Annotated in this window: 112 protein-coding genes and 3 pseudogenes (1 of these 115 running past the window's edge); 59 read left to right on the top strand and 56 right to left on the bottom strand. The window is 61.3% G+C overall.

Features of this window, described 5'->3' with window-relative positions:
- A protein-coding gene (locus tag IB249_RS09450) for a TerC family protein (protein ID WP_192303872.1) crosses the window boundary here: on the top strand, positions 1-449 show its 3' end. The gene continues 529 nt to the left of window position 1, outside the view; only the last 449 of its 978 coding nucleotides appear in the window; its start codon lies beyond the left edge, outside the window; it ends in the stop codon at positions 447-449.
- 6 nt (positions 450-455) lie between these two features.
- Here the strand turns inward: IB249_RS09450 and IB249_RS09455 are convergent, their stop codons facing one another.
- Positions 456-1,865 carry a purine-cytosine permease family protein gene (locus IB249_RS09455; protein ID WP_192303874.1) on the bottom strand — a complete coding sequence of 470 codons (1,410 nt, stop codon included), beginning with the start codon at positions 1,863-1,865 and terminating at the stop codon, positions 456-458.
- 323 nt (positions 1,866-2,188) lie between these two features.
- Here IB249_RS09455 and IB249_RS09460 point away from each other — a divergent pair, with 323 nt between their 5' ends.
- From IB249_RS09460 to IB249_RS09485, 6 genes are all read left to right on the top strand, one after another.
- Positions 2,189-2,674, top strand: coding sequence for a flavin reductase family protein (locus tag IB249_RS09460; protein ID WP_192303876.1), 486 nt, complete (start codon positions 2,189-2,191; stop codon positions 2,672-2,674).
- A gap of 122 nt (positions 2,675-2,796) precedes the next feature.
- Positions 2,797-3,840, top strand: a complete 1,044-nt coding sequence (locus IB249_RS09465) for an LLM class flavin-dependent oxidoreductase (RefSeq protein WP_192303878.1) — start codon at positions 2,797-2,799, stop codon at positions 3,838-3,840.
- Between the two features lie 61 nt (positions 3,841-3,901).
- Entirely contained in the window at positions 3,902-4,054 is a 153-nt protein-coding gene (locus tag IB249_RS09470) for a hypothetical protein (protein ID WP_192303880.1), read from the top strand.
- An 83-nt stretch (positions 4,055-4,137) separates the two neighbouring features.
- Positions 4,138-4,818: an isochorismatase family cysteine hydrolase gene (locus IB249_RS09475; protein WP_192303882.1), complete on the top strand. Its 681-nt coding sequence runs from the start codon at positions 4,138-4,140 to the stop codon at positions 4,816-4,818.
- Between the two features lie 5 nt (positions 4,819-4,823).
- Positions 4,824-6,188, top strand: coding sequence for a purine-cytosine permease family protein (locus IB249_RS09480; protein ID WP_192303884.1), 1,365 nt, complete (start codon positions 4,824-4,826; stop codon positions 6,186-6,188).
- Between the two features lie 169 nt (positions 6,189-6,357).
- Positions 6,358-7,749 carry an MFS transporter gene (locus IB249_RS09485; RefSeq protein WP_192303886.1) on the top strand — a complete coding sequence of 464 codons (1,392 nt, stop codon included), beginning with the start codon at positions 6,358-6,360 and terminating at the stop codon, positions 7,747-7,749.
- A gap of 51 nt (positions 7,750-7,800) precedes the next feature.
- Here the strand turns inward: IB249_RS09485 and IB249_RS09490 are convergent, their stop codons facing one another.
- The 3 genes from IB249_RS09490 to mqo form a co-directional block, all read right to left on the bottom strand.
- Positions 7,801-8,919: a glycosyltransferase 61 family protein gene (locus IB249_RS09490; RefSeq protein WP_192303888.1), complete on the bottom strand. Its 1,119-nt coding sequence runs from the start codon at positions 8,917-8,919 to the stop codon at positions 7,801-7,803.
- 50 nt (positions 8,920-8,969) lie between these two features.
- Complete coding sequence (locus IB249_RS09495; RefSeq protein WP_192303890.1) at positions 8,970-10,124, bottom strand: GNAT family N-acetyltransferase; 1,155 nt, start codon at positions 10,122-10,124, stop codon at positions 8,970-8,972.
- A gap of 502 nt (positions 10,125-10,626) precedes the next feature.
- Entirely contained in the window at positions 10,627-12,267 is a 1,641-nt protein-coding gene (gene mqo / locus IB249_RS09500; protein WP_192303892.1) for a malate dehydrogenase (quinone), read from the bottom strand.
- 381 nt (positions 12,268-12,648) lie between these two features.
- Between mqo and ilvD the strand changes: the two genes are divergently transcribed.
- On the top strand, positions 12,649-14,331 hold the full coding sequence (gene ilvD, locus IB249_RS09505; protein ID WP_192303894.1) for a dihydroxy-acid dehydratase: 1,683 nt from the start codon (positions 12,649-12,651) through the stop codon (positions 14,329-14,331).
- 109 nt (positions 14,332-14,440) lie between these two features.
- On the opposite strand, the gene IB249_RS09510 is transcribed toward ilvD, so the two are convergent.
- On the bottom strand, positions 14,441-15,184 hold the full coding sequence (locus tag IB249_RS09510; protein WP_192303896.1) for a DUF72 domain-containing protein: 744 nt from the start codon (positions 15,182-15,184) through the stop codon (positions 14,441-14,443).
- 157 nt (positions 15,185-15,341) lie between these two features.
- On the opposite strand from IB249_RS09510, the gene IB249_RS09515 reads away from it, so the two are divergent.
- Entirely contained in the window at positions 15,342-15,773 is a 432-nt protein-coding gene (locus IB249_RS09515; protein ID WP_192303898.1) for a nuclear transport factor 2 family protein, read from the top strand.
- 47 nt (positions 15,774-15,820) lie between these two features.
- Here the strand turns inward: IB249_RS09515 and IB249_RS09520 are convergent, their stop codons facing one another.
- Together IB249_RS09520 and IB249_RS09525 are read right to left on the bottom strand one after the other, a co-directional pair.
- A complete protein-coding gene (locus tag IB249_RS09520; protein ID WP_192303900.1) occupies positions 15,821-16,381 on the bottom strand; it encodes a nucleotidyltransferase family protein in 561 nt (186 codons plus the stop codon).
- Positions 16,382-16,452: 71 nt separating this feature from the next.
- Complete coding sequence (locus IB249_RS09525) at positions 16,453-16,962, bottom strand: winged helix-turn-helix transcriptional regulator (protein ID WP_192303902.1); 510 nt, start codon at positions 16,960-16,962, stop codon at positions 16,453-16,455.
- A gap of 100 nt (positions 16,963-17,062) precedes the next feature.
- On the opposite strand from IB249_RS09525, the gene IB249_RS09530 reads away from it, so the two are divergent.
- Complete coding sequence (locus tag IB249_RS09530) at positions 17,063-17,692, top strand: isochorismatase family cysteine hydrolase (RefSeq protein ID WP_192303904.1); 630 nt, start codon at positions 17,063-17,065, stop codon at positions 17,690-17,692.
- A 4-nt stretch (positions 17,693-17,696) separates the two neighbouring features.
- The gene (locus IB249_RS09535; protein ID WP_192303906.1) at positions 17,697-19,262 is read left to right on the top strand and encodes an aldehyde dehydrogenase (NADP(+)); all 1,566 of its coding nucleotides are present in this window, start codon (positions 17,697-17,699) and stop codon (positions 19,260-19,262) included.
- Between the two features lie 7 nt (positions 19,263-19,269).
- Here the strand turns inward: IB249_RS09535 and IB249_RS09540 are convergent, their stop codons facing one another.
- Positions 19,270-20,268 (bottom strand): bile acid:sodium symporter family protein, encoded by a 999-nt coding sequence (locus IB249_RS09540; RefSeq protein ID WP_192303908.1) that lies wholly within the window; start codon positions 20,266-20,268, stop codon positions 19,270-19,272.
- 179 nt (positions 20,269-20,447) lie between these two features.
- Between IB249_RS09540 and chrA the strand changes: the two genes are divergently transcribed.
- Positions 20,448-21,656, top strand: coding sequence for a chromate efflux transporter (chrA, locus tag IB249_RS09545; protein WP_192303910.1), 1,209 nt, complete (start codon positions 20,448-20,450; stop codon positions 21,654-21,656).
- A 10-nt stretch (positions 21,657-21,666) separates the two neighbouring features.
- Here the strand turns inward: chrA and IB249_RS09550 are convergent, their stop codons facing one another.
- On the bottom strand, positions 21,667-21,888 hold the full coding sequence (locus tag IB249_RS09550; RefSeq protein WP_192303912.1) for a hypothetical protein: 222 nt from the start codon (positions 21,886-21,888) through the stop codon (positions 21,667-21,669).
- A gap of 197 nt (positions 21,889-22,085) precedes the next feature.
- On the opposite strand from IB249_RS09550, the gene IB249_RS09555 reads away from it, so the two are divergent.
- The 6 genes from IB249_RS09555 to IB249_RS09580 all read left to right on the top strand — a co-directional run bounded on the left by IB249_RS09555 (position 22,086) and on the right by IB249_RS09580 (position 29,210).
- Positions 22,086-22,856: an alpha/beta hydrolase gene (locus IB249_RS09555; protein WP_192303914.1), complete on the top strand. Its 771-nt coding sequence runs from the start codon at positions 22,086-22,088 to the stop codon at positions 22,854-22,856.
- A gap of 122 nt (positions 22,857-22,978) precedes the next feature.
- Complete coding sequence (locus IB249_RS09560) at positions 22,979-23,236, top strand: DUF2790 domain-containing protein (RefSeq protein WP_192303917.1); 258 nt, start codon at positions 22,979-22,981, stop codon at positions 23,234-23,236.
- Between the two features lie 39 nt (positions 23,237-23,275).
- Complete coding sequence (locus IB249_RS09565; protein ID WP_192303919.1) at positions 23,276-23,947, top strand: heavy metal response regulator transcription factor; 672 nt, start codon at positions 23,276-23,278, stop codon at positions 23,945-23,947.
- On the top strand, positions 23,944-25,347 hold the full coding sequence (locus IB249_RS09570; protein WP_192303921.1) for a heavy metal sensor histidine kinase: 1,404 nt from the start codon (positions 23,944-23,946) through the stop codon (positions 25,345-25,347). Before IB249_RS09565 ends, IB249_RS09570 begins: the two co-directional genes overlap by 4 nt.
- A gap of 178 nt (positions 25,348-25,525) precedes the next feature.
- Positions 25,526-26,710, top strand: a complete 1,185-nt coding sequence (locus IB249_RS09575) for an acetyl-CoA C-acyltransferase family protein (protein ID WP_192303923.1) — start codon at positions 25,526-25,528, stop codon at positions 26,708-26,710.
- A gap of 112 nt (positions 26,711-26,822) precedes the next feature.
- The gene (locus IB249_RS09580; protein ID WP_192303925.1) at positions 26,823-29,210 is read left to right on the top strand and encodes a DUF3772 domain-containing protein; all 2,388 of its coding nucleotides are present in this window, start codon (positions 26,823-26,825) and stop codon (positions 29,208-29,210) included.
- 1 nt (position 29,211) lies between these two features.
- Here the strand turns inward: IB249_RS09580 and IB249_RS09585 are convergent, their stop codons facing one another.
- Positions 29,212-30,702: an aldehyde dehydrogenase family protein gene (locus IB249_RS09585; protein ID WP_192303927.1), complete on the bottom strand. Its 1,491-nt coding sequence runs from the start codon at positions 30,700-30,702 to the stop codon at positions 29,212-29,214.
- 45 nt (positions 30,703-30,747) lie between these two features.
- On the bottom strand, positions 30,748-31,137 hold the full coding sequence (locus IB249_RS09590; protein WP_192303929.1) for a c-type cytochrome: 390 nt from the start codon (positions 31,135-31,137) through the stop codon (positions 30,748-30,750).
- A 278-nt stretch (positions 31,138-31,415) separates the two neighbouring features.
- Here IB249_RS09590 and IB249_RS09595 point away from each other — a divergent pair, with 278 nt between their 5' ends.
- The 3 genes and pseudogenes from IB249_RS09595 to IB249_RS30110 all read left to right on the top strand — a co-directional run.
- Complete coding sequence (locus IB249_RS09595) at positions 31,416-32,738, top strand: hypothetical protein (RefSeq protein WP_192303931.1); 1,323 nt, start codon at positions 31,416-31,418, stop codon at positions 32,736-32,738.
- A gap of 277 nt (positions 32,739-33,015) precedes the next feature.
- Positions 33,016-34,086, top strand: a pseudogene (locus IB249_RS30105) (HAMP domain-containing protein); the annotation flags it as partial.
- Between the two features lie 261 nt (positions 34,087-34,347).
- A pseudogene (locus tag IB249_RS30110) lies at positions 34,348-34,944 on the top strand (methyl-accepting chemotaxis protein); the annotation flags it as partial.
- A 66-nt stretch (positions 34,945-35,010) separates the two neighbouring features.
- Here IB249_RS30110 and IB249_RS09605 read toward each other — a convergent pair.
- From IB249_RS09605 to IB249_RS09625, 5 genes are all read right to left on the bottom strand, one after another.
- Complete coding sequence (locus IB249_RS09605; RefSeq protein ID WP_412547992.1) at positions 35,011-35,667, bottom strand: HAD-IA family hydrolase; 657 nt, start codon at positions 35,665-35,667, stop codon at positions 35,011-35,013.
- A gap of 69 nt (positions 35,668-35,736) precedes the next feature.
- Positions 35,737-36,147 carry a response regulator gene (locus IB249_RS09610; protein ID WP_192303935.1) on the bottom strand — a complete coding sequence of 137 codons (411 nt, stop codon included), beginning with the start codon at positions 36,145-36,147 and terminating at the stop codon, positions 35,737-35,739.
- A gap of 165 nt (positions 36,148-36,312) precedes the next feature.
- Complete coding sequence (locus tag IB249_RS09615; RefSeq protein ID WP_192303937.1) at positions 36,313-36,594, bottom strand: pentapeptide MXKDX repeat protein; 282 nt, start codon at positions 36,592-36,594, stop codon at positions 36,313-36,315.
- 71 nt (positions 36,595-36,665) lie between these two features.
- Positions 36,666-37,445, bottom strand: coding sequence for a molybdopterin-dependent oxidoreductase (locus IB249_RS09620; protein ID WP_192303939.1), 780 nt, complete (start codon positions 37,443-37,445; stop codon positions 36,666-36,668).
- Positions 37,442-38,059: a cytochrome b/b6 domain-containing protein gene (locus tag IB249_RS09625; protein WP_192303941.1), complete on the bottom strand. Its 618-nt coding sequence runs from the start codon at positions 38,057-38,059 to the stop codon at positions 37,442-37,444. The genes IB249_RS09620 and IB249_RS09625 overlap by 4 nt, the downstream gene beginning before the upstream one ends.
- A gap of 184 nt (positions 38,060-38,243) precedes the next feature.
- On the opposite strand from IB249_RS09625, the gene IB249_RS09630 reads away from it, so the two are divergent.
- Positions 38,244-39,179 (top strand): class I SAM-dependent methyltransferase, encoded by a 936-nt coding sequence (locus IB249_RS09630; protein ID WP_192303943.1) that lies wholly within the window; start codon positions 38,244-38,246, stop codon positions 39,177-39,179.
- A 129-nt stretch (positions 39,180-39,308) separates the two neighbouring features.
- On the opposite strand, the gene IB249_RS09635 is transcribed toward IB249_RS09630, so the two are convergent.
- Positions 39,309-40,079 carry a helix-turn-helix transcriptional regulator gene (locus IB249_RS09635; protein ID WP_192303945.1) on the bottom strand — a complete coding sequence of 257 codons (771 nt, stop codon included), beginning with the start codon at positions 40,077-40,079 and terminating at the stop codon, positions 39,309-39,311.
- A 110-nt stretch (positions 40,080-40,189) separates the two neighbouring features.
- Here IB249_RS09635 and IB249_RS09640 point away from each other — a divergent pair, with 110 nt between their 5' ends.
- On the top strand, positions 40,190-41,296 hold the full coding sequence (locus IB249_RS09640; protein ID WP_192303947.1) for a polyamine ABC transporter substrate-binding protein: 1,107 nt from the start codon (positions 40,190-40,192) through the stop codon (positions 41,294-41,296).
- Positions 41,297-41,371: 75 nt separating this feature from the next.
- The gene (locus tag IB249_RS09645; protein WP_192303949.1) at positions 41,372-42,481 is read left to right on the top strand and encodes a P1 family peptidase; all 1,110 of its coding nucleotides are present in this window, start codon (positions 41,372-41,374) and stop codon (positions 42,479-42,481) included.
- Between the two features lie 30 nt (positions 42,482-42,511).
- Here the strand turns inward: IB249_RS09645 and IB249_RS09650 are convergent, their stop codons facing one another.
- From IB249_RS09650 to IB249_RS09690, 9 genes are all read right to left on the bottom strand, one after another.
- Complete coding sequence (locus IB249_RS09650; RefSeq protein ID WP_192303951.1) at positions 42,512-43,192, bottom strand: GNAT family N-acetyltransferase; 681 nt, start codon at positions 43,190-43,192, stop codon at positions 42,512-42,514.
- 128 nt (positions 43,193-43,320) lie between these two features.
- Entirely contained in the window at positions 43,321-45,816 is a 2,496-nt protein-coding gene (locus tag IB249_RS09655; RefSeq protein WP_192303953.1) for a TonB-dependent siderophore receptor, read from the bottom strand.
- A gap of 339 nt (positions 45,817-46,155) precedes the next feature.
- The gene (locus IB249_RS09660; RefSeq protein WP_192304857.1) at positions 46,156-47,085 is read right to left on the bottom strand and encodes a FecR family protein; all 930 of its coding nucleotides are present in this window, start codon (positions 47,083-47,085) and stop codon (positions 46,156-46,158) included.
- Positions 47,086-47,111: 26 nt separating this feature from the next.
- On the bottom strand, positions 47,112-47,654 hold the full coding sequence (locus IB249_RS09665) for a sigma-70 family RNA polymerase sigma factor (protein WP_192303955.1): 543 nt from the start codon (positions 47,652-47,654) through the stop codon (positions 47,112-47,114).
- Positions 47,655-47,749: 95 nt separating this feature from the next.
- Entirely contained in the window at positions 47,750-48,319 is a 570-nt protein-coding gene (locus IB249_RS09670; RefSeq protein ID WP_192303957.1) for a YceI family protein, read from the bottom strand.
- Between the two features lie 42 nt (positions 48,320-48,361).
- Complete coding sequence (locus IB249_RS09675) at positions 48,362-48,823, bottom strand: MarR family winged helix-turn-helix transcriptional regulator (RefSeq protein WP_192303959.1); 462 nt, start codon at positions 48,821-48,823, stop codon at positions 48,362-48,364.
- A gap of 173 nt (positions 48,824-48,996) precedes the next feature.
- Positions 48,997-49,449, bottom strand: a complete 453-nt coding sequence (locus IB249_RS09680) for an Ohr family peroxiredoxin (protein ID WP_192303961.1) — start codon at positions 49,447-49,449, stop codon at positions 48,997-48,999.
- 320 nt (positions 49,450-49,769) lie between these two features.
- On the bottom strand, positions 49,770-50,588 hold the full coding sequence (locus IB249_RS09685) for a hypothetical protein (RefSeq protein ID WP_192303963.1): 819 nt from the start codon (positions 50,586-50,588) through the stop codon (positions 49,770-49,772).
- Between the two features lie 88 nt (positions 50,589-50,676).
- Positions 50,677-52,035, bottom strand: a complete 1,359-nt coding sequence (locus tag IB249_RS09690; RefSeq protein ID WP_192303965.1) for an MATE family efflux transporter — start codon at positions 52,033-52,035, stop codon at positions 50,677-50,679.
- Positions 52,036-52,479: 444 nt separating this feature from the next.
- Between IB249_RS09690 and IB249_RS09695 the strand changes: the two genes are divergently transcribed.
- Positions 52,480-52,752, top strand: coding sequence for a hypothetical protein (locus IB249_RS09695; RefSeq protein ID WP_192303967.1), 273 nt, complete (start codon positions 52,480-52,482; stop codon positions 52,750-52,752).
- Between the two features lie 170 nt (positions 52,753-52,922).
- On the opposite strand, the gene IB249_RS09700 is transcribed toward IB249_RS09695, so the two are convergent.
- The 4 genes from IB249_RS09700 to IB249_RS09715 form a co-directional block, all read right to left on the bottom strand.
- Positions 52,923-53,261 (bottom strand): antibiotic biosynthesis monooxygenase family protein, encoded by a 339-nt coding sequence (locus IB249_RS09700; protein ID WP_192303968.1) that lies wholly within the window; start codon positions 53,259-53,261, stop codon positions 52,923-52,925.
- Positions 53,262-53,368: 107 nt separating this feature from the next.
- Complete coding sequence (locus IB249_RS09705; protein ID WP_192303970.1) at positions 53,369-53,953, bottom strand: isochorismatase family protein; 585 nt, start codon at positions 53,951-53,953, stop codon at positions 53,369-53,371.
- Between the two features lie 41 nt (positions 53,954-53,994).
- Positions 53,995-54,831 (bottom strand): pirin family protein, encoded by an 837-nt coding sequence (locus IB249_RS09710; RefSeq protein ID WP_192303972.1) that lies wholly within the window; start codon positions 54,829-54,831, stop codon positions 53,995-53,997.
- A gap of 11 nt (positions 54,832-54,842) precedes the next feature.
- Complete coding sequence (locus IB249_RS09715; RefSeq protein ID WP_192303974.1) at positions 54,843-55,907, bottom strand: alkene reductase; 1,065 nt, start codon at positions 55,905-55,907, stop codon at positions 54,843-54,845.
- A 99-nt stretch (positions 55,908-56,006) separates the two neighbouring features.
- Between IB249_RS09715 and IB249_RS09720 the strand changes: the two genes are divergently transcribed.
- The gene (locus tag IB249_RS09720; RefSeq protein WP_192304859.1) at positions 56,007-56,888 is read left to right on the top strand and encodes a LysR family transcriptional regulator; all 882 of its coding nucleotides are present in this window, start codon (positions 56,007-56,009) and stop codon (positions 56,886-56,888) included.
- Positions 56,889-56,977: 89 nt separating this feature from the next.
- Here IB249_RS09720 and IB249_RS09725 read toward each other — a convergent pair whose 3' ends face one another.
- Positions 56,978-57,778, bottom strand: coding sequence for a GNAT family N-acetyltransferase (locus IB249_RS09725; RefSeq protein WP_192303976.1), 801 nt, complete (start codon positions 57,776-57,778; stop codon positions 56,978-56,980).
- Positions 57,779-58,079: 301 nt separating this feature from the next.
- Here IB249_RS09725 and IB249_RS09730 point away from each other — a divergent pair, with 301 nt between their 5' ends.
- The 9 genes from IB249_RS09730 (at position 58,080) to IB249_RS09770 (ending at position 67,976) form a co-directional block, all read left to right on the top strand.
- Complete coding sequence (locus IB249_RS09730; protein WP_192303978.1) at positions 58,080-60,272, top strand: TonB-dependent receptor; 2,193 nt, start codon at positions 58,080-58,082, stop codon at positions 60,270-60,272.
- A 436-nt stretch (positions 60,273-60,708) separates the two neighbouring features.
- Positions 60,709-61,698, top strand: a complete 990-nt coding sequence (locus tag IB249_RS09735) for an aldo/keto reductase (protein ID WP_192303980.1) — start codon at positions 60,709-60,711, stop codon at positions 61,696-61,698.
- Positions 61,695-62,285: a flavodoxin gene (locus IB249_RS09740; RefSeq protein ID WP_192303982.1), complete on the top strand. Its 591-nt coding sequence runs from the start codon at positions 61,695-61,697 to the stop codon at positions 62,283-62,285. Before IB249_RS09735 ends, IB249_RS09740 begins: the two co-directional genes overlap by 4 nt.
- A 24-nt stretch (positions 62,286-62,309) precedes the next feature.
- Complete coding sequence (locus tag IB249_RS09745) at positions 62,310-63,302, top strand: aldo/keto reductase (protein WP_192303984.1); 993 nt, start codon at positions 62,310-62,312, stop codon at positions 63,300-63,302.
- A 60-nt stretch (positions 63,303-63,362) separates the two neighbouring features.
- Complete coding sequence (locus IB249_RS09750; RefSeq protein WP_192303986.1) at positions 63,363-63,830, top strand: cupin domain-containing protein; 468 nt, start codon at positions 63,363-63,365, stop codon at positions 63,828-63,830.
- Between the two features lie 229 nt (positions 63,831-64,059).
- A complete protein-coding gene (locus IB249_RS09755) occupies positions 64,060-64,833 on the top strand; it encodes a carboxymuconolactone decarboxylase family protein (RefSeq protein WP_192303988.1) in 774 nt (257 codons plus the stop codon).
- A 121-nt stretch (positions 64,834-64,954) separates the two neighbouring features.
- A complete protein-coding gene (locus tag IB249_RS09760; RefSeq protein ID WP_192304861.1) occupies positions 64,955-65,899 on the top strand; it encodes an alpha/beta hydrolase in 945 nt (314 codons plus the stop codon).
- 49 nt (positions 65,900-65,948) lie between these two features.
- Positions 65,949-67,001 (top strand): alpha/beta hydrolase, encoded by a 1,053-nt coding sequence (locus IB249_RS09765; protein ID WP_192303990.1) that lies wholly within the window; start codon positions 65,949-65,951, stop codon positions 66,999-67,001.
- Positions 67,002-67,082: 81 nt separating this feature from the next.
- A complete protein-coding gene (locus IB249_RS09770; protein ID WP_192303992.1) occupies positions 67,083-67,976 on the top strand; it encodes a LysR family transcriptional regulator in 894 nt (297 codons plus the stop codon).
- Positions 67,977-68,161: 185 nt separating this feature from the next.
- On the opposite strand, the gene IB249_RS09775 is transcribed toward IB249_RS09770, so the two are convergent.
- Complete coding sequence (locus IB249_RS09775) at positions 68,162-69,280, bottom strand: GlxA family transcriptional regulator (protein WP_225606894.1); 1,119 nt, start codon at positions 69,278-69,280, stop codon at positions 68,162-68,164.
- 72 nt (positions 69,281-69,352) lie between these two features.
- Here IB249_RS09775 and IB249_RS09780 point away from each other — a divergent pair, with 72 nt between their 5' ends.
- A complete protein-coding gene (locus IB249_RS09780; RefSeq protein WP_192303994.1) occupies positions 69,353-70,141 on the top strand; it encodes a cysteine hydrolase in 789 nt (262 codons plus the stop codon).
- 197 nt (positions 70,142-70,338) lie between these two features.
- Here the strand turns inward: IB249_RS09780 and IB249_RS09785 are convergent, their stop codons facing one another.
- The 3 genes from IB249_RS09785 to IB249_RS09795 are packed head-to-tail and all read right to left on the bottom strand — an operon-like array spanning position 70,339 to position 72,492.
- Positions 70,339-71,316 (bottom strand): saccharopine dehydrogenase family protein, encoded by a 978-nt coding sequence (locus IB249_RS09785; protein WP_192303996.1) that lies wholly within the window; start codon positions 71,314-71,316, stop codon positions 70,339-70,341.
- Positions 71,313-71,714, bottom strand: coding sequence for a VOC family protein (locus IB249_RS09790; RefSeq protein WP_192303998.1), 402 nt, complete (start codon positions 71,712-71,714; stop codon positions 71,313-71,315). The genes IB249_RS09785 and IB249_RS09790 overlap by 4 nt, the downstream gene beginning before the upstream one ends.
- A gap of 34 nt (positions 71,715-71,748) precedes the next feature.
- Entirely contained in the window at positions 71,749-72,492 is a 744-nt protein-coding gene (locus IB249_RS09795) for an SDR family NAD(P)-dependent oxidoreductase (RefSeq protein ID WP_192304000.1), read from the bottom strand.
- Between the two features lie 138 nt (positions 72,493-72,630).
- Here IB249_RS09795 and IB249_RS09800 point away from each other — a divergent pair, with 138 nt between their 5' ends.
- Positions 72,631-73,527, top strand: a complete 897-nt coding sequence (locus tag IB249_RS09800; RefSeq protein WP_192304002.1) for an AraC family transcriptional regulator — start codon at positions 72,631-72,633, stop codon at positions 73,525-73,527.
- 15 nt (positions 73,528-73,542) lie between these two features.
- Here the strand turns inward: IB249_RS09800 and IB249_RS09805 are convergent, their stop codons facing one another.
- Entirely contained in the window at positions 73,543-73,872 is a 330-nt protein-coding gene (locus tag IB249_RS09805) for a hypothetical protein (protein ID WP_192304004.1), read from the bottom strand.
- Positions 73,873-74,067: 195 nt separating this feature from the next.
- Here IB249_RS09805 and IB249_RS09810 point away from each other — a divergent pair, with 195 nt between their 5' ends.
- Complete coding sequence (locus tag IB249_RS09810) at positions 74,068-74,901, top strand: hypothetical protein (RefSeq protein ID WP_192304006.1); 834 nt, start codon at positions 74,068-74,070, stop codon at positions 74,899-74,901.
- 117 nt (positions 74,902-75,018) lie between these two features.
- Here IB249_RS09810 and IB249_RS09815 read toward each other — a convergent pair whose 3' ends face one another.
- Entirely contained in the window at positions 75,019-76,404 is a 1,386-nt protein-coding gene (locus tag IB249_RS09815) for a PDZ domain-containing protein (protein ID WP_192304008.1), read from the bottom strand.
- A gap of 277 nt (positions 76,405-76,681) precedes the next feature.
- On the opposite strand from IB249_RS09815, the gene IB249_RS09820 reads away from it, so the two are divergent.
- Both IB249_RS09820 and IB249_RS09825 read left to right on the top strand, forming a co-directional pair.
- The gene (locus tag IB249_RS09820) at positions 76,682-78,007 is read left to right on the top strand and encodes a PDZ domain-containing protein (protein WP_192304010.1); all 1,326 of its coding nucleotides are present in this window, start codon (positions 76,682-76,684) and stop codon (positions 78,005-78,007) included.
- 281 nt (positions 78,008-78,288) lie between these two features.
- Positions 78,289-78,465, top strand: a pseudogene (locus IB249_RS09825) (isochorismatase); the annotation flags it as partial.
- Positions 78,466-78,494: 29 nt separating this feature from the next.
- Here the strand turns inward: IB249_RS09825 and IB249_RS09830 are convergent.
- On the bottom strand, positions 78,495-78,947 hold the full coding sequence (locus IB249_RS09830; protein WP_192304012.1) for an Lrp/AsnC family transcriptional regulator: 453 nt from the start codon (positions 78,945-78,947) through the stop codon (positions 78,495-78,497).
- 151 nt (positions 78,948-79,098) lie between these two features.
- Between IB249_RS09830 and IB249_RS09835 the strand changes: the two genes are divergently transcribed.
- The 5 genes from IB249_RS09835 to IB249_RS09855 all read left to right on the top strand — a co-directional run bounded on the left by IB249_RS09835 (position 79,099) and on the right by IB249_RS09855 (position 82,329).
- Positions 79,099-79,716: a LysE family translocator gene (locus tag IB249_RS09835; protein ID WP_192304014.1), complete on the top strand. Its 618-nt coding sequence runs from the start codon at positions 79,099-79,101 to the stop codon at positions 79,714-79,716.
- A gap of 60 nt (positions 79,717-79,776) precedes the next feature.
- Positions 79,777-80,262, top strand: coding sequence for a MaoC family dehydratase (locus tag IB249_RS09840; RefSeq protein WP_192304016.1), 486 nt, complete (start codon positions 79,777-79,779; stop codon positions 80,260-80,262).
- A gap of 372 nt (positions 80,263-80,634) precedes the next feature.
- The gene (locus tag IB249_RS09845) at positions 80,635-81,048 is read left to right on the top strand and encodes a PaaI family thioesterase (protein WP_192304018.1); all 414 of its coding nucleotides are present in this window, start codon (positions 80,635-80,637) and stop codon (positions 81,046-81,048) included.
- Between the two features lie 358 nt (positions 81,049-81,406).
- Positions 81,407-81,679, top strand: a complete 273-nt coding sequence (locus tag IB249_RS09850) for a hypothetical protein (RefSeq protein ID WP_192304020.1) — start codon at positions 81,407-81,409, stop codon at positions 81,677-81,679.
- A gap of 200 nt (positions 81,680-81,879) precedes the next feature.
- Positions 81,880-82,329, top strand: coding sequence for a carboxymuconolactone decarboxylase family protein (locus IB249_RS09855; protein WP_192304022.1), 450 nt, complete (start codon positions 81,880-81,882; stop codon positions 82,327-82,329).
- Positions 82,330-82,391: 62 nt separating this feature from the next.
- Here the strand turns inward: IB249_RS09855 and IB249_RS09860 are convergent, their stop codons facing one another.
- From IB249_RS09860 to IB249_RS09870, 3 genes are all read right to left on the bottom strand, one after another.
- Positions 82,392-83,003: a M15 family metallopeptidase gene (locus IB249_RS09860; RefSeq protein ID WP_192304024.1), complete on the bottom strand. Its 612-nt coding sequence runs from the start codon at positions 83,001-83,003 to the stop codon at positions 82,392-82,394.
- Between the two features lie 274 nt (positions 83,004-83,277).
- Positions 83,278-84,630, bottom strand: a complete 1,353-nt coding sequence (locus IB249_RS09865; protein WP_192304026.1) for an MFS transporter — start codon at positions 84,628-84,630, stop codon at positions 83,278-83,280.
- A 185-nt stretch (positions 84,631-84,815) separates the two neighbouring features.
- Positions 84,816-85,853: a LacI family DNA-binding transcriptional regulator gene (locus IB249_RS09870; RefSeq protein WP_192304028.1), complete on the bottom strand. Its 1,038-nt coding sequence runs from the start codon at positions 85,851-85,853 to the stop codon at positions 84,816-84,818.
- Between the two features lie 246 nt (positions 85,854-86,099).
- Between IB249_RS09870 and IB249_RS09875 the strand changes: the two genes are divergently transcribed.
- Genes IB249_RS09875 through IB249_RS09885 form a run of 3 tightly spaced genes read left to right on the top strand, consistent with a single transcriptional unit; the run spans position 86,100 to position 90,734 of the window.
- Positions 86,100-87,884 carry an IlvD/Edd family dehydratase gene (locus IB249_RS09875; RefSeq protein ID WP_192304030.1) on the top strand — a complete coding sequence of 595 codons (1,785 nt, stop codon included), beginning with the start codon at positions 86,100-86,102 and terminating at the stop codon, positions 87,882-87,884.
- 28 nt (positions 87,885-87,912) lie between these two features.
- The gene (locus IB249_RS09880) at positions 87,913-89,130 is read left to right on the top strand and encodes a fumarylacetoacetate hydrolase family protein (protein ID WP_192304032.1); all 1,218 of its coding nucleotides are present in this window, start codon (positions 87,913-87,915) and stop codon (positions 89,128-89,130) included.
- Between the two features lie 17 nt (positions 89,131-89,147).
- Entirely contained in the window at positions 89,148-90,734 is a 1,587-nt protein-coding gene (locus IB249_RS09885) for an aldehyde dehydrogenase (NADP(+)) (protein WP_192304034.1), read from the top strand.
- Between the two features lie 59 nt (positions 90,735-90,793).
- On the opposite strand, the gene IB249_RS09890 is transcribed toward IB249_RS09885, so the two are convergent.
- The 3 genes from IB249_RS09890 to IB249_RS09900 form a co-directional block, all read right to left on the bottom strand.
- Positions 90,794-91,108: an antibiotic biosynthesis monooxygenase family protein gene (locus tag IB249_RS09890; protein ID WP_192304036.1), complete on the bottom strand. Its 315-nt coding sequence runs from the start codon at positions 91,106-91,108 to the stop codon at positions 90,794-90,796.
- Between the two features lie 42 nt (positions 91,109-91,150).
- On the bottom strand, positions 91,151-92,125 hold the full coding sequence (locus IB249_RS09895) for a zinc-dependent alcohol dehydrogenase family protein (protein ID WP_192304038.1): 975 nt from the start codon (positions 92,123-92,125) through the stop codon (positions 91,151-91,153).
- A 64-nt stretch (positions 92,126-92,189) separates the two neighbouring features.
- Complete coding sequence (locus tag IB249_RS09900) at positions 92,190-92,492, bottom strand: ArsR/SmtB family transcription factor (protein WP_192304040.1); 303 nt, start codon at positions 92,490-92,492, stop codon at positions 92,190-92,192.
- Between the two features lie 137 nt (positions 92,493-92,629).
- On the opposite strand from IB249_RS09900, the gene msrA reads away from it, so the two are divergent.
- The 4 genes from msrA to IB249_RS09920 all read left to right on the top strand — a co-directional run bounded on the left by msrA (position 92,630) and on the right by IB249_RS09920 (position 95,380).
- A complete protein-coding gene (gene msrA / locus IB249_RS09905; RefSeq protein WP_192304042.1) occupies positions 92,630-93,136 on the top strand; it encodes a peptide-methionine (S)-S-oxide reductase MsrA in 507 nt (168 codons plus the stop codon).
- A gap of 240 nt (positions 93,137-93,376) precedes the next feature.
- Positions 93,377-93,943 carry a TetR/AcrR family transcriptional regulator gene (locus tag IB249_RS09910; RefSeq protein WP_192304044.1) on the top strand — a complete coding sequence of 189 codons (567 nt, stop codon included), beginning with the start codon at positions 93,377-93,379 and terminating at the stop codon, positions 93,941-93,943.
- Between the two features lie 53 nt (positions 93,944-93,996).
- The gene (locus IB249_RS09915; RefSeq protein ID WP_192304046.1) at positions 93,997-94,980 is read left to right on the top strand and encodes a quinone oxidoreductase family protein; all 984 of its coding nucleotides are present in this window, start codon (positions 93,997-93,999) and stop codon (positions 94,978-94,980) included.
- Between the two features lie 151 nt (positions 94,981-95,131).
- Positions 95,132-95,380 (top strand): hypothetical protein, encoded by a 249-nt coding sequence (locus IB249_RS09920; RefSeq protein ID WP_192304048.1) that lies wholly within the window; start codon positions 95,132-95,134, stop codon positions 95,378-95,380.
- 71 nt (positions 95,381-95,451) lie between these two features.
- On the opposite strand, the gene IB249_RS09925 is transcribed toward IB249_RS09920, so the two are convergent.
- Positions 95,452-96,672 (bottom strand): MFS transporter, encoded by a 1,221-nt coding sequence (locus IB249_RS09925; protein WP_192304050.1) that lies wholly within the window; start codon positions 96,670-96,672, stop codon positions 95,452-95,454.
- A gap of 104 nt (positions 96,673-96,776) precedes the next feature.
- The gene (locus IB249_RS09930) at positions 96,777-97,364 is read right to left on the bottom strand and encodes a TetR/AcrR family transcriptional regulator (RefSeq protein WP_192304052.1); all 588 of its coding nucleotides are present in this window, start codon (positions 97,362-97,364) and stop codon (positions 96,777-96,779) included.
- 207 nt (positions 97,365-97,571) lie between these two features.
- Here IB249_RS09930 and IB249_RS09935 point away from each other — a divergent pair, with 207 nt between their 5' ends.
- The 3 genes from IB249_RS09935 to IB249_RS09945 all read left to right on the top strand — a co-directional run bounded on the left by IB249_RS09935 (position 97,572) and on the right by IB249_RS09945 (position 100,073).
- A complete protein-coding gene (locus IB249_RS09935; protein WP_192304054.1) occupies positions 97,572-98,360 on the top strand; it encodes an SDR family NAD(P)-dependent oxidoreductase in 789 nt (262 codons plus the stop codon).
- Between the two features lie 156 nt (positions 98,361-98,516).
- Positions 98,517-99,515, top strand: coding sequence for an NADP-dependent oxidoreductase (locus IB249_RS09940; protein WP_192304056.1), 999 nt, complete (start codon positions 98,517-98,519; stop codon positions 99,513-99,515).
- Positions 99,516-99,848: 333 nt separating this feature from the next.
- Positions 99,849-100,073 (top strand): DUF6555 family protein, encoded by a 225-nt coding sequence (locus tag IB249_RS09945; protein WP_192304058.1) that lies wholly within the window; start codon positions 99,849-99,851, stop codon positions 100,071-100,073.
- A gap of 138 nt (positions 100,074-100,211) precedes the next feature.
- On the opposite strand, the gene IB249_RS09950 is transcribed toward IB249_RS09945, so the two are convergent.
- Positions 100,212-101,168, bottom strand: a complete 957-nt coding sequence (locus IB249_RS09950; RefSeq protein ID WP_192304060.1) for a threonine dehydratase — start codon at positions 101,166-101,168, stop codon at positions 100,212-100,214.
- A gap of 96 nt (positions 101,169-101,264) precedes the next feature.
- Here IB249_RS09950 and IB249_RS09955 point away from each other — a divergent pair, with 96 nt between their 5' ends.
- Entirely contained in the window at positions 101,265-102,080 is an 816-nt protein-coding gene (locus IB249_RS09955; protein WP_412547993.1) for a helix-turn-helix domain-containing protein, read from the top strand.
- Here IB249_RS09955 and map read toward each other — a convergent pair.
- The 9 genes from map to IB249_RS10000 all read right to left on the bottom strand — a co-directional run bounded on the left by map (position 102,073) and on the right by IB249_RS10000 (position 109,767).
- On the bottom strand, positions 102,073-102,861 hold the full coding sequence (gene map / locus IB249_RS09960; protein WP_192304064.1) for a type I methionyl aminopeptidase: 789 nt from the start codon (positions 102,859-102,861) through the stop codon (positions 102,073-102,075). The genes IB249_RS09955 and map overlap by 8 nt on opposite strands.
- On the bottom strand, positions 102,858-103,124 hold the full coding sequence (locus IB249_RS09965; protein ID WP_192304066.1) for a ParD-like family protein: 267 nt from the start codon (positions 103,122-103,124) through the stop codon (positions 102,858-102,860). Before IB249_RS09965 ends, map begins: the two co-directional genes overlap by 4 nt.
- A gap of 79 nt (positions 103,125-103,203) precedes the next feature.
- Positions 103,204-104,442 (bottom strand): Zn-dependent hydrolase, encoded by a 1,239-nt coding sequence (locus tag IB249_RS09970; RefSeq protein WP_192304068.1) that lies wholly within the window; start codon positions 104,440-104,442, stop codon positions 103,204-103,206.
- Positions 104,439-104,942: an L-2-amino-thiazoline-4-carboxylic acid hydrolase gene (locus tag IB249_RS09975; protein WP_192304070.1), complete on the bottom strand. Its 504-nt coding sequence runs from the start codon at positions 104,940-104,942 to the stop codon at positions 104,439-104,441. The genes IB249_RS09970 and IB249_RS09975 overlap by 4 nt, the downstream gene beginning before the upstream one ends.
- Before the next feature lie 63 nt (positions 104,943-105,005).
- Positions 105,006-106,157, bottom strand: coding sequence for a branched-chain amino acid ABC transporter substrate-binding protein (locus IB249_RS09980; RefSeq protein ID WP_192304072.1), 1,152 nt, complete (start codon positions 106,155-106,157; stop codon positions 105,006-105,008).
- Positions 106,158-106,240: 83 nt separating this feature from the next.
- Entirely contained in the window at positions 106,241-106,957 is a 717-nt protein-coding gene (locus IB249_RS09985) for an ABC transporter ATP-binding protein (RefSeq protein ID WP_192304074.1), read from the bottom strand.
- Positions 106,950-107,723 (bottom strand): ABC transporter ATP-binding protein, encoded by a 774-nt coding sequence (locus IB249_RS09990; protein ID WP_192304076.1) that lies wholly within the window; start codon positions 107,721-107,723, stop codon positions 106,950-106,952. The genes IB249_RS09985 and IB249_RS09990 overlap by 8 nt, the downstream gene beginning before the upstream one ends.
- The gene (locus IB249_RS09995) at positions 107,720-108,823 is read right to left on the bottom strand and encodes a branched-chain amino acid ABC transporter permease (RefSeq protein ID WP_192304078.1); all 1,104 of its coding nucleotides are present in this window, start codon (positions 108,821-108,823) and stop codon (positions 107,720-107,722) included. Before IB249_RS09995 ends, IB249_RS09990 begins: the two co-directional genes overlap by 4 nt.
- Positions 108,820-109,767, bottom strand: coding sequence for a branched-chain amino acid ABC transporter permease (locus IB249_RS10000; protein WP_192304080.1), 948 nt, complete (start codon positions 109,765-109,767; stop codon positions 108,820-108,822). The genes IB249_RS09995 and IB249_RS10000 overlap by 4 nt, the downstream gene beginning before the upstream one ends.
- Positions 109,768-109,972: 205 nt before the next feature.
- Here IB249_RS10000 and IB249_RS10005 point away from each other — a divergent pair, with 205 nt between their 5' ends.
- The 3 genes from IB249_RS10005 to yghU all read left to right on the top strand — a co-directional run bounded on the left by IB249_RS10005 (position 109,973) and on the right by yghU (position 112,959).
- A complete protein-coding gene (locus tag IB249_RS10005) occupies positions 109,973-110,872 on the top strand; it encodes a LysR substrate-binding domain-containing protein (RefSeq protein ID WP_192304082.1) in 900 nt (299 codons plus the stop codon).
- Positions 110,873-111,113: 241 nt separating this feature from the next.
- Entirely contained in the window at positions 111,114-111,968 is an 855-nt protein-coding gene (locus IB249_RS10010) for a hypothetical protein (RefSeq protein WP_192304084.1), read from the top strand.
- 151 nt (positions 111,969-112,119) lie between these two features.
- Positions 112,120-112,959, top strand: a complete 840-nt coding sequence (gene yghU / locus IB249_RS10015) for a glutathione-dependent disulfide-bond oxidoreductase (RefSeq protein ID WP_192304086.1) — start codon at positions 112,120-112,122, stop codon at positions 112,957-112,959.
- The last annotated feature ends 59 nt before the right edge of the window (positions 112,960-113,018 follow it).

The raw sequence follows: 113,018 nt of genomic DNA on the forward strand, positions 1-113,018 counted from the left end.
TGCTGCGCTGGATACGCGGCCACATGCGCATCACCCCTGGCTTTCACGGCGAACGTTTTTTCGTGGTGCTCAACGGTGTGCGCTGGGCCACGCCGATGTTTCTGGTGCTGGTGCTGATCGAGGCCAGCGACCTGATGTTCGCGGTCGACAGCATCCCGGCGATCTTCGCCGTCACCACCGACCCGTTCATCATTTTCACCTCGAACATATTCGCGATCATGGGCCTGCGAGCCCTGTACTTCCTGCTCGCCGACATGGCCGACCGCTTTCATTTGCTCAAGTATGGGCTGGCACTGGTGCTGGTGTTCATCGGCGGGAAGATGACGCTCATGCCGTGGTTCCACCTGCCTGTGGAATGGTCGCTGGCGGTGGTGGGCGTGGTGATTCTGGGGTCGGTGGGGTTGAGCCTGATCCTCACCCGCAAGGAGAACCGCACCCAACCCCAGTAATCGCAGTCAGTCGGTGTAGCCCAGGCGCGCCGCCTTGCTCGCTGGCTGAGTCTCGCCGCGCGTCGCCAGGCAGTAATACAGCGGGCAAGTCACCACCAGGCCCACCAGCCAGGACAAATCCGCGCCTTCCACCAGGTTCGCATACGGCCCGACGTACAGCGAGGTATTGGCAAACGGCAGCTGCACGATAATCCCGATGAAATACGCCACGATCGCATGCAGGTTGAAGCGGCCATAAACCCCGCCATCAGCGCGGAAAATCGACGCGATGTCGTAGCAGCCGCGCTTGATCAGGTAGAAGTCGATCAGGTTGATCGAAGCCCACGGCACCAGCACCAGCAACAGGGCCAGGATCAGGCCGATGAATTGCGAGATGAAGTCCGCCGTCGCCCCCAGCGCCACCAGGCAGCAGCCGGCCAGCACCACGCTCGACAACACCACGCGCACCTTGATGCTCGGGGTCCATTGACTGGCGAAGGTCTGGATCGAGGTGATGATCGACAACACCGCGCCATACAGATTCAAGGCGTTGTGGCTGATGATGTTGAGCAGGAACAGCACCATCAGGATCGGTCCCAGCCAGCCGGTCGACTGCTTGACCGCGGCCATCGCGTCGGTGCCTTGCGGGGTCGCCAGCACGGCCACTGCGCCAAAGGCGAAGGACAGGATGGTGCCCAGGGTGGCGCCCAGGTACGTGGCGAAGAATGGGCGAACGATGCCGATGTCGGCCGGCAGGTAGCGCGAGTAATCCGACACGTACGGCGAGAAGCTGATCTGCCAGATGATCCCCAGCGACACCGTCGCCAGCCAGCCCGACAGGTTGAAACCGCCACGGGTGAAGAAGTCCGCCGGCAGGTCATGGGCAAAGATGTAGAGAAACCCGGCGAGCAACGCGCTGCCCATGACCCAGGTGCCGATGCGGTTCAAGGTGTGGATGAAGCGGTAGCCGATCACCCCGATGGCGGTGGCGCTGAGGGCACCGATCAGGATGCTCGCCGGCACCGGCACCGACGGGGCAATCCCGACGATCGACTTGCCAGCCAGCACGATGTTGGAAATGAAGAACCCGATGTAGATGATCGCCGCGAAGAACACGATCAGCAGCGCGCCGTAGCGACCGAACTGGCCACGGCTCTGCACCATCTGCGGAATGCCCATGCGCGGGCCTTGCGCTGAAGCGAGGGCGATCACCAACCCGCCGATCATGTGCCCCAGGGCAATCGCCAGCAGCCCCCAGAACAGGTCGAGGTGGAACACCTGGACCACCATGGCGCCGGTGACGATGGGCAGCGGCGCGATGTTGGTGCTGAACCATAAGGTGAACAGGTCGCGGGCCTTCCCGTGGCGTTCCGCGAGTGGGACGTAATCGACCGTGTGATTCTCGATCAGGGGGTCTTGCCGGGACATCTGGGACATGTGCATGAACTCGAGTTTGTCTGATCTTATAGTTGTACGAAGCCAAACCGGGGGTGCTCTGTGGCCCCCCTCAGATGCGAGCCATATTATGGTATTCCAAGCTTTTGACAAGGCTGATCCGGTGTTTAAAACGTCCCCTGATACGCTTTCCTGACGAATGACCGGCGACAAAAAACTATTGGAACCCCTGTAATCATTGGCCCACACCGCAGCTCCTGACGTTTATCGGCACGTCTGAAAAAGCGCTTGCAAACGACGTATTACGGTATACCATCATACCTACAAATTCATAAAAACCCGCTTCACCGCCAGAGGACCGTCCCATGATCGATGCCGCCATCTACAAACAAGTGATGGGTTCGTTTCCGTCCGGGGTCACCGTGATCACCACGCTCGATGACGACGGGCAAATCGTCGGCCTGACCGCCAGCGCCTTCAGCTCGCTGTCCATGGACCCGGCCCTGGTGCTGTTCTGCCCCAACTACAGCTCCGACTCCTACCCGGTCCTGATCAGGAACAAGCGTTTCGCCATCCACGTGCTGTCCGGCGGCCAGCAAAGCGAAGCCTATGCGTTCGCGCGCAAAGGCAAGGACAAGGCCCAAGGCATCGAATGGACGTTGAGCGAGCTGGGCAATCCGATCCTGGCCAACGCCACGGCGGTGATCGAGTGCGAGCTGTGGCGCGAATATGAAGGGGGCGACCACGCAATCATGGTCGGCGCGGTAAAGAACCTGATCGTGCCGCAACAAAACGCCGGCCCGCTGGTGTACTGCCACGGCAAGATGGGCGCCCTGCCCGTGCTGGCCTGAAGCCCCTTTTCGCTCCCACCGGTCGAGCAGCAAAAAATTTGCAGTTAATTGGTATTATGGTATACCAATAATCAACAGCCCCGCAGTCGACGGGGCGACCACAAGAGATTCGAGGTAGCGTCATGAAATTTTCCCTGTTCGTACACATGGAACGTTGGGACGAAAGCGTCAGCCACCGCCAGTTGTTCGAAGACCTGACCGAACTGACCCTGCTGGCCGAAGCCGGTGGTTTCAGCACCGTGTGGATTGGCGAACACCACGCCATGGAATACACCATCTCGCCAAGCCCGATGCCGCTGCTGGCCTACCTGGCCGCCAAGACCACCACCATTCACCTGGGCGCCGGGACCATCATCGCGCCGTTCTGGCACCCGCTGCGGGTCGCCGGTGAATGCGCGCTGCTCGACGTGATCAGCAATGGCCGCATGGAAGTCGGCCTGGCCCGTGGCGCCTACCAGGTGGAATTCGACCGCATGGCCGGTGGCATGCCCGCCTCGAGCGGCGGCCAGGCCCTGCGCGAAATGGTGCCGGTGGTGCGTGCGCTGTGGCAGGGCGACTACGCCCACGATGGCGACATCTGGAAATTCCCGACCTCCACCAGCGTGCCCAAACCCATCCAGCAGCCGAACCCGCCGATGTGGATCGCGGCCCGCGACCCGGATTCGCACAACTTCGCCGTGGCCAACGGCTGCAACGTGATGGTCACGCCGCTGATGAAAGGCGACGAGGAAGTGCTCGACCTGAAGAACAAGTTCCAGGCCGCGCTGGACAACAACCCGGGCGTGCCGCGCCCGCAACTGATGGTCCTGCGTCACACCCATGTCCATGAAGCCAATGATCCCGAAGGCTGGAAAGTCGGGGCCAAGGCGATCTCGAAGTTCTACCGCACCTTCGATGCCTGGTTCGGCAACAAGCAAACGCCGGTCAACGGCTTCCTCGCCCCGAGCCCGGAAGAGAAGTTCGCCGGTCGTCCGGAGTTCGAACTGGACAGCCTGCACAAGACCGCCATGATCGGCACCCCGGAAGAAATCATTCCGCGCATCAAGTACTACCAGGAACTGGGTGTCGACGAATTCAGCTTCTGGTGCGATAACAGCCTGCCCCACGCGGAAAAGAAAAAGTCCCTGGAGCTGTTCATCAAACACGTGATCCCGGCTTTCCGCTGAGTTCATGACCTGCCCCCGGACGCGAAGCCCGGGGGCTGAATGACGTGCAGGATCGATTCCAATGCTGAACGATCATCCCCCCTCGATCACCCTGCCCTCCGGCGCCGAGCAGGCCTACCTGCGCGGCGAATGGACCGCTTCGCACATCCATCTCAAGCGCCTCCCCGCCAGCGTTTGCGCCAAGCAAAACGGCTTCTGGCAACCCGTTCACTAAGCATCGAACACCTCTTCACGCATCACAGCGCCTTCGCGGCACTGTGCGTTGCACCGTGTTTATGACTTGAACAGGTTGACCCAATGAACAATAAAAACAATGCGCTGCTGATTATCGATATGCAGCAGGAGGACAGCTTCGTCCTCGAACACGTCGACACCGTCGTGGCCAACGTCGCGACCCTCCTGCACGCTGCCCGCCGGCAGCGGATGCCCGTCATCTTCACCCGCCACATCAACCAGGCCGACGGCAGCGACCTGCCCCGCGGTGAACCCTGCGCCGCCGACGGTGGGCCCGACAGCTACCGCGCCGGCACCTGGCAAGTGGAGATCCTCGAAGCCCTGGCGCCACGAGCCGATGAGTGGATGGTGGACAAGGGCCGCTACAGCGCGTTTCACCGTACCGACCTGGATGCCCGTCTCAAGGCGCAAGGCATCGACACGCTGTTCATCTGCGGAGTGCTCACCGATGTCTGCGTGCTGACCAGCGTATTCGATGCGTTCGCCCTGGGTTATCACATTGGCCTGGTCAGCGACGCCTGCACCACGACCACCCTGGCCGGGCATCACAGCGCATTGTTGATCATGGCCAACTGGGTTTACTCGCTGGAAATCCTGACCAGCGAACAATGCCTGCGGGCTTTCCAGCGCCTCGACTACCTGAGCCTGAAGCCGCCGCGCCCGGACTTCTTCGCGCATCAACCGCACGAGTTCGAAAGCGCGCTCGCCCGCTTGCAATCCCACCTCGCCCGGACTCAGGAGTGATCGCCATGAACGTCGAAAAAAGAAGCATCGATTTCATCCCCGAAGCCGAGCGTCATGGTCAGCCCGGCTCGCTGTTCTTCATCTGGTTCGGCGCCAACATGAACATCACCACCATCGCCTCCGGCGTATTACCGGTGGTGATGGGGCTCAATCTGTTCTGGAGCGCCCTGGCAATCCTCATCGGTTCGCTGCTGGGGGCTGCTTTCATGGCCTCGCATTCCGCCCAGGGCCCGAAACTGGGCATTCCGCAAATGATCCAGAGCCGCGCGCAGTTCGGTGTGCTCGGCGCCGTCCTGCCATTGCTGTTCGTGATGCTCATCTACCTCGGCTTCTTCGTCAGCAACACTCTGCTGGCCGCCCAGGCACTGGCGTCGATAAGCCCACTGCCGACGAACGCCAACGTCTACCTGATCGGCGCGTTGTGCTTTGTGGTTGCGCTGTACGGCTATCGGCTGATCCATCGCCTGCAGAAGTGGCTGTCACTGCTCTCGCTGCTGGTGTTCGTTGGCGCAACGCTGCTGGCCTTGCAGCTACCGATACCGGCCGAACAGTGGCTCCCTGTTGGTTTTTCGCTGTCGAAGTTCATGTTGGGGGTGAGCATCGCGGTCACCTGGCAGTTGTCGTACGCGCCCTATGTCGCCGATTACTCGCGTTACCTGCCCAGTGCCACTTCGACCGCCAGGGTGTTCTGGTTCAGCTACGCCGGCACCGTCAGTGGTGGTGCATGGATGATGATCCTGGGCGCCATCCTCAGCGTCGGCATCGCAGATTTTTCCAGCAATGTCGGTGGCCACGTCGCCGGGCTGTTCGGCGGCGGCGCGTTGCTGTTGTTCCTGTTCATCCTGTACGGTCAGGTCTCGATCAACGTCTTCAACCTGTACGGGGCGTTCATGTCGACCATCACCGTGATCGAGCCCTTCGCCCGCTTCAAGGTCACACCCCGGGTGCGCGGCCTGTTCATGCTGATGATCAGCCTGCTGGCCACGGTGTTGTGCACCATCGGCCAGGACGATTTCGTCAGCTTCTTCCTCAACTTCATCTTTTTCATGAGCTACTTCCTGATCCCCTGGACGGCGATCAACCTGGTGGACTACTACTGCCTGCGCAAAGGCCAATACCGAATCGATGACATCTTCAACCTGAACGGGATCTACGGACGGATCAACTGGATCGCCTGCGGCAGCTTCCTGCTGGCGATCGTCCTGGAAATACCGTTCATGAACACCACGCTGTACGTAGGGCCGATGGCCAGCGCATTGGCCGGCGTGGACCTGGCCTGGCTCGTCGGCCTGCTGGTGCCGGCCCTCACTTACTACTGGCTGATGAGGCGGGCTCTGCGGATGCCAGTGGCAGCTGTCGTGTCCCGGTAAGATAAACCCACGACACCGACCCGGGTGGGTGTCGTGGGTGACGGCTCTTCTGCGAACCGGCGCTGGATGGTAAAACTCATCGCCAGGTTTTCTGTTCCAGCCTTCGGGAAAGGATTAAACGGTGAAGTCACGCGCCATGCCGGTTTCAAACACCCCGGTCGAGCCAGGTATGAGTGTGCAGACCCGCCTGATTGCGTGGGTGGTGGCCATGACCTTCTTCATGGAAAACCTCGACGCGACGGTCATTGCCACCGCGCTGCCGGCCATGGCCAGCGCGTTCGGTGTCACCCCGGTCGATATGAACGTCGGGATCACCGCCTATATTCTTGCAGTGGCCATTTTCATCCCGTTGTCGAGCTGGGTCGCCGACCGGTACGGCGCTCGCCGGGTGTTCGCCGGTGCAATCATCGTCTTCACCCTGGCGTCACTGCTCTGCGGGTTCAGCCAGAATCTCGAAATGTTCGTGTTCGCCCGCGTGCTGCAAGGCATGGGCGGTGCACTGATGGTGCCAGTGGGACGGCTCGCGGTCCTGCGCAACACCGACAAGAAAGACCTGGTGAACATGATCGCGGTGATTACCTGGCCCGGCCTGATAGCCCCCATTCTCGGCCCCGTGGTGGGCGGCCTGATCGTCACGCACGTGTCGTGGCCGTGGATCTTCTACGTCAATGTACCGCTCGGCGTCGTGGCGTTGCTGGCCGCGCTTCGGCTGGTGCCCGAAGGCCATGAAGGCAACGTTCGTCCCTTCGACGGCAAAGGCTTCGTGCTGCTGGCCGGCGCGTGTGTCCTGCTGCTGGGTGGCCTGGAATGGCTCGGCAGCCAGCACGGCAACGCCATGCTCTATGGGCTCGGAGCGCTGCTGGCTGGGGTCATGCTGGCCGCGTGGGCGGTGCACCACAGCCGACACCATGCCAACCCGTTACTGCCCCTCGGCACCCTGGCCCTCAACACATTCCGCGTCTGTATTGTCGGCGGTTCGCTGTTTCGCCTGGCCATCAGTGCCCTGCCGTTCCTGCTGCCGCTGTTGTTCCAGGTCGGTTTCGGCCTGTCCCCGGTCGATGCCGGCCTGCTGGTGCTCGCGGTCTTTGCCGGCAATCTCGCCATGAAGCCGTTCACCACGGCGATCATGCAACGCTACGGTTTTCGCAAGGTGCTGCTGGTCAATGGCGTTATCGGCGTCATGTCCATCGCCGCTTGCGCCCTGTTTACCCCGCACACGCCATTGGCCCTGATTGCAGGGGTGCTCTTCGTAGGCGGCTTGTCGCGGTCCATGCAATTCACCTGCTACAACTCCATCGGCTTTGCCGACGTTCCCAAGGCGCGCATGAGCGAATCTTCAGCGCTGTTCAGCCTGTTTTTCCAGCTGGCCATGGGCATGGGCGTCGCGGTCGCCGCATTGCTGTTACGCGCCTCGATGTCGCTGCAAGGCCATGAACAGCAGGCGCAGGTGGCGGACTTTCGAATGGCCTTTATCGGGGTGGCCGTGTTGGGGTTGCTGGCTTTGGTGGATGTGATCAGGTTGCCCGCGGATGCGGGCGATAGTGTGTTGAAACGGGCCTGAGCGGACAGAAGCGCCTTGCCGGGACGACCGCCCCCGGCAGTCCCCCGCTGCTCACGAAGGAAACAGATCCAGTGTCCGCTCCACCTCGTCGATATCCATCGTGAAACCATCGCCCTCGGGCCGGCCCACGACAAAACCGAAGTTCTGATGATCACGATCCGTCAGGTATTTGTAGTAACTGACAAAGCGGTTCGGTGGTTGCAGCGTCAGCACCGAGCCCCCCTGCTTCAGCACATTCACCCCATGCACCAGCTGACTGCCTTCGACACCGATCACGGTCTGCGCGCCGGCGCAGGTTGCCACGATGGTCGGGACGTCGCTCTTCAACGGATCGAGGATGCGAAAGCCGCGGGTCTTGTGCAGGTGTTCAGCGACTTCCAGTTCGTTGCGCAACAGGCGCAGATCGCCAGCGCCGCCCCGCAGGATGAACACGCCGGGGTGCGGCGCATGGTCCACATGGGACAACAGCTTTTCACCCATGGCCCGGTAGCGCAGGTGCCGGTTGCGGTTCTGGCTTTGATCGTCGAACAGCACCAGTTCGCGGAAGAAGGCCGTGTGCAGGCGCGTGGGCTGCATGTCGAACCAGTCCTCGTACGCAGGCGTCTGGGTGAACAGTGGAAAGCGCGCGGACGGTGCGGTGGTCACCGGCAAACCTTCTTCGCGGGCCAAGGCGTAGGTCGGGCAGTCTTCCATCAACCAGGTGCCGAACCAGGTGTTGCCGTTTTGTGTGCAATACACCGCTGCACGCTGGATTTCCCGTTCCACGACAATGTGCGGGAAGCGTACGGGCTTGAGCGACAACCACAGACTGGCGTTGCCCTTGTAGAGCACGCCATCGATCAGCCAGACATCCTTGAGCAGGTAGCCGCGCGTCGCGCCTTGAACGACGTCCCCCAACCCTTCCATGGTGCGCGAAGGATGCTCATAGGGGTAAAAACGCTTGGCCTCCCAACCTGTCACGCGCTCCATCTGCCCAGGCAGGAAGAACGCCGGCGGCGAATGCGTGACCTCGCTCGGCGCGATGTCCCAGCTTTTCACCGCGAGGTTTTTCAGGTTGATCTCGGCTTTGTGCGCAAGCTTTTTCCTCGCCAGGTGCCGATAGGCTGCCAGCGTCCACTTTTTTTGGCGGCCGGCGCGCACGGTGCCCAGCTGCGAAACATCGCTTTCCATGAAAGTCCTCCCGCAAGGCGCTGACACCACTGAACGGTTTCGGCCACGCCTCAGGTAGATGTAACCATTTGTAAAATTGGCGTGGCCTGCAAACCAGCGTAGCGGCTGCGCAAGGTTTCGAGAAACTGTTCGCCTGATTTTTCTGCGCAATGCAGGTAAATCCTGTCTACCCCGCCAAAGACCATCTCGTGGTAACGGCGAGCCGCCTCCTCGCCGCTTTGGCCATCGGGCAAGCCCAGGTGCAGGGTCAACGCCTTGCCCTCGAAGGCGAACAACGGCGTGTCCCAGAGGAAGCGGGCTGCGCCGGTCTTCGGCAGGCGAATGAACAGGTAAGCGTCGTTGCCCAGGGAATCAACGTCGCCACCGCGTCTTCTCTTCCACTTCAGCAGCCCGTCATCGGGTCGGGCGACGCACAGCCCGATGTCGTAATAATCGAAGCCATGGGCGATCGCCCATTCAAGCGCCAGGTACGTGGTCATCGAATTGACTTCACGCAGCTTCTTCGCATCGGAAAAGACCGCCTCGGTGTAACCGAAACGCAAGGTGCTCCAGTAACGCTTGCCGTTGCGGGTGATGACGCAACCGAGGTGGCAGGCCACCACCTCGCCGTTCAGCTCGATGAGGTCGAGCCGCCCGGTCGTCCTGGCAATCCGGAAGACTTCCCGGGTGTCGAACTGAGCCGCATGGGTGCCCTGGCGGGCAACGGCATACGGACGAAGCATGTCACGGTCGGCCCGTTCGATGTCCTCGTCCAGCAGCGCCTGGCGCATCTGATAGAGCGGCCGGTTCTTGCGGATGCTGCGGCGCAGTTCGCTGTCGTACCGGGCGGTGATGTCTTCCAGGGACCGCCCCAATGGCACCACGGCACTCAGGTAGACCGGCACGTTCAACGCGCCCGCGGTTGGCACTTCGCTGATCACCACCACGTGCTGTGAGGCCACAGGCTGCGCTTGATCGACTTGCACGCCGTGGTCAATCAACGATTTGCCGCCGATCAGCAGCTTGGCCATGTCCCGGCGGTTTTTGCGGCCGACGTACAGGACTTCGTAGGGACTTTCATGCTGCAGCCGAAACCGGGCAATTTCCCAGCGCCATAGACAAGCTTGCTCCGCCAAGCCGTGAAGCCGGTGCGCCATGCTTCGAAGCTCATAGCGCATCGAAGGCGAGACCCATTTTCTGACCATTGCCGCCAATTTTTCCTTCACTGCATCCTCTCCTTGAACAATGTTGAGAAAAAGGTCAAAGAAACATCCGGCGGCACCTCACAGCCGTACTAAAACCCTGATTCAGCGCATATTTTTAGGCATTCAATTTTTTTTACATTAAGTAACAGTTAAGGGAAAAAGCGCCTGATTTGCAAGCAAGTTTCCGAAGCAGTCAGGGCTTGAAAACTGAACAAAGAAGAGCGAGACAGGTGGCGGAAACGGGCCGAACACGCCATCTAATCCATTGATTAATAATAATTTTCCAGCATTACTTGGCCACATTTGGTTCGTGCACTGCCTGCTGGCTCGACGTCTTCAGACACGCTTAAGCCTTGATACGGAAGGGATTTTGACAGACGCAGACTTTTACATTCTGAAACACATTTGACAAATTTCCGGCTCATTTATCTTGACTGACGGTAATTTGACGAATGAAACCCGACCAACAAAAAAGCCCACTGACCGTTACCGGTTCAGTGGGCTTCTTGAAACACTGCTCTGTTTACAGAGCCATGTCCCGTGCCGCTTCAGGCTTCGGCGCGTCTGCCGGAGCCGCCGCTGGCGCTGGCGCCGCCTGACCAATCACCGGGGGTGCCGGCAATTGCAGGATCTTGGCGGTGTAGGCCCACTCCTCGGCCACTTTGGCCGGGTCATTGTTCAGCTGAGTGCCGTAGCTCGGCACGATCTTGTGCAGTTTGGCCTGCCACTCAGGGGTGGCGACCTTGTCCTTGAACACCTTCTGGATCACCGACAGCATGATCGGCGCAGCCGTCGAAGCACCTGGCGAGGCGCCCAGCAGACCGGCGATCGAACCGTCAGCCGAAGCAACAATCTCGGTGCCCAGTTTCAACACGCCGCCCGCCGCTTCGTCACGCTTGATGATCTGCACGCGCTGACCGGCCTGCCACAGACGCCAGTCTTCGGCCTTGGCATTCGGGAAGTATTCCTTCAAGGCGTTGAGGCGGTCTTCATCCGACAGCATCAATTGACCGGCGAGGTACTCCACCAGCGGGTATTCCTTGATACCGACCTTGGTCATCGGCCACACGTTGTGAGTGGTCGTGGTGGTCAGCAGGTCCAGGTACGAACCTTCCTTGAGGAACTTGGTGCTGAAGGTCGCGAACGGGCCAAACAGGATGACGCGCTTGCCGTCCAGGACACGGGTGTCCAGGTGCGGAACCGACATCGGCGGTGCCCCCACCGAAGCCTTGCCGTAGGCCTTGGCCAGGTGTTGCTCGGCGATGGCCGGGTTGTCGGTGACCAGGAACGAACCACCGACCGGGAAGCCTGCGTATTCACGCGCTTCAGGAATGTCCGACTTCTGCAGCAGGTGCAGCGCACCGCCGCCGGCACCGATGAACACGAACTTGGCGTCGGTTTCGGATTTGCTGCCGTCTTTCAGGTTTTTGTAGCTGACGCGCCAGGTGCCGTCTTCGTTGCGGGTGATGTCCTGCACTTCGCTGGACAGCTTCAGGTCGAATTTCGGCGTGGTTTGCAGGTGCGCAACGAACTGGCGGGTGATCTCGCCAAAGTTCATGTCGGTGCCGAGCGGGCTCCAGGTGGCCGCGATTTTCTGGTTCGGGTCACGCCCTTCCATCATCAGCGGGACCCACTGCTTGATCACAGCCGGGTCTTCGGAGTACTGCATGCCGGCGAACAGCGGGCTGGCCTTCAGCGCTTCGTAGCGTTTCTTGAGGAACTTGATGTTGTCATCGCCCCACACGAAGCTCATGTGCGGAGTGGAGTTGATGAACGAACGCGGGTTCTTCAGCACGCCCTGCTGAACCTGCCAGGCCCAGAACTGACGGGAGATCTGGAAGGCTTCGTTGATTTCAACGGCTTTCGGGATCGATACGTTGCCTTTGTCGTCTTCCGGGGTGTAGTTCAGCTCGGCCAGGGCAGAGTGGCCGGTACCGGCGTTGTTCCAGCCGTTGGAGCTTTCCAGGGCGACGCCGTCAAGGCGCTCGATCATTTCCATCGAGGTGCCGGGTTCCAGCTCGTTGAGCCAGACGCCGAGGGTCGCGCTCATGATGCCGCCGCCGATCAACAGCACATCGACTTTCTTGGCTTCTTCGGCCTGGGCAGTCGTCATCCCCAACGACAAGGCCAGACCCAGCAGGGCCGTGTTCACTTTCTTAAACATCTGTAGCACCTATGATAAAACGTCATCCACCCTGCCTTCCTGCTGACGAGTCCCCAATCACGACAGACAGGCCGACTGTCCCCGGTACTCGCGCATGGAATTGCAGGGCGGGCACACAAGGCCGATTGCATGCATCGACCCCAGTTATATGTCCCTACCGAACTGACTTTTTATCTTTTTTGGCTTCAGCTACTTGAGCGACAGTGATTCTGCTCGCCTGTCACCAGGGACAGGAAAACGGAATGGATCAAACTCAGTGGCGCGAAGAATATCACGACACGGCAAACCCGCGCGTCTGTTCCTGACCGGATAGTCCGGGCGCGCGCGTCGGGGCCACTATACTGACCCTGATTTTTCCAGGTGCCCTGGCGAGGAGCAGTCATGAGCAATAAAGACGATTTGCGCAAATATTCCTCTCAAGTGGTCGATGGCGTGGAGCGCGCACCCGGCCGCTCGATGCTGCGCGCCGTGGGCTTCACCGATGAGGATTTCAAGAAGCCGCAGGTTGGCATCGCCTCGACCTGGGCGATGGTCACGCCTTGCAACATGCACATCGACAAGCTGGCCCAGGAAGTGGAAAAAGGCGCGAATGCCGCCGGGGCCAAGGGCGTCATTTTCAACACCATCACCATTTCCGATGGCATCGCCAACGGCACCGAAGGCATGAAGTATTCGCTGGTATCACGCGAGGTGATCGCCGATTCCATCGAGACGGTGGTCGGTTGTGAAGGCTTCGACGGGCTGGTGACCGTAGGCGGCTGCGACAAGAACATGCCGGGGTGCCTGATCGGCATGGCGCGGCTGAACCGCCCTGCGATCTTCGTCTATGGCGGCACCATCCGCCCGGGTGCCGGGCACACCGACATCATTTCCGTGTTCGAAGCCGTGGGCCAGAACGCACGCGGCGACATCAACGAGATCCAGGTCAAGCAGATCGAGGAAGTGGCGATCCCCGGCCCCGGCTCGTGCGGCGGCATGTACACGGCCAACACCATGGCTTCGGCCATCGAGGCACTGGGCATGAGCCTGCCCGGTTCCAGTTCCCAGGACGCCGTCGGCAGCGACAAGGCCTCGGACAGTTTCCGTGCCGGACAGCAGGTCATGGAACTGCTCAAGCTCGACCTCAAGCCGCGGGACATCATGACCCGCCAGGCTTTCGAAAACGCCATCCGCGTAGTGATCGCCCTCGCCGGCTCGACCAATGCGGTGTTGCACTTGCTGGCCATGGCCCACGCGGTGGATGTCGAACTGAGCCTGGATGACTTCGTCGAACTGGGCAAGGTTTCGCCGGTGGTGGCCGACCTGCGCCCCAGCGGCCGGTACATGATGAGCGAACTGGTGGCCATCGGCGGTATCCAGCCGTTGATGAAACGCATGCTCGCCGCCGGAATGCTGCACGGGGAGGTCATGACCGTCACCGGCAGGACCCTCGCGCAGAACCTGCAAGACGTGGCGGATTACCCTGATGGCCAGGACGTGATCCTGCCCTTCGACCAACCGATCAAAAAGGATTCGCACCTGGTGGTGCTGCACGGCAACCTCGCGCCCAGTGGATCGGTCGCCAAGATCACCGGCAAGGAAGGCCTGCGCTTTGAAGGCACGGCGCGGGTCTATCAGGGCGAAGAAGGCGCGTTGGCCGGCATTCTCAACGGTGAAGTGAAAGCCGGCGAGGTCATCGTGATTCGCTACGAAGGGCCCAGGGGCGGCCCCGGCATGCGCGAAATGCTGTCGCCGACCTCGGCGGTGATGGGCAAGGGCCTGGGCAAGGACGTGGCGCTGATCACCGACGGGCGCTTTTCAGGGGGCTCCCATGGTTTCGTGGTCGGCCACATCACCCCGGAAGCCTTCGAGGGCGGGCCGATCGCGTTGATCGAAGACGGCGACCGGATCACCATCGACGCCGAAACCCGGCAGATCACGGTGGCGGTGTCCGACGCCGTGCTGACCGAACGCAAGGCGCGCTGGGTGCGGCCGGAACTGAAGTACAAACGCGGAGTGCTGGCCAAGTACGCGAAGACCGTGTCCAGCGCGTCGGAGGGGGCGGTGACGGACAAGTACCTCTAGGCGATGGGCTGGCGTTGCATGAGCCGTTGCTATCGCGAGCAGGCTCGCTCCCACAGGGGGGGCAGTCTGCACCTGCCCAATGTGGGAGCGAGCCTGCTCGCGATGGGCCCTATAAACCCGACCGACATCCCAGCAACTCACCCAGGGTCAACGCATTGCCCAGGGCAAAGCCGCTGGCGGTGTTGTCGAAAATGCACCAACAGGCCCCACCCGCCCCCGCCGCGCCTTGGACCTGCCCGGCCAGCGCCTGCAACCGGCTTCGGTCGTAGTCACTGTGATAAATGCGCGGCGAACCATGCCAGCGCCAGTAGCGAATGCCCGGCCATCCACCCGGCGTATCCCCACCGGGAATCGGCGAGGGATCCGCCGCTACCCGACCGACTTCATGCTCGATCAACATCGCCTCCGCGCCCAGCCAGCTCGCATGCCGTGGCTCAAGCACCACGTGCCCCGCAAAGCGCTCGCGCAGAGCCCGGAAAAACGCCGTCGCGTTGTCCTCTTCAAAGAAGAGTGACGGCGGCAGTTGCACCAGCACACAGCCCAGGGCATCCCCCAGCCCCGTGCATTGGGAAAGAAACGCGTCCAGCAACGGCTCGCAGTCGTGCAGGCGCTGAACATGGGTGATGGTCTTGGGCATCTTCACCGAAAAACGCACAGTCGCCGGCACCGACTGCGCCCAACGCTCATAGGTTTGTCGTCGATGCGGTCGGTAGAACGAGCTGTTGATTTCAACGGCGTTCAAGCGTGACGCGTAACGCTGCAAGTGCGTTCCTTGCGCAGCAAACCGCGGCCACTCACTGCGCGGCAGGCTCCAACCGGCACAACCGACGTAGAGCTGATTCGCCTCGTTCAATGGGCCCCTCCGTTCACAACGTGATCCCGTTCCTGGATTCGAGAAAACTGCGCCCGGCAAGTTCGTTTTTTCCTTGGCGCATGCTAGGTTGTACGACGACTGATGAATAACATGCACGGCTCATCGATCGCTCACCCACAACAACAAGGAATGCCCCATGAAAAAAGTCAAAGTGCTGGTTGGTTTTCTCTGCCTGTTCAGCGGCTACGTCGCCGCCGCCCCGTCTGCGGGCGAGGCCGATGTGGCCAAGGCGGTCGACAAGCTGACCCAGGCCATGCTGAAAAAGAACATCCCCGAACTCAATGCGCTGACCGCCGAGAACCTGACCTACGGGCATTCCAGCGGCAAGATCCAGAACAAGCAGGAATACATCGCCGACATCGAAACCGGCCGCAGCGCGTTCAAGACCCTGGAGATGCAAAACCAGACCATCAACCTGTCCGGCGACGTCGCGCTGGTGCGCAATCATTTCTCGGCGCAGGCACTCAAGGGCACCGAAGTGATTCCGACCGAGATCGAGAACTTCCAGATCTGGCAGAAGCAGAAGGGCCAGTGGCTGCTGGTAGGGCGTCAGGCGTTCAAGTTCTGATGCCATGACTCAAGGGGGCATCCTGGCGCGATGTCCCCTTTTTGCATTCAGGCCTCGACCAGGCGCAGAAAAGGCCAGCGCGCCCGGTAGCTTTCGGCCTTCTGCACAAACAGGTCCGGTTGGTGGTTGAGCGGATTGATCCGTAACAACCCCTGCTCGATGTCGCTCAGGCCGTACGTCGCATGCAGTTCACCCGTCGCCACGTCCAGGCCAATGCAAGTGCCCGCCACCAGATAGCGGTCGATGCCCTCCTTCGCCGACTGCAACTTCGGGTAGTCGCGACCGAATCGCTGTTTGTACCAACAATGAACCCGCGCCTGGTTCTTGAATTCGAGGTTCGCGTCGAGGTCATGGAAAAGTGCCCGCGCCGCCAGGATCACCTGGTTTTCGGCCTCCCACGAGGTGTCTTCATCGAAGTAGAAGATGTCGTAATCCTTGATGCCCCACTCGGCAGGCCGGCCAGACTGGTGATTCCATACCGCCTGAAACAGGCAGCCTGCGGTCAGCATGCACTGGTGCAGCCTGAGCTCGGGCAGGCGTCGGACCAGCTCGGCATTGGCCGGGTTGGTCATGGCGATGGCAATCAGTGTTTCGGCGGTCAATGGCATGCGGGCTCCGTGCGCGATGGCGAAAATCCTTGTGGCCGAACTGATTCAGCAAGCGGTGCGTTCCAGGCGCTCTATTGCGGGCTGCGGCTGCCCTTGAACGCCTCGCGCCGGGCCTGACGTTCAGCGCTGTAGGCGGCACTCTGCTCGCTGATCAGGTCATCCCGGCGCAGCAGCTCACCGCAGTGGGCACAAACCGGCCCCAGGCCAGCGGGCTCACCGCAGGTCTTGTGGGTGTAGACCACCGCCAACCCCTCCTCCGGCGACTTGCACCAGGTCTCGCCCCAGGCGCGCAATGCCAGCACCACCGAGTAGAAAGCCCGGCCTTTTTCGCTAAGGTGATATTCGTAGCGTGGCGGTCGTTCGTTGTAGAGGCGGCGTTCGACCAGGCCTTCGGCCTCCAGGTTTTTCAGACGCGTGGCGACCATCTGCGGAGTGCCGCCGGTCTGCGCCTGGATCTCGTCGTAGCGATGGCTACCCATGAACAACTCCCGCAGCACCAGCACGGTCCAGCGGTCACCCACGACGGCTTCGGCCCGTGCAATCGGGCACAGGGTGTCGGGTGCAGGGGTGTTTATCGACATAGGGACTTGCCTCTTTCCTAGTTACTATGATTATCATATCTACACAATGCACGGGCAAGCCCCGGCACCTGTCACTCATCTTTTCGTGGAGAACATTCTGATGTCGAACGCCCTTTATCCGCTCAATCGCACCGCCTATCTGCTGGTCGATCCGTACAACGACTTCCTGTCCGACGGCGGCAAGGTCTTCCCCCTGATCAAACCGATCGCCGAGCAGGTGGGCCTGCTCGACAACCTGCGCGCCCTCGACCGCGCCGTACGCGCCCAAGGCATTCAGGTCGTCATCGTACCGCACCATCGCTGGGAGCATGGCGACTACGAAAACTGGGACCACCCGACGCCAACCCAATGCAAGATCATGCACATGCACCACTTCGCGCGGGGCGAATGGGGCGGGGAATGGCACCCGGACTTCGCTCCGAAGGACGGCGACATCGTCGTCCAGGAACACTGGGGCTCCAGTGGTTTCGCCAACACCGACCTGGATTTTCGCCTCAAGCAGAAAGGCATTACCCACGTGATCATCGTCGGCCTGCTGGCCAATACCTGCATCGAGGCGACCGCCCGCTACGCATCGGAAATGGGTTACCACGTCACGCTGGTGCGTGATGCAACCGCCGCGTTCCGCCCGGAAATGATGCACGCCGCCCACGAACTGAACGGCCCGACCTTCGCACATTCGATCGTGACCACGAACGAACTGGTCACCGCCCTCGCCGAGCAGGAGTGAACCGATGAAACTCACAGGAAACCTGCTGATCGGGGCCCATGATGTCCCGGCCAGCGAAGGGACGATGAAGGCCCTCAACCCCGCCACGAATCAATGGCTCGACACCGATTTCGCCCTGGGCGGCGCGGCCCAGGTGCATCAGGCCGCCGTCCTCGCCGACGAGGCATTCGACAGTTACAGCCATACCTCGCTGAACCAGCGCGCGGCGTTTCTGGAGAGTATCGCCGACAATCTCGAGGCCGTTCGCAGCCCATTGGCCGAGCGGTCCGCACTGGAAACGGGGTTGCCGCAAGCGCAGCTCGAAGGTGAAGTCGGTCGAGCCGCCACGCAGTTCCGCCAATTCGCCCAGGTGGTGCGCAAGGGCCGCTTCCTGCAACTGGCCATCGACCCGGCGCAACCTGAGCGTCAGCCGCGCCCGCGCATGGACCATCGCCTGCAGAAAATCGCCCTCGGTCCGGTGGCCATTTTCGGAGCGAGCAACTTCCCGATCTCCTACTCGGTGGCCGGCGGCGACACCGCTTCGGCGCTGGCCGCAGGCGCCACCGTCATCCTCAAGGCGCATAACGCCCATCCGGGCGCCTCGGAAATCCAGGCGCGAGCGATTCAGAAGGCCGTGCACGATCACGGTCTGCACGAGGGCGTGTTCTCGATGGTGCGCGGCAACGGCAACGCCATCGGCGAAGCGCTGGTGGATCACCCGCTGATCAAGGCCGTGACGTTCACCGGCTCGGAACATGGCGGCATGGCCCTGTATCGCCGCGCGCAGCAACGGCCCGATCCGATTCCGGTGTTTACCGAAATGACCAGCATCAACCCCACGTTCATCCTGCCCGCCGCACTGGCCGAACGCGGCGCACCGATCGGCGACGGGTTCATCGAACGCATGCTGGTCAACGTCGGGCAAGCCTGCCTGCGACCCGCCCTGCTGATCGCCATCGAGGGTCCTGGCCTGCAAGCGCTGCGCGAGGCGATGGTGAAACGCGTGAGTGAGGCCCCGGCCCGCACGATGTTGACGCCGGGCATTCATGCGTCCTACCTCAAGGGGCTCGCCGCCCTGGAAGCGGCGGGGGCGCACAGGATTGCCCAGGGCTCGAGCGCCCGTGCGGACTTTGACGGCCAGTCGGCGTTGCTGGAAGTCAGCGGCCACCGCTTGCTCGGCGAAGCGGTGCTGTCCCAGGAGGTGTTCGGCCCGTCAGCGCTGCTGGTGACGGTCGAGGATGATGCGCAATGCCTCGCCGTGGCCCGCTCGCTCAACGGCCAGCTCAGCGCCACCCTGCACCTTGAAGAGCAGGACCTGCCGCTGGCCCGGCGCCTGTTGCCGGTGCTGGAGCGACGCACCGGACGCATCGTCGTCAACGCCTTCGCCCACCCGCAGGAAGTGACCCACGCCACCGTTCACGGCGGACCGTTCCCGGCGACATCCGACAGCCGCTTCACGTCGGTGGGCATGACATCGATCGAGCGCTTCCTGCGTCCGGTGGCTTACCAGGGTTTCCCCCAGGCGCTGCTGCCCGAAGCGCTGCGCGACTTCAACCCGCTGCAATTGCCGCGCAGTGTAGACGGTCAGTGAACCGGCCTCAGGGATCGACCTGAGCCATCAACTCCGGGACGCTTTCCGGACGTTTGGCATAACGTTGCGCAAGGACTGCGCAGACCATCAACTGAATCTGGTGGAACAGCATCAGCGGCAGGATCAGCACGCCGATGGTGCTGCCGGCGAACAGCACCTGGGCCATGGGCACGCCGGTCGCCAGACTTTTCTTCGAACCGCAGAACAGGATGGTGATGCGGTCTTCCTGGTTGAAACCGAAGGCCTTGCCAAGCACGGTGGATGCCAGCAGGACCAGCGCCAGCACGATGCAGCAGGCGACCACCAGGCCTGCCAGTTCCCAGAGCGGGATCTGATGCCAGATGCCTTCGTTGACCGCCTCGCTGAATGCGCCGTAGACCACCAGCAGGATCGAACCCTGATCGACGAATTTAAGCCAGTTCTTGTTGCGCCCCACCCAGGCGCCGATCCAGCGCCGGGCAATCTGGCCGGCGATGAATGGCAACAACAATTGCACGCTGATTTTCACGATCGCATCCAGCGTCGAACCACCATCGCCGTGGACGTTGAGCAGCAACGTCACCAGCAACGGCGTGAGGAAGATCCCGAACAGGCTGGAAGCCGCCGCACTGCAGATCGCCGCCGGGATATTGCCGCGTGCCAGGGACGTGAAGGCAATCGCCGACTGCACCGTGGCCGGCAATGCGCACAGGTAGAGCATGCCCAGGTACAGATCGTCGCCAATCAGCGGCGAGAGCACGGGCTTGAGGGCCAGGCCGATCAGCGGGAACAGGATGAACGTCAGGCTGAACACCAGCAGGTGCAGGCGCCAGTGGCCGGCGCCGGCGATGATCGACTCACGGGACAGCTTGGCGCCATGCAGGAAAAACAGCAGGGCGATGGCCAGGTTGGTCAGCCAGCCAAAACCCACCGCGACCTGACCGCTGGCGGGCAGCAGGCTGGCGAGAATGACCACGCCGATCAGGGTCAGGGTGAAGTTGTCGGGCAGGAAACGGGGGCGAGTCATGGGTATCTTCCAGGGCGCGAGGTACATGGCATCGACTTTAACGCGCCTGCTGATTGCCGGCTAACGCTAATAAGCCAGCAGATATCGCCAAACGGACACAGTACGGGTGCAGCAAAAGCCCGATCCGCCGATAGAATGGCGCCACTCCGGCGAATCACTGACACCAGGAAACCACCTGCATGACCGATCCCCGTGTACAGGTACGCGACAGCGCCTGGTCGGTGTTTCTCATCTTCCTGCGCCTGGGGTTGACCTCATTCGGGGGGCCCGTTGCGCACCTGGGCTATTTTCGTGCGGAGTTCGTCAGCCGCCGGCGCTGGTTGAGCGAGCGCAGCTACGCCGATCTGGTGGCGTTGTGTCAGTTCCTGCCGGGGCCCGCCAGCAGTCAGGTGGGCATCGCATTGGGCTTGTCGCGGGCGGGTTACCGGGGCGCGCTGGCGGCCTGGGCCGGGTTCACCCTGCCCGCTGCCGTCGTGCTGATCCTGCTGGCCCTGGGCCTGACCCACTACGGCTCGCTTCTACCCTACGGCGCATTGCACGGCCTCAAAGTGGTGGCCGTGGCGGTGGTGGCGCAAGCAGTGTGGGGCATGGCGCGCAACCTGTGCACCGACGCCTTGCGCGTCACGGTCATGATGGTTGCGGCCTGCATCGTCCTGCTGGAAACGTCCGCTTGGACGCAGGTCAGCGTGATGGCGGCGGCGGGCCTTGCGGGCCTGCTGCTGTGCAAACCCGCACAGGCGGCCGCTCACGATCCGCTGCCCTCCCCCCTCGGCCGGCGAGCGGGAGTGGCCTGGCTCTCACTGTTTGTGGTGGTGTTGGTGGGCCTGCCGCTGGCCAATGAACTGATATCGAATCAAACCCTTGCGATGGTGAACGCCTTCTACCGCAGCGGTTCCCTGGTATTCGGCGGCGGCCATGTCGTGCTGCCGCTGCTGCATGGCGAGGTGGTCCAACCGGGCTGGGTCGACAACCCAACCTTCCTGGCCGGGTACGGCGCCACGCAGGCGATGCCGGGACCGCTGTTCACGTTCGCGGCGTTTCTCGGCGCCGCCATGAACCAGGCGCCCACGGGCATCAGCGGCGGTTTGATCGCGCTGCTGGCGATCTTCTTACCGTCCTTCCTGCTGATCCTCGGTGCGCTGCCCTTCTGGGAAGCGATGCGCCGCAGCCCAAGGACCCAGGCGGCCCTGATCGGAATCAATGCGGCGGTGGTCGGGCTGCTGCTCGCCGCGCTCTATCACCCGGTCTGGACCAGTGCCATCGATCGACCGCAAGACTTCGGCCTGGCGCTGCTGGCCCTGGTCGCGTTGATGTTCTGGAAACTGCCGCCCTGGCTGGTGGTGATCGCGGGTGGCGCCTCGGGATGGCTGCTGAGCCTCGCGGGATGAACGCTGCCGCCTAGGTTCCGCGACCCACGCCTTCCGTGGCATGGGAAAAAGCCACACCGGCCTCGCGCACCAGGGTTCGCCATTCCGAGCTGCTGATCAGCGCGGCCTGTTCCATCTCATCCGCCGCCTTCAGCAGCTCATCGTATTGCTCCTCCACATCCATGCGGATTTCAGGGTGTGCCAGCAGGTGGTACCAGGCCGCCAGGGCTTCGCGTCGTCGATCATGAGTCATGAGTGTTCTCCTGTCGTTGTGCTGATTTGGCAGGACCGCGCTCATGACCGTTCCAGGCGCCCGACATACGGCAGACCTCGCATTACAAACTTGTCATCGAGTTGTCAGCATCGCCAACAGCCGCGTTTTCTACAGTGGCGGCGTCGCTCACCCACATCGGGTGACACCTCCCACTGATGATGACAAGGGTCGATACCATGAAACCATTGAGAAAATTTTGCCTGATCGCCGCCAGCCTGATGCTGCTGGGCACCGGCTCCGCCATGGCGGCCGACATTGCTCCGGTCAAGGCCAACAACGTCGTGCTGGTGCACGGTTCCTGGGCCGATGGCTCGAGCTGGGCGGACGTCATTTCTCGATTGCAGGCCGCCGGCCTGCATGTCACCGCCGTGCAGAACCCGCTGACATCGGTCGCCGCTGACGTCGCCGCCACCCAACGCATCCTCGATCAACAGGATGGCCCGACCGTGCTGGTCGGCCACTCCTACGCCGGCACTGTGGTCAGTGAAGCCGGGGTCGATCCGAAGGTCAGCTCCCTGGTGTACGTCGCGGCTCGCGCCCCCGACGCCGGTGAGGACTTCGTGGCGCTTTCGGCCCGCTACCCGACCATGCCCGTGCGCGCCGGCACCGAAGAACACGACGGTTTCGTCAGCCTCAAGCAGGATGCCTTCCTCAAGTACTTCGCCGGCGATGTGCCCCCCGCCAAGGCCCTGCAGCTGTTCGCCGTGCAACAACCGATCGCCAAGACCCTGTTCACCGACCGCACCACCGTGGCCGCCTGGCACAGCAAGCCGTCGTGGTACGCGGTGTCCAGCCTCGACCAGACCATCAACCCGGACCTCGAACGCTTCCTCGCCAAACGCATGAACGCCAGCACCATCGAGCTGCCCTCGAGCCACCTGTCGCTGGTGTCTCATGCCAAGGAAATCGCCGACCTGATCCTTGAGGCCTCGGGCCGCCAGCCCTGATCGCGGTTCATTACAACATTGTCATTGTTCTGTTGGTCGGCTGTCCGGATCGCCTGGTTAACCTGGATTCACTGTCAGGTCACCCACCGGCAGCCACCACCACCTGTAGAGAGAGACTCACCATGAAAATGTCCTTCTTCGGTTTCGCCGCCCTCCTCGCCGCCGGCTCGGCGTTTGCCGACACGGCGCCTACCGCACCGTTGATCCACGACAAGACCGGCTTCTTCGTGCACCTGGATGTCGCCAAGGTCCTGTCCAGCACTGACATTTCGCAGCAATGCGGGGTCATCCCGGCGAAACTCGACTACCTCGACTCCCTGGGTCGCGAACACGTGCTGGATTACCAGGTCGACGGCTCGGGCTGCACCAATGATCATTGATCCGGCTAAACTGGCACCCCTGGTCTGAGGCGCATTGGCATGAACATCCTCGTAGTGGAAGACGAACCCAAGGCAGGCAATTACCTGCTCAACGGCCTGCAGGAACTGGGCTACTGCGTGAGCCTGGCCCGGGATGGCGCCGATGGTTTGCACCAGGCCCTGGAGCATGAGTTCGACGTTATCGTGCTGGACGTGATGATGCCGAAGATGGATGGCTGGGAAGTGCTGCGGCGCCTGCGCAAGGAAGCCGATACGCCGGTGCTGTTCCTCACCGCCCGGGATGACATCGCCGACCGGATCAAGGGCCTGGAACTGGGCGCCGACGACTACCTGATCAAGCCCTTCTCCTTCGCCGAACTGGTGGCGCGCCTGCGCACCCTGACCCGCCGTGGCCCGACCCGTGAGGAAGAACAGCTGCAGGTGGACGACCTGCAGATTGACGTGCTCAAGCGACGCATCACCCGCGCCGGGGTGCGCATCACCCTGACCAACAAGGAGTTTGCCCTGCTGCACCTGTTCGCCACGCATCAGGGCCAGGTGCTGTCGCGCTCGATGATTGCTTCACGGGTCTGGGACATGAATTTCGACAGTGACACCAACGTCGTCGATGTCGCCGTGCGCCGCTTGCGCCTCAAGATCGACGACCCGTTCCAGCTCAAGCTGATCCACAGCGTGCGCGGTATCGGCTACCGCTTCGATACCCAGCCATGAACGGCCTGCGCCACTCCCTGACCCTGCGCCTGGCGCTGGTGTTCGCCTTGCTCGCGTTCGTCTCGCTGACCCTGCTGGGCGTGGCGCTGTACCGCGATCTGGAGCGCGAACTGATCCGCCGCGACGACGCTGCCCTGGTCAACCGCATCGACCAATTGCGCACCTTCCTCAACGACAGCAACGCACTGGAGCTGATCCGGACCAAACCGGCGCTGTTCCAGAACATGCTGGGCAATCGCGAAGCCCTGCTGACGATCACGTCTGCGGATCAAAAGCCCTTGCTGGTGGTCAACCCCGGCAACCTGCCGCTGCCATCGCTGGCGCCCGTGGCGATGGACCGTCCGCTGAGCCTGGCGGACGTGCAGCATTACCCCGGTGTGGACGGCATCCCGTTCGCGGCCGTCGCCGCGACCATCGACTCGGGTGACATGGGCAGCCTGCAAGTGCTCACCGGGCGCCTGATGACCGAGCGCACCGCCGTGCTCGCCAGCTACCGGATCAATGTGTACCTGTTTGCCAGTGTCGCGGCGGTGCTGCTGGCATTGTCCGGCTACCTGCTGGTGCATCGTGGCTTGCTGCCGGTGCGGCGCCTGGCACGACACGCCCATGGCATCGGTGTCGGCAACCTCGGCGAGCGCCTCGACAGCCATGGCGCCCCCCGGGAGCTGTTGCCGATGATCGACGCCTTCAACGCGATGCTCGATCGGTTGAGCAAGGGTTTCGTACAACTGGGCCAGGTCTCGACGGACATGGCGCACGAGCTGCGCACACCGATCAACAACCTGCTCGGCGAAACCCAGGTTGCCCTGCAGCAGCACCGCAGCATCGACGCCTATCAGCAGCTGTTGGCCTCCAATGTCGAAGAACTCGAGCGCCTGGCGCGCATGCTCGACAACATGCTGTTCCTGGCCCGCACCGACCCGTCCAGCGCCCTTAAACAACGCCAGGAGCTGGACGCCGCCGACGAAATGCAACGCATGGCCGACTACTTCGAAGGGCCGGCGGCCGATGTCGGCATTCACATACGGGCCGGGGGGAGCGGCGTGATCTGGGCCGAACCGATGCTGCTGCGCCGGGCGCTGGCCAACCTGTGCGCCAACGCGATCAAATACGGCGCGCCCCACTCCGAGCTGATCATCGACGCCACGCCGTGCGCCGAGGGCATTCGCCTGAGTGTGCACAATCACGGCCCGACCATCCCGGCCGAGCACCTGCCCCGACTGTTCGAACGTTTCTACCGCGTCGACGAATCCCGCGAACGCTCGGCCAACTCCAATGGCCTGGGCCTGTCGATCGTGGCGACGATCATGCAGTTGCACAACGGCACGTGCAGCGCCAGCAGCCAAGACGGCGTGACCCGTTTCGAGCTGGTTTTCCCGGCTCGGCGTCAAGGTGAATGAACAGGCCGCTTGCGCGAGCAAACCCGCTCCCGCAGGTTGCCTGAGTACCGCCATGCCACTGGCAAAAAACACCACTGTCCTTGAGCACTTGCGACATAGGCCAATGCCGCCACCGCGCCTAGACTCTTTCCCCCATGACAGTGCCCGCGCGCACCCGACTTGAATCAGGGAAACCCTCATGAACCCTTCCGACATTTATGTGATCAGCGCCGTCCGTTCCGCCATTGCCAGCTTTGGCGGCTCGCTCAAGGATGTGCCGCCGACTCAACTGGCGACCGACATTTGCCGGGCAGCCATCGAGCGCTCGGGCCTGGCGCCTGAGCATTTCGGCCATGCGGTGTTAGGGCATGTGATCCCCACCGAAGCCCGCGACGCCTACATCTCCCGTACGGCGGCGATGAATGCCGGCCTGCCGAAAGAAACGCCGGCCTTCAACGTCAATCGCCTTTGCGGCTCCGGTTTGCAGGCGATTGTCAGCGCCGCGCAGAGCCTGATGCTGGGGGATGCGGGGGCGGCGCTGGCCGGCGGTGTCGAGTCCATGAGCCGTGGCGCCTACCTGTTGCCGCAAGCACGCTGGGGGGCGCGCATGGGCGACATGCAGGCCATCGACTACATGCTCGGTGTATTGCAGGACCCGTTCGAGGGTTTTCACATGGGCATCACCGCGGAAAACGTTGCCGAGCGCTTCGGCATCACGCGCCAGGCCCAGGACGAACTGGCCTTGCTCAGCCAGCAGCGGGCAGCGCGGGCGATTGCCGAAGGGCGGTTCGCCAGCCAGATCGTGCCCATCGAAATCCCGTCGCGCAAAGGCACCGTGACCTTCGACACCGACGAACATGTGCGCGGCGAAGCCAATGCCGAGCAACTGGCGAAGATGAAGCCAGCCTTCAAGAAAGACGGCAGCGTCACCGCCGGCAACGCCTCCGGGCTCAATGACGGCGCCGCCGCGCTGGTACTGGCCACCGGCGAAACGGTTCGCGCCCATGGCCTCAAGCCGATGGTGCGCCTGGTCGGCTACGCCCACGCCGGTGTCGAGCCGGAACTGATGGGGCTCGGCCCGATTCCCGCCACTCGCCTGGTGCTCAAGCGTGCCGGACTGACCGTGGCCGATCTGGACGTCATAGAGTCCAACGAAGCCTTCGCCGCGCAAGCCTGCGCCGTGGCCCAGGCGCTGGGCTTCGACCCGGAAAAGGTCAACCCCAACGGTTCGGGCATCTCCCTGGGCCATCCGGTGGGCGCGACCGGTGCGATCATCGCGACCAAGGCCATTCACGAACTGCACCGCGTCCAGGGCCGTTACGCCCTGGCGACCATGTGCATCGGCGGTGGCCAGGGCATCGCCGTGCTGTTCGAACGCGTCTGAACCGCGCTTCGGCGGGGCTCGATCGGGCCCCGCCGGGCAAACTATCCTTCGCTGGCCGACCGAATGACCTAACCTCATAGGCTGAATGACCCACAACCGAGTCGGCCAGGCTATGTGCAATGCATTGCGCTCAGTGGTTTTCCTCCTGTTCACCCTGCTCGTGCCGAGCGGCGCAACACTGTTGGCCGCCGACCTGACGGGTAACGCCCCTTCCCTGTCCGGCCTCTCGCCAGTGACCGTCTCCCAGAGTGACCTGCAAGGGCTGCAACAGCGCCTGGACCGGATCAAGCAACAGGTTTCCCAGGCCAACAACGTGACCCAGATGGTCACGTTGCAGGACCTGATCCAGTCATTCATCACCGATGTCGCGGCCATGCAGTCGGCGCTGCTGCCCGAGCAGAAACAATTGCAGGCCCAGCTCGATGTACTGGAGCCGGTCGCCCAGGACGAGGTTGTCCTCGAGAAATCGGAAATCGCCACGCAACGGGCGGCCATTTCCGAGCAGAAAAGCAAAGTCGACGCCGCCCTGAAGACCCTGACCGGTCTCAGGGACAGCGCTGCCGGCCTGCTCATCCAGATTGCCGCGATTCGCCGCAGCCTGCTGGAATCGGAAATGTCCCTGCGTGCCTCCAGTGTGCTGAGCGCAAACTTCTGGACACCGTTGTTCAACCCGCCGGAAGACGACGTCCAGCGCGTACGCATCTTCTTCCAGCATGTGGCGGCGGCGTTGGCGGTGGCCTGGCTGCCCGGCGAACGCCTGCTCACGGTGGCGCTGGTGATACTGGCGTTCGTCCTGTGGACGGTGGGACGCCGGGTCGCGGACCGTGGCTTGACCTGGGTGTGCATTCACCGAATGCCCGAAGGTCGTCTGCGCCGAAGCTCCCTGGCCTTCGCCTCCGTCGCGGCCACGCTGCTGACCACCGCCTGCGCGATGGCCCTGCTGTTTTATGCCTTGACCCGGCATATCCCGTTGTCGCCGTTGATGCAGAGCTATTCCGACGAGTTCGAAAAAGTGGTGTATGTGTGCGTGCTGATCACCGGCCTGAGCCGCGCCCTGCTGTCGACACAACACCCGTCCTGGCGCCTGCCGGCCATCGCCGACCCGGTCGCGCAGGCGATCAAGCCCTTCCCCAGACTGGTGGCCAGCGTCCTGCTGGGGCTGCTGACCCTGGTGCAAGTGGTCAATGTCACCGACATGAGCAGTCAGGCCGTGCTGTTCGCCCGTGGTTTCGTTTCTCTGATCGTGACCTTGCTGATCGGCGCCCTGTTCCTGCGCGTCAGCAAGGCCCGCCGACTGGTGGCAGCCGCTGGCGACCATCCGTCGGCACATTCGGCAGTTGCCAGCCTGCTTTATGCCTTCGCCTGCCTGTGCGTGATTGCCTCGTTGTGTGCGCTGTTGATCGGCTACATCTCCGCCGCACGATTCATCACCTATCAACTGGTGTGGATGTTCATCATCCTGTCCGGTTTCTACTTGCTGGTGCAGTTGTTCAACGATGCCTGCGAACACCTGTTCTCCCCCAAGAGCGCCAGCGGCAAGGCGCTCAAGCAAGTACTGGGCATCGGCGACACACGCCTGGAGCAGGCGTCGGTGGTGCTGTCGGGCGTGGGCCGCGCCGCGTTGGTCCTGCTGGCGATCATCACCCTGTTCGTCGGCGGCGTGGGCACCACGCTCGGCCAGTTGGTCGACCAGACCGTGGCCATACTCGGCGGCGCCGGGTTGCGCAAACTGAACATCATCCCCGGTCATCTGCTCAACGCCCTGCTGGCGCTGTTGATCGGCATCTACCTGGTGCGCACGTTGCGACGCTGGCTGGACAACGAGTTCCTGCCCAAGACCCGGATGGACCCGGGCATGTGCGCCTCGCTCAGCACCCTGTTCGCCAACATCGGCTATGCGCTGGTGATCCTGCTGACCCTGTCGTCGCTGGGGGTGCAATGGACCAACCTGGCCTGGATCGTCAGTGCGTTGTCGGTGGGCATTGGTTTCGGCCTGCAGGAAATCGTCAAGAATTTCGTATCCGGCTTGATACTGCTGACCGAGCGCCCGGTCAAGGTTGGGGACCTGATCAGCATCAGCGGCGTCGAAGGCGACATCCGCCGGATCAATGTGCGGGCCACCGAAATCCAGCTCAGTGACCGCTCGATCGTCATCGTGCCCAACTCGCAGCTGATTTCGCAGAACCTGCGCAACGTGACCCTGGGCGGCAGTGCCCAGGGCGTGGCGTCACTCGAGCTGACCTTCCCCCTGGACATCGACCCCGAGCAGGTGAAGGACCTGCTCAACAACGTCTATGCCGAGAACGAAAGCATCCTCGAGAAACCGGCGCCGGTGGTTCGCTTCAGCAAGCTGACGCCCGATGGCATCACCCTGACCGTCACCGGCTACGTGGCCAGCCCGAGGATTGTCGGGGTCACCAAAAGCGACCTGCTGTTCGAAATCCTCAAGCGTCTGGGGGCGGCGGGCATCGAACTGGCGAAGCCCGCGTCGACGACGTGAATCAGTGGGCGATGCACACCGACTTCAGCTCGGTGTACGCCTCGATCACCGCACGGCCGAATTCACGACCCATGCCTGACTGCTTGACCCCACCGAACGGCATCGCCGGATCGAGCAGCACGTGGGCGTTGACCCACACGGTGCCGGCCTCGATGCGTGGCACCAGATTCATCGCCTTGCCCAGGTCGTTGGTCCACAGGCTGGCGGCCAGGCCGTAGCGGTTGTCGTTGGCCAGGGCGATCACCGCGTCTTCATCGTCGAACGGCATCACGCCCAGGACCGGACCGAACACCTCTTCGCGGGCGACCGTCATGCCGTGATCGATGTCGGCCAGGATTGTCGGCTGCACGAAGAAGCCCTCGCCTTCCAGCCGCTCCCCCCCCGAAACCACCCGAGCACCTTCCTGGCGGGCCAGTTCGATGTGCTTGAGCACCGCCTGTTGTTGCTTGCGCGACACCAGCGGGTTGATCGCTGCGTCAGCGTTCATGCCGGCGCCAATCGGCATGGCCGAGACGGCGGCGGCGAGGGCTTCGACGAAGCGATCGTGGATCGAACGGTGCACATAGAAGCGTGACGCTGCGGCGCAAACCTGGCCGTTGTTCAGCAGGCCGCCCAGAATCGCCCCCTGCACGGCTTTTTCGACGTCGGCATCGGCCAGTACGATCATCGGGTTCTTGCCGCCCAGCTCCAGGGAAAAGCGCGTCATGTTGGCCATGCACGCCACGCCGACACTTTTGCCCACGGCGGTGGAGCCGGTGAAAGACACCTTGCTCACCAACGGATGCGCCGTCAGCACGCCACCGACCGACGCACCGCCGCCGGTCACCACGTTGAACACGCCTGCCGGAATGCCCGCTTCCAGCGCCAGCTCAGCCAGGCGCATGGCGGTCAACGGGGTTTCCATCGCCGGCTTGATGATCACCGTGCAACCGGTGGCCAGGGCCGGCATCAGCTTCCACGCGGCGATCAGCAGCGGGAAATTCCATGGCACGATGCCGACCACGACGCCCACCGGCTCACGCTTGGTGAACGCGGTGAACTTCGCACCCGGCGGCAGCGGGATCGACACATCAAAGGTCTGCCCTTCGATCTTGGTCGCCCAGCCGGACATGTAGCGCATGAACTCAACCGTGGCGTTCAAGTCCAGGGCGCGGGCCATGTTGATCGACTTGCCCTGGCTCAGGGTTTCCAACTGCGCCAGCTCTTCGGCGTGTTCTTCGACCAGGCGCGTGAAATTCAGCAGGATGCGTTCGCGGTCCGCCGGGCGCAGGCCCGACCACACACCGGACTTGAAGGCCTTGTGCGACGACTGCACGGCCTGCTCGACCAGTTCCAGCGGCGCGTCCAGGGTGTCGCACAGGGTTTGCCCGGTCGCCGGATTGACCACGGCAATGCTCTGCCCTTCGGCGAATACCCATTGGCCATCGATGAAGCAGCCATGACGACGGTCCAGAAACGCAGCAACCTGCGGCAGAATTTCAACGTTGCTCATACATCACCTTTCGTTCAGATGAAGGGGTCAGCCTGAAACGGCTGATCAGTGTTGTTCTTTGAGGAAACAGGTGACCGCCTCGCGATCGTCCTTCGAGGCCAGGCCCATGTAAGGCATGTAGGTCCCCGGCACGAAGGCCTGGGGTTGGGTGATCAGTTGCGCGATGTTCTCGGCCTGCCAGGTGACGTCCTTGGTGCGCATGGCCTGGGAATAGTTGAAACCTTCCAGCGAGCCGGACTTGCGTCCGACCACGCCGGCCAGGTTTGGCCCCATCATCCCCGTCACGCCTTTGCTCACCGAATGGCACACCCCGCACTCATTGGCGAAGACCTGGGCGCCACGGCCCTGTTCGGCGGTGCAGTCGGCAGCCAGCGCTGAATGCGCCAGGGTGAAGGAAAACAGACCGATAAGAGGCAGGCGCAGTGAGGTGAACATAGGAAAACGACCTTGAAAAATCCGCGCTCGTCAGGCGAGCGCCAACACGGAAGCGCCGATGCAGCGGTGCATCGGCAGGGTTGAGAGGGATTGTCGGCGGTCAGTGGCGCGCAGGTTTTGCCCTGCGTGCCAGTCGTATTGTCGAGGCTGCCAAACCGGGCATTTTGGCAAGCACAGCCAACTCTTTGGCAACCACACAAAAGGCCGGAAAAGTTCCGCGACTTAGTATCGAAAAAGACCGCAACCCTGCGCTCAAGAACAAGAACGGATGCCCCACCATGCTCAAGTCCCCCTTGCTTCGTCTTTCTACCCTCGCGCTGATGATCAGTGCTGGCCAGGCCAGCGCGTACGAACTATATGCCGATGACGACAGTCACCTGAACGCTACGCTGGAGGCGGTGTTCGGTGTTTTCCACAGCCAGGAAAACTACGCCCTGTCCGGCCGCCTGGATAAAGGTTCCTCGTCGTGGCGCGAGGGCTACATCAAGTACGGCCTGAGCTTTGACAAGGGCCTGGCCGGCGTGGGCACGGCCTACGGCGCGGCCAACCTGCTCAGCTCCGGCACCTGGGGCGACGGCGATGCCGCAGGGTTCAGCGACGGCTCGGAACGCACCACCCGATTCGAGGACGCCTACCTCGGCTGGCGTTCGAAGGATCTGTTCCCGGTCCTGGGGACCGACGGTATTGACCTGTCCTTCGGCCGCCAGAACATCGTGGTCGGCGACGGTTTCCTGATTGACGGCGATGCCTTGAACATGGGCAAGGGCCTGGCCGATGGCGAGTTCAACCGTGGCGGCGCCTATTGGCTCGCGGCGCGCAAGGCATTCGATGAAACCGCCGTGTTGCGCATCGGTGGCAAGGAAGGCTGGCGTGGCGACCTGATGTGGTTGAAATCCGACAACCGCGCCCAGGCCATGACCGAAATGTACGTCGGCACCCTGGAGCATGTGTCCGACGCGGGCACTGTCGGTCTGACTTACGTCGACACCACCGACGTCGACGAACAGTACGCCTCGCCGATCCAGCTGGAACGCGACGGCATGAAAACCTACAGCCTGCGCGCCACCGGCAACGCTGGGGTCAAGGACCTGTTCCTCTCCGGCGAATACGCCAAGCAGGACAAACCGCACACCGGCAACGAAGACGCCTGGTACCTGGAAGCCGGCTGGACCTTCTCCAACGTCGCCTGGTCGCCGTATGTCAGCTACCGCTACAGCCGCTTCTCGGAAAACTACGACACACTGTTCTACGGTTTCAGCCGTGGCTTCGGCACCTGGTTCCAGGGTGAAGTGGCCGGCAACTACGCGGGGCCGTTCAACAGCAACTCGCGCATCCAGCAAGTCAAGTTCACCGTCGCGCCGCTGGAGAACCTGACCGTGGGCGCGATGTACTTCAACTTCGACACCATCGACCGCAACCTCGGCAACACCGATGGCCACGAAGTCGACCTGTACGCCGAATGGCACGTCAACGAGCACCTGAGTGTCATGCCGCTGATCGGCGTGTTCCAGCCGGACAAGAGCGCCGAACAGGGCGGCACGCAGTTGGGCAACAACGACCGCAACCTCTACAGCCAGCTGATTTTCGCCACCACGTTCTAAGTCCCGCGCGAGCCCTGTGGGAGCGAGCCCGCTCGCACCTGCAGGCACTCGACTCGCCTCCAGGAAAAAGGCCTTTCCCATGCAGAAAACATTTCTCACGATCCAGAGCAAGATCGCCCTGCTCGCCGGTCTCTGCCTGCTGTTGGTGGTGGGTTTGCTGATGGGCCTGTCGTTGTACCAGACCCACCAGAGCAGCCAGCAAGTGGCCCAGGCCAGCAGTGAAATGCTCGCCGATGCGGCCAGGGAACACATGCAGGCGCTGGGCAAGGTGCAAGCGATGCAGGTGCAACGCACCTTCCTCCAGACCCATGAATTCGGCCAGGGCCTGTCGCGCTACCTGTTGTATCTGCGACAACTGCAGCATCAGGGCACACTGACCCGCCAACAGCTGCGCCAGGCGCTGAACACCCAGCTTCACCAGGCCCTGAACGACAAGCCCGACCTGCTCGGGCTTTACGTCATTTTTGAACCCGACGCCCTGGACGGCGGCGACGCCGCATTCGCTGGCAACGCCGATCTGGGCAGCAACGAAAAAGGCCGTTTCTCGCTGTACTGGGTGCAAAGCAAACCCGGCGAGCTGCAGGCGGTGATCGGCGACGAAGGGTTGCTGGCCAACACCGAGCCCGGCCCGAGCGGCGCGCCGTACAACGCCTTCTACACCTGCGCCCGGGACAGCCGCCAGGCCTGCGTGCTGGAGCCGTATTTCGACGAGGCCTCCGGCAGCCGCAAACTGGTGACCAGCATCGCCTTCCCGTTGCTGGACAACGGCAACGTCATCGCCGTCGTCGGCCTCGACATCAACCTCGCCGCCCTGCAACAGAACAGCGAAGCCAGCGCCCGGCAACTGTTCGATGGCCACGGTCAGATCAGCATCGTCAGTCCGCGCGGGGTGATTTCCGCCGACAGCCAGGACGTCGCCCGCCTCGGCCAGCCGCTGGACAATGCCGATGTCATGGCCAGCCTGAGTCAGGGCCAGCCGAAGGTGTTCGCCGACCGGCAGCAGATCAAGGTCCTCGAACCGCTGGCGCCGATTGCCGGTTCTGCGCCGTGGGGCGTGTTGGTCGGCGTGCCGCAGGACGTCCTGCTGGCCCCCGTCGCCAACCTGCAAAAGGAACTGGATGCACGAGGCATGCAAAGCACGGCCCTGGAATTGCTGCTGGGCGGCGGCTCGGCCCTGCTGGGCCTGGTGCTGATCTGGTACGCGGCGTATCGCATCACCCGGCCGTTGCAACTGCTGACGCGGGTCATGGAAGACATCTCCCGGGGCGAAGGCGACCTGACTCGGCGCCTGTCCGTGCAATCACGGGATGAGATCGGGCAACTGGCCACAGCGTTCAACCGCTTCGTCGAGCGCATCCACCACTCCATCCGCGAAGTGGCCTCGGCGGCGCAGGGGGTCAACGAAGGCGCCAAGCGCGTGGTGCTGGCGTCTAACTCGTCGCTGAGCAATGTCGACGAACAATCGACCCGCACCAACAGTGTCGCCGCCGCCATCAACCAATTGGGCGCCGCCGCCCAGGAAATCGCGCACAACGCCTCCGACGCCTCGCAGCAAGCCTCGGCCGCCCGGGAACAGGCTGAAGACGGGCGTCAGGTGGTGGAACGCACGATCCAGGTGATGAACGAACTGTCGGCGAAAATCAGCGCCTCCTGCACGCACATCGAGGTGCTGAACACCAAGACCGTGGACATCGGGCAGATCCTCGAAGTGATCAAGGGCATCTCCCAGCAGACCAACCTGCTGGCGCTCAACGCCGCGATCGAGGCGGCGCGCGCCGGTGAAGCGGGTCGCGGCTTTGCCGTGGTCGCCGACGAAGTGCGCAGCCTGGCCGGCCGCACGCAGACCTCGGCAACGCAGATCCAGCTGATGATCGAAGCGCTGCAGGTCGGCGCGCGGGAATCGGTCAGCACCATGACCGAGAGCCAGCAGCACAGCGAGGAAAGCGTCACCATCGCCAACCTCGCCGGCACCCGGCTGGGCAGCGTGACTCAACGCATCGGCGAGATCGACAACGTCAACCAATCCGTGGCCGCCGCCACCGAGGAGCAGACCGCAGTGGTCGAGGCGCTGAATGTCGACATCACCGAAATCAACACCCTGAACCGGCAAGGGCTGGAGAACCTGCAATCGACCTTGCGCGCCTGCACCGAGTTGGAGCACGAGGCCGGGCGTTTGCAGCAGTTGGTGGGGAGCTTCCGGATCTGAGACGTGGGGTGTCTGACCTGAAGCCCCTATGGGAGCGAGCCGGCTCGTGGTGGATCACTCAGTGTTTCAGATGGCGCTGAGGCGCAGATGACCGGTGGGATCGACCTGCGCACTGACCGCCTCGTAACTGGCCATCGTCGCATGCGGCGTTTCAATCGGATGCTCATGGGTCGAGGTGATGATCAGCAAATCGGCCCCGGCCGCTTCTGCGGCCAGGATGCCCACCGTGGCGTCTTCGAAAATCAGGCACTCGCTGACGTCAACCTCCAGGCGCCTGGCCGCCAGGCGATACCCTGCCGGGTCCGGTTTCCCGGCGCTGACATCTTCTGCGGTGACCATCACCGCCGGCTCAGGAATGCCCGCCGCCGCCATTCGTCGCAACGCCAGTGCCCTGGGTGCGGACGTGACGATGGCCCACTGATGGGCCGGCAACGACTTGAGGAAATTGGCCGCGCTGGCCACTTCCACGATGCCTTCGACGTCATCGATTTCTGCCTGGGTAATCCACGCCGCTTCAGCGTCGGCATCGATACCGGGCAGGCCCTGGCGGTTGATGGTGTCAATGGCGCGAGCGCCATGGATGGTCGGCAGGAATGACGCGACGTCCACGCCGTGGCGCAAGGCCCAGACGGTCCAGATGCGCTCGGCGGCGGCGATGGAATTGAGGACGGTGCCGTCCATGTCAAACAGAAAGGCGCGATAAGGGGTGTTGAAGACTGACAAGGATGAACTTCCTCTGGCAGGCGCCGGGCGGCGGGTACCCGGCAATGTAGCATTGGCCCGTGTCGAAACTCACCTCTTGACCGGTCCCGACTTCAGCGCCCCTTCGACACAGTCGAGCAGTTGCCCCAGCGCCCAGGGTTTCTTGATGAACGAAACATCGTGCCTGACCCCGGAGGATTCCGGCGTCTCGTACCCGGACATGATCATGATCGGCTTCTCGGGCCAGCGGTCGCCGAACCGATTGGCCAGGTCGGCGCCATTGAGGGTGCCGGGCATGGTGATGTCCGTCAGCAGCAAGGCGACCTTGTCCGCGTGGCGCTCCAGATAACCGGCGGCATCATCGGCGCTGACCTGCGGTTCGATGGCAAACCCCTCCTCCTGAAGAATTTCGCAGAGAAACTCCAGGATCAACGGATCGTCTTCAACCACGAGAATCAACCCGTCCGGAAGGTGCTCGCCCGCCTTCGATATTGGACACATGACTTTGCCACTCCCTGAATACCTGATGATTTTCGCGGGCTCGAATCCGCTGCTTACAGGTATGAGCAGCGGGCTGCGCGGAAATTCATTTTTGATACAGGTCAGTGTGAAAAACGGATGGGTGCGAGCGAGCCGGCTCCGGGCGGCTCGCTCCCACAGGCGGGATTATTGCGACATGGCGTCTTTCTTCATGGCGTCCTTGGACATGGCGTCTTTTTTCATACCGTCCTTGGACATGCTGTCTTTCTTCATCGCGTCCTTGGACATGGCGTCTTTTTTCATACCGTCCTTGGACATGCTGTCTTTTTTCATCGCGTCCTTGGACATCGCCTCCTTGCTCATGCTGTCCTTGCTCATGGCGTCCTTGCTCATGGTGTCCGCTGCAAAAACGCTGGCGGCGCCCATTGCCAGGCACATGGACAACGCGAGGGTGGTCAATTTTTTCATGATGAAACTCCTTGAAGCTCAGGTTGCGAAGTCACGCAGCGGAGGCTGCGTGTTGAAGGTGCCGGACGTTGTCAGCTGCCGCCGAACCAGTTGTAGCCCTGGTCTTCCCAGTAGCCGCCGCTGTAGGTGTTGCTGACGAAAATCGCCTGGATGTGTTTGGGGTTCTTGTAGCCAAGCTTGGTGGGCATGCGCAGCTTCATCGGGAAGCCGTACTCGCGCGGCAATACTGCGCCGTCATAGGTCAGCGCCAGCAAGGTCTGCGCGTGCAGCGCGGTGGCCATGTCGATGCTGGTGTAGTAATCGTCGGCGCATTTGAAACCGACGTATCTGGCGTTGGTGTCGGCGCCGATCCGCCTCAGGAAATCGCTGAACCGCACCCCGCCCCAGCGACCGATTGCGCTCCAGCCTTCCACGCAAATATGCCGGGTGATCTGTTCTTCCTGCGCCATGGCACGCAGTTCCTCCAGGCGCCAACTGCGCTTGTCGGCGACCAGCCCGGTGACCTCCAGGCGAAAGCTCTCCTCCTCGACGGTCGGCGCCTCGTCGATGCCATAGAAGGCGTTGAAGGGAAACGGCCGGGTGATCATCGATGCCGGGTACGTGGGCGCCAGCGCATTGGGGTTGAACAGCCAGCCCTGCACCCGGTCGTTGAGCCGCGACATGGACGACAATGCAGTCTCGACGCTGTCGTTGTCGGTGATGTTGCAGCCGGACAACAGCGCCACGCCGCCCAGGGTCAGGCCCCGCATCAGGAATGAACGACGGGAGCGGTCTTCGATCTGCGGGGCGATGATTTTCCGGGCGTCCTTGAGGATGGACGCTTCGTCCAGCCCTTCGATGCGCTTTTTCATACGGACTCCTTGCGACCGACAATCATGGCCAGCAGTGTTTTGGGCACGAGTGCGACCATCACCAGGTGCACCGCCACGAAGGCCATCAACAGCGCCATCGCAATGAAATGCACATGCCGGGCGGCCTCGTAGCCGCCGAGCAACGCCCTGAGCAGCGGGAACTGCACCGATTTCCACAGCACCAGGCCGGAGATCACCAGCAACGCGATATCGAGCATCACGAACAGGTAGGCCAGCCGCTGCACCTGGTTGTAGCGGCTCAGGTCGGCATGGCCGAGTCGGCCCCGCAACGCGGCCCACAGGTCATGGATGACACCCTGGGGCGACAGCGGGAAGAAGCGCCGTTTGAGCCGGCCGCTGAACAGGTTGATGGCCAGGTAGATGAGGCCATTGATCGCCAGGAACCACATCGCCGCGAAGTGCCATTGCAAGGCGCCGCCGAGCCAGCCGCCCAGGGTGATCGAGGCGGGAAAACTGAAGTCGTAAAGAGGCGAAGCGTTGTAGATCCGCCAGCCACTGGTGACCATCACCAGCACCGCCAGCGCATTGAGCCAATGGGTCAGCCTCAGCCAGCGAGGGTGGCTGGCCCTGGGTGCAGCAGTTGACTGCGACATGTCCGGCTCCCGTGGTGGTTAGTCGTTGGGGCCGAGTATGGCGGCGGACATATCGCCAAATCCTCACCGAAAGTTAACTTAATTGTGATGATTGCCCCGCTTCCACAGCGGTCATGGGGTGGTCGGTTGTGCGTGTAACTATGGTTAAATGCCGCCCTGCCCAATCACCCCCCGATCCGATCCGATGAACTCACAAGCGCTGACCACCCTCCACGACCATCTGTTGACCGCCCTGGCAACCGCCCCCGCCGAAACCCGCCGGCTGTTTCACGGTCGCGGCCGCTGCTGGCCGGGGCTGGAGCAGTTGACCGTCGACTGGTTGCAGGGCGTGGTGCTGGTGTCGCTGTTCAAGGAACCCGAGGCGCAGCAACTGGCGGCGTTGAATCAGCAGCTGATGGCCCTCACCGGCTCACCCGAGTGGGCGCAGTCCGGCGCGCACACCCTGGCCTTGCAGCACCGTTACCTGCTGCAAAGCACCACCGAATGGCTGGTCGGCGACGTGATCGAGGACATGACCATCACCGAGGGCGGCCTGAGTTACCGGGTGGACCTGGGCCGCAAACAGAACACCGGGCTGTTCCTCGACATGCGCTACGGCCGCGACTGGGTGCGCGCCAACGCCCAGGGCAAACGCGTGTTGAACCTGTTCGCCTACACCTGCGGGTTTTCCGTGGCGGCCATCGAAGGGGGCGCCGAGCACGTGGTCAACCTCGACATGTCCAGCCCGGCGCTGAACCGCGGTCGCGATAACCACCGGCTCAATGGCCACGACCTGAGCAAGGTCAGCTTTCTCGGCCACGACCTGTTCAAGTCCTGGGGCAAGGTGATCGGCAAAGGCCCCTACGACCTGGTGATCATCGACCCGCCGTCGTTCCAGAAAGGCAGCTTTTTGTTGACCAAGGATTACCAGCGGGTGTTGCGCCGCTTGCCGGAACTGCTCACCCCCGAGGGCAGTGTGCTGGCGTGCATGAACGACCCGGCGTTCGGTGCGGACTTCCTGATCGAAGGCGTGATGCGCGAAGCGCCGGGCTTGCGTTTCGAGCAGCGGCTGGAGAATCCGCCGGAGTTTCCGGACGCCGATATCGAGTGTGGGTTGAAGGCGTTGGTGTTTCGGGCCTGATTGCGACGTCGCGTCCTTCGCGAGCAAGCCCGCCCCCTCAGGGATCTGCGTGCACCCGGATTTTGAGTTCAGCACGGTCGATGGTGGGAGCGAGCCTGCTCGCGATGGCATTGCAACAGCCAACACCCATCACCGCGGCCGCAGCACCAACGCAAACAACTCCCCGTGCCCATTCACCTTGAGCTTGTGATAGACATTGCGCCGGTGCACCTTCACCGTTTCGGGCGAAATCCCCAATTGCTGGGCGATGGCTTTGCTTGAGAAACCCTGCAGGATCAGCCGTGCGGTTTCGATCTCGCGCTGGGTCAGACGAGCGTCGAAGCGCTCCAGCAGCGCCGCGAAATCACCGGCCGCTTCGTGGGCAGGGCCCTCGGGTGGCAGCAATTGCACTTGCTGGCGCATCGCCGCGAGTACCCAGTCTCGTACGCACAACAAACGCCCCTGCTCTTCCAGGTTGAAGCGCGTCGAACGGCCTAGGGACAAGCCGAGCACGGCACCGTCGATATTGACCAGGTACTGCAACTCGTCGCCGCCGACCACGCGGCGGAAGTAGCTCAGGTAGTACTCGCTCTGCTGGAACTGGTCCGGCGCCACCGAATCCAGGCTGTGCAAACCGTCGGTGATACCCGCGCAGGCCGCGAGGTAAAAGGGATCGAGCAGGTACATGCCGGCACGGTAATCGGCCAGTTCTTCATGCTCGTCGCCCTGGGCCTGGGCATCGAAGTCGATCAACAGGCGAGGCACCCTTCCCGGCTGCATCAACGACACCAAGGCATTGTCCAGCGGCACCAGCAACCGCAGCGTGTCGACCAGCGCGCGCCAGAAAGTGTCCTGGCCCAACGCGCCGAACACGCGCGCCAGCCCCTGGTGCAGCGGCAACTCCTTGAGCAACGCTTCCACGTTCTACCCCTTTCGAGTAACCCATGATGGGAATGGGTCAGTCCCCGGCCTGCCGATACGCTGCCAGCACCTGTTCATCACCGGCCGCAGCAGGCCAGGAGTGCCGCATCATGAGTCGTCCCCGTCAACAGATCAATCTTGGGCTGAGCGCCTGCCTGTGCGTTTCGCTGTCGGCAGTGGCCGCCGCCCCTGCCCCGACGGTGCATGTCTACAACTGGTACGACTACATCGGCCCCACCACCCTGCACGACTTCAAGCGCGACACCGGGATCGAACCGGTCTACGACACCTTCGACAGCGCAGAAGTGCTGGAAGGCAAACTGCTGACCAGTCGCAGCGGTTATGACGTGGTGGTGGCCAGCAACTTCAGCCTGCCGACGCTGATCAAGGCCGGTGCCCTGGCCCCCCTGCCCCACGGGCAGATGCCGGACTACCCGAACATGGACGCCGACTTGCTGGCGAAACTGGCCAACAACGACCCGGGCAACCAGTACGCCGTGCCGTACCTGTGGGGCACCAACGGCATCGGCTACAACATCGATAAAGTCCGCGCTGCCCTGGGCGACAAGGCACCCGTGGACTCCTGGGACCTGGTGTTCAACGAAGCCAACCTGGCCAAACTCGGCGAGTGCGGCGTGGCGATGCTCGACTCGCCGTCCGAGATGCTGCCGGTCGCCCTGCACTACCTTGGCCTGCCCCCCAACAGCACCCACCCAGACGATTACAAGAAGGCCGAAGCGCTGTTGCTCAAGTTGCGGCCGCACATTGCCTACTTCAACTCGTCGAAATTCATCAGCGACCTGGCCAACGGCAACATCTGCGTGGCGGTGGGCTGGTCCGGCGCGATGCTCGAAGCCAAGACCAACGCCGAGCAGGCCAACAACGGCGTGAAGATCGCCTACAGCCTGCCCAGGGAAGGCGCACCGGTGTGGTTCGACACCCTTGTGTTGCTCAAGGACGCGCCGCACCCGGAGCAAGGCCTGGCCTTCATCGACTACCTGATGCGCCCTGAAGTGATCGCCCCGGTCAGTGATCACCTGTCCTACCCCAACGGCAACCGCAAGGCCACGCCACTGGTGGCCGAAGCGACCCGCAACAACCCGGCGGTCTACCCGTCCGCCGAGGCCCTGGCCAGCCTGTTCACCCTCCAGCCTTTGCCGCCTGCCACCGAGCGGCTGAGAACGCGGATTTGGAGCAAGGTCAAGAATGGGCAATAGGCCTGACGCCCCCCGCGCCCACAGGGATCAGCGCTCGATCCCCTTTTTCTTCCACGCAATTGAGACGAAAACACCATGAAACCACGTGCCCGTGACTTGAACATCCGGTTCGGCCAACTGCAACCCGGCCCGCTCAACGCCATCACCGACGTACCCGGCGTGCGGGTCGGCCACAGCAATGTGCGAGGCCACAGCGCCAGGGGTTGCGACATTCTGACCGGCGTCACCGTGATCGAGCCGCGTCCCGTGTCCAGCAGCCAGCACCCGTGCTTTGCCGGTGTGCATGTGCTCAACGGCAATGGCGACGCGACCGGCCTGGAGTGGATTCGCGAAGCCGGCCTGCTGACCAGCCCGATTGCTTTCACCAATACCCACAGCCTGGGCGTGGTACGTGATGCGTTGATTGCCATCGACCGTGAACAGCAACCCGACGACGGCCGACTGTACTGGAACATGCCGGTGGTGCTGGAGACGTTCGATGGCCTGCTCAACGACATCAACGGCTTTCATGTGCAACCCGAGCATGTGGCCGAGGCGGTGCGCGGTGCGTCGGCGGGACCGGTCAGCGAGGGTTCGGTGGGGGGCGGCAGCGGCATGATCTGCCATGAATTCAAGGGCGGGATCGGCACCGCGTCGCGCCGCTTGAACAGCGCCCAGGGTGGCTGGACGGTCGGGGCGATCGTCCAGGCCAACCATGGCGTGCGCAATGAGCTGCGAGTCGACGGTTACCCGGTCGGACGTTACCTGGAGCACGCCGACTCACCGTTTCTCAAGGCTGCGCTGCCCCATCCGGGCATGGGCTCGATCGTCGTCTGCCTGGCCACCGACGCGCCGCTGCTGCCGCATCAATGCACGCGCCTGGCCCAACGCGCCAGCCTCGGTCTTGCACGTACCGGCGGCGGGAATGAAGACCACAGCGGCGACATATTCATCGCGTTCGCCACCGGCAATCAGGTGCCGCCGGCGGCTTATGAAACCAAGCGGTCACCGACCTGCGACAACCTGAGCATGGTCAACAACGACCACATCAGCGAGCTGTTCCTGGCGGCGACCGAAGCGGTGGAAGAAGCGATCATCAATGCGCTGCTGGCCGCCGACAGCGCCGAAGGCAATGGCTTTGCGGTGCCGGGGCTGGGTGAGGAAACGTTGCTGGAGGCGTTGCGTCAGGCAGGTTGGCGGGCCTGACCGAAGCGCCCGATCCCTGTAGGTGTGTATTCAACTCAGGCGGCTGCGCACATACTCATTGGCCTTGAACGTCAACTGGTCCAAATGCCGATCCCGTTGTTTCTCGGCGTCGAGCATGGCGCGCTTGCCGTGGCGTTGCAGCAGGTAGGTGTGGATTTGCCGCACCTCCAGCGAGCTGTAGATCGGCGCCACTTCCACCCGTCCCGTCAGGCCCTCGGCGCTGTGATCGCGGGTGTTCATCAACACCTGCGTGCCGCGCGCGCCCAACACCTGGAAGCCCATCGACTCGAACCACGGCACCTTGGCCACGGCGCACGTCAGCTCGGCATGCGGGTAACGGCCGACCATTTCCCGCAGCATCCGGCGCGCAACGCCTTGGCGCCGATGGCTGGCCTGCACCGCCATGTAGGCCACGCCGCAGGCATCCGGATCGTCCTTGCTCGGCAGGTACAGCAGGAAACCGGTCACCGTTTGCGGATCGTCCACGTCCGTGGCCACAAGCAATTCCACGGCGATGCCCTTCTCCCCGTTCAGCGCCTCCAGATAGAGGTGCACCTCGTAGCCGATTGCGTACTGGTACACGTTGTACAAAAGGTTGCTCGGCGGGATGGCGACCATGCTGATGTCGGTCAGGTTGTCGACCACCAACTGCAGGATCTGACTGGCGACGGGTTCGGGGCATGGGGTTTTGTAGTGGGTGATCTGGAACATCGAGGGCTTTGACTCTGGGGCGGACGTCTGGGGTGCCTATCATAACGTGCCGCGGTCGATCAGGCGTCGGCGATGTCGGATGCAAAGACCATCGCCGGCGAACCGGCGATGGCGGTGTCAGCCGTGCATCACCACTGATAGGTCGCACTCGCCTGCACGGTCCGCTGCGAGCCATACCAGCACCACGAGTACGAGTAGCAGGTCGACACATACTCTTTGTTGGCCAGGTTGGTGGCGTTCACAGCCAGGCGCAGGTTGTCCTTGAGGCTGTTGATGTTCGGGATGTCGTAGTGCACCGACGCATCCACCAGGGTGTAGCCCGGCACTTTCAGGGTGTTGGCCGCATCGCCCCAGGACGAGCCGACGTAACGTGCCCCGCCGCCGACGCCAAAGCCCTTGGCCACGCCGTCGTGGAAGGTGTAATCCGCCCAGACCGACGCCGTGTGGCGCGGGATGCCGTAGGTGGTGGTGCCTTTGGTCGAGACCGCCGGGCCCACGGCGACGTCGGCGATCGGCGCGTAGTTGACGGTGCTGTTGGACTTGGTGATGCGGTTGTCCAGGTAGGCATACGCCGCGGTGATGTCGAGGTTGTCGTTGAGGCTGGCCTTGCCTTCGAGTTCAAAACCACGGGAGCGCACTTCGCCGCTCTGTTCCTGGCAACGACCGGTGCCACACAGGTGCGTCGGGTCCGGATCGAGGGTCGGTACGTTGGTCTGCGTCAGGTCGTAGATCGACGCGGTGATGAAGCTGTTGCTGCCCGGTGGCTGGTACTTGATCCCCACTTCGTACTGCTTGCCCTCGGTCGGCTTGAACACCGAACCGCCGTAACCGGTGCCGGACTGCGGCTCGAACGATTCGGCGTAGCTGACGTACGGCGCCAGGCCGTTGTCGAACAGGTAGACCAGGCCCACGCGACCGGTGAACGCCTCACTGTCCAGCGAGGTCTTGGTCTTGACGTTGCTGCGCAGGTTCAGCGAACTGTTGTGGTTGGTCGCCCAGTCATAACGACCGCCCAGCAGCAGGACCCACTGGTCCCATTTCAATTGGTCCTGGAAGTACACACCTTTCTGCTGGTTGCGTTGGGTGGCATCGCTGGTGAACGCCGGGGTGGTCACCGGCAGGCCGTAAACCGGCTCGAAAATATCGTGATTGGGCCCCGTACCAAAGCCCGACTTGGTGTCGGTGCTGGTGTTCTGGTAATCACCGCCGAACAGCACGGTGTGCTGCACCGGCCCGGTCTCGAATTTGGCCTGTGCCTGGTTGTCCACGGTGTAGGAATCCAGGTCCACGTCGGTGGCAATGGTCGAGCGTCGGGTGGTGTGGTAATCGGCCTGCAAGTTGGTGTGGTAGAGGCTGCGGTACACGCCTTCGCTGCGCAGATAACGGGCGTTCTGACGCAGGGTCCAAACGTCGTTCAGATGATGCTCGAACAGGTAACCGACCGAGAAATACTGGCGGTCGCTTTTCTCGAAATCCTTTTCGCCGTCGTAGTAATCGACGTCGATGTCGCGCCCCAGCGGGCTGTCCAGCACCGAGCCGTAAGCGGGCATCGAGCCATAGGACGCCGCTTTCGGGTCCTTCTGGAAATGCCCGAGCAACGTCAGCGACGTGTCTTCGCTGGGGCGCCAGGTGAAGGCCGACGAAATTGCCTGACGCCGGGTTTCCGTGTGCTCCAGTTGACCGTCGGCATCGTCGTACAGACCGGCCACGCGATAGGAGTAGACCCCTTGATCGTCAATCGGGCCACTCAGGTCGAAGGTCGTGCGTTTCTTGTTGAAGGTGCCGTATTCGACGCCGATTTCATGGAACGGCGTGTCCAGCGGCCGCTTGCTGACCATGTTCACCACGCCACTCGGGCTGGCCTGGCCATACAGCACCGACGACGGGCCGCGCAGGACGTCCACGCGTTCGAGGTCGAACGAATCCTTTTGCGGCGAAGCGTCGCGGCTGCCGGGCATGCGCAGGCCGTCCAGGTACACGGCCGGGGAGAAACCACGGATGGTCATCTGGTCCAGGCGCGATGCGGTCGAGCCACGGCTCTCGGTCACCACGGCAGCGGTGTAGCGCAAGATCTGGTTGAGGCTTTCGGCGCCCTGGGCGCGCATTTGGTCCTTGGTGACCACGGAGATCGACTGCGGCGTTTCGATCAGCGCCGCATCGGTCTTGGTCGCCGACAGCGAGCGTGTCGCCACATACCCCTTGACCGGGCCGGTCGGGCTTTCGCTGGCGTAGGCGCCGTTGATGTTGGTGGCCTGCAACTCCAGGGAGCCTTCCACCGGCTCCGGCGCAGGTTCGATGCGGTAACGCGTGGCCGACAACGCGATGGCGTTCAGACCACTGCCCTGCAGCAATCGGGCAAGGGCTTCACCCGTGCTGAAGGATCCGTTCAAACCGTTGCTGCTTTTGCCGCGCGTCAAGGCCGGGTCGAAGGCCAGCACCAGCCCCGCCTGCTCGGCCAGGCTGTTCAGCGCCTGGCTCAGGTCACCGGCAGCAATCGAAAAACTGCGCACCGCGCTGCTGGGTGCTTCGGAGACCGACGTTTCAGCCGCAACCAGCGGCGCCGCGACAAAAGCCATCGCCACTGAAAGTGCCAGTGGATGCAAGGGACGAACAAAGCGTGACATGAGAAATCCTGCGAAATGGAAGGCGTTACTAACCATGACGGCCATGTCAAAAAAAGGGACAAGGAATGCGAGCGATTTGCATTAATTTTTTGAAGGCCCTGGATTTGTGGCCTCTGGGGAGATGGAATCTGCCTGTACCTGCGGGAGCGGGCTTGCCCGCGATGAGGCCTTCACATCCACACCGCCTTCGCGAGCAGGCTCGCTCCCACAGTGGTTTTGTGGTGGTTCACAAAGCGGGTGCCCACATGAATACCTGTGGAACGAGCCTGCTCGCGATGAGCCTTCACACCCAACATCGAGGGTGACTGACACCTTGATCGCGGGCAGTGTCCACAGGGATCAGCGCGGCTTGACGACCACCAGCAGATCGGTGAAGTGCTCGACGTTGATAGGCAGGTTGTCCGCCAGGGTGGCCAGGGCGGCGTCGGTGTCGTCCAGGCGGAACACGCCGGACACCCGCAGGCCTTGCAGCGCCTGTTCGTCGAAGCGCACCAGGCCGTGTCGGTAGCTGGCCAGGGCCTGGAGCACTTCGCTCAAGGGGCGGTCGTCGACCTTGAGCAGGCCTCGGGTCCAGTCGTCCGGATGGGCGTTGCCGAAGGGTCGCGGCGGTTGCACGCGGCCTTCCCGGAGGATGGTTTGCTCGCCCGCCGCGACGTTCACCGCCTGCCCCGCATTGGGTTGGGCAGCGACCACCGACTCCAGCACGCTGACCACGGTCGAGCCATCGGCCTCGCGCTTGACCAGGTAGCGCGTCCCCAAGGCGGTCGCAGTGCCCTGGTCGGTGCGCACCACAAACGGTCGCCGGGCGTCCTTGGCCACCTCGACCCACAACTCCCCGGCCAGCAGTTCGATGACGCGCTGCTGTCCGTCGAACTTCACGTCCAGCGCCGAATGGCTGTTGAGCTGCAAATGACTGCCGTCGGACAGCACCAGCTCGCGCCGCTCACCAACACCGGTGCGCTGATCAGCCATCCAGATTGGCAGGTTATCCAGCCCGATCCAGCCGCAGACCAACACCCCCACCAGCGCGAGGGCCTGGGCACTGCGCCCCGCCATCGTCGGCCGCGGCCGGGCAAAGGCTTGCTTGAGGGCCACGCGCGCCGGTGCGGCGGGAAGCTCCTGCAAATCCCCCAACAACCCACGCATGCGCTCCACCGCCACCGCGTGGCGCGGGTCGGCTTCGCACCAGCGCTCGAAAGCCTCGCGGTCGGCCGGCGTCGACAGCTCATCGTGCAACAGGGTCAACCAATGGGCGGCTGCGTTGATCATGCGATCGGAAGGTTGATCGAAAGCGTTCACGGTTGGTCCGCGCCGTACAGGGTGTTGTAGCAGTGCACCAGCGCACTCGCGACATAGTTCTTGACCGTGCTGGCCGAGACGTTCAGTTCGAGGGCAATCTCGCTGTAGGTCAGGCCATCGAGCCGGCTGAGCAGGAAAGCCTCCCGGGGTTTGCTCGGCAGACCGGCGAGCATCACGGCGATTTTCTCCAACGCTTCCAGCGCGACGTGGACCGCTTCGGGGTCCGGCATGCCGGCGTCCTGCGCCTGGATGGTCAGCGCTTCCAGGTAGGCGTGCTCGATGCGTCGACGGCGGGCGCCATCGATCAACAGGCGCCCCGCCGTCGTCGCCAGAAACGCCCGAGGCTCCTTGATGGTGTGAGGTTCAGTCAGGCTGAGCACGCGAATGAACGCGTCATGCGCCAGATCGGCCGCCCGCTGTGAGCAGCCAAGTTTTTTCCGTAGCCAACTGTGCAACCAGGAATGGTGAGCGCTGTAGAGGTCGGTGAAAGTGCGCTGACGCAGAGCCACATCGTCATCAGCCACGGAAACATCGTGCATACGAAAAAATTTCTCAAATAAGAAAGATTACCAGTCGCGTGAACGATGACAGCAAAATCATGGCAGGGCAAGCGCCCAGATCAATGACACGAACACTATTGTTGCGGCGCCACCATGCGAAAACGGATATGGATATCGTCGGACACCACGGTGTCCGCGAACTCGCCTTCACCGATTCTGAAATCGCTGCGCTTAAGCGTCAGCTGACCATCGAAGATGCCAATGGCCCTATCGGCCTTGAGCAGCACCGGCACCTCCACCACTTGGGTGATGCCTCGGAGCGTGAGCGTGCCGGTGAACAGATAACGGTGGTCACCCAGCGCTTTCACTGCGGTGGAGGCAAAGGTCGCCACCGGTGAGTTGAGCGTGTCGAACCAGGCCGGTTTTTTCAGTTCTTCGTTGGCGTCACGGCTGCCGGCATCGATGCTGTCGAGCTCGATGGTGAGCCCGGCGTGGGCCGCCGAAGGGTTGCTGGTGTCGAAATCCAGCGTGCCGTCAAAGCGGCTGAACGTACCGTAGACCCGCGTCGTGAACTGGTTGTACGTGAAGGACAGCGTGCTGGCGGTGGCATTGACCTGCTTGTATTCCACGGCATCGGCGCAGGCCAGGACGCCGAAGGTCAGCACGGTCACCCAGGCGATGGAGTGGGAAAATCGGGCCTTCATGGGATTCTCCGGCCTTGCGCAGTGTGCCTGCGCCGGCATGGGTCAGTCCGTCGAGCGCATTGACTTGATCAGGTTGTTGCGCAGTTTCACCACCGACTGCTGTAACTGCGTGAACTCCTGCGTCGTCAGCCCGGTCGCCTCGGACAGGCCGCTTTCCGGCTGGTTTTCCCGCAGCGCGCGGCCTTGTCTGGTCAGTTTGATCCGCACTTGCCGCTCGTCCTCGGGGTCGCGCTGGCGTTGCAGATAACCCATTGCCTCGAGTTTCTTCAGGATCGGCGTGAGGGTGTTGGACTCCAGAAACAGCTTTTCGCCGAGGCTGCCGACGGTCTGATCGTCAGTCTCCCAGAGCGCGACCAGGGTGATGTATTGCGTGTAGGTCAGCCCCAGCTGCTCGAGCAAGGGCTTGTAGGCCTTGCCGAACGCCAGGTTGGTGGAATAGACCGCAAAACACAGGAATTCGGAGAGTTTCAGGTCGTCCGGGTCTACCTTGGCGGTGGCGTTCATGTGCGTCCTCGATGACGGATATTCGCGTTGGCTCGACTATACGTCGTACGCGACAGTGTCGGAAGTGCGCTAACGACTCGGCCGGTTCGACCTGGGGGGGCGAACCGGCGCGGGCCTTGCATTTAAAATCACATACGCTTTTATCGCATGCGATATTAATCCGCCAAAAAAAATCAGGCGGTCAGGACATTCAGCTCCACATCAATATTACCGCGGGTGGCTTTCGAGTACGGGCAGATCTGGTCAGCGGTGTGCGCCAGCCGGGTGGCGACCTCATGAGACAGGCCCGGTACGCGCAGGGTCAAGCGTGCCTGGAGGAAGTACTCCTTGCCGCCCTGCCCCAGATCGACTTCGATGTCGACCGACAGGTCCCCCGGCAACACCACGTTCAAGTCATTGGCCACCAGCCCGACGGCGGCGGTGTAGCACGCCGACCATGCACCGGCGAACAACTGCTCGGCAGTCGGGTGCGGCTGGGCGGCGGCAAACACATGAGCCGGCTTGGCACTGCCCGGTGTCGACAGGTTGATGTCGAGGGTGCCGTTGTGGCCGCGAGACGTGATGCCGGCGGCGCTGGCGGTGGTGTGGGTCTTGCCGGTGGCCAGGACTTTTTCGATCTTGCTCATGGGGTGAATCCTCTGTGTACAGTAATTTAGAATTGTCATCGTATTCGATTTGATCGCATGCGATGTATTAATATTCACTGACACACACCTGAATGTCAACAGGCTTCAAACCAGCCTTTCGACGAACGGCGTCCAGCAATGGCTGGCACCGCTCATTGCCGGGAATGCCGTCAGAAGTAATGGTCCAGTTTCAACCGATCCAGAATCGCTTTGTCCACCGCCTCGGACGACTGCATGTGACACGCCAACGTGGCAAACCTGTAGCCCTTTCCAAACGGTGTCGCGATGACAGCTCGCCCCTCGCTGACCAGCGCGGCCCTCTAGTCCTGCCCCCTGCCGGGAATGCCGCAGTCCCGTGGATGCAGGTGAAAAGAGGCAAACACGATCGTTTCCTCGATGACACTGTCGACGTGGCTCAACAGGTATTGCCAACAGGTCAACGCGATGAAGACGGTGTAAATCGATCCGACGAACACGATGCCCAGCATCCACGAGCGACGCGTGTGTTCAAGCCCGGGCTTGTAGCGTTTGCGGAACGGCGCTGTAAGAGGGTTGCTCTTGATTGCCTCGAAGAAAGTCGGCGTCGTGAAGGCCATATACAGCGACACCGCGAACACGATGAGGCTGATGAGCAAGGTCGCAAAAAACGCCCACAGGTAGACCAGGATCACCGTAGTCAGGGCCTTTTGCGCGCCCGAAAACTGAGCCGCATCGATCCGGGTACTATTGACGATAAAGGAGTCCGCATAGGCACTGGCGACCAGCCCGAAGCCAATCGTGATCAAGGCCGTCAGGACCGTCATCCACCAGGCGTTGGCCTTGAATTTCTCCACCAGCCTGAAATGCAGGATGGAGAGAACCGATGAACTGACGCACAGCACCACCAGCAGGACTCGCCCCAGATCCTTGCTCACCGGGCTGCCGAGCCCCACCCAGAGCATCATCAACATCAATGCGCTGATGGAACCCAGGGTGATCGCCGCCCAGTACTCGCGGGCTCCCCACCAACCGGTGCTGATGTTGAGCCGCCAGGGAAAATGCTTTGAGGGCCTTCTGACAAACAGTGGCGGGTCGGTGAAGCGGTCCACCACTTCAAGAATCAAAGCAATCAGCAGGTAGGTCACGATAGTCGCGAGCATCGATCTTGAGCGTCCTTTCACAAATTTCGGACGACGTTATCTCATGAACGTGGCCGAGTTTCGATGCTTCGCAATGCCAAGCGCCCGCCTACACCAACCGCTCAATCTTCTGATGCTGCCATACCAACTTGTAATAAAGCGTCTGCAACAACAGCATCCCCAGATACGCCACCGGAAACGCCATCCACACCCCCTGCAACCCGAAGTGCCCGTCCAGCACGTACGCCACCGGCAACTGCACCCCGAGCACGCAGACGATGGAAATCGCCATCGGCACTAGCACCGAACCGCTGGCGCGCATGATGCCGCCGATGATGGCCTGGAAGCCGAACACCAGCAGGCTCCAGAGCATGATGTGCAGCAAGTGCTCGGCCATCGTGCGGGTGGCGTCTTCGGTGAGGAACAACCCCAGCAGCCAGTGCGACAACACATACCCCAGCAGCACCAGGCCACCGGTCAGGCACACGTTGATCCACAGCCCAGTGCGCAGAATCGGCCCCATCCGCTCGACCTGCGCCGCGCCAATCGCCTGCGCGCCGAGGATCGAGGCGGTGATCGCAATCGACAACGCCGGGAACTGCACGTAATTGACGATCTGCGTCACGGCGCCATAGGCTGCCGTCGCCTGCGAACCGTGCTGGTTCACCAGCGCCAGAATCACCAGCTCCGACAACGACAACACCACCATCTGCAACCCCGTGGGCAAGCCGATGCGCAACACCTTGCCGAGGATCACCGGGTCCAGGCGCATCGCGGCGAACATCTCGCGGTCCGGCGCCAACGGATGCCCGCGCCGAATCAACCGCCACGCCAACCAGCCCATCGCCGCCAGGTTGCCCACCAGCCCCGCGTACGCCGCGCTCTGGATCCCCATCATCGGCAACCCGAACCAGCCGCGAATCAAGGCCGGCGTCAGCGCCAGACCGATCAACGTCGACACCAGCAACGCCATCAGCGGCGACAGCGTATCGCTCACCCCGCGCAGCAACTGGGTGAACAGCACGTAGACCAGCAGCGACGGCATGATCCACAACATCACATGGGCATAGGCCACCGCGTCATCCAGCACATCCGCAGGCGTGCCCAACCCCTGCAAGGCCGTCCGCGCGAACAACGTGCCCAGCACCGCCGCGACCAGACCGATGATGGCCCCCAGCAGCAACGTGGCAGCGGCAATGGCCTTCACCAGATGGGTTTCACGAGCGCCCCACGCCTGCCCGATCAACACCCCCGCCCCCGCGCCGAGGCCAATCACCAAGGCGATGAAAAAGAACACGATGGGAAACATCCCCGACACCGCCGCCAGCGCCTGGGTGCCGAGCATCTGGCCGATGTAGATGCTGTTGACCGTGCCCGTCATGGATTGCAGGAAATTGGACAGGACCATGGGGCCGAGGAAAAACAGATAGGTTTTCCAGAGGGGACGTTGGGTGGTGGCGGTGTGCATGGGGTGCGAGTCCGGCTCGATGGCGAGGGTGGGATTCTAGAGGATAGCGTCAGCGGCGATGAACAATTTGAAAGGCAGGATTCTAGGCGAGTTTGAGGGTTGTCAGCCGGGTGATGCGAAAGTCCTAGGACGTTATAAAGGGTCCTACAAAAATCTAGGAATCCGTCACCTACCCTGCTGTTCCGATGAAGCTTAAAGTCGATTCCGTCGCCCTGAATGGCGATTCGGGTTTGGCGACCCGATGGATCGGATGCACAAGCGCTGTGCTTTAATGCACGCGCTTTTGCATACCCGCAAAGCTGTCTTTATGGCAGCTGTGCGCGGGAGACCCTCGGGTCTGCCGGAATCCCGATCCCCGGCTCGCCAACCCGCGTACAGCTGTCACCCATTCGCTTGGCGACGATTGAGGGACAGTCCTACTTTGCCTTGATCGGAGATTTACTCATGGAAAGATACATGCCCCTCACCGGAATCGACCTGGTCCCGGCCTCTCTGCTGATAGATACCCAAGCGCCCCTCGACGTTCTGCAAGCTGCCGCTGATTACCGCATTCGCACCGTCACGCAAGTCCTGGAAAACATCGCCTTTCGCGCCGAGCTGGGTTGCGACACGGTGGTGTTGAAGGATTTTTGTCAGTTGCTTGCCATTCCGTTGCGGGATGGGTGTGATTTGCTGGATGTGGTTGGGCGGCGGTTGCGGGCGCAGGCTAAGGGGTGAGGGAGAACGGGCGCTGAGGCGCCCTTTTTTATTGCTCTGGACGAGGTCTCCTTTCGGCCAGGAGCGGCCGTTCCTCACTCGCCGCTTTCATCACAAACTGACATTACCGGCCAGTTTTATCTCCAAGCTTTCTTGATTGTTTAAGAGAGCGAGTTTGCTCCTTCTCGCGTTTAAGAAACTGGTGTGATGCTTCGAATCACTCGGCAGTGAATAGCGTTCGGTTCAAGTGATAACGCCACGGCTCTAATTGCCTTTTGAAGGTGTTTAGTTTCAGGATCGTGAGTGAAACCTTCAAAGTCGGCCCTGCTTTTCCATTGCGCATAGTTCACCACATGTCGCCCGTCGAAACTGGCGTGAAAGGTCGAGGAGATGAAGCCGGGCCTGTGACGTATCCATCGCTCAACCTCGCCAGCGATGGCGTCGATCAGTTCTAGCTGCTTGTCCGCGGGCACATCGAACCGAACAATCTGTGTAAATGTGTCGCCTTCTTCAATGTGAATTAGCGCCATGATTGACCTTCTTTTTGGTGGCTTCTTCTGATGACACCGGCCATGCTTATGCGTGCATTTGAAATGCATGGGCCGGTGCCTGTTGAGAAATTTCAGCAGTAGGCTTTTTATTCGCCGAAGGCCTCCATGAGTACTTGAACCAACTCTCCTCCTTCTGGTGTGGCCCAACTGCCTGCCAGTTCGGCGATCAATTGATTGGTTGTGGTCAGCGTCACACCGGCTTTGTCCATACGGCGCAAAGCGATGTCATCCGCCATGGCTGTCGGTGAGGCGCCACCATCAGCAACAACTTGCACTTCGTAACCATCACGTACCAGCGAGAGTGCTGGATAAACGGTGCACACATCGTTAGTTACGCCGGCAATAATCAGTTTGTTGCGGCCAGTCGCTTTCACAGCTGCGGCGAAGTTATCATCGTCCATAGCATTGACGATGCCCATGCGCTTGATACGTCCGGCAAACTCAGTTGGGAGGATTTCTTCCAGTTCGCTCAGCAGCGGGCCTTGGGCATACTCTTCCATGCTGGACGTCAGTACCACGGGAAGCTTGAGAATGCGGGCAGCTTTGGCCAGCATCAGAGCGTTGCGCTTCAGTTCTTCAAAAGGCATGGATTTAGCCCAGCCCATGGTTCCGACCTGGTGGTCGATCAGTAGCAAGGCGGCATTATCGGCATTGAAGTTTTCGAATGACATTGTGATTCTCCTGGCAACTGCGATGGGGACTTTTCCCCTGGTTAAAAAGCTTGCAGTGTTCCGAAGTCACCGCGCCGGTAGCCATCGACTGCTGCGGCCAGCGCGTCCCTCGAAGCGAGGGCGATTGGCCCTTGCCAAAACACAGGTTGATTCAACGGAGTGCCGGAAAATAAGACTGCCTTGGCATTTCCGTTCTTTGCTTGCAGGGTGACAACCCGATCCGCGCGCTGAGGAAGATTGACCGGCGCCTTGGGGTCATTCAGATCGAAAGGCTGGCCGTCCACATACACCTCACCGCCGATAGGCATCACGAATGCCACGTGTCCTTCTGGAACCGGGATCTTCACTTCGCTTGAAGCGTCAAGAGTGATGTCCAGAAGCCTTACGTCCGTGGGTAGTAGCAACGGAGAAGCCAGCCCTTCGAAGTTGCCTAATGGAACTCTGATTTTAGCCCCAGCCCGATAAGCCGTAGGTACGTCCTGAGCTTCCACGCTGAAGACAAATGGCGCATCTGCCTGTTTGTCCTGTGGGAGGTTGATGAAGATTTGCAACATGTGAACGGTCTTGCCCGGCTGGGCCGGGACCTCTTCATGAACAATGCCTTCACCCGCCGCCGTCCAGTGCAAACCACCCGGTTGGATCAGGTTGCGGTTGCCTAGCGAGTCCCGGTTATCGATGCCTGTTTCCGAATCCAGGAACAGGTAGGAGACCGCAGAAAAGCCCGCATGTGGATGCGCGGGAAAGGTTGGTCCGCTAATCCATGCGTGGTCTACACCCAAGAACGGATCGATAGGTTTCGCGTACTGATCACCCCGCAGGGTGAACGCCCGGAACTGGCTGCCGTGGTTCATGCGTTGTAAACGTGCGATGGGTAGCATGGTTGCGGTCCTCAGGCCTCTTGAGACAGGGTTGGATAATCGATATAGCCTTCTGCGCCTGGGGCGTAAAAAGTATTTTTGTCTGGCGTATTCAATTCAGCACCTACCCGGAACCGTTCAGGCAGATCGGGGTTGGCCAGGAAGGTGCTGCCGAATACTGCGGCGTCTGCTTTACCTTCATTAATCAGCGACTCGGCGCTTTCTTTGGTCTGGCCACTGCCGATCAGGTAGCTGCCATCGAACAGCGGGCGCAGCGCCCCGTGGTAGTCAAACTTGGCCCCGAACAGCGCTACATGTAGATAAGCAAGCTGTAGGTCACGAAGCTGCTTGACCAGATAGGTGTAGGTTTCCTGCGGATTGGCATCGACGATGTCGTTGAAGTTCATCTCCGGGGAAATCTTGATACCGACACGATCGCTGCCCACTTCATTCACCATGGCGGCGAGCACCTCCAGTACGAAGCGAGTGCGGTTTTCAACCGAACCACCGTACTGGTCGTTGCGCTGGTTGCTGCCGGTGGAGAGAAACTGCTCAGGCAGGTAGCCCGAGGCGGCGTGCAGTTCAACGCCGTCGAAACCCGCTGCAATCGCCCGGCGCGCTGACTGGCGGTAACCTTCAACAACCTCAGCAATTTCAGCGATGGTCAGGGCGTGGGGTATTACAAAATCCTGCAATCCTGTACCGGTATAGGTCTGACCGGCGGCTTTGATCGCCGAGGGCGCCTGCGGTTGTGCGCCATCAGGCAGCAACGAAGGATGAGACACGCGTCCGCAATGCATCAGTTGCATGAAGATGCGCCCACCGCGAGCGTGAACAGCGTCGGTGACTTTTTTCCACGCCGCGACCTGCTGGGTGGTTTCGATACCGGGTGTGCGGATATAGCCTTTGCCTAGCGCAACCGGGAATACGCCTTCGCTGATGATCAATCCCGCAGAGGCGCGTTGTGCGTAGTAGCTTGCAACCAGCTCGCTGGGCACGCCGGCATCATCTGAGCGCGAGCGGGTCATTGGTGCCATGACCATACGGTTGGATAGTGTGTAGCGGCCTACCTGGACTTCGGAAAAAAGAGATTTCATTTCGGTGCCTCTTTGAGTGATGGGCCCATGATTGATCAATCCGTATTCGGGATAAATGCCGTAAAATCGAAATTACTAATCCATAGATGGGATAATCCTTTGGACTTCCTTAACGACATGGCGCTGTTTGTCGAAGTGGTAAAGGCGCGCAATTTCACGCGTGCGGCAGAAACGCTGGGAATACCCAATTCGACTTTGTCACGGCGTATCAGTGAGCTAGAGAAAGGCATTGGCTTGCGGTTGTTGCACCGCACGACGCGCAAGATAGAGCCGACCGAAGCGGGTCGGCTGTATTTTGAACGCTGTAAGCGGATCGTCGATGAGGCTCGTCTGGCGCATGAGCAGCTAGGTGAAATGTTGGCCCGTCCCAGTGGACTACTGCGTGCCTCGTTGCCCGTAGACTTCGCCACCGTCTACCTGGCCCCGTTGATTGCGGAGTTTTCGCAGCTCTATCCCGGTATCAATTTCGAATTCGATCTGAGCCCACGCCAGGTCGATCTGATCACTGATCCCGTGGACGTTGTGATTCGGATGGGGGAGCCTGCAGATTCCAATCTGATAGCTCGTAAACTCGCGAGTTTGGGGCGCAGGCTGTATGCCTCTCCCAGATACTTGGAGATATCCGGTGAGCCTGGACGTCCATCGGAACTGGTTAATCATGAGTGCCTACGTTTGCGTGGCCAGGGTGCAGGTCGTTGGACGCTGTCTTGCGATTCTGAGAGGGTGGATGTCGATGTCGGAGGGCGATTCGAACTTAACAGTGTAGGCATGCTGAGGCGTCTGGCATCTTTGGATCTTGGCGTGGCGTTGTTGCCTGAGGGGATCGCAGCCCAAGATGTTTCTGACGGGAAACTTCGCAAAGTGCTACCGCAATGGCAAGCATTGCCCGTTTCAGTTTACGCGCTGACTGAAACCCGCTTGCTTCCAGCGAAAACGCAAAAATTCATTGAGTTTCTGCGAGATAAGCTTGAATGCGCATAGTGTTCAAAGTACATGACTGCTTTTGGCCGATAGCTGCCGCTCCTGACCGTCCGCATTCGGCCAAAAGCAGACAGTCATGCCCAGCCGTCTCAGCTATCTGCCAGGCGATATAGTGCTTGGGCATGGGATGCCGTTAAACCGGCACGTTGCAGATTTCGGCGACTTTGGGAGCTGGCCAGCGCTGTCGCAGCGACCCAGTGGCAGCCATGCTTCTTTGCTTGCTCTATTCGGTGAGAAATCAGTGCGCCGTGATAGCCATAGCCCCGGGCATCCTTTCGGGTTGCTGCCGTTCCAAGGTAAGCAATGCCGTTGCTGGCCAAGTACATCGCTGCCCCTGCTACTACCGCCCCCTCCGCTTTCAAGACGTAGATTTTCATTCGTCCGTCAGGCCTCTGCCCTGCAAAGGAAGCCTGATTCAGCAGCCGATGCTCCGGCTTGGTATGAAAGCCGCCCGCGTGCACATCTGCGAATTGAGTCAGAGTCTTCGGGGTGACCTCTTCAATTTCGAATGAGTGACGACTCAAAACCACCTTTTCAATGGCACAAGCGAATTGCAAGTGAGTCCAGCCCCTCAAACGCTCAAGCCGTGCTTCACCCACAAAAGCGTATTGCTCAAGTGCCGAAGGTTTTCCGATAAGAGGGGTTACGGGCGAATGTTCCGCTGACTCATTGAGCAGTTTCAACACCGCCAGAGGATCACCGGCGATATCACCGTAGATGCGGTTAAACATTGGGCTGGGCGATGCGCTCACTTGAAAGCATGGAAAGTCTGCATTGAAAAAAACACGTGCACCGTAAGGATTTCCGCTGACCTCGGCCAGGCTCTCAACGCGCGAACGTAAATATTCGCTTTCTGCGGCCTCAATCTTAAGAGCCAGTTCAACATCCATATTCGTTGTTCCTTTGAAATGTCAGGAGCGGTAAAGCGCATCGAACAATACGCTCGAGTCCTGGTACGTACCAGTGGCTGGATTAGCTTCGGGTGTCCGCGTCAGGTCGTTTTCTGCCTCTCGCGACCGGCAGCAATCGTACAAAAGCGGCCGGCCAACACCTACGGATCTCCTGACGGATTCAGAATCCAAAATCCTTGCAATTTCTTATGGCAATTTGCCTATCGGGCAGTAATAATGCATCTGCGAATCATTACCATTAATGACATTGATCATCTTCCATCGCAGGTACCTCCCCCCCATGTTGTTTCCTTCTCGCCCTACGCTGCTCGCCGTATGCTGCTCGGTCAGTTTCTTCGCCCAGGCTGCGGAACCTCTCGAACTGGGAGTGACCGATGTTACTGCCACTGCGATTAAACCCAACTCCAACACGCTACCGGCCCCCTATGCCGGCGGTCAGGTGGCGAGGGGTGGCCAGATGGGAGTGCTGGGTAATCAGGACAACATGGATGTCCCCTTCGTAATGACCAGCTACACCTCGAAGTTGATTGAGGATCAACAAGCTGAAGACGTCGGTGATGTACTGCTCAATGATCCCTCGGTGCGTCAATCCTATGGGTTTGGTAACCAGTCCCAAGTGTTCGTCATTCGAGGCTTGCCATTAACCGGCGACGATATTTCCTACAACGGATTGTATGGCGTCTTACCTCGTCAAATCCTGTCGACGGACGCCATCGAGCGCGTCGAGGTGTTCAAAGGCCCCAATGCCTTCATTAACGGTGTGAGCCCCACGGGCTCGGGTCTTGGGGGCGGAGTCAATCTTCAACCTAAACGCGCAGAGGATGTACCAACGCGTCGCTATACGCAGGACATCAGCACTGATGGCCGTATCGGCGAGCATTTGGATATCGGGCAGCGGTTCGGTGAAGATAACCGGTTTGGCGCCAGGTTGAACCTGAGCCAGCGGGAAGGTGAAACGGCGATCGATAATGAAGATCAACGCACAAAGTTGTTCGTCGCGGGTCTTGATTATCGCGGTGACGGCTTCCGCGCTTCCACCGATTTCGGTTATCAGAAACAGCGCGTCACCGGACTGCGCAACTCTGTCAACGTTGGCAATGCCACCCACATTCCCACTGCCCCTCACGCCAGCCATAACTATGGCCAGGACTGGACCTACTCGGAAACTGAAGACACGTTCGGCATGGTTCGCGGTGATTGGGACCTGAGCGAGAACTGGACGGCATACCTTGCCGGTGGAGCGAAGCACACCCGTGAAACAGGGGTTTACGCCACGCCTACCCTTGTAGGCAATAATGGGGTCGCGACCATTGGTGGCTCGGAAATTCCTCACAATGAAGACAACACGACCTTCAGTGCGGGGCTCAATGGGCGCTTCAATACTGGCCCTGTTTCCCATCAGGTCGCGATCGGCGGCTCAACGATCTGGACTGAGCAGGAAAACGCATACACGTTCTATCGCTCTGTCACTGGCAACAGCAATATTTACAATACCCCAGCGCTTCCCAAGCCAACTGCTGTGTCCAGCACCGGCGGTGAAATGGGTGATCCAGGGGTGACCGGCAAAACCCGAAATCGTAGCCTCGCGATTTCCGATACGCTGGGCTTGTTCGATGACAAACTGCTCGTCACTTACGGCGTCCGGCGTCAGCAGCTACGTGTCGAAAACTACAAATACGACGGCACCACTTCAAACGGTGTAGCCAACCCGGCAAACGATGGCACTCGCAGCACCCTCTACGATGAGTCCATCACCACGCCTGTTTACGGCATCGTGTTCAAGCCTGTGGACAGCGTTTCTTTTTACGCCAACCGAATCGAAGGCCTTGCAAAAGGGCCAGTGGCGTCTGGTACAGGCATCACGAACCTGGGCGAAGCCTTCCCTCCTGGACGCACGAAACAGTTGGAAGCGGGTATCAAGCTGGACCAACAAACCTTCGGCGCCAACCTGAGTGTGTTCCGCATCGAGAAACCTTCCGATGGTTATGTCGACAACGCGCAGAGGCTCTATGTGCGCGATGGCGAACAGGTCAACAAGGGACTGGAGATCAGCGTGTTCGGTGAACCCATCGAAGGCCTACGGTTGATGGCGGGCGGTACCCGCATGACCTCTGAGCTGAAGAAAACCGCTGGCGGCCTGAACGATGGCAACCACGCGATTGGAGTGCCTACGTTTCAACTCAATGCCAGCGTAGACTGGGACGTTCCGGGCATCGAAGGTGCCGCCCTGAGCGCAAGGATGCTGCGCACTGGCGGGCAGTATGCCGATCAGGCGAATAACTTGAGCTTGCCTACATGGAACCGTTTCGACGCTGGGGCACGCTATAAAATGAAGCTCGCTGAAAAGGACCTGACCTTGCGAGTAAACGTGGAAAACATTACCGACAAGAATTACTGGGCGTCGGCAAATGGCGGCTATCTCTCGCAGGGTGACCCGCGCTTGGTGAAGTTCTCGGGAACCGTTGATTTTTAATTACACCCCGCGAAATTCTGGAGTATCAACGCTATCCAAGGCTCATAGAGCGAGAAAGACCGTCGACTGGCAAGCGCCGATCGAAGCGAGCCTGGATAGATCTACTTCAGCGACATGAGAGTAAGCCTCTGACCGAAAGCAGCCGCTCGTGACTGGCTGCTTTTGGTTGCAGACTCTCGTCAGTAATCGAAAACTACTTGCCTAAAATTTCCTCGATGGTGTCGTCGTGACAGATGACTTCTTGAGGCTTGCTGGTTTTAACCACGGGCACCTGGATCGTGACAGGCGGAGCGCCTGGGCGTCCATTAAGGCAAGTCGCCACCTCCTCTCTTCCGGGACTGATGAGCAGACCTCATGAAGCCTTGCCGATTTAACTATCTAGTCCTTAATCGTTAGCCCGCTTACTGTTTCCCAACGCCATATTTGGGAGATCGAAATGCACAAGCGCACACTTGGAAACAGTTCACTCGAAGTGTCAGCCCTGGGCTTGGGTTGCATGGGCCTGAGCCATGGCTACGGCCCGGCGACTGACACACAACAAGCCATTACGCTGATCCGTTCGGCGGTTGACCGAGGCGTTACGTTCTTCGATACCGCCGAGGTTTACGGTCCGTACCTGAACGAGCAAGTGGTGGGTGAGGCATTGGCGCCAGTTCGCGATCAAGTGGTCATCGCCACCAAGTTCGGCTTCACCTTCGGTGCCGACAATAAACAGCAGATTCTGAATAGTCGCCCTGAGCACATTCGACTCGCCGTCGAAGGCTCGTTGCGCCGACTTAAGACCGATTTCATCGATTTGCTTTACCAGCATCGGGTTGACCCGGACGTACCGATTGAAGACGTCGCCGGTGCAGTGAGAGATCTGATTGGCGAAGGCAAGGTCAAACACTTCGGCCTTTCGGAAGCCGGTGCGCAAACCATTCGCCGTGCACATTCGGTGCAGCCAGTCACGGCGCTGCAAAGCGAATACTCATTGTGGTGGCGTGAGCCTGAGCAGGAAATCCTGCCGACGCTCAAGGAGCTGGGGATCGGCTTCGTGCCGTTCAGCCCACTGGGCAAGGGTTTTCTCACCGGCACAGTAGCGGCCGACGCCACATACGGCAGCGACGATTTTCGCAGCATCGTGCCGCGCTTCAGTCAGTCGGCACTGCAAGCCAATCAAGGGTTGGTGGTGTTGATCCGCCAGATAGCCGCGCAAAAACAAGCGACACCGGCGCAGATCGCTCTGGCCTGGTTGCTCGCGCAAGCGCCCTGGATTGTGCCGATTCCCGGGACGACCAAATTGCATCGCCTGGAAGAAAACCTTGGCGGCGCGGACATCACCCTCGATGCGGGCGAACTCCAGGCCATTGACACCGCACTGGCGCAGATCCGCATCGAAGGCGAGCGTTATCCCGAGGCCCTCAAGGCGCGCGTCGGGCGATGAACAACGATCACGATCCGCTACGGCGTACGGTGATCGCCGCACTGGCGAGCGCCCCGTTGCTGTCACTCGCCGACACGCAAACCGCCAGCGAAAGACCACGTTCAGGCTCGCGAATTCTGGTCGCGTACTTTTCCCGCTCCGGCAATACCCGCGTGGTTGCCGGGCTCATCCAGCGCGGATTGGGTGCCGACCTGTTCGAGATCCGTCCGGCCAAAGCCTACCCCGAGGACTACCTGCAAACCGTGGAACAGGCGCGTCAGGAGCGTGACAGCGGCTTCGAGCCCGAGCTGGAAAGCAAGGTTCATGCTCTGAGCGACTACGACACGATCTATCTCGGCTTTCCGATCTGGGGTGAAACCGCCCCGCCGATCGTGCGCGCCTTTCTCAGCGTCCACGACCTGACTGGCAAGACCCTCATCCCCTTCAACACCCACGGCGGTTATGGCTTGGGCAACAGCCGCAGTGTGCTCGTCAAGCACGCACCGAAGACTAAGGTTCTGGAAGGTTTCGTGATGGAGGGTGAACAGGAGAGCAAGACCATGGAACGGGTGAACGGCTGGTTGAGCGATCACCCACTCACGCGTTAATCGAATTCTGTACGGAGTGACATCATGAAAATCCGCACGTTGGGCAATGGCCTGGAAGTGTCCGCACTGGGCCTTGGTTGCATGAGCATGACCTCGGCCTACGGCCCGGCCGCCGACAAGGCCAGCATGATCACGCTGATTCGTTCGGCCCACCAGCAAGGCATCACCTTGTTCGACACCGCTGAAGCGTATGGTCCGTTCGCCAATGAAGAACTGCTCGGCGAGGCCTTGCAACCGATCCGTGATCAGGTCGTCATCGCCACCAAGTTCGGCTTCGATATCGACCTGATCACCGGTGCACGCGGCGGCGGCACCAACAGCCGTCCGGAGCATATCCGCGCCGTGGCCGAGGCGTCGTTGAAACGTCTGCGCACCGATTGCATCGACCTGTTTTATCAGCACCGCGTTGATCCGCAGGTGCCGATCGAAGACGTTGCCGGCACCGTCAAGGAGCTGATCGCCGAGGGCAAGGTCAAGCATTTCGGCCTGTCTGAGGCGGGCGTGAAAACCATTCGCCGGGCGCACGCGGTGCAACCGGTCACTGCGGTGCAGAGCGAATATTCGCTGTTCTGGCGCGGCCCGGAGCTGGAACTGCTGGCAGTGCTGGAAGAACTGGGGATCGGCTTCGTACCGTTCAGCCCTCTGGGCGCCGGTTTCCTCACCGGCCAGATCGACGAGCACACGCAGTTCGACGCCAGTGATTTCCGCAACTTCGTCCCGCGTTTTTCCCCTGAAGCGCGCAAGGCCAATCTGGCATTGGTCGATGTAGTCAAAGCTGTCGCGCAACGCAAAGACGCTACGCCGGCACAAGTGGCGCTGGCCTGGTTGCTCGCACAGAAACCGTGGATTGTGCCGATCCCGGGCACGACCAAACCCCATCGACTGGAAGAGAACCTGGGCGCCGTCGAGCTGCAACTGACCGACGATGACCTGCGCGTGATCAACGAACAGATGGCGCAGATCCAGGTGCACGGTGAACGCTTGCCGGAATCGGCGCTGAGAATGACCGGACTCTGAGTCTGCCCAACGCGGCGCTGCGTGCGGCGCCGCTTTCATTGCCTGACCGGAGTTGATCCAATGAACCGATTGATCGCGCCACTCGTTGCTTTGTCATTCATGGCGGTAGAAGCCCAGGCCGCCAACGAAATCCGCATTACCCCGAACGGCTCCCAGCCCTCGATCAAGGGCGCAGCGCAAAACTTTACCGGCTCTGTACGCGTCGATGGTCTTTTCAAGGGCGAATCACCCGCACGCATCGGCGGCGGCACGGTGACCTTTGAACCTGGCGCACGCACGGCGTGGCACACCCATCCGCTAGGGCAAACGCTGATCGTCACCGCGGGGGTTGGCTACGTGCAGCAAGAAGGTGGCCCGCGACAGGAGATCCGTCCGGGCGACATTGTCTGGATTCCACCGCACACCCGTCACTGGCATGGTGCCACCGCCAGTAACGCCATGACCCACATCGCCATCGCTGAAGCCGAGGACGGCAAGACCGTCACCTGGGCGGAGCAGGTCTCGGAGGCGCAATACGTCGGCCAATGAAGTTACGGAATGTGTCGAGGCTGCTCGCCCGGCACCTTCGCGGGAAACCGTCATCCGACCTCCAGGCCCCGCACCAGCGGGGTCGCGCCGGGATTTCAGCGGTTATGGCAACACCCACTCATGAGTTCTACTCAGGAGTCCATGCGCAATATCGGGGTTAATCGCCCCAACCATCCTCCGTACGATCCAGCGACACCGCATCGACCCCCACTGGATGGAGCCTTTCACGATGACCACTGACCGACGCAACTGCACTGCCCTCCCCGCACTCATGGCGCTTTGTCTGGGCGTCGGGGCGATGTTCAGCGTTACCACTCAAGCAGCCGAGGCAGCGCAGACCATGACCCGCACATCAGCCAGCGCAACTACTTTGTCGAGCCAACAACAAACGATTCCACTGATCGCCGCGTTCATGGCGACCAGCGACATGCCCAACCTCGACGCGGCGCTCAATCAGGGGCTCGATGCCGGCCTGACCATCAGCGAAACCCGCGAAATTCTGGTGCAGCTCTACGCCTATGTCGGCTTCCCGCGCAGCCTCAATGCCTTGAACGAGCTGATGACGGTGGTGCAGGTGCGCAAACAGCGCGGCATCAACGATGCGCCGGGACGCGAGCCGGGCCGCGCTGTCCCGACCGGTGACGAACTGCTGACAGCCGGCACCGCGAATCAAACCAAGATCTCCGGAGGCCCGGTCAAAGGCCCGGTGTTCGAGTTCGCTCCGGTGATCAACCGGTTCCTGCAAACGCACTTGTTCGGCGACATCTTCGAACGCGACAACCTCGACTGGCAAAGCCGCGAACTGGCGACCGTCGGGGCGCTGGCAGCGACGCCGGGAGTGGAATCGCAGCTGCGCTCGCACATGGCGGCGAGCCTGCGCGTCGGTCTCAGTGCGGCACAGTTGCGCCAAGTTACCGAGCTGCTGAAAAAACACGGCGATGCGCAGACGGCTGAACGTGCCAGCACCGCGCTGACCCAAGCCCTCGCGGTTGCGGGGAAATAACATGAAAACTGCAAAGCATTTGCTGAGCATCTCGCTGTTGAGCCTGTTGGCGGCCTGCGCGAACCATTCCGAAGGCCCGCTGCTGATCCAGAAGCAAGGCAGCTTCGCCGTCGGCGGAACGATGACCACGGCACCGGGCACCTTCAACCTGCGCCAACCGATGACGCCCAACGGCCAGACTTACCATGGCGACCACGCCTACGCCTTCTACCAGATCCCGGTGGATGCGCGAAAACTGCCCATCGTCATGTGGCACGGCGCCGGTCAGTTTTCCAAGACCTGGGAAACCACCGCCGATGGCCGGGAGGGTTTTCAGAACATCTTTCTGCGCCGCCACTACGGAGTCTATCTGATCGATCAGCCTCGGCGTGGTGGTGCCGGGCGTAGCGTGGTCGAGACCACAATCAAGCCGACGCCGGACGAACAACTGTGGTTCAACCAGTTCCGCATCGGCCTGTGGCCCAACTACTTCAACGGCGTGCAAGTGGCACAGGACGCTCAAACCCGCGAGCAGTTTTTCCGGGCGATGACGCCAAACACCGGGCCATTCGACATGGGCGTGGTCTCCGATGGCGTGTCGGCGCTGTTCGACAAAATCGGCCCGGGGATTTTGTTCACCCATTCGCAAGGTGGCGGGCCGGGCTGGTTAACGGCGACCAAGAACGACAAGGTCAAAGCCATCGTGGCGTTCGAACCGGGCAGCAGTTTCGTGTTTGCTGACGGTGAAGTGCCGGCGCCGATTCCCAGCGCGTTCGACACGGTGCAAGGCGCAGCGGTGCCGATGGAGCAATTCATGGCACTGACGCGCATTCCGATCCTGATCCTCTACGGCGACAACATCCCGGAACAGGCCGTAGACCTGCCCGCGCAGGACAGTTGGCGCGCGCGCTTGACGATGGCCCGCCTGTGGCGTGATGCGGTCAATCGGCACGGCGGTGACGTACGGCTGATCCACCTGCCGGAAATCGGCATCCACGGCAATACCCACTTCCCCATGTCCGATTTGAACAACGTGCAGATCGCTGATCTGGTCGCGCAATTTCTCAAAGAAAAACAGCTGGACTGACCCAAACACTTTTGCAACTGCCACCCTTTTGATTGCTCAGGAGCTTCACGTGAAGAACACTCTCAAAGCCACGCTCATGTCGGCATTGGTCGGCCTATCGGCGGGCGAAGCCTTGGCCGCCGACTACAAAAAGAACCCATTCAGCCTCGCCTACGACGGCGCGATCAGCAAGAACGAAGCGAGCAAGGTGAACATTCATCCGGTCAGCTACAAACTCAATGGTCTGGACATCGCCGCCAACGTGTACACGCCGGCCAACTACGACGCGAAGAAGACCTATCCGACAGTGGTCGTCGCGCACCCTAACGGCGGCGTGAAAGAACAAGTCGCGGGTCTGTACGCCCAACGCCTGGCCGAACAGGGCTACATCACCATCACCGCCGATGCGGCCTATCAGGGCGCCAGCGGTGGTCAGCCGCGCAGCATCGATAAACCGGCGTATCGCATCGAAGACATCCACGGCATGGCCGACTTCATCAGCCAGTTTGCCGGTGTCGATGACAAGCGTCTGGGTCTGCTCGGCATTTGTGGCGGCGGTGGCTATTCGTTGGCGGCGGCGCAAACCGACAAACGCTTCAAATCGCTGGCGACGGTGAGCATGTTCAACTCGGGCCGGGTACGCCGCAACGGCTACAACGACTCGCAAATCGACAGCATCCAGCAACGTTTGCAACAGGCATCAGCAGCCCGCGCGCAAGAAGCGGCGGGCGGTGCGGTGCTGTATTCGGGCGATGCCAACCTCACCGATGAGCAGATAGCCAAACTGCCCTTCGAACTGTATCGCCAGGGCTACGAGTACTACTGGAAAACCCACGCACACCCCAACTCGACCTTCAAATACACCACCAGCAGCTTGCTGGATCTGATGCGTTTCGACGCCACCGACCACATCGAGCTGATCAATCAACCCTTGCTGATGATCGCCGGCAGCAAGGCAGACAGCCTGTACATGACACAGGATGCGTTCCCGAAAGCCACCGGCACTCCTGACAAAGAAGTGTTCATCCTCGACGGCGCCACGCACATCGAAACCTATTGGGTGCCGCGTTATGTCGATGCCGCGATTGGCAAACTGAACACGTTTTACGCACGCACCTTGTAAGCAACTCTCTGGGGGTCGCGCATCCATGCGCAACCTGCTTTCATGGATAAATCCCGCGCCCCTCATGGAAGGTTCTCATCAATGTCCCGCGCCAACCTCAACGACCTGCAAGCCTTCGTGGTCATTACCCGCGAAGGCAGCTTCACCCGCGCCGCCGCCCAGCTTGGCGTCTCGCAGTCGGCGCTGAGCCACACCATGCGAGCATTGGAAAGCCGATTGGGTGTGCGCCTGCTGACACGAACCACGCGTAGTGTCTCGCCGACCGAGGCGGGTCAGCGGCTGTATCAATCGATGGCGCCGCGGTTCGATGAGATCGAACTGGAACTGGCCGCCGTCAGCGAATTTCGCGACACCCCTGCCGGCAATGTGCGCATCCAGGCGTCGGAACACGCGGCGAACAATATTCTCTGGCCGAAGCTGCTGAAGGTGCTGCCCGACTACCCGGACATCAAAGTCGAAATCACCGTTGACTACGCCCTTTCCGACATCGTTGCACAGCGTTATGACGCGGGTGTGCGCCTGGGCGATCAGGTGGCCAAGGACATGATTGCCGTGCCGATCGGTCCATCGCTGCGCATCGCCGTTGTTGGCGCGCCGGAGTATTTCAAACAACGGCCTTACCCGATGGAACCGGGAGATCTGGCGGCGCACAACTGCATCAACCTGCGCCTGCCGACGCACGGCAGCCTGATGCAATGGGATTTCGAAAAGGATGGCCACGAACTCAAGGCCCGCGTCGAAGGCCAATGGACATTCAACAGCAGCGTGCCCATTCTGCGTGCGGCCGTGGCGGGATGTGGCTTGGGTTTCCTGCCTGAGGACATGGTGGCGAAGGAGCTTGCCGACGGTAGCCTTGTGCGGGTCCTGGAAGATTGGTGCCAACCCTTTGCCGGTTATCATCTCTACTACCCCAATCGCCGTGAACATTCATCAGCGTTTGGCGTTGTCGTTGAAGCGTTGCTCTACAAGCCCTGAGTCATCGACCTTCAAGACGCATGGGTTTCATCCACCCTGCCACCCACGAAGCCGCCATTACCGATTGGCTTAGACGGAGCATCAAACCCGGCATCCGCTTGGTATCAATTTGTTCTGGAGCTCTTGCAGCCGCACGGGCCTGAGGCGCCGGCTAGTCAGATGCGCGATGTTGGAGCTATCCCGCATCAGTCTGTGCCAGGGGATCGCGCCTGACTCATACCCATGGAACCATGGCCTCTTGCCTGCCGGCTACTGCGCCGTAGCTCTTGTGGAGTGCGTCCGACAACGCGCATGAAGCTGCGAAGCATATGATCGGCATCGCCGAATCCACAGCGCCTGGCGATACCCTCGAACGTCTGGTTGCTGTCCTCAACCAACGGCCGTGCCGACTCAATACGTAGACGTTCGACTGCTTTGGAGGGAGTCACTCCGATAGCCGCAGCAAATACGCGGCCAAACTGGCGCACGCTCATACTGGCGATGTCGGCCAATCGTTCAACGGACAAATCTTCCTGCAGGTGATCGCGTGCATACGTCAGCACCGCACGGATCCGGTCCGAACCCGGGTCAAAATCCAGCAACGAAGAAAACTGATACTGACCACCTGGCCGCTGATAATAAACCACCAGCATGCGCGCGACGGACCGCGAAACTTCCTTGCCCAGGTCTTGCTCAATCATGGCCAGGGTCATATCGATACCCGCCGACATACCCGCGGACGTCCAGACATTGCCGTCTTCGGTCCAGATTCTGTCTCCATTGACCTGCAGCGACGGGTATCGCGCTTGCAATTGCGGCGCATAGTTCCAGTGGGTGGTGGCCACGCGGCCATCGAGCAGACCGCTCTCGGCAAGCAAAAAGGCGCCCGTACACACACTCGCAGTGCGACGTGAGTTCGCGGATATCTGCCGTATGATCGCCGCCAATGAAGGCATCCTGTCAGCGATCGGCGCGGTTGGCGCTCCGACGACGATGAGCGTATCGAAGTGCTCGACAGCCTGTATCGCTTCCGTTGCAACCTGCAGCCCGCTCGACGCATCGATCAACCCGCCCTCCAGTGAGGCAATGGTGAATCGATAGCTCGAAGGACGTCCACGATTGGCGTTACTGAAGGCTTCGAGCGGGCCGCTCAGATCAAGGAGTACAAAGCCTGAGTAAACCAGAAAACATATATGACGCTGCATGAACGAAACGCCCGAAGTCCGAGTGATGGCGTCATGGTAAGCGGTTGCAACCTGGAAGGGCATCATAATTGCGATGCCGCTGGCGCACGCCAGGCGCCGCGCTTCTTGGCCGAAAGCCAAGGAAAAATGTCCATTGCGCCGGATCCTTGCAACGTACCTTGAATGCACCCAAACATGCATGAGGACTTGCAAATGACCTTCAACATTCATCCCGGAAAATTTTTGACATGCGCCCCGCTGCTGGCCGCATTACTGATGGCCCCCGGCATGGGCTACGCCGCCGAAGACCCTTATGCGGATCCGGTCAAGCCCGCGCTCCCGGCCTCCACTTTCGAGTGGGATTCCAGCCGTACCGCCTTGGTGGTGATCGACCCGCAGATCGACTTCATGAGTAAAGACGGTGCGGGCTGGGCAGTTTTCGGTCAGAGCGTCACAGAGCAAAAACTCGTACCGCACCTGAGTCAACTTTTCAAAGCGTTCAAACAGGCCGGAGCAACGGTAGCAATCTCACCCCACTACTATTATCCCCACGATCATAAATGGGAGTTTGAAGCTCCAGCAGAGTCCGTCCAGCACAAGCTCGGGCTTTTCGATCGCAAAGGTGCCTTGACGCTCGACGGGTTCCGTAACTCGGGGGCCGACTTCATGCAGGAGTTCAAGCCTTTCATCGAAGACGGCAAGACCATCGTCGCCTCACCGCACAAGTTGTACGGACCTCAAAGCAACGACTTGATGCTGCAGTTGCGCAAACAGCGCATCGACAAAATCGTCCTTGCCGGGATGGCGTCCAACCTGTGCGTTGAGTCACACCTTCGTGAATTCCTGGAACGCGGCTTTGAAGTCATCGTCGTACGTGATGCGATTGCCGGACCCAAACTGCCTGACGGCGACGGATACGGTAGCGCGTTGGTCAACTTCCGCTATATCGCCAACGGTGTGATGACTACAGAACAAGTCGTGAAAAAACTCGAAGGCCGGTAATCCTGCTTAGGAACGTTAACACCCACATACGGGAGCTCTAGCGGCTCCCGTGTCAATCACCCCACTAGGCAGAACGCTTGAGCACCCGTTCAACGCGTTGTACCTCTGGCCCCTTGAACACCTGGATACGGTCATCAAGGCCCAGGCGGCATTCGATTCGCGGGACATCGAGGCAGTGCAAGCCTGACCCGATGGCCTTAGAAGTCGGTGATCAACGTCCCCTCGATACTCTCGGCAAACCCGCCACCGAAGACTTTGGTCGGTGTGGCGAAACCCGACAGACGTTCACCCTCCAGCACCCGACGCGCTGCCTCCACGGCCGCCAGAGGCGTGTAGGAATAGCCGTTCACGGTTTCGATCACAGACCGGGCGATGACGCTGTCAACACCCATGACCTCAACAACGGCTCGGGCACGATGCGCCTCCCTTTCCTCAGCCGTCGGACCATCGGGCAGTGTTGAGAGATCTCCTTCTGGAAACGCATCGCCTGACATGTGCACGAACATCGCGATGTTCGGGATGCCAGTCGAGTGCCAGCCCGTCACCAGATCACCAAACGATAGCGGTGCGCACAGGACCGGGCCGTCACCGAAATCGAAATGACGCAGCGTGGCGTCAGGCGTGGCGATCAGCTCGCCATCGACCCTCGCCATGACCCCTGCCCCGATGATTTCACTGACGCTCATGGCCGAGCCACGTGACATCGAACCAGGGACCTGAAGCGCGATGCTCAGCGCAAAAGGCTGTTCGACACGCTTGGCGACATGCACCGCCAGCGAATCGGTCGGCACCACGTCCCAACCCACGCCGGGCAAAAGCATGACCTGATGCGAAACGGCCTCTGCGCCCAGTTGCTCGGCCAGCCGATAGACGTTGATCTCTGCGGTGATGTCCAGATAGTCGACACTGGCCTTGATACACGCACGCATCAACGGCTCTGCGGTGTGCGCAAAGGGGCCGGCGAAATTGAGCAGGACAGAGATACCGGACAACGCGCCCGCTGCATCGGCGTCGGCATCGAACACCCGAAACGGCACGTCCAGATGCGCAGCGAGTACCGCCAGACGCGCGTGATCGCGCCCGGCGATTTCGAACCGCAAGCCCAGCGTTTTTGCCCGTTCAGCGGCCATGCGACCGGTGTAGCCGGTGGCGCCGTAGATCAGCAGTGTGCTCATTGGACGTGCTGCCATTTTTTATAAACGAATTCAAGGCTGTACCCGTCCGGGTCCAATACATTGGCGGCATAGTAATCCGGGTCATAGTGCAAACGTGCACCTGGCGCGCCGTTATCGACCGCGCCCTCTTTCATGGCTGCGGCGTAGGCGGCGTCCACCTCAGCCTTGCTCTTGGCGACAAAACCCACATGGGCGGCACGTCCTTCAACGATCCCCTCACGCAGCCAGAAAAGCATCCGGCCATTGGCGCCGAAACCTTTGAGGTCGGGATGCCCCGGCGGGCCATCTTTGCCGTCGTAGTCCAGGCGCGCGGTCATGCCCAACGGGGTCAAGGCCGCTTCGTAGAAACGGATGGAACGGGTGATGTCGCTTACCGACAAAAAGACATGATCCAGCATTGCGTAATCCTCAAATGGTGTAGCTGCAAGCGGCTCAGATGTTGTAGCCGCCAGCGACTTCGATGGTCTGGGCATTGATCCAGTTACCGTCCAGCGACAGCAAACTGGCAATCACGCGCGCGACGTCCTCCGGCTCACCCACCCTGCCCAGCGCAGTCTGCCCCGCCAGCAAAGCCTCGAACTCGTCGTTCAAGCCGCCGCCAAGTTCGGTACGGATCGCGCCGGGGGACACGGCGTTGGCGCGAATCCGTCGTTCGCCAAATTCTTTGGCCATGTAACGGGTGAGCACTTCGAGTCCGCCCTTGAACGCCGCATAAGGCGCAACACCCGCCGTGGCGACACGAGTGGTCGCGCTGGTCAGGTTGACGATACTCGCGCCGTCCGCCAGCAGCGGCAGCAATGTCTGCGTGAGGAAAAACGGGCCTTTGAGATGCACATTGAACAGGCCGTCAAACTGCGCTTCGCTGATGCTGGCCAAGGGTTCGAACAGACCATACCCGGCATTGTTGACCAGGCCACTGAGGGTGGTGAGGCCCCACATCTCGCGCAAGGCACGTGTCACAGACTCGCGAAACCCGGAGAAACCTGTAACGTCAGCCACATCGAGCTTGAGCGCAACTGCCTTGCCTCCCGCCTGCTCAATACGCTCCACGACGGAGGCGGCTGCTTCTGGATGACTGTTGTAGGTCAGGATGACACCCATACCGCGCTGCGCAATATGCTCGGCGGCGCTGGCCCCGATGCCGCGACTCCCACCTGTAATGACAATGACGCTCATGCGCTGTTCCTCTGTGCTTCGAATGAGAACCCAGCGTACTGAGCCTTACCAACCGGAGCGCATCCGTTTCTGCTCGAATCCTGCCTGTTTCTGCTTTTTGCTTGCAGCACACTCGCGTCTGCCCTCAGCATGCAAGCCATGGACAATCAACTGAACGAACTCAGGTCACTCGCGGCCAAGGCGGAAAACCGGCGTACGGAAACCGGTATTCCGCGTGTGGCCATGGTCAAGGGCAAGATCCCCGAGCACATGCTCGCGGCGGTCTATGACCCGATGATCAACGTGATTCTGCAAGGCAGCAAAAGCATGACCGTGGGTGACCGCACCCTGCGGTATGACCCCGCGACCTATTTCGTCATGTCCATCGACCTGCCTGCCGTGGGTTCGGTACACCCTGCCGAAACCGGAGAGCCCTATCTGGCCGTCAGCCTGACGCTCGACCCAACGGTGTTATCCACCCTGTTCGCCGACCTGCCCAAACCTGCCAGTCGCGTCGATCACACGCCTGGCTTTTCAGTCGCGTCCATGAACACTGACCTCATGGACGCCTGGGTGCGCATGCTCAGACTCATGGGCGATCCGGCTGCCATCGCAGCGCTGGCCCCGGTCTACGAGCGGGAGATCATCTTCCGCGTGCTTCAGGGCCCCCTTGGCTGGATGCTGCGAGAGATCGCGGCGCCCGACAGCGCGATGGCCCGAGTAAACCTTGCAGTACAGTGGATCCGTCAGGACTTTGCCCAACCCATCGGCGTCGAGCGCCTGGCCGAACGAGCGTCGATGAGCGTCTCGGCGTTTCACCGCCACTTCAAGGCCGTGACCAACCTCAGTCCGTTGCAATATCAGAAACGCGTGCGCCTGCTCCAGGCCAGAACACTGATGGTGACGAATGCAAAGAGTGTCATGGCCGCTGCATTCGAGGTCGGGTACGAAAGCGCAACCCAGTTCAGCCGGGACTACGCAAAGGTGTTTGGGCTTCCCCCGGCACAGGATGCGAGCAAAATCCATGCGCAAGTGAGAGCCGTTGGAGGCGATTGAGCGGCATACCGCAGGTCACTGTGACTGGCAGCAGAGGCAGGCTTGCTCAAAGGTCAAACGCCGGACATCCTGGCGGTGAAGGCGACCTTCTTCGACCGGGCGTTTGCCGAGGGCCTGGATGTGAGTCTCTCCGACCTTCAGCGCCTGCGGTGGGGTGTGCACGGCGTAATAGCCCAGGGCAAGATCGTGCTTGTGAGGCACGGCTGATCCGAGAATGAACTGAGTATCAGAAACCGCTTCGAAGTGGACCGACTGGCTGGAGTGTTCGAATGCCACCAACTCTTCAGGCTGAAGTTCTTCGCCATTGGCCAGCAGCTTCCCTTCGACGGGAGATACCCAAAGCATGGTGTGTCCGCTCGGCGAGAGGCAGGATCTGGTTGACTGCTTCTGGTCGAAAGTGATCAGCCGTGAAAATCTGTTACTGGCCCGACCGTTCGTAGACGGGCGACAACCGGATCTGTACGCTCCCGAAAAATCCCCCCGACCTGAGTAAAAACTTCTGGAAAGGAATCCCAGCGTAATTTGCGACAGGAGACGCGCATGTTTTCAAAAAACAGACTGATCGGTTTGGCCGTGATGGTTTTCATCATCTCGGTGTGGGCAATGGCGTGGCCTGTATCGAAAGCGCTTCCAGGCGGGGCTTTCAGCGAACCCGTAGGCTCTGTCTACAACGGACTGAACGTTCTTTTTACGGCGCTGGCTTTTGGCGGAGTGATCATCACTTTGCTCTTCCAGGCCGAAGAGGCCAAACATGCAAGACGTGAAGAAATCGAACGTTCCATATTCGATTTGTTTCAAACGTTCACCTCTCAAGAGTTCCAGGAGGTCAAGAACGGCGCATTTCGTGCTCTGCTGGCTGGCGTGCAGGACGAGAAGTACGCGCATTTTCTAGCCAGTCGACTATACGCCGTGGACCAATTACCTTTTCCCGAAACAGTCATTCCCATCCTGCGTGCACTCGATGAGTCGAAGGCGAACCTCAACGACGCTCAGATCGAGCAAGCGGACCGGGCTGATCGATTGATGCTGGACAACGTGCTCAACTTCTTTGCATTGCTGGCACAGCGCAAGTCTTCGTCAATGGTCATCAAACACTGCGACTTCGCATACGATTGGTGGCGGCCAACGTTATGGCTGGTGGCACTGCTGCAGCAGGAGCATTTTAAAAATTCCCAAGCGATTCCGGTGTATTGCAGAAATCGTAAAATCGCCGAGACCCTGGTCGTGCTGGACGAAATCTATGGGCACACTGCGCTGACGACACCGCTGGAAATACGTCGTTATATCGATACGCACCCAAAAATCGTGATGTTTCGTAGCAAGCCACAAGCCAGAACTGCAGGGTTTGAGCACGCATCAGCTAGCCCTCAATGACTTGGGGTTCCACTCGCTCCCCTGATTCGTGCGGTGTCCTTTGCCGGCCGCAAGCAGAACAGGCGCGCGTAATCCTGGCTGCACTGAGTTTGGCTCGCGTAACCCGAACTCACCCCATCACGGCCAATCAACCACCACCGCCTGCGGATCGCCCTTCCTCATCTCCGCCACTTGCATATCCGCCTGCGCCTGGGTCGCATGACAGAACACGAACGCATTCTGGGTCTTCCCGCTCGGCCCCTCCCCTTCGGCGCTGCAGACCACCGCACCTGGCTGGCAGACCAGCGTATTCACCGCCAACTCCCCCCAGAGCCCAGGTTGCGCCTGCTTCACCTTGGCGACGTAGCTCCTGAGCGCCGATTGGATATCCTTCGCCGCTCCCGGGATGAGTTTCACCGGGCTGACGGTCGAGCCATAGGTGTGCTGGGTAGCCAGCACCGCACTGCAATAACGGGCATCCACCGGCGCTGCGGTAGGTTGTTCCTGGACCAGCGCGGCCGGCTTGATCTGCGGCACCGACGCACTCACCCCGGCAGGAACGACCAGGGCTAGCTCGCGACTGGCCCGATTGCGCCATACCGTCATGCTCGACTTGTACCCGGCGCGCATCTTCCCGATGATGGCCTGCACATCGCCGGGCCGGCTGACGACTTGCCCGGACACGTCGAGAATGACGTCCATCGGCTTGATCCCCGCCTCGGCCGCCGCACTTCCCGCAGCGACACTGATGACCCAAGCACCCTCGCCACTTTCCAGCCCCAGGGCCTTGATCAGCTCAGGACCGGGCGCTTGCAGTTTCAGCCCCAGCGAGTTGCCCACCTCGGCAGTCGGCGTGGTCGTTTTCAGCGGCGCGGCAACCGGCGTCGGCGCTGACTTGGCAATCGGTGGTGGCGCCCAGTTGATACGGATCGTGTCTCGGGACAGTTGCAGGTTGGTATAACCCGCCACCCGTTCGACCGCCGCCTGAGCCTTGGCCTGGCTGTCTTCCATGACGCAGACGCCACGGTTCGCTGCGAGACCATAGGCCGAGCGCAACATGGCGTTAAAGGCCGCCGTCTCGGCGGCGCCACTATCGGCGAAGTAATCGGTGTAGCGGAACACGGAGGTCAGGTACTGATGTTCCTCGGTGACTTCGAGGCAGTAGCCATAGGTGGCGATCTGGGTATGACGTGTATGGTCGGCAGCGCCGTTGCCACTCAGGCAACCCTGCTCGTTGCGTACCTGCTGGATGGCATCGACCTGCCACCCGTGCACCTTGGCCATGTGCGCATCCCCGGAGGCGGCGGTCTTGCGCTGGGTGTCGCTCATATAGTCGTAGCTCGACGTCAGTTCCTCGCAGGTCTTGCCGCGCCAGGTCGAGGTGGTGATGCCCACGCTCTCGGGTGTCTGGCTCGCCTCGCTAGCCGAGGTCAGCATTGGCGAAAACACGGCGTGAGCCACCTGCGCCACGCAGCCGCTCAATAGGCCGCCGGCAAGCGCCACGATACCCAGCTGCAATGCCATCCGCCTTGCTCCACCCATTGCCCTGCGCTCCCCTTCATGATCGACCTGTGCTGAAAAACCACCCGCGTTCCTTTTGAGTGCCTTGCAAACACGGGACGGAGTGGGCTGGCCGCTAAGCTAGTCCAGCAAAAGGCTTTACGCCACTACGTTTTTCTGGCGCCTGTAAATCCGACAACTGCCGTTGCTGCAAATAAATCTGACGGATCGACTCGGGCCCACTAGCTTGCCCTTCAGTGCATAGGAGATGATGGCAGCCTGCCTTGGGGAGGGTGTCAACTTGAACAACAATTTCACCAGCGGTTTTATCGCTGCGGCGCGCGCAGTTGCGCTCGGCGGCACAGTCGCGCTTTCGAGCGGCTGCGTGCTCGATCCGGTTTCTCTGATCGCCGATCCGATCATGTACGCCGCCGGCCCGGACCCTGACGAGTACGCGGCGCAAGTTCAGGCGGAACTCAACACCAACCTCAAGAATACTTTTCTTGCACAGTACCGTGGCGAGACCTGCGCGCAGATCACCGCGTTCTGGCCTGAACGCATGGCGTCCATTGCCCGGGACCCGAATAGCTGGGGCGGAAAGCCGGCCACGGAAGCGGTGCAACAGGTCGTCCAGGAAAAGAACTGTCCGCTGCCCGATACGACCGTGGCGACGACAGCAGCACCCGCCGCCAGCGCTACGCCAGCGATCGAACGTGATCCGGCGAGCTTTGCCGCAGTCCTGGCCAACCCGTCGGCAGGCTGGGGCACAGTCTCCACGAAGGGCGGCGCACAGATGTCGCTGACGCAGTGGATTGCCCGAGAGCGGCCGGAGACGTACCAGAACCGCTCATGCGACTACCTGCACCAGGCAATGCTCTACAGCAGGGCGATGGAAACGACGAAAGTTCCCGAGATCCAGGCCTGGGGCGCCTACAAGCGAGTGGCGCTGCGTCAGGTGCTCGACAGCCGCGACTGCCCCGCATTCACTTCCAATGGCATCGGCCGAACCGGCGCCTATACCAGCCCCATGGATCCGATCAAGGCCCAGCGCCTGAACCTGCCGCTCCAGGGCGCCTCGGTCGAGGGTCTGGTCCCTGGTGGCAACGCCGAGCGTGCGGGCCTGCAGTTCGCCGACGTGGTGGTCGCGGTCGGCACGACGCCAGTGGCCGACAATGTCGACCTGCTGGTCGCCACCGGCAAGCTACCCACCGGTGCGAGCCCGGTGTTCAAGGTCTGGCGTAACAACGGTTTCATCGAAGTGCCCGTTGTGATGGGCCCGCCACAAGCGTCCCCGACGAGCACCGCCAGTACGGCGAAAACTGCACCGGCATCACGCTTGCTGGACATGCAGCTGGCAACCCTCACCCCCGACTACGCCAAGGCCGTAGGGCTGCCTGAGGCCAAAGGCGCCTGGATCGTCGAAACCAGCAAGGGCGGCCAGGCCGAGCGAGCCGGCCTGAAGGCGCTGGACGTAATCCTGGAAGTGTCTGGGCAGGACGTCACCTCGCCAGAGGACTTCGCAACCGTTGCGGCGAAAACCCGCAAGGGCTATGGCACCAAGGTGGTGGTGTGGCGCGCCCAGGCCAGGAAGGAACTGAAGGTAGTGTTGAACAACGGTTCGCTCTAGGCTATGTACGAAATGTATTCGAGCTCGTCCTTCAAGACGGGCTCGGAATGCTCATTTACTTCGCCTCCTACATCAATCGCCACATTTCATAGACGGGCCAAACTGCTCCGGGTCGATTGCATCCCGTTAACGGCAGAAATCGGCCAGAAGCCAGCATGCGCCCTGGACACTATGCGCACTCAAGCTCTTCCCGCAGAACTCCCTCCCTCTCAGAAGCGCAAGACAGCGTCCAATGACCTGCACCTTGGCCACGCAGGCGTAGGTACTCATGATCAACCAGTTCCGATGGCGGCGCGTCGCCGACAGCCAGGGCGAATGACATTGCCTTACGCCGTATGGACAAAGCCGGTGTGACGCTGACCACCACCAAACAATTGTTCGCCGAACTGGCGGGCAGTTGGGCCACACCAGAAGGCGGCAAGTTGGTTCAAGTGCTCACGGAGGCCTTCGGCGAATAAAAAGCCAAAGAACCACATGCGGACTGGCCTCACAAGGGAAGTGGCCTGTCCTGGACGACCCGTTTCATGACGAGAGTCGAGGTCAACCGTTGCACATTGGGTAACGTCGAAAGGCACTCATCGTAAAGCCTCTGGAAGGCCGGCAGATCCTGCGTGATCACATGCAGCAGGTAGTCGGGCTCCCCAAAAAGACGCTGGGCATCGACCACCTGCGGTATTTCGACAAGCGCGGTTTCGAAAGCTTCGACTGCTTGCCGGTCACCCTCGCGAAGCGTTGCAAACACCATGGCGGAAAAATTCAGACCGAGAGCCGCGGGATCGAGCTGTGCGCGATAGCCCATTAATACGCCCGACTCCTCCAATGCCCGGACTCGCCGATGGCATGGGGAAAGGCTAAGGCCCACACGCTCGGCCAGTTCGGTGACGGACAGGCGACCATCCTTTTGCAACTCCGCAAGAATCTTTCGATCAATTCTGTCCATACAGAAAATTCTCCCAATCACAGACGCCATGATGAGTATCTTTGAAAGTAAATTCTAACGATTTTTCACTATTCTTCCTCCTGACATTCATTGCCACGCTCCGCTCACAAACGATGCAGGGGCGCATTTGATTCAAGGAGCGAGGAGCCCCATGACCCTCAGTGTTTTCGTTGCATTCTGGGCAGTGTCGATGCTGTTCATCATCACGCCCGGAGCCGATTGGGCCTACGCGATCTCTGCAGGCTTGAAACACCGAGTTCTCCTGCCCGCCATCGGCGGACTGTTATCCGGCCATTTGCTTGCAACGCTGATTGTTGCCGGAGGAGTTGGCACGCTCGTCGCCAACCGCCCTGGGGTCTTGTCTGCCCTTACGGTGGCTGGGGCGGGTTATCTGCTTTGGTTGGGCACCAACATGCTGACCCGTCCAGCCACGGCCTGCGCCGATGAGACCCAGGAACCCGGCACATGGAAAAACTGGGCGTTCAAGGGACTGTGCGTGAGCGGGATGAATCCGAAAGTGTTCCTGCTGTTTCTGGCGCTCTTACCTCAATTCGCCGACGCTACCGCTCCCTGGCCGGTGCCGATGCAGATGATTGCGCTCGGATTCCTGCACACTGTCAGTTGTGGCCTGATCTACCTGCTGGTGGGATTTGGTTCGCGAGTCATTCTTGGGGCGCGCCCTGGTGCCGCTCAATGGGTCAGCCGTTTCTCGGGGGCTGCGATGATCGTCATCGCGCTGGTGCTGCTGATCGAACAGATGCGGGGGTGACCCCCTTGAGCGAGATGTGCCTGACCTTTAAATCGCAGCCCGTTGCTGCCAGGAGCCGTTATGAAAAGCCTTAGGGAACTTGCCGCTGAAGGTCTTCGGGTCGGCGACCGGTTCACGATAGTCCGCTGTTTTTCAGCGGCTGACATCCATCAGTTCGCGCAGATCTCTCGAGACTACAACCCGGTTCACTGCGATGCGAACTACGCGCAATTGCGCAGGTTCAAGGCGCCCATTGCCCACGGCCTACTGACTGCCAGCCTGGTTACCGAAATAGGCGGGCAAATCGGCTGGCTGGCAACCGGGATGAATTTCGAGTTCAAACGACCGGTTTATGCCGATGAACACATTACTTGCCATTGGCTCATCTGCGACATCGATGAGCGTGGTCACGCAAAAGCTGAAGTCAAGATACTCAATTCGCAGGGCATCCTGGTGCTGGAGGCAACGACGACTGGCCTCCTGCCTGGAGCCGAAGAGCGTGACCGCCTTAAGCAAATGCTTGCTGAAGGCGATCACACAAACGGAGCTGCCGTGACCGCGACTTGATGTCCTGAAATGAGTGCTAAGTGGTGCTCCCTCAGTGAGCCTGCAGGTTGAATCAAATCCGTACGCGACAGTCAGCTATGGGTCGAAAGCAATCATTCATGAGTGTCTGCTTATGGCAGAACATACGTTTTTACCCACAGAAAATCTCAAGTGTCACCACAAAATCGCTGTCGGCCGTATCGTCAGCAGTTTCGAATCAGAACATCCTGGTAGCGCCTTGCGTGTCGGCGTTGCCCTTCAGGGCACCCGGTTATCGCTGCCAATTCCGCATACGTATAGTCCTTTCCCTATGGCGCGATGACGAATAAACCCGAGTGGCGTCGATGTATTCAGGTCGATGACGTGGGTTATCAGCCGACACGAGGAGGGACCATGAACACCACATCCATTCCCGAGGGTTTCACTCCGTTTACCCGCAGCAGTCCGTTGCTGGATTTGCTTGGCCCGATCTACGCGAGGGGCCAGGGGCTGGAGTTGGAACTGGGATTATTGACTGATTCACGCCATGCCAACGGCCGCGGCACGTTGCATGGCGGTGTGTTGGCAACATTAGCCGATGTGGGGATGGGTTACGCCATGGCATTTTCCTGCGACCCTCCGCAGCCGTTGATCACGGCGAGCATGACCCTGGATTATCTGGGCGCCGTACACATGAATGAGTGGCTGCAAGTGCGGCTCGAGTACTCGAAAAAAGGACGGCAACTGGCATTCGCGGCTGTCAGCTTGCATGTCGGTGAGCGAAACGTTGCGCGCGCCAGTGCGGTGTTTGCTGTGCCAATGAGTTGAAGGCGTAATAGTCCAACGATTTCAACACCCTGACCCAACGGTCCTAGGACGTTATAAATCATCCTACAAAAACCTCAGAATCCATCACCTACCCTACCCCGCCCATGAACGTTAAAGTCCACCGCGTCGCCCCAAAAGGCGATTCGGGTTTGGCGACCCGCGTAATGAGTGCGAAGGTGTCCTGCTCATTTGCAGGCGCCATCGCACGTGCAAACCGCAGCACCATGGCGGTTGTGCGTGGGAGGCCCTCGGGTCTGCCGGTTACTCATTCCCGGTTCGCCAACCTGCGCACAGCTGCCACCCATTCGCTTGGCGACGATCTACTGGTGGTCTCAACTATCTGAATGAGGCTTTACCCATGGAAAGATACCTCCCCCTCACCGGCATCGACCTGATCCCGGCCTCTCTGCTCATCGACACCCAGGCTCCACTCGACGTCCTGCAAGCCGCTGCCGATTACCGCATCCGCACGGTCACGCAGGTGCTGGAAAACATCGCCTTTCGCGCTGAACTCGGTTGCGACACGGTGGTGCTCAAGGACTTTTCACAGCTGCTGGCCATTCCGCTGCGCGACGGCTGTGACTTGATGGATGTGGTGGGGCGGCGATTGCGGGCGGAAGCCAAGGGGTAAAGGAAAACGGGCGCTGAGGCGCCCGTTTTTTTTAGCTATGACGATTCACTGGCTGCCCGCTCGGCCGGAAGTGGACCAATAAAAAACCAGAATACTGGATCAATACCCTGACCCACTGCGCCGTTAAACTCGGTCACTGTCAGGATAAGCGGCTTCCATCAATCCGAGGCCGTCCCCTTTTTCGTGGCTGAGGAGCCTCCATGTCTCGTGCAAATTGGTTTGAAGTATCCCCGGGCGCGGCGAAAGCCATGATGGGCCTGCACAACTACATCACCACTGGCACGAATCTGCCACCCTCGTTGATCCATCTGGTATTTCTGCGGGTATCGCAAATCAACGGCTGTGCCTATTGCATCGACCTGCACTCCCGAGACCTGATCAAAGAGTACATGTCGGTAGACAAGGTACTTTTGGTACCGGCCTGGCACGAAGCGGCGTATCTGTTCTCTGATCAGGAACGCGCCGCCTTGGCTTGGGCAGAAGAAGTCACGCGGTTGGGAGAAACACATGTGTCCGACGAAGCCTATGCGGCGGCCTCAGCCGTATTCGAACCCAGGGATCTGGTGGACCTCACGGCGACCATCGCCGCCATGAATGCCTTCAATCGAATGGGTATCACTTTCCGGTTGAAGCCTGCCGCCAAAGCCTGATGCTCGTGGTCGTGCCATGGGGTTGCGTGCACAAGAGTGCAGTACCCGAACGGTTCTGCGCTTCAGGCATACAAGGGTTCACCTTCGGCAACGCGCCTTCTGAGCTCAGCCATGAAGGTTTCGTCGCACTCGGTGGCCCAGCTGGGTCTGAGCTGAAAATGCGGCAGGTCGACGATGGTTTCCCAACTGCCTCCCCACTCCAGCCCGAGTTCCTCACCCAGCAGCCCCACCGTTTTGTAGTGGGGTGATTCCGGCAGGTACTTGCCACCTTCAAACACCCCGACATCGAAGGCAATGGCGAAATTGTGGTTGGAAAAGCCGCCCTTGGCATTGGTCACTCTTTTGCCCGGTGCAGTACGCCCTTGCGCATAGAGTTGGTCCTGCTCTTGATACGTCCTGAAACCATTGATGATCTTGATTTGTATGCCCCTGAGGGCGGCCTTGTGAACCAGCGCTCGAGCGAGCGGCTGGACTTCGGGCAGCAGGGTCGCAATGTTTTTTTCGCTGCGCGAGTCGACCGGCTGAATGTCGGTTGGCGCTGCACCGTCGTTGGCACCCTGACCCGGAGCCATGAGCGCGACGTGAATGGCCTCCCAGGTTTTCGGCCCTGCCCGGCCATCCACATGGAGACCCAAGCGGCGTTGAACCGCGCTTATGATGTTTTCAATGGTCATGGTTGCATTCCTTTGTTGAGGCGATTCATATCCCCCGAGAACAGGTTTCGGGGCAATCGACGAACGTCCGGCAACCTGCTGAATATCCGCGACGCAACGACTGTAAATAATGCCGCCAACAACAAGAATCCGAGAATCGCTACCAGGTTTTACGTGCACGTTATCGAGGGGATCGGGTGGCGGTGACGGCAGAAATGGCGGTATGAAAAACGGGCGCCGAGGCGCCCGTTTTTTTTATTCATCGAAGGAGATCAATGCGCTCCTCGACAGCCCGTCAGTTCTTGCTGTCCTTGGCCAGCATCGCTTTCGGAATCAGCAGGATCAGCGCGCAGCTCACCAGCAGGCAGGCCCCCAGCACATAGGTGCCGTTGTTGATGTCGCCGGTCAGTGTTTCGGCCGTGGCGGTGATCATGGAACCGGTGAACCCCGAGAGGTTGCCGATGGCGTTGATCATGCCAATGCCCGCCGCGGCGGCCACGCCCGACAGCACGGTGCCCGGCAATGTCCAGAAGATCGGCATCAGGCTCAGCAGGCCGGAGGCGGACACGCTGAGGAAGAAGATCGACACCGGCAGGTTGTGGGCGAAGATCGCGCTGCAGATCAGGCCGATCCCGCCGATGAACGCTGGAATGGCCGCGTGGTAGCGGCGCTCGCCGGTTTTGTTGGAGTGCCAGGCGTTGAGGGTCATGGCGACGATGGCCGTGGCGTACGGAATCGCCGTCAGCAAACCGATGTGCAGGGTGTTGGAGATACCCGTGGCCTTGATGATCGTCGGCATCCAGAACGCCAACCCGTAGAACCCGGTGTTGAAGGTCAGCAGGATCAGCACCAGCAACCACACGCGACCGTTGAAAATCACATCCCGAAGGCTGGAAGCCTTGGAGCTGTTATCGCGGTCGAGGTTGTTCTTGAGCATGTTCTTTTCAGCGGCCGTCAGCCACTTGGCGTTGTCGATCTTGTCGACCAGCAAGGTCACCACGATGACGGCCATGATCAGCGACGGGATGCCTTCGATGATCAGCATCCACTGCCAGCCGGCCATGCCATGCACACCCTGCATCGCCCCCATCAACCACCCGGACAGAATCCCGCCCAGGGTCAGGCTGATCGGCATGGCCATCAGGAAGCCCGCCATGACCCGGCTCTGACGGTGCGTCGGGAACCAGTAGTTGAGGTAGAGAATCACCCCCGGGAAGAAACCGGCTTCGCAGATCCCCAGCAGGAAGCGCAGCACGTAGAACATGGTTTCCGATTCGATGTGGAAGAACTTGGCCAGCGGCACGGTAAACGCGACGGCCATGGAGACGATGCTCCAGCTGATCATGATGCGGGCGATCCAGAGCCGCGCGCCAAACCGATGCAGGAACAGGTTGCTGGGGACTTCGAAGAGGAAATAACCCCAGAAGAAAATGCTCGCACCCAAGGCGTAGACGGTGTTGCTGAATTGCAGGTCGTTGAGCATATCGAGCTTGGCAAAGCCGATGTTGACCCGATCCAGGTACGCCGCCATGTAGCAGAACAGCAGGATCGGCAGGATGCGCAGGATGACCTTGCGGTAGGTACGATCCTCGGAGGTAAGCTCCGCCGAGCCCTCTCCTGCGAGAGGACGCTGAGATACTGATTCCATGTGTTGACCTCAAGGCATGTCGTCATGCCGATTGTTTTTGTTTTGGCTTGCGACCTTGAGTTCCCTGGAGTGACCTGAGCCCATCGGCAGGGATAAAAGGAATCTGCAAGTTAGCCTGTTACCGGTAACATTTTTAATTTAGCCATTAGTTCCGGGGCAAAGCAAGCCGCCCCGGTTAAAAAAATTCAGGTGCTTTCGCGCGCCAGGATTTTGAATTCGACGACGTCGGACGCCCGCGGACGTGGCAGCCCAAGGCGCTGTGCGTCGGCACTGGCCACCAGCAATTCACCGGCGCGCCGGCCGATGCGATAGGGATCGACCGAGACGGTGGTGATGGTCGGCGTGCAATAGCGCGAGACTTCGAAATCACCGAAACCGGCGATCGCGATGTCATCGGGGACGCGTCGCCCCTGTCGATGGCACTCCATGATGGCGCCGAACGCCGACAGGTCACTGACGCACATGACCGCCTCGGTGTCCGGCCACTTTTCCAGCAGCCGTTCCACCGACTCGCCACCATGGCTCATGGTGATGGGCGACTCGCCATACTCCATCACCCGAGGCTCCCCTGCCCCCAATGCCGCGACCGCCTGGAGGTAGCCTTGCTGACGTTGCTGGCCACGGTGGTCGAGTACCGAGGCACCGCCGATGTAGCCAATGCGCCGGTAGCCCTGCCGATGCAGGTGTTCGTAGAGTGCGGCGGCGGCGGCCACGTTGCTGAACCCCACCGATTGCTCGATAGGGTCCTCTGGAATGTCCCAGGTCTCGACCACGGGCACTTGTGCCTGGCGCAGCAGTTTGCGGGTTTCGTCCAGGTGCGCGCTGCCGGTCAGCATCACCCCCACCGGCCGATGGCGCAACAGCGTGCGGACCAGCAAGGCCTCCTGCTCCAGGTGGTAATCGGTGTCCCCCAACAGCAGGCACAGGCCGTGTTCGCTGACGGCATCATTGAGACCGCGCACGGTGTCGGCAAAGTTCGAGCTCGCCAACGACGGCACCAGCGCCACGATGAATTCCGAGCGCCCGGTGGCCAGGGTGCCCGCCGAGGCATCAGGCAGATAGCCAAGGGTTTCAATCGCCTCGTGGACAAGCTTTTGCGTGCGCTCCGACACGTCGCGACCGGCCAGGACCCGGGACACCGTCATCTTCGAGACACCGGCCAGTTTGGCAACGTCGGCCATGCGCGGCGGCGTGGTGGTTTTGCCTGATTCCTCGTAACTCATGAACGTCCTGTTTTGCTGAAAATGACCGGCGGACCCTGGAATTCAACGCCACCAACACGGATGGTCGCTGATTATACATGGGCGCCGACGGGCCTACCTCTGCTCGTTGCAAGGGAGCCCCACGCGCCTTCAAGCACGATATTGGCGCTTTACAAAAAGAAAATGTTACCGGTAACATCAAATCATTCGAACACCCGCTGCGGTGATTCACTTTCCGTCGATACGCTTCTAACAAGAGATAAAACCATGCCTGACAACACGCTTCGGCCCCTGCGCAGCCAACAATGGTTTGACGATCCCGATCATGCCGACATGACTGCGCTCTACGTCGAACGCTTCATGAACTACGGCATGACGCGCGAGGAGTTGCAGTCGGGCCGGCCCATCATCGGCATCGCCCAAACCGGCAGCGATCTGGCACCGTGCAACCGCCATCACCTCGAACTCTCGCAGCGCACCAAGGCGGGCATTCGCGATGCCGGGGGCATTCCGATGGAGTTCCCCGTGCACCCGATGGCCGAACAGACCCGCCGCCCTACTGCCGCACTGGACCGCAACCTGGCTTACCTGGGCCTGGTGGAGATTCTTCATGGCTTCCCGCTCGATGGCGTGGTGCTGACCACGGGCTGCGACAAGACCACGCCCGCCTGCCTCATGGCGGCGGCGACGGTGGATATACCGGCGATTGTGCTGTCGGGCGGGCCGATGCTCGACGGTCACCACAAAGGCCAGTTGATCGGCTCCGGCACGGTGCTGTGGCATGCGCGCAACCTGCTGTCCAGCGGTGAGATCGATTACGAAGGTTTCATGGAGATGACCACGGCGGCCTCGCCTTCGATCGGTCACTGCAACACCATGGGCACCGCGTTGTCGATGAACGCACTGGCCGAAGCCCTGGGCATGTCACTGCCCGGCTGCGCGAGCATTCCGGCGGCCTATCGTGAACGCGGGCAGATGGCCTATGCCACGGGCAAGCGCATCGTCGACATGGTCCGCCAGGACATTCGCCCGTCGCAGATCATGACCCGCGAAGCCTTCGAGAATGCCATCGCCGTGGCCTCGGCGCTGGGGGCCTCGACCAATTGCCCGCCGCACCTGATCGCGATCGCACGGCACACCGGCATCGACCTCAGCCTGCAAGACTGGCAACGCATCGGCGAAGACGTGCCCCTGCTGGTCAACTGCATGCCCGCCGGCAAATACCTCGGTGAAGGCTTCCACCGCGCCGGCGGCGTGCCGGCGGTGATGCACGAGCTGAAGAACGCCGGACGGCTGCATGAAGCCTGCGCCACCGTCTCGGGCAAGACCATTGGCGAGATCGTCAGCAACGCTGCCGCCAGCGACCCGGATGTCATCCACGCGTATGAAGATCCGTTGATTCAACGCGCCGGGTTCATCGTGTTGAGCGGCAACTTCTTCGACAGCGCGATCATGAAGATGTCGGTGGTCGGCGAAGCCTTCCGTAAGACCTATTTGTCCGAACCCGGCGCGGAAAACAGTTTCGAAGCCCGGGCCATCGTGTTCGAGGGACCCGAGGATTATCACGCGCGCATCAACGACCCTGCGCTGGACATCGACGAGCGCTGCATTCTGGTCATCCGGGGCTGCGGCACCGTGGGTTATCCGGGCAGCGCCGAGGTGGTCAACATGGCCCCGCCTGCCGAGCTGATCAAACGCGGTATCGACTCCCTGCCCTGCCTGGGTGACGGGCGCCAGAGCGGCACTTCGGCCAGCCCGTCGATCCTCAACATGTCCCCTGAGGCCGCGGTGGGCGGAGGCATCGGCCTGCTGGAAACCAATGATCGTCTGCGCATCGATCTGAATGCGCGCCGGGTCGATCTGCTGGTGGATGAAAGCGAAATGGCCCGCCGCCAGGCCGCGTTCAAACCGACCGTTCCCGCGTCGCAAACGCCGTGGCAGGAAATCTACCGGCAGCAGGTTGGCCAGCTCTCGACCGGTGGCTGCCTGGAGCCCGCGACCCTGCACCTGCGGGTCATCGCGCGCAGCGGCAATCCACGTCACTCCCACTGATCCGCCACTTTTGCAAAGGTTTTTGTCCATGTCCCAACCTTCCGCTGTATCGACCCTGTCGGCGTTGAACGTGCCGGCTCAAGACCTCGCTCAAGGCACCTGGATCAGTCGTGCCTGGATTCCCGGTGCCCATGCAGGGCCCGCCGTCGTCCTGCTCAAGGACGGGCAAGTCCATGACATCAGTGCCCGGGTAGCGACTGTTTCGGCACTGCTCGAACTGGATGATCCGGTGGCTTACCTGCGCAGCTTGCCGTTGCAGGCGCCGTTGATCGGTTTTGACGATCTGCTGATCAACAGCGATGCGGCCGTTCGCGACGACACACGGCCGTGGCTGTTGGCGCCGATCGACCTGCAAGCGGTGAAAGCCGCCGGGGTGACTTTCGCCACCAGCATGCTCGAGCGCGTGGTCGAAGAGCAGGCCAAGGGCGACCCGGCCAAGGCCGACAGCATTCGCGCCACCCTGACCGAGAGTATCGGCGCTGACCTCGGCGACATCGTGCCGGGCTCCTCCCAGGCTGCCGCGCTCAAGGAGGTGCTGATCAGCCAGGGCATGTGGTCGCAGTACCTCGAAGTGGGCATCGGCCCGGATGCCGAGATATTCACCAAGGCCCAGCCGTTGTCCGCGATGGGCTACGGAGCGGACATCGGTATTCATCCGAAGTCCAGCTGGAACAACCCCGAGCCGGAAGTGGTGCTGGCGGTGAACAGCCGTGGCCAGGTTCAGGGGGCGACGCTGGGCAATGACGTCAACCTGCGCGATTTCGAGGGGCGCAGCGCGTTGTTGCTGTCCAAGGCCAAGGACAACAACGCGTCGACCGCACTCGGACCCTTTATCCGGCTGTTCGATGAAACCTTCGGCATCGAGGACGTGCGCTCGGCGGAGGTCGCACTGCGTGTGGTGGGCAAGGAAGGGTTCATCATGGACGGCAGCAGCTCCATGAACCAGATCAGCCGCGATCCGTTGGACCTGGTGGCGCAAACACTCAACGAAAACCATCAATACCCGGATGGCTTCGTGCTGTTCCTCGGCACCCTGTTTGCCCCCAAGCAGGACCGCGATCTGCCCGGCGGAGGCTTTACCCATAAAGAGGGTGACCTGGTCGCCATCAGCAGCGCCAAGCTCGGTACGCTGGTCAACCGGGTGACCACCAGTGACCGCGCGCCGGCCTGGCAAATGGGTTATCGCGCCCTGCTCGACAACTTGCACGGCCGTGGCCTGGTGGCCGCCGCGATCAAGCCCCGCTAGTCAAGACGAGAATGCCCATGAACGCCTACACCGGACACAACTTCATCAATGGCGCGCGCAGCGCCAAGGGCCAGTCGCGCCTGCACAGTTTCGACGCCAACACGGGTCAGGAACTGCCGGGTTTCTTCAGTGAAGCCACGCAAGAGGAAGTGGACGCTGCCGCCCAGGCGGCGGCAACGGCCTACCAGGCCTACCGCACCCTGCCGGCCAGTCGACGCGCGGCCTTTCTCGACGCGATCGCCGATGAGCTCGACGCCCTGGGTGACGAATTCATTGCGACGGTCTGCCGCGAAACGGCGTTGCCGGCCGGGCGCATTCAAGGGGAGCGCGCCCGCACCAGTGGTCAGATGCGCCTGTTTGCCAAGGTGCTGCGTCGGGGTGATTTCTACGGTGCACGCATCGACCGTGCCCTGCCCGATCGCCAACCCCTGCCCCGCCCCGATCTGCGCCAGTACCACATCGGGATCGGCCCGGTCGCCGTATTCGGCGCCAGCAATTTCCCCTTGGCCTTCTCCACCGCCGGTGGCGATACCGCCGCTGCGCTGGCGGCGGGTTGCCCCGTGGTCTTCAAGGCCCACCCCGGCCACATGGCCACGGCCGAATGGGTCGCCCTGGCAATCATTCGCGCCGCCGAACAGACGGACATGCCGGCCGGTGTCTTCAACATGATTTACGGCGGTACGGTCGGCGCCTGGCTGGTGCAGCATCCGGCGATCAAGGCGGTGGGCTTCACCGGGTCGCTCAAGGGAGGCCGGGCGTTGTGCGACATGGCGGCGGCACGACCCGAACCCATTCCGGTGTTCGCCGAAATGTCGAGTGTCAATCCGCTGCTGGTGCTGCCCCAGGCCCTGAAAAACCGGGGTGCAAAGGTAGCGGCCGAGCTCTGCGCCTCGGTGGTTCAAGGGGCCGGGCAGTTCTGTACCAAACCGGGCATGGTGATCGGCATACGCTCACCCGAGTTCGACGCGTTCCTCGATGAGCTCGCCCGGCAGATCAACGCGCAGCCGACCCACACCATGCTCAACGCCGGCGGCCTATGCAATTACGCTGACGGCCTGGCGCACCTGCAGGATCACCCGCAGATCCATCATCGGGCGGGACATCCTCAAGTCGGTGGTCAGGCTCATCCGCAGTTGTTCGAAGCGCACCCCGAACTGCTGATCAACCGTGACGAACTGCTGCAGCACGAAGTGTTTGGCCCGGTGGTGGTCGTGGTGGCGGTCAATGACCGGCACCACCTGCAGCAAGCGCTGCAAGGACTGCAGGGACAACTGACGGCGACCTTGATTGCCGAACCGGCGGACCTGGACGCCTTTGCCGAGTTGATTCCCTTGCTGGAACTGAAGGCCGGTCGCCTCTTGCTTAACGGCTACCCGACCGGTGTCGAAGTCTGCGATGCGATGGTGCATGGCGGCCCCTACCCGGCCACCTCGGATGCCCGAGGCTCGTCGGTGGGAACGCTGTCGATCAACCGTTTCCTGCGGCCGATCTGCTTCCAGAACTACCCTGACCGCTTGCTCCCGGACGCCTTGAAAAACGCCAATCCGCTGGGGATTCTGCGCCTGGTAGACGGCGTCAGTACCCACGAAAGCCTGAGTGAATGAGGCGACGCGACCAGACGAAGAGATGAATGAAAACGGGCGCCAGGGCGCCCGTTTTGATTTCAGCCGTGATGTTCGCCAGCCGGAAAATCGCCCCCCTCGATATGGTAGACGTTAGGTTCTTCCGAAAAATAGGCCTCCAGGCCCATCATGAACTGCCGGTGGTCTTCACTCTCTTCGAAGCCCGGCGTGTGATCTTCCAGTGAAGCCCAGCGCACGATCAGGTTGAATAGCTGGGGGCTTTCAATCCCTTGCGCGAGCAGGTGACCGCCGTACCCCTTTGCGCGGGTGAGCAACGGTGCGACCTCGGCGAAGGCACGTCTGAATTGTTCAATGCGCTCCTTGTGCACGGGGAGCTGAGCAATCTCATAAATCATGGCGTTTCCTCTGATAGGACTTGAACGGTTGAAAACCCGCACTCACGAGATGAGCGACGGCTCGACTGCAATCGCGATTTTTCCTTGAAGGCCGTTGTTGGGGCTCTCCAGCCGGGCATGGGCGAGTGCAAGGTCGGCAAGCGAATAGACCGCGCCCACGTGGGGCCGCAGCTGGCCGCGCTCTACCAACGCGCTCAGCTCATCCAGCTTGCCGCGGTTCTGCCGGGTGAACACGAAGTGATAACTCGCGTTCTTGCCCCAGGCCTGAACAAGGTTCTGCGGCTTTGCGATGTCCACAATCGAAACCACGCGGCCCAGTTGAGCAAGCACGTCGGGGCTGCGCGACAACGTGTCGCCGCCGATGGTGTCGAACACCACATCCACGCCGTGGCCGCCGGTTTCCCGCAGGATGGCGTCAACGTAACCTTCCTTTTCGTAGTCGATGAGCACATCGGCACCCAGGCTGCGTGCGAACTCGGCGTTCGCTTCGCGCACGGTCGTGAACACCCGCGCCCCGATGGCTTTTGCCAACTGGATTGCGACATGACCGACGCCTCCCGCGCCGCCGTGGATGAGGATGCTTTCCCCCACTTTGAGCGCGGCACGCACGGTCAGGGCTTCCCACACCGTCCCGCCCACCAGGGTCAGACTTGCCGCCTCCAGGTGGCTCAGTGACGGCGGCTTCTTCCCGATAATGCTTTCGTCTGCCACGTGGTACTCGGCATAACTGCCTGGCCCGTCGAAGATTTGCGGCGTGTACCAGACCTCATCCCCCGGGACGAAGCTCTTCACACCCGGCCCGACGGCTTCGACTACACCCGATACGTCGTGTCCGGTAATGGCCGGCAGTGGCACCAGCTCGGCGTAATCGCCGCGTCTTACCTGATAATCCAAGGGGTTGATGGAGGTCGCATGGACCCGCACCAGGACTTGCCCGGCACCCGGCACGGGTTTGGGCACGTCGCAGAGTTCGAACGAATCCGGACCGCCAAATGATTTGAGCATCATCGCTTTCATTGAAAAATCCTCGTATCGACAAAAAGGGATATCGAGATATTTCGATATACTAGAGCAAAAAAATTTACAGATCTTTCCCTATGATCTCGGCCAGTGCACTGATGGTTGCTTCATTGCGCTTGTAGTAGGTCCATTGCCCGATGCGCCTGACTTCGACCAGGCCCACTCGTTGCAGCGTTGCAAGATAACCGGACACCGTGGACTGCGAGAGCCCGATACCTTCCTGAATACTGCTGACGCAGACGCCCACCGTGAGAACGTCACCTTCATCCTGCGGAGGGAAGTTCTTAACGGGGTCCTTCAAGCCTTTCAGGATTTGAAGGCGTGTAGGGTTCGAGAGGGCTTTGAATACTTCGAGTAGTTCCATGCGCCTAGGATATCGAGATTTTTCGATATGTCAATACGAGCACCGTTATTGAATTCTGTTTGCAGGAAAACTTGGAATTGACCCGCGCGCCCTCATAACAATGATCACACCCACCGTCCCCAGAGGAACGACAGACCATGACCGCACACACCGAAACTGCCATTCTCGCTGGCGGCTGCTTCTGGGGCATGCAGGATCTGCTGCGGCGTTACCCCGGCGTGCTGCACACGCGAGTCGGCTACACCGGCGGCGATGTGCCGAATGCCACGTATCGCAACCATGGCAACCACGCCGAAGCCATCGAGATCGTCTTCGACCCTGCCGTGATCAGCTACCGGCAGATCCTCGAGTTCTTTTTCCAGATCCACGACCCGAGCACGCCCAACCGCCAGGGCAACGACCTCGGCCCGAGTTATCGTTCGGCGATCTACTACCTCAGCGAAGCGCAACGTGATATCGCCGAGGACACCGCTGCCGACGTCGATGCGTCCAAGCTGTGGCCGGGTCGCGTGGTCACCGAAATCGAACCGGCCGGACCGTTCTGGGAAGCGGAGCCGGAACACCAGGATTACCTGGAGCGCATCCCGAATGGCTACACCTGCCACTTCATCCGCCCGAACTGGAAACTGCCCAAGCGCGCCTGAGTCTCGGGCGCCCCGCTTCACGCGGGTGCGGCGTTGAGGTGAGTGCTTGTGCCCGAAAGCAGCCTCTTGGCAGGCTGCTTTTCCCCCTTCTCGGCCTTTGCTGTCGGCGGGGCTGAGAAACCGACAGCGGTGGTCTTTGCGCTGAACGATACGCGTGGCAGCTTCAAGCCTGTGTGAAGCCTGAAAAGAAAACTTGATCCAGTTATTGACCGATCATTCCAATATTTTTATGATCCGCAAATGGCCAGACCTAAAGAATTCGACATTGATGTAGCCCTCGACGCAGCGGTCGAAGTATTTCGCGAGCATGGTTTCGCCGGTACCTCGGCACAAATGCTGACCACCGCCATGCGCATCGGCAAACAAAGCCTCTACGACACATTTGGTGGAAAGTGGCCGTTGTACTGCTCGGCCCTGGAAAAATATGGCGCCGCTGAAACGGCTGAGCATGTCGCCAGGCTTGAAGGCAGCCCCAGCGCTCTCGAAGGCCTGGAGCGGATGCTCGAACGTGTGGTGGAACAAGCCCGGCGACCGTGTCTGGGCGTCAGTTCCATCAACGAGTTCGGCGATCAGCAGGAAGAACTGATCAAGATCCGCAAAGCTGCTGGCCGGGCGTTGCGTACGGCATTGTTGAATTGCATCGGCGAAGCGAAAGAGGCCGGCGATCTGGCGGCCGACCTCGATCCGGATCATGCCGTCGCGTTTGTATTGGCCAACGTGGCCGCGATTCGCCTCGCGGCGCGGGGCGGCGCGGAACCGGCCGAATTGCGCGCCTTGGCTCGCCTCGCTATCAAGGCTCTGAAATGAGCCCCTTTTTTTGCCTAATTCTGGAATGATCGTTCAATAACGAGGTTCAAAACATGAAAGCCATTGTCATGACCCAACCGGGTGGCTGCGAAGTCATCAAATACGTTGACCTTCCAACACCCGTACTAGGTGAGGGCCAGGCACTCGTTGCGGTGGCCGCAGCAGGCGTCAACTTCATGGACATCGGTGCCAGGCAGGGCACTCTCTGGCACGACATGCCCTGCCCCAGGCTCCTCGGGGTGGAAGGCGCCGGCCGGGTACTCGCAGTGGGTGAAGGGGTCGAGGGCCTCTCGACCGGACAACGCGTCGCCTGGGTGTACGCCCCCGGCAGCTATGCCGAGCAGATCGTCATCAGCGCATCCGCTCTGGTGCCGGTGCCCGACGACATCGATGACCGCACCGCCGCTGCCGTAATGATGCAAGGGCTGACGGCCAGCCACTTCGCGACCGACTTCTACCCTGTTCAACCCGGTGACATTGCGTTGGTTCACGCCGCGGCGGGCGGCCTGGGGCTGCTGCTGACGCAAATGATCAAGCTCAGGGGAGGACAGGTCATTGGGCGCGTCTCTTCCGCTGACAAGATCGCGGTTGCCAGGCAAGCGGGAGCGGACCATGTGATCGTGGATTCGCAAGGGAACTTCGCTGAAGAGGTGCTGCGCCTTACCGACGGCGAAGGCGTCCATGTGGTCTATGACGGCTCCGGCCCGAAGACCTTTCAGGGTTCGCTCGATTCGCTGCGGATATCAGGCACGTTCTGCTGGTACGGCCCGGTACTGGGCGCGCCGGCACCGTTGGACATCATGAGCCTGCCCAAGAGTATCAAGATCGGTTACGCGGCCTTCATGCACCATGTTCGGACTCCGCAACTGCTGCGCTCCCGAGCAGCCAGACTCTTCGAGCTGATTTCGACCGGCAAACTCAATGTCCGGATCGGCGCAGAGTATCCCTTGGCGCAAGCGGCAAACGCTCACGCCGATATGGAAAGCAGAAACACGACAGGCAAATTGTTGTTGATTCCGTCGCGGCTGGACGACTGAGTACGGGCTATCGAGGCATTTCCATTGGTAAACCACCCAGACGCCATCTCGGCCCCTCAAAATATTTGAACCGCTTCGGAACGCGCTCGCCTAAAGATCAGCGTGTGGATAATCCCACAGGCACTGTGTCAATACCGGCACACTCCGAGAGGTGGTCAACGTGGCTAAAGACGAGAAGAAAAGCAAAGGCGAGTCTTCAAAAGCCAGCAAGGAATTGAAAGACAAAAAATCATCACCGACCAAGAAAGCAGCCGCGGCATCGGCTCTTTCCAAATCTTCCGAAAAGAAAGACAAGAAAAAAGATGCCGAACCCAAGAAGTCTGCAAAAAAAGCTGATAGCAAGCCAGAAAAGGCCAAGAAATCAGAAAAAGCAGACAAGCCGGCGAAAAAGAAAAAGTGACCTCTGCTGTCTGCCAGGGCTTTACGCCCTGGCAGCATCATGCGGTCGATGCAACAGATTGGCTGACTCGTTCAGCGGACGTTTCGAAGTCTGGTGTTTTTCCAAGGCCGCCATTTGGCTGCCTTGCCGAACGTGCACACGGCCACCGCCCCCAGCACCGTGGTCAGCACGGCCAGGAGCAGAATCACCCGTTGCGCCCCCAGCGGTGCGGCCAGCAGCGCCACCAGCAAGCCGGCCAGGGGTTGCGACAGGTTGTTGAGCAAGGTGATCACGCCAACGGTCTTGCCAAAATCCCGGGGCGCGATCACCCGCTGGCGGATGCTGCGCATGTAGACGTTGAACATCTTGTCGAAGCCGACGATCAACAGGAAACCCGCCACATAAGCGCCCATGTTCGGGCTCAGCGCACAGATGAACGCGCCGGCGGCGATCATCGGATAGGCGACGCCACCCAGTACCCGCAGGGGCAGCACCACCCGGGCGAGGAAGAACAAAATCATGATGGTGATCACCGCACCGGCGGCCTGCAGCCCGGCGTAGACGTCCTTGGAGGCGCTGAACTGACCGATCACCATCGCCGCCGAGGTGGCCAGGGTGACCCCGACGATCAGGTTGACGCCCACGGCCAGAATGATGATCTTTTTCAGTTCCGGTAGTTCACGAATATGCCCGAAGGCAATGCGCAGGGGCTGCAACCAGATGTCCCGATGCTGCTCGAACACCTCCAGGGTGATACGACTGAAGCGTTGCCACACCCGCATGGCCAGGTCCGCGAGCAGAAACAGCCCCGCGATCCACAGCACCACCCAATGCCAGGCCCAGACCTCCAGCAGGAGTGCCGCTGCCAGTGGCCCGAGGACCAACCCGGTCTGGTCGGCGATCTGTGAGTACGACAAGGTCCTGGTGTAGCTGTAGTGCTGGAAGATGTGCGGCATCAGCACTTCCCGGGCCATGATGCCCTGGGTGGTCAGCACCCCGCACAGCGCCGAGAGCGCCACCAGCCAGGCGATACCGCCGAAGAGAACGTACAGCGCCACCGCCAGCCCACAGAGAAGTGCCCGGTAAACCTGGCTGATGTGCAGAATCCGGATGGGCGAGAACTTGTCGCACAAGGCTCCGCACACCGGAAATGCAAGAAAGCGCGGCAACGATTCGACGAAAAATGCCAGCCCGGCCCAGGACGCACTGCTGGTGGTCTGAAACACCACCAGCGGCACAATGAACAGCAGGATCTGATCGGCCAGCCTGGACAGAAACAGCGAAATGAAAAAAGCCAGGTAATCCTTGCGCATGGTGACTTCCTGTCGATAAGCGGGTCGCGTCGAATGCAATCGGGCCAATTTCAGGAATGACGCACCCTGGCCATCAGGCGTTGCGAGACATCCCTGCGGCCCTTCTATGATTCAACCGGGGGCCGGGCAGGCAATGATGCCTTCATTCGAGCATGGCAGACCTCAAGTATTTCATCGGCCAGCGCAGAATCATCCGGACACGCCCGCGACAACATGATCGCACCGACAGCCTGGGCCAGTATTTCCATCATCTTCTTTCTACCCTCTCCCGGCGGCGCATCGGGTCCCGACGGGTACTTGTCCCCCAGTGTTTGCAACGTGCGCTCTATGCCTTCGGCGAACGTCGCCTTCAGGTGATCGGACTGGCGCGCCGCGTCGCCGCACAAGGCCGCCATCGTGCAGCCGCTGCCACGGCCGTCGCGGTGTTCCCTCGACACGTAGGCGTCGATGAACGCCTGGACATCAATCGCTTCGGCACCGGCCAGCGACCGGGAAAGGCTGCCGGCACACGCCTCGACCATCAGGTCAGCCTTCGAACCGAAGTGCTTGTAGAAACCTCCATGGGTGAATCCCGCAGCCGCCATAAGATCCGCCACGCCTATGCCGTCAAAACCTTGCTCACGAAACACCGTTGAGGCCGTTTCGACGATGTGTTCCCGATTGGCCTGGGCCTGAGCTTTGCTAACTCTCACGTGCATCACCTCGTGTGTGCTCAAAATCCTGGGTCAATGATACATAGATGTCGATCATAATCATATTCGTTGACAGTTTAGATTTCGATCATCATCCTAATGACAAGCGGCCTGACTCCCAACACCGCTTCTCAACCGGTATGGCCGATCAAGCGCCGCGTTTTCGCGCTCAACCCCTATCACTGTTCCCGAGCAAGAGATAACCCCATGAACAACCGTCCTACCGTTCTCATCACTGGCGCTTCCACCGGCATCGGCGCGGTATATGCCGAGCGTTTCGCCCAACGCGGGCACGATCTGGTCCTGGTGGCGCGCGACCATGTTCGCCTGCAGACACTGGCCACGAAGTTGCGTAGCGAACACAGCGTCGCTATCGATGTGCTTCAAGCGGACTTGACCCAACTCAGCGATCTGGTGAAGGTCGAAGCGCGCCTGCGTGACGACGCCAGCATCGGCATCCTGGTCAATAACGCGGGCGCCGCGCAGTCGGGCACGTTCATCGAACAAAGCACTGACAGCGTCGCGCACCTGGTCGCCCTCAACACGACGGCGCTGGTCCGCCTGGCCAGTGCTGTCGCACCACGCCTGGCCAAAGCGGGCAACGGCGCCATTATCAACATCGGCTCGGTCGTCGGCCTGGCGCCGGAGTTCGGCATGTCGGTCTACGGCGCGACCAAGGCGTTCGTGCTGTTCCTTTCCCAAGGCCTCAGCCTGGAGCTTTCACCCCAGGGCGTTTATGTGCAGGCCGTGCTGCCCGCAGCCACCCGCACGGAAATCTGGGACCGTGCCGGTATCGACATCAATACCCTGAACGAGATCATGGAAGTGGGGGATCTGGTCAATGCCGCCCTGGTGGGCTTCGACCGTCGCGAGCCGGTGACCATTCCGCCCCTGCAGGAAGCCGAACGCTGGGACGTTCTGCAAACCGCGCGTCAGGGCCTGCTGTCGCAGCTCAAGCAGTCCGTTGTTGCACAACGCTACCAAACCAAGTCGTGACGCTTTCACTCTGCGCGCAGTAACGATGCCGACGCGGAGGTTGACGCCAAGGCGCAGGCGTTTCTCGACGCTTGGCAGCCTTGGCGCCCCGACAGCACTAAGCTGTCGGGGCCCTGCCCCGGTTTCTTCATTCCCACTGACTCGAGCACCCGAACCATGAAGGCATTTTTTATCGACCACTACGGCAAGCAGAACGGGACGATTGGCGAAGTGCCTGACCCGGCGGTCGGTGCCCATGACGTCCTGGTCCAGGTGCACGCCACCAGCGTGAACCCATTGGATTCGAAGATCAGAACGGGTGAGTTCAAACTGATCCTGCCCTACTCCTTTCCCTTGGTTCTGGGCAATGACCTGGCGGGCGTCGTGGTGCGCACGGGCTCGGCGGTGAAACGATTCAAGCCCGGCGACGAAGTCTATGCGCGCCCTCCCGAGGACCGTATCGGGACCTTTGCCGAACTGATCGCCGTGAACGAAAACGCACTCGCGCTCAAACCCACCCATCTGGACATGGCCGAAGCCGCCTGCATCCCTTTGGCCGCCCTGACGGCCTGGCAAGTGCTGGTTGAGACCGCTCGGCTGAAAAAAGGCCAGAAGGTGTTGATTCACGCCGGCTCCGGCGGCGTCGGGACGCTGGCTGTCCAGCTTGCCAAACATCTCGGCGCCTATGTGGCGACCACCACCAGCACGGCGAATGTCCAGTGGATGAAAACACTCGGCGCGGATGTGGTCATCGATTACACACAGCAGCATTTCGAGCGAGAACTGCACGATTATGACGTGGTGTTGAACAGCCTCGGCAACGATGTCCTGGAGAAGTCGATCGAGGTGCTCAAGCCTGGCGGCCAGCTCATTTCCATTTCCGGCCCGCCGACCGCGCAATTCGCCCAGGAACAGGGCTTGCCCTGGTGGCTGCGAGCCGTCATGCGCCTGCTCAGCCGCCGGATTCGAAGCAAGGCACGCAAGCGCGGTGTGCGCTACACCTTTTTGTTCATGCGCGCCAATGGCGCACAGTTGCAGGAAATCACCGCGCTCATCGACGCAGGCGCCATCAAACCGGTCATCGACCGTACCTTCCCGTTTGAATCGACAGCCGATGCGTTGAGGTATGTCGAGCAGGGCAGATCAAAAGGCAAAGTGTCCATCACAATCAAGTAAGCGCCCGTGAACATGTCAGTCGATAACGTAAATGCGGCCGATCGACAGACGCCGGCACCTGAACCGCAAGAGCGCCCGGTCAACGTGCAGACACAGAAGCAGATGCAATCGGAAGTCTCGCCCCTGACGCCTCATGCCACTGCGATGCAATGCAGACTCGGGATAGTTGAACATTTATGAACGGCGCCGTGTCTCACATGGATGAACGCTCGGACAGCGTTTAAAAAACGGTTCAGGCGTCATGATCTCTCTCGGTATCACCTTCCGGCAGACCTCTCTGAATTCCAGGTTTTTGGGACGCCCCACGGGCATGGCTCAGGCCAAGAGGCACCGATGCTCCTCTCGACTTACATGATCCATTACGTTTTCGACGGGGCTGGCAAGCACTTGTGTGTAACGGCCACGCGACTCGATGACGGCGATGCGATTCGCCTGGCAATGCAGCATGCCGCTGATGGCCCAGACAACTACATTGCCCTGGGCACCCATCGGCAACTGGCTGAACGGAGCGCCGAAAAGGTAGGCGTAACGAAAGTGCGCTGGAATCTGGCGGTCTGACGACACCCGGCACCCGGCACCCGGCACCCAGAGTCGTCTGCAACATCGTGACCCTGCGCGCCTCGGTCAGCCATCGGCCTTGACTCTCCTGTCAGGGGGCAGGCTCGATCCCGCACAACCACTCCCCCATCGATTGCGTCAGGCGATCACTTTCGCATACACCGTCCGGTCCACATTCCCGCCGGAGAGGATCACCCCGACCTTTTTCCCCGCCATCGCTTCACGCTCCTGCATCAGCGCGGCCAGCGCCGCCGCGCCGGCGCCTTCGGCGAGGTTGTGGGTGTCGGTGTAATACACGCGCATGGCCTCGGCAATCTGGTCATCGTCGACAGACACAATGCGCGACGCGGCGGCGCCGTAGATATCGAACGCCTCGGGAATCGGTTTGCGCACGGCGAGGCCGTCGGCGAAGGTATTGGCCGCGGCGGTTTCACACAGGGTGCCGGACTCGAACGACAACTTGGCCGCCGCCGCTTCGGTGGACACCACGCCCACCACTCGGGTGTCCAGGCCCAATGCATCGCGGGCGGCGAGCACCGCGCAGATCCCCGAGCCGCAGCCAATCGGCACGTAGACGGTGTCCAGGTCCGGCACCGCGGTGAACAGCTCCAGCGCGTAGGTGGCCACGCCCTTGACCAGCTCGCGGTGGAACGGCGGCACCAGGTACAGGCCATGCGCCTGCGCCAGGCGTGCGGCCTCTTCGCGGGCTTCGTCGAAATCACGGCCGAACTCGACGACCTCACCGCCGAAACCGCGCATGGCATTGTTCTTTTCCACCGAATTGCCCTGGGGCACGACGATCAAGGCGCGCAAACCCGCCGCGCTGGCGGCCAGCGCCAGGCTCTGGCCATGGTTGCCACGGGTCGCGGACACGATGCCCTGCACCTGCGGATGCGCGCGCTGGAGCCAGTGCATGAAGGTAATGCCGCCGCGCACCTTGAAGGCGCCGGTCGGGGTGTGGTTTTCATGCTTGACCCACACCGTGCAGCCCAGGCGCTCGGCCAGCAACGGCCAGGCGTACTGGGCAGTGGCAGGCATGACCTGGTAGACGTGGCGAGCCGCCTGTTCGATATCGTCGCGTGTCAGTGTGGACATGAGCAGCCTCCGAAGGATTTCGCTCAGTCTAGGCGGGCGCGCCATTCGCCGGCTTTCAAAAAACTGACCTGACTTTTGTCCCCGCTCTTCACTACTATGCGGTACATGAACCCGCCAAAACGTCCATCGCCCGTCACCGAACCGGTCCGCCGTATCGAGGCAGGCCCGTGGGCGATTGAGTTGTTGCCAGGCTCGGCCTATGCGGCGCGGTACGTCGCGAGCCAGTCGGCAATTGGCTTTGCCTTCGACAGCCAGCGAGGCGTGCATGCCATCGGCAGCGATCGCGTGCAGCCCTTCGTGGCCACGCCCAACAGCCTGGCGTTCGTGCCGGCCGGTTGTGACGTGCTGTCCGAGTCCCCCCGTGGCGGCGAATACCTGCGGGTCGTGCACGCCGGGGGCCTGGCCTGCATTGGCGACCATGCCTTCAACAATCGCATTGACCCGCAGGCCATCACCCTCGCGCTGCGCATGCGCAGTGCGTTGTTGCGCGCCTCGGTGGATGACGATTGGGAAGATTGGGCACTCGCACTGGCGGACCGGGCTCAAGGACAGGAAACGTCGGTAGCACCGCTACGCGGCTCCATCACCGCCAGCCGGCTGCGCCTGCTCGACGAATTCATTGACGCCGGCCTGGGCGGCCCGCTGAGCGTGCAGGCAATGGCGCAGTTGCTGGAGCTGTCGGAAGGCTTTTTCATCCGCGCCTTCAAGCGCGCAATGGGCAAAAGCCCGCACAGCTACCTGATCGACCGGCGCCTGGCCACCGCCCGTGCCCGCCTGCTCGACTCAAGCGCCAGCCTGGCCGACATCGCCCTCGCCTGCGGCTTCAACTCCCAGGCGCACATGGCCACAGTGTTCAGGCAGCGCCTGGGCGTCAGTCCGGTGCAATTGCGCCAGGCGTCGAGAATCAGATAGCCGCAAACCCCTCGACGCGGTCAGGCCAGGGCGACAGCACCTGAAAACCTTCATCGGTCACCGCGACCATGTGTTCCCACTGGGCCGACAGCGAATTGTCCCGGGTGACCACGGTCCAGCCGTCGGCCAGGCTGCGCACATGGCGCTTGCCGGCGTTGAGCATCGGTTCGATGGTGAAGATCATCCCGGTTTTCAACTTCAGGCCCTGACCCGGATAGCCGTAATGCAGGATCTGCGGCTCATCGTGATAGACCTTGCCGATCCCGTGGCCGCAGTACTCGCGCACCACACTGAAGCCGGCGTTTTCGGCATGCGCCTGAATGGCATGACCGATGTCGCCGAGCGTGGCACCGGGGCGCACCACACGAATGCCGGCGCACAGCGCATCATAGGTAGTCTTGACCAGACGGCGTGCCTCAGGCTCAGGTTCGCCAACGAAATACATGCGGCTGGTGTCGCCATACCAACCGTCCTTTTTCACCGCGATGTCGATGTTGACGATGTCGCCATCCTTCAGCTCGGTGGCCGATGGCAGGCCATGGCAGACCACCTGGTTGACGGAGGTGAGGATGGTTTTCGGGTAGCCGAGATAACCGACATTGCCGGGAATGGCCTTCTGCACGTTGACGATGTAGTCGTGGCACAGGCGATCGAGTTCGTCGGTGGTGACCCCGGCTTTCACATGGGGTGCAATCATCGCCAGCACTTCGGCCGCGAGCATGCCCGCCGTGCGTGAACTGGCGATTTCAGCCGGGGTGTTGATGCGCACATTCGCCCTCATTGGCGGGCTCCCCCGGCGGTCTTGACCTCAGGGTCCGGCGCACTCTCAGCCAAGCCGCATAGCTGCTTCAGCGCCAGGCCGCCCTCCAGCTCTGCACGCACCAGCAAGCGACAAATGTCGGCGTGGTCGAGGTTGGGGTGCAGTTCGGCGAGCATGCCGATGCGCATCCAGTGCTCGGCCTGGGCGTTGATCGAGCGACTCAGCGCGTTGCTGGCAACGCGCAGGTGCTCATGCAGTGCTTCGGAGATTTTGACGATACCCATCGGCTTCACTATATGAAATGTATATGTTTCATATCTTATGTGAACCCAGCGGAAATTCAAACCCTGGCGACGCAACACCTCATTCGGCCGTCGCCTTGGCCAGGATCGCCTGCAGCAGCACGTCCGCCCCGGCCGTCGACCAATGCGGGTGAATGTGCTCGGCTTCGTTATGGCTCAGACCGTCGACGCAGGGCACGAAGATCATCGCCGTCGGGGCCACGCGGTTGAGGTAACAGGCATCATGCCCGGCCCCGGAAATCATCGGTCGATGGCTATAGCCCAAGGCGGCGCTGGCCACCCGCACCGCTTCGACGCAATCCGCATCGAAGGCAATCGGGGCGTACTGGAAAATCTGTTTGACGCTGTGTTGCAAACCGATGTGCCCGGCGATGCGCTGCACCGCCTCGCGCAGTTGTTCATCCTGGCGGGCCAGTACGGCTTCATCGGGGTGACGGAATTCGACACTGAAGAACACCCGGCCCGGCACGACGTTGCGCGAGTTCGGGAAGATGTTGGCCATGCCGACCGTGGCCCGGCCTTCCGCGCCCTGCTCAAGTCCCAACTGATTGACCGCTTCCACCACGCGGGCGAAACCGAGCAAGGCGTCGAGGCGATGGTCCATCGGCGTGGTGCCGGCGTGAGCGCTGCGACCGATCAGTTCGACCTCGTACCAGCGCTGACCCTGGGCACCGGTAACGACGCCGATGGTCAGGTCCTGAGCCTCCAGAATCGGCCCCTGCTCGATGTGCAGTTCAAACGCGGCGTGGATCGCCTGGCCACCCACCGGGTGCGCACCGGCATAACCGATCTGCTCCAGCGCCTGGCCGATGGTCACGCCCTTGGCATCAGTGCGCGAAAGGCCATATTCGAGGTCAAACACCCCGGCATACACCCCCGAAGCGATCATCGCCGGGGCAAAGCGCGAGCCTTCCTCGTTGGTCCAGTTGATCACTTCGATCGGTCGCTCGGTCTCGATCCCCAGATCGTTCAGGGTGCGCAGCACTTCCAGCCCGGCCAGTACGCCATAGATACCGTCGAACTTGCCGCCCGACGGCTGGGAATCGCCGTGGGACCCGGTCACCACCGGCGCCAACGCGTTGTTGCGCCCGGCCCTGCGGGCGAAAATATTGCCCATGGCATCGACCCGAATCGTGCAGCCGGCCGCTTCGGCCCAGGCCACGAACAGGTCGCGTCCGCGCCGGTCCTCGTCGCTCAATGCCAGTCGCGACACACCACCGTTGGCGGTGGCGCCGATCTGCGCCATGTCCATCAGCGAATCCCACAGGCGTTCGCCATTGACCCTCGCCAGCGTACTCATGAGCGTGGCTCCCCGTTCTTGGCCGCTGACTTGGCGCGGTAGCGGAAATCGCAACGCGGGGCGCCGCCCATGATGGTTTGAGTGCGGGTCAATTCAATGTCCGGGTTGTAGCCGACGATGAACAACTCGTCGCGGTTGCACGAGAGCAAATGGCCGATTTCGCCCAGGCCCATCTCGTGGTACATCTCGGCGTAGCGGCAGCGCTTGACGTCATAGTCATAGCGCTCGGCATCGCTGGCGATGATCTCGACCTTCAGCGCGTCGTCCTGCTCCCACAGCACTTGCAGTTCGACGAAGCTTTTCAGGTCGGCGCCCTGTTCCTCCAGCGCGGCAAAGTGCTTGCCGGCCTTGATCGCCGCATTGCCGACCGCTTCGCCGATCACTGCCGCCGCATGTTGCTGGCCGTGCTCGCGCACCAGGATGTCGTAGATCGGCTTGATGATTTCCGCTTCGATCCGCCGACGGGCGAGGATGCCCAGTTCACCTTCGAGTTTGCTCATTGTGTGCCTCCATCAGCTCCACGGGGGCGGGCGAACCGAAGTCCGCCCGCCGATTGACTCTTGTTATTTCGCGCCACCGGCGACGCTCACCGGCACCCATTGATTGGCCTTGACCTGATACACGGTGAAGGTCGGATTGCGCAGGTTGCCCTGGGCATCGAAGGCGATGGTCCCGGTCACGCCCGGATAGCTGATCGCGCGCAGCACCGGCAGGTATTTCTGCGGGTCGGTCGAATCGGCTTTTTCGAGGGCCGCGACCAGCACGCCGACGCCGTCGTAGGCGAACGGTGCATGCAGTTCGATCGGTGCTTTGAAGCGTTGCTGGTAGGCCTGGTCGAACGCCTGGCCGCCGGGCATTTGCGCGACGGCGAGCCCCGGTTCCAGAGCGATCACGCCCTCGCCTTCGTTTTGCGCCAGTTGCAGGAACGTCTGGCTGACAAAGCCGCCCGCGCCCATCAACGGCGCCTTGATCCCCAACTGCTTGATGCGACGGGCCAGCGGCGCGGCCTGGGCGTCAACGCCACCGAAGAAAATCAGGTCCGGATTCTGGCTGCGGATGTTGGTCAGCACCGCGCTGAAATCGATGGTCTTGTCGTCGACGTATTCCCGGGACACCACCTTGGCTCCGCCCGCCTCGATCGACTTGACGAACTGGTCGGCCAGCCCCTGACCGAACGCGGTACGGTCATCGATCACCGCGATGCGTTTGGCCTTGAGGGTGTTCAGGGCGTAGTCGCCGGCCACTTGGCCGCCGTCATCGTCGTGGCCCATGATCCGGAAACTGGTATCGAAACCCTGCAGCGTGTAGGCATGGCCCGTAGCGACCGGCGCCACCTGGGCGATGCCGGCGTCGTGGTAAACCCGCGCCGCCGGAATGCTGGTGCCGGTGTTCCAGTGACCGACCACGCCGACCACACCGGCGTCCACCAGACGCTGGGCCACCGATACGGCGGTGCGCGGATCGGACTGGTCATCCTCGGAAACGAGCTTGAACGTCACCGCTTCACCGTTGATTTTCGGGTGCTGGGCGTTGGCCCGGTCGATGGCCAGTTGCGCGCCGTTTTCCAGGTCCTTGCCGATTCGCGCCGAGGGTCCGGTCAGCGGTCCGGCCAGGCCGATCAGCACTTGCTGGTCGGCCTGGGCCACGGCACTGGCGAGGCTGCCAAGTGCCAGGCCGAGCAGTGCAACGCGTTTGAAGGGGGCAGAAGTTTTCATCGGTATTTCCTGTTTCTCTCAGGCTTCGTGGCCTGTAGGGCTGGTCGAAACACGCCGGACGTCCGGTGGCGTCAGTGGTTGAATCATTCGCCCAGGTAGGCTTCGCGTACCTTGGGGTCGTCGAGCAGGACCGGCGAGTCACCGCTGAGGCTGATGCGTCCGGTGTCCATCACGTAGCCGCGGTCCGTCACTTGCAGCGCCAGGCGAGCGTTCTGCTCCACCAGCAACAGCGTCATGCCCTGGCGGCAGACGTCATCGATCACCTGGAACAGCTTCTCGACCATGATCGGCGCCAGGCCCATCGACGGTTCGTCGAGCACCAGCAGGCGTGGGCGGGACAACAGGGCCCGGGCCAGGGCGAGCATTTGTTGCTCGCCACCGGAGAGCAGCCCGGCGGATTGCTGCAAGCGTTCCTCCAGGCGTGGAAAGTGCTCGAACAGCTGGCGGATTTCGAGGTTGACCTGTTGCCGGTCGCGGCGCAGAAACGCCCCGGCGTGAAGATTTTCCAGCACGCTCATGCGGGCAAAGATGCCGCGCCCTTCCGGGACCAGGGCGATGCCCGCACGCAACCGTTCGTGAGCCGGCAACCCGAGCATCGAGCGGCCGTCGAAACGGATCTGCCCCGCCGCCACCGGCAACAATCCCGTCAGCGCCTTGAGGCTGGAGCTCTTGCCAGCGCCATTGGCACCGATCAGCGTGACCCGTTCGCCTTCGGCGACGTGCAGGTCCACGGACTTGACCGCCTCGATGGCGCCGTAGCGCACCTTGAGGCCTTCGATACGCAACAGGGGTTCAGACATTGGCGCTGGCTCCCAGGTAGGCTTGAATGACCGCCGGGTGCCGGCGCATGTCGGCGGGCGCGCCCTGGGCGATCACCTGGCCGTAATCCAGCACGCTGATGCGGTCGCACACCCCCATCACCAGTTTCACGTCGTGCTCGATCAGCAACAGGCTGTGGCCATCGGCGCGGATCTTTTCCAGCAACCCGCGCAATTGCACTTTCTCGCTGGCGTTCATGCCGGCTGCGGGTTCGTCGAGGGCCAGCAGCAAGGGTTCGGTGGCCAGGGCGCGGGCGATTTCCAGGCGGCGCTGATGGCCGTAGGACAAGCTGTCGGCGCGGTAGTCGGCGACGCCGTCGAGGCCCACGTAACGCAACCACCGATGGGCCTGCTCGCGGGTCTGCGCTTCTTCTTCGCGGGCCCGGCGATGGCGGCTCAGTGCGGCCCACAAACCGTTGCGGGTGCGCACGTGGCGGCCGACCATGACGTTCTCCAGCACGCTCATGCCATTGAACAGGCGGATGTTCTGGAAAGTCCGGGCGATGCCGGCCTGGGCCACTTCGTGGACCGAGGTCGGCCGGTAGGCCTGGCCATTGAGGTGAAAGCGCCCGGCGTCAGCGCTGTAGAGCCCGGTCATCACGTTGAAGAAGGTGGTCTTGCCGGCGCCATTCGGGCCGATCAAGCCGTAGATTTCCCCAGGCTGGATGCTCAGGCTTACGTCGTTCAGCGCAGCGACCCCGCCAAAACGCTTGCTGACCTGCTCGATCTGCAACAGCGGCGTGCTCATCGGGCACCTCCATGGCGCGCCGGCCACAACCCGGCGGGTCGGTAGAGCATCACCAGAATCAGGGCCAGGCCATAAAACAACTGGCGGATGATTTCCGGGTCCAGCAGCACCTGGCCGAACAGCGCTTGTTGCAAAGGGCCCATGGTCGCCCGCAGGGCTTCGGGCAGTGCCGCCAGCAACACACAACCGAGGATCACCCCGGGCACGTGGCCCATGCCGCCCAGCACCACCATGGCCAGCACCGCGATGGATTCATTGAGGGTGAAGGACTCCGGCGAGACAAAGCCCTGGAACGAGGCGAACAACGCGCCACTGAGGCCGCCGAACGCCGCGCCGATGGCAAAGGCCAGCAGCTTCAGGCGCCGGGTGTTGACGCCCATGGCCTGCGCCGCATCCTCGTCTTCGCGAATCGCCATCCAGGCCCGGCCGATGCGCGAATCCTGCAGACGCAGGCAGGCGAACAGGATCAACAGCACCAGCGCGGCGAACAGGTAGTAATACAGGTACACCGACGGCAGGCGCAGGCCGAAAATCTCCTGGGTGCGCGCCAGGTTCAGCCCCAAGAGGTTGACCGGGTCCACCGAGGAAATGCCCTTGGGGCCATTGGTGAGGTTCACCGGGCGGTCGAGGTTGCGCAGCAGGATGCGGATGATTTCACCGAAGCCGAGGGTGACGATGGCCAGGTAATCGCCGCGCAAGCGCAGGGTCGGGGCTCCCAACACCACGCCGCAGCCGGCTGCCAGCAAGGCCGCCAACGGCAGGATCAACCAGATCGAGGTGTGCAGGCCCTCGGGTAACAGCGCCGCCAGGGCTGGGAACTGCAATAACAGATGCGGCGAGGACAGCAGCGCCGCCAGGTAGGCGCCGACCGCGTAAAAGGCGATGAACCCCATGTCCAGCAGACCGGCATAACCGACCACGATGTTCAGGCCCAGGGCGAGCATGATGTACAGCAGGGCGAAATCCAGGGTGCGCACCCACGTGTTGCCACCAGCGTGGCCAACCACCCAGGGCGCCAGCAGCAACGCCAGGGTGAACAGCAGCAGGCCGAGATGGGCACGTTTACTGGAAGGGGTCGAGACTGCAATGGAATGAGTCATGCGCGAGTCGCCAGTCGTTCGCCAAGGATCCCCGAAGGCCGGAACACCAGCACCGCGATCAACACGATGAAGGCGAACACGTCCTGGTAGTTGCTGCCGAACACGCCACCGGTGGCCGCCCCCAGATAGCCGGTGCCCAGGGCCTCGATCAGCCCCAGCAACAGGCCCCCGAGCATCGCGCCCTTGAGGTTGCCAATGCCCCCCAGCACCGCAGCGGTGAACGCCTTGATCCCCGGCAGGAAGCCCATGTAGAAATGCGCGCTGCCGTAGTTGCTGGCCATGAGGATGCCGGCGAGCGCAGCCAGGGCCCCGCCGATGGCGAAGGTCAGGACAATGATGCGATTGGGGTTGATGCCCATCAGACTGGCGACTTGCGGGTTCTCGGCGACTGCACGCATCGCCCGGCCGAACCGCGTGCGCTCCACCAGCAGCACCAGGCCCAGCATCACCGCCACGGCCACGGCGATGGTGGTCAGCGCGGTCAGATGGGTGATGGCGGCGTGGCCGGAATCGCTGGCGAGCAGTTCAATCGGTTCCAGCGGCAGCAGTTGCGGGAACATCTGCGGGTTGCGCGTCCACAACAGCATCGCGACGGTCTGCAACAGCAGCGAAACGCCGATGCCGCTGATCAGCGGGGCCAGGCGTGGCGCATTGCGCAAGCGGCGATAGGCCACGCGCTCGATCAGCATCGCCAACAGCGCGCAGAACGCCATGGCGACCAGCGCGGCCAGGCCCAGCACCAGCACACTTGGCAGCTGCGGCCAGATCGCCTGCACCACGCGGATCACCGACAGTCCCACCAGCGCGCCGATCATCAGCACATCACCGTGGGCGAAGTTGATGATCCGCAGAATGCCGTAGACCATGGTGTAGCCCAGCGCGACCAAGGCGTAGAGACTGCCCGACACCAAGCCGTTGAGCAGTTGCTGGATCAAGACATCCATCGAAAAACCGTTACCCCGTACACAAGGCCGGCTGCAAAACGCACCGGCAAACCCTCAAGAACGCGGCACACTAAGTTTTTATTCTATTTTTATCAAATATCAGAAAGTCATATGGTTATTCGAATCTCACAAGGTGCCATAAGCGCCATTTATTCGGCATTTATCCCGCTTTATCTGCTTGGAAGCTTAGTATTTAATTCAATACATGAATAATTTAGAACAGTTAGCCAACGACCCTCCCCTGCGTGCCGTGCGCACCTTCGAAGCCTTCGCCCGCCATGGTGGGGTGAACGCTGCCGCGCGGGAACTGGATGTCTCGCCTTCGGCGGTCAGCCATCAACTGCATTTGCTGGAAAGCTTCCTCCAGCAACCGCTGACCTTGCGCCAGGGGCGCAACCTGATCCTCACCGATGAAGGTCGTGAGTATTACCGCGCGATCCGCTCGGCTTTTGCCGTGCTGCGCAGCGCCACCGAACACGTGCGCGAAAAAAGCGCCACGCGCCAGGTCACCATCAGCCTGATCCCGCTGTTCGGCATCAATCTGTTCATTCCACACCTGGCCGAATTTCTCGGCGCCAATCCGGAGCTGGACATCAACATCACCTACGCCAACCACCGCAGCTACCCCAGCGACGCCGCCGACCTGTCGATCCGCTTCGGCACCGGGCACTGGCCGGGCTATCACAGCGAGCCGCTGATTTCCGGCGCGGTCAGCGCGTATTGCAGCCGAGGTTTTCTGCAGCAGCACGGGCCCATCGAATCGCCCGAGGCCTTGAGCCGATTGCCCCTGGTGCACGATGAAGAACGTGGCACCTGGAGCCAGTGGTTCCAGGCCGCCGGGGTGCAGCACGCCAACGCCTTGAACGGCCTGCTGCTGGAGGATGGCCAACTGGCGTTGACCGCCACGCTCACGGGCCTGGGTTGCGCCTTGTTGCGCGAGCCTCTGGTGGCGCCGCACGTGGCCAGTGGCGAACTGGTGAAGTTGTTCGAACTGGGGGTGGACGATGGCCGTCAGTACTACCTGTGCCGACGCTCCGGCAGCGAACTGTCCAGCGACGGTGCACGGCTCCACGAGTGGATTCGCCAGCGACTGATAAGCCAATGATCGGCGACCGGGCGCCCTGAACAGCGATCATGCTCAATTAATGAACAATACGTGACAGCCCACGCGCGCTCTGCTTCTCAGGATATTATCCACAGGAATACCCACTCAATCTGTGGATAGTTCCTGTTCATCGCCGGGTAAACCTATGGATGATGGCAATGCCTTCCAAAGGATGATCTAGTAACGGACTGTGTACATTTCCCTGTGTTTTACGCTGCGAGCCTCTCGCCAAGGATGAACAATGATCACCGGTTCAACGTCATCGTATGCGATGTCCACCTACTCCTCTTCCGCTGGCGTCGCGTCCGCCACTGAATCTCAGGGGCGCGTCACCCAAGGCAGGTCGCAGCCGGCCAAAACGCAAAACACCGATTCGGTCTCGCTCTCCGACACCTCGACCGACTACAGCAAATCGATCAAGGACAACGCGCCGTACTTCCCTGTCCGGCCCGGCATGAACGCCGATGCGCTGGTGCTGGGCGTCGCCAATCCCGGCGCGGTCTCCAGCTCCAAGGACAAGACGTTTTCCGAAGTGGCTGCCGATGCCCGCAAGCGCATGGACGAAAAGTATGCGCTGATGAAAGACAGCGGCACCCCCTATGCCGGCAGCGATGCAGACCGTAACGGGCTGATGGGCGACCTGGACCGGCGTTCGCTGAACGCAGTGGCCACCAACGAAGGCGGACTGTTCAGCGCCGAGGAACAGGCCTCGGCACAGGCCTTGATGCGGCAACAGGGGCGCCTTGCCACCGGCTACTACAGCGGCCCGGCGGACCAGCAGAAGAACTGGAAAGACCCGTATGCCAACGACCCTTACGGCCGGGCCAAGGCGGCGCTGGATTTCATGAACAACATGAGCCCTGAAGAAAAGGCCAAGCCCGAGTGGCTGGCGCAGCGCCTGTCGCTGGAAGCCGCGCTGAACCAGAGCCAGGGCTCGGAACTGGACCCGGACAAGAAAAAGACCGGGCATTTCCCCAACCTGGCGGAAATCCTTTCGGGCGCGGTGACGCAATCTGAAGAAGAGCAATCCAGCCAGTCACGCTTTGGCGACCCGTCCGCACAAATCCTGAAGAAGCTTGAATCGCAGGCGTCCTGATTCACCGGCCATGCAACGCGGGACGCAGGCCGGGTGACGGGGCTGCGTTCTGCGCACGCCCCCTCCCCCCAATGCTCTGTGGCATGATGCCCCTCAACGTTGTCCATTGCGGTCCAACCGATTGCAACCCGCTAACGATGAGGTCTGTTTCATGAGCAAAGCGCCCTACGTTCCGCCCAAGGTCTGGAAAAATGAAGCCCCCTCCGGCGGCCAGTTCGCCAGCATCAACCGGCCCACTGCCGGCCCTACGCATGACAAGCCCTTGCCGGTTGGCAAGCAGCCGTTGCAGCTCTATTCCCTGGCCACGCCCAATGGCGTGAAGGTCACCATCCTGCTGGAAGAGCTGCTGGCGCTCGGGCACACCGGCGCCGAATACGATGCGTGGCTGATCCGCATCGGCGAAGGCGATCAGTTCTCCAGTGGCTTCGTCGAAATCAACCCGAACTCGAAAATCCCGGCACTGCTGGACCGCAGCGTGGAGCCGCCCGTACGAGTGTTCGAGTCCGGTTCGATCCTGCTGTACCTGGCGGAAAAATTCGGCGCCTTGCTGCCAACCGATCACGCCGGCCGCACCGAAACCCTGAACTGGCTGTTCTGGCAAATGGGTTCAGCGCCCTACCTGGGCGGCGGTTTCGGACATTTCTACGCCTATGCGCCAGAGAAGTTCGAATACGCGATCAACCGCTTCACCATGGAAGCCAAGCGTCAGCTGGACGTGCTCGACCGGCGCCTGGCCGAAAGCCGTTACCTGGCCGGTGACAGCTACACCATCGCCGACATCGCGGTCTGGCCGTGGTACGGCCAACTGGTGCGGAACAACGTCTACTCGGCCGCCGAATTCCTCTCGGCCCACGAGTACACGCATGTGCAGCGCTGGGCCGAGGAAATTGCCCAGCGGCCAGCGGTCATCCGTGGCCAGCGGGTCAACCGCACCTGGGGCGACGAGGCCAGCCAGGTCGCCGAACGGCATCAGGCGCAAGACCTGGACTAAACTCTGCTGTGGGCTGCCTGACTCCCCGTGGTGCTTCTGCCTCCATCGCGAGCAGGCTC

Source organism: Pseudomonas sp. PDM04, from assembly GCF_014851765.1.
Lineage (GTDB): Bacteria > Pseudomonadota > Gammaproteobacteria > Pseudomonadales > Pseudomonadaceae > Aquipseudomonas.

Bases quoted from the DNA above. Each gene is read 5' to 3' on its own strand.
- IB249_RS09455 (WP_192303874.1), bottom strand. From the start codon at position 1,865: ATGTCCCAGATGTCCCGGCAAGACCCCCTGATCGAGAATCACACGGTC.
- IB249_RS09460 (WP_192303876.1), top strand. From the start codon at position 2,189: ATGATCGATGCCGCCATCTACAAACAAGTGATGGGTTCGTTTCCGTCC.
- IB249_RS09465 (WP_192303878.1), top strand. From the start codon at position 2,797: ATGAAATTTTCCCTGTTCGTACACATGGAACGTTGGGACGAAAGCGTC.
- IB249_RS09470 (WP_192303880.1), top strand. From the start codon at position 3,902: ATGCTGAACGATCATCCCCCCTCGATCACCCTGCCCTCCGGCGCCGAG.
- IB249_RS09475 (WP_192303882.1), top strand. From the start codon at position 4,138: ATGAACAATAAAAACAATGCGCTGCTGATTATCGATATGCAGCAGGAG.
- IB249_RS09480 (WP_192303884.1), top strand. From the start codon at position 4,824: ATGAACGTCGAAAAAAGAAGCATCGATTTCATCCCCGAAGCCGAGCGT.
- IB249_RS09485 (WP_192303886.1), top strand. From the start codon at position 6,358: ATGAGTGTGCAGACCCGCCTGATTGCGTGGGTGGTGGCCATGACCTTC.
- IB249_RS09490 (WP_192303888.1), bottom strand. From the start codon at position 8,919: ATGGAAAGCGATGTTTCGCAGCTGGGCACCGTGCGCGCCGGCCGCCAA.
- mqo (WP_192303892.1), bottom strand. From the start codon at position 12,267: ATGTTTAAGAAAGTGAACACGGCCCTGCTGGGTCTGGCCTTGTCGTTG.
- ilvD (WP_192303894.1), top strand. From the start codon at position 12,649: ATGAGCAATAAAGACGATTTGCGCAAATATTCCTCTCAAGTGGTCGAT.
- IB249_RS09515 (WP_192303898.1), top strand. From the start codon at position 15,342: ATGAAAAAAGTCAAAGTGCTGGTTGGTTTTCTCTGCCTGTTCAGCGGC.
- IB249_RS09520 (WP_192303900.1), bottom strand. From the start codon at position 16,381: ATGCCATTGACCGCCGAAACACTGATTGCCATCGCCATGACCAACCCG.
- IB249_RS09525 (WP_192303902.1), bottom strand. From the start codon at position 16,962: ATGTCGATAAACACCCCTGCACCCGACACCCTGTGCCCGATTGCACGG.
- IB249_RS09530 (WP_192303904.1), top strand. From the start codon at position 17,063: ATGTCGAACGCCCTTTATCCGCTCAATCGCACCGCCTATCTGCTGGTC.
- IB249_RS09535 (WP_192303906.1), top strand. From the start codon at position 17,697: ATGAAACTCACAGGAAACCTGCTGATCGGGGCCCATGATGTCCCGGCC.
- IB249_RS09540 (WP_192303908.1), bottom strand. From the start codon at position 20,268: ATGACTCGCCCCCGTTTCCTGCCCGACAACTTCACCCTGACCCTGATC.
- chrA (WP_192303910.1), top strand. From the start codon at position 20,448: ATGACCGATCCCCGTGTACAGGTACGCGACAGCGCCTGGTCGGTGTTT.
- IB249_RS09550 (WP_192303912.1), bottom strand. From the start codon at position 21,888: ATGACTCATGATCGACGACGCGAAGCCCTGGCGGCCTGGTACCACCTG.
- IB249_RS09555 (WP_192303914.1), top strand. From the start codon at position 22,086: ATGAAACCATTGAGAAAATTTTGCCTGATCGCCGCCAGCCTGATGCTG.
- IB249_RS09560 (WP_192303917.1), top strand. From the start codon at position 22,979: ATGAAAATGTCCTTCTTCGGTTTCGCCGCCCTCCTCGCCGCCGGCTCG.
- IB249_RS09565 (WP_192303919.1), top strand. From the start codon at position 23,276: ATGAACATCCTCGTAGTGGAAGACGAACCCAAGGCAGGCAATTACCTG.
- IB249_RS09570 (WP_192303921.1), top strand. From the start codon at position 23,944: ATGAACGGCCTGCGCCACTCCCTGACCCTGCGCCTGGCGCTGGTGTTC.
- IB249_RS09575 (WP_192303923.1), top strand. From the start codon at position 25,526: ATGAACCCTTCCGACATTTATGTGATCAGCGCCGTCCGTTCCGCCATT.
- IB249_RS09580 (WP_192303925.1), top strand. From the start codon at position 26,823: ATGTGCAATGCATTGCGCTCAGTGGTTTTCCTCCTGTTCACCCTGCTC.
- IB249_RS09585 (WP_192303927.1), bottom strand. From the start codon at position 30,702: ATGAGCAACGTTGAAATTCTGCCGCAGGTTGCTGCGTTTCTGGACCGT.
- IB249_RS09590 (WP_192303929.1), bottom strand. From the start codon at position 31,137: ATGTTCACCTCACTGCGCCTGCCTCTTATCGGTCTGTTTTCCTTCACC.
- IB249_RS09595 (WP_192303931.1), top strand. From the start codon at position 31,416: ATGCTCAAGTCCCCCTTGCTTCGTCTTTCTACCCTCGCGCTGATGATC.
- IB249_RS09610 (WP_192303935.1), bottom strand. From the start codon at position 36,147: ATGTGTCCAATATCGAAGGCGGGCGAGCACCTTCCGGACGGGTTGATT.
- IB249_RS09615 (WP_192303937.1), bottom strand. From the start codon at position 36,594: ATGAAAAAATTGACCACCCTCGCGTTGTCCATGTGCCTGGCAATGGGC.
- IB249_RS09620 (WP_192303939.1), bottom strand. From the start codon at position 37,445: ATGAAAAAGCGCATCGAAGGGCTGGACGAAGCGTCCATCCTCAAGGAC.
- IB249_RS09625 (WP_192303941.1), bottom strand. From the start codon at position 38,059: ATGTCGCAGTCAACTGCTGCACCCAGGGCCAGCCACCCTCGCTGGCTG.
- IB249_RS09630 (WP_192303943.1), top strand. From the start codon at position 38,244: ATGAACTCACAAGCGCTGACCACCCTCCACGACCATCTGTTGACCGCC.
- IB249_RS09640 (WP_192303947.1), top strand. From the start codon at position 40,190: ATGAGTCGTCCCCGTCAACAGATCAATCTTGGGCTGAGCGCCTGCCTG.
- IB249_RS09645 (WP_192303949.1), top strand. From the start codon at position 41,372: ATGAAACCACGTGCCCGTGACTTGAACATCCGGTTCGGCCAACTGCAA.
- IB249_RS09650 (WP_192303951.1), bottom strand. From the start codon at position 43,192: ATGTTCCAGATCACCCACTACAAAACCCCATGCCCCGAACCCGTCGCC.
- IB249_RS09655 (WP_192303953.1), bottom strand. From the start codon at position 45,816: ATGTCACGCTTTGTTCGTCCCTTGCATCCACTGGCACTTTCAGTGGCG.
- IB249_RS09660 (WP_192304857.1), bottom strand. From the start codon at position 47,085: ATGATCAACGCAGCCGCCCATTGGTTGACCCTGTTGCACGATGAGCTG.
- IB249_RS09665 (WP_192303955.1), bottom strand. From the start codon at position 47,654: ATGCACGATGTTTCCGTGGCTGATGACGATGTGGCTCTGCGTCAGCGC.
- IB249_RS09670 (WP_192303957.1), bottom strand. From the start codon at position 48,319: ATGAAGGCCCGATTTTCCCACTCCATCGCCTGGGTGACCGTGCTGACC.
- IB249_RS09675 (WP_192303959.1), bottom strand. From the start codon at position 48,823: ATGAACGCCACCGCCAAGGTAGACCCGGACGACCTGAAACTCTCCGAA.
- IB249_RS09680 (WP_192303961.1), bottom strand. From the start codon at position 49,449: ATGAGCAAGATCGAAAAAGTCCTGGCCACCGGCAAGACCCACACCACC.
- IB249_RS09685 (WP_192303963.1), bottom strand. From the start codon at position 50,588: ATGCTCGCGACTATCGTGACCTACCTGCTGATTGCTTTGATTCTTGAA.
- IB249_RS09690 (WP_192303965.1), bottom strand. From the start codon at position 52,035: ATGCACACCGCCACCACCCAACGTCCCCTCTGGAAAACCTATCTGTTT.
- IB249_RS09695 (WP_192303967.1), top strand. From the start codon at position 52,480: ATGGAAAGATACATGCCCCTCACCGGAATCGACCTGGTCCCGGCCTCT.
- IB249_RS09700 (WP_192303968.1), bottom strand. From the start codon at position 53,261: ATGGCGCTAATTCACATTGAAGAAGGCGACACATTTACACAGATTGTT.
- IB249_RS09705 (WP_192303970.1), bottom strand. From the start codon at position 53,953: ATGTCATTCGAAAACTTCAATGCCGATAATGCCGCCTTGCTACTGATC.
- IB249_RS09710 (WP_192303972.1), bottom strand. From the start codon at position 54,831: ATGCTACCCATCGCACGTTTACAACGCATGAACCACGGCAGCCAGTTC.
- IB249_RS09715 (WP_192303974.1), bottom strand. From the start codon at position 55,907: ATGAAATCTCTTTTTTCCGAAGTCCAGGTAGGCCGCTACACACTATCC.
- IB249_RS09725 (WP_192303976.1), bottom strand. From the start codon at position 57,778: ATGGATGTTGAACTGGCTCTTAAGATTGAGGCCGCAGAAAGCGAATAT.
- IB249_RS09730 (WP_192303978.1), top strand. From the start codon at position 58,080: ATGTTGTTTCCTTCTCGCCCTACGCTGCTCGCCGTATGCTGCTCGGTC.
- IB249_RS09735 (WP_192303980.1), top strand. From the start codon at position 60,709: ATGCACAAGCGCACACTTGGAAACAGTTCACTCGAAGTGTCAGCCCTG.
- IB249_RS09740 (WP_192303982.1), top strand. From the start codon at position 61,695: ATGAACAACGATCACGATCCGCTACGGCGTACGGTGATCGCCGCACTG.
- IB249_RS09745 (WP_192303984.1), top strand. From the start codon at position 62,310: ATGAAAATCCGCACGTTGGGCAATGGCCTGGAAGTGTCCGCACTGGGC.
- IB249_RS09750 (WP_192303986.1), top strand. From the start codon at position 63,363: ATGAACCGATTGATCGCGCCACTCGTTGCTTTGTCATTCATGGCGGTA.
- IB249_RS09755 (WP_192303988.1), top strand. From the start codon at position 64,060: ATGACCACTGACCGACGCAACTGCACTGCCCTCCCCGCACTCATGGCG.
- IB249_RS09760 (WP_192304861.1), top strand. From the start codon at position 64,955: ATGACCACGGCACCGGGCACCTTCAACCTGCGCCAACCGATGACGCCC.
- IB249_RS09770 (WP_192303992.1), top strand. From the start codon at position 67,083: ATGTCCCGCGCCAACCTCAACGACCTGCAAGCCTTCGTGGTCATTACC.
- IB249_RS09780 (WP_192303994.1), top strand. From the start codon at position 69,353: ATGACCTTCAACATTCATCCCGGAAAATTTTTGACATGCGCCCCGCTG.
- IB249_RS09785 (WP_192303996.1), bottom strand. From the start codon at position 71,316: ATGAGCACACTGCTGATCTACGGCGCCACCGGCTACACCGGTCGCATG.
- IB249_RS09790 (WP_192303998.1), bottom strand. From the start codon at position 71,714: ATGCTGGATCATGTCTTTTTGTCGGTAAGCGACATCACCCGTTCCATC.
- IB249_RS09795 (WP_192304000.1), bottom strand. From the start codon at position 72,492: ATGAGCGTCATTGTCATTACAGGTGGGAGTCGCGGCATCGGGGCCAGC.
- IB249_RS09800 (WP_192304002.1), top strand. From the start codon at position 72,631: ATGGACAATCAACTGAACGAACTCAGGTCACTCGCGGCCAAGGCGGAA.
- IB249_RS09805 (WP_192304004.1), bottom strand. From the start codon at position 73,872: ATGCTTTGGGTATCTCCCGTCGAAGGGAAGCTGCTGGCCAATGGCGAA.
- IB249_RS09810 (WP_192304006.1), top strand. From the start codon at position 74,068: ATGTTTTCAAAAAACAGACTGATCGGTTTGGCCGTGATGGTTTTCATC.
- IB249_RS09815 (WP_192304008.1), bottom strand. From the start codon at position 76,404: ATGGCATTGCAGCTGGGTATCGTGGCGCTTGCCGGCGGCCTATTGAGC.
- IB249_RS09830 (WP_192304012.1), bottom strand. From the start codon at position 78,947: ATGGACAGAATTGATCGAAAGATTCTTGCGGAGTTGCAAAAGGATGGT.
- IB249_RS09835 (WP_192304014.1), top strand. From the start codon at position 79,099: ATGACCCTCAGTGTTTTCGTTGCATTCTGGGCAGTGTCGATGCTGTTC.
- IB249_RS09840 (WP_192304016.1), top strand. From the start codon at position 79,777: ATGAAAAGCCTTAGGGAACTTGCCGCTGAAGGTCTTCGGGTCGGCGAC.
- IB249_RS09845 (WP_192304018.1), top strand. From the start codon at position 80,635: ATGAACACCACATCCATTCCCGAGGGTTTCACTCCGTTTACCCGCAGC.
- IB249_RS09850 (WP_192304020.1), top strand. From the start codon at position 81,407: ATGGAAAGATACCTCCCCCTCACCGGCATCGACCTGATCCCGGCCTCT.
- IB249_RS09855 (WP_192304022.1), top strand. From the start codon at position 81,880: ATGTCTCGTGCAAATTGGTTTGAAGTATCCCCGGGCGCGGCGAAAGCC.
- IB249_RS09860 (WP_192304024.1), bottom strand. From the start codon at position 83,003: ATGACCATTGAAAACATCATAAGCGCGGTTCAACGCCGCTTGGGTCTC.
- IB249_RS09865 (WP_192304026.1), bottom strand. From the start codon at position 84,630: ATGGAATCAGTATCTCAGCGTCCTCTCGCAGGAGAGGGCTCGGCGGAG.
- IB249_RS09870 (WP_192304028.1), bottom strand. From the start codon at position 85,853: ATGAGTTACGAGGAATCAGGCAAAACCACCACGCCGCCGCGCATGGCC.
- IB249_RS09875 (WP_192304030.1), top strand. From the start codon at position 86,100: ATGCCTGACAACACGCTTCGGCCCCTGCGCAGCCAACAATGGTTTGAC.
- IB249_RS09880 (WP_192304032.1), top strand. From the start codon at position 87,913: ATGTCCCAACCTTCCGCTGTATCGACCCTGTCGGCGTTGAACGTGCCG.
- IB249_RS09885 (WP_192304034.1), top strand. From the start codon at position 89,148: ATGAACGCCTACACCGGACACAACTTCATCAATGGCGCGCGCAGCGCC.
- IB249_RS09890 (WP_192304036.1), bottom strand. From the start codon at position 91,108: ATGATTTATGAGATTGCTCAGCTCCCCGTGCACAAGGAGCGCATTGAA.
- IB249_RS09895 (WP_192304038.1), bottom strand. From the start codon at position 92,125: ATGAAAGCGATGATGCTCAAATCATTTGGCGGTCCGGATTCGTTCGAA.
- IB249_RS09900 (WP_192304040.1), bottom strand. From the start codon at position 92,492: ATGGAACTACTCGAAGTATTCAAAGCCCTCTCGAACCCTACACGCCTT.
- msrA (WP_192304042.1), top strand. From the start codon at position 92,630: ATGACCGCACACACCGAAACTGCCATTCTCGCTGGCGGCTGCTTCTGG.
- IB249_RS09910 (WP_192304044.1), top strand. From the start codon at position 93,377: ATGGCCAGACCTAAAGAATTCGACATTGATGTAGCCCTCGACGCAGCG.
- IB249_RS09915 (WP_192304046.1), top strand. From the start codon at position 93,997: ATGAAAGCCATTGTCATGACCCAACCGGGTGGCTGCGAAGTCATCAAA.
- IB249_RS09925 (WP_192304050.1), bottom strand. From the start codon at position 96,672: ATGCGCAAGGATTACCTGGCTTTTTTCATTTCGCTGTTTCTGTCCAGG.
- IB249_RS09935 (WP_192304054.1), top strand. From the start codon at position 97,572: ATGAACAACCGTCCTACCGTTCTCATCACTGGCGCTTCCACCGGCATC.
- IB249_RS09940 (WP_192304056.1), top strand. From the start codon at position 98,517: ATGAAGGCATTTTTTATCGACCACTACGGCAAGCAGAACGGGACGATT.
- IB249_RS09945 (WP_192304058.1), top strand. From the start codon at position 99,849: ATGCTCCTCTCGACTTACATGATCCATTACGTTTTCGACGGGGCTGGC.
- IB249_RS09950 (WP_192304060.1), bottom strand. From the start codon at position 101,168: ATGTCCACACTGACACGCGACGATATCGAACAGGCGGCTCGCCACGTC.
- IB249_RS09955 (WP_412547993.1), top strand. From the start codon at position 101,265: ATGCGGTACATGAACCCGCCAAAACGTCCATCGCCCGTCACCGAACCG.
- map (WP_192304064.1), bottom strand. From the start codon at position 102,861: ATGAGGGCGAATGTGCGCATCAACACCCCGGCTGAAATCGCCAGTTCA.
- IB249_RS09965 (WP_192304066.1), bottom strand. From the start codon at position 103,124: ATGGGTATCGTCAAAATCTCCGAAGCACTGCATGAGCACCTGCGCGTT.
- IB249_RS09970 (WP_192304068.1), bottom strand. From the start codon at position 104,442: ATGAGTACGCTGGCGAGGGTCAATGGCGAACGCCTGTGGGATTCGCTG.
- IB249_RS09975 (WP_192304070.1), bottom strand. From the start codon at position 104,942: ATGAGCAAACTCGAAGGTGAACTGGGCATCCTCGCCCGTCGGCGGATC.
- IB249_RS09980 (WP_192304072.1), bottom strand. From the start codon at position 106,157: ATGAAAACTTCTGCCCCCTTCAAACGCGTTGCACTGCTCGGCCTGGCA.
- IB249_RS09985 (WP_192304074.1), bottom strand. From the start codon at position 106,957: ATGTCTGAACCCCTGTTGCGTATCGAAGGCCTCAAGGTGCGCTACGGC.
- IB249_RS09990 (WP_192304076.1), bottom strand. From the start codon at position 107,723: ATGAGCACGCCGCTGTTGCAGATCGAGCAGGTCAGCAAGCGTTTTGGC.
- IB249_RS09995 (WP_192304078.1), bottom strand. From the start codon at position 108,823: ATGACTCATTCCATTGCAGTCTCGACCCCTTCCAGTAAACGTGCCCAT.
- IB249_RS10000 (WP_192304080.1), bottom strand. From the start codon at position 109,767: ATGGATGTCTTGATCCAGCAACTGCTCAACGGCTTGGTGTCGGGCAGT.
- IB249_RS10005 (WP_192304082.1), top strand. From the start codon at position 109,973: ATGAATAATTTAGAACAGTTAGCCAACGACCCTCCCCTGCGTGCCGTG.
- IB249_RS10010 (WP_192304084.1), top strand. From the start codon at position 111,114: ATGATCACCGGTTCAACGTCATCGTATGCGATGTCCACCTACTCCTCT.
- yghU (WP_192304086.1), top strand. From the start codon at position 112,120: ATGAGCAAAGCGCCCTACGTTCCGCCCAAGGTCTGGAAAAATGAAGCC.